Below are 93345 nucleotides of genomic sequence, written 5' to 3'. Positions count from 1 at the left end.
AGCGCAGTCGAGGGAAGTCCTTTCGCCCGCACAGAAAGCCTCTCAGAAATGAGAGGCTTTTTTATTTTCAGTTATTTCAAAAGATTTTTCGGGGATGAATTGTAAAAAAGTGGGTCCAAAGGACGGGAAGGTTGTCCTGCCGGCATTGGGGAACTTTGCAATCCCAATTTCCAAATATTCTGCAGTAAATTATATTTTCATTGACCTGACCAGGGAAATTTCGAAACCCCGGAACGGTGACTCTATGTGTTTAGGGTGAAATACAGAACTAAAATTTTCATTTAAAAATATTAGATGATAAATGTGAATTGTCTTGTAAGAAAGCTATCCCTTCTATATTTTTGGCAGCTTTGAAAATTATTGGATTTATTTGATGGCGCTGATTTTAATGTAATTCCCACGCTTAGATCTTTCTTTAATTGCTAAGGTAAATGGTAAAGTTGTTAATAGCTTAATTTTATAAAAAACACAAATTGATTCTCCTCCTCCTTATAGCTGCCATCTTCGGATTTGTATTATCTACCACATTGTTTTTTAAAGAATCTACTAATACAATAGCAACACGAATTTTAGGAGCTTTTTATTTTATAGTATCGGTTTATGCTCTGCAGGCTTATATTATAGACGGGGGATATCTGGAACATTTTACGTGGTTCTTTCTTTGGCCATTGCTTCCCTATCACCTGATATTTATTCCCATCTATTATTATTTCAAAGTCATTTTAACCGATGAGCTTAAGTGGCATAAGGCAGATTTGATTCTTTTTATTCCTTTTGTTCTGGGTTTAATAGATGTCACTTTTGTCTATCTGCAATCTGAAAGTTTTTATAATTATCTTATATCCACAACGATTTCCTCACCCGAGAAAAGATTGGGAGTTCATTACTGGCTTTTAGATCTCGACCAACACCTTCTCATGCGACACGTTTGGCAATTGGGAGTTCTAATGGTTTTAATACCTGGAATTCGGAGCTTTATTAAAAAAGGAAAGAATGATGGAATAAAATCTATTCTTAATAAGTGGCTAATCACTTTTTGGGGGATCCTGGTGTTAATGGCAGTTTTAGCTATTACTTATGCCTTAGAAAAAATGTTCCAGGAGAACTGGTTTCACTCCTTGATAATCATAGGAGAAGATGGAGGGATTGTAACTTTCTTTCTTTATATAGCACTCTTTCTTATTGGAATTATCCCGATTTACTTTCCCAGTATTTTGTATGGTTACCCACAACAGGTAAAACCTTCTTCAAATCTCGTTGCAAAAGAACAAACTGATGACCTGAAGTTTGGACTGGACGAGCAGGAGGTAAAATTAAAACTTGAAGGTCTTAAAAAAAGTAAATCTTACCTAAATCAAAGTTTCACTCTCACTGAATGTGCTCAGGAACTTGGAATGCCCTCACATCATATTTCCTATTTCCTTAAAAGCTATTACGGGCTGAGTTTTTCTTCATTTAAGAATAACTTGCGAATGGATCATGCAAAAAAATTAATAGAAGATGGCTACCTGCAGAATAATACTATTGAAGCTTTGGCCGGGGAATGTGGATTCGCTAGCAGAACTTCTTTTAGTAAAGCCTTTAAAAGTGCAACAGATGTAAGCCCCAGTCAATATGTGCTGGACATTCAATAATTACTACTGTCTTAAAATTATTCTTGCTCCCTTTCCTTATTAATATTAGGCGGTCTCTGCGTGTCCAAATAAGATTTGAATACCATTTCACCTGACATTCATCCTGACTTCTCTTAGTTTTAAGTTTCTTTTGTAGCTCGAGATTATTCTTGATCAAAGAACATATCAAAGGTCAATTTTAAAAAAGAAGGCAGGGATGAATATTGAAAACGAGATAAAGAAGCAATGGTTACAAAACCCTGGCCATAATGAAAATGTTCATCAGGAGATCACCAGGGACCCCGGTAACATTTACAAAAAGGGGATTGGACTGATAGTATTTGGAGCCGCTATAGTTATTCTTGAGCTAATTTTCTTTTACATTTCTACTTCAATAAGCAGTAGACCTTTTAGAGGCCTGGGAATTATGGTGGGTACTTTAATGCTGAGGTTTTGTATGGAGTTTGTGATAAAAAAAAGAAAATTTCCGGTAGATGAAGCTTTAATCCATTACAAAGAGCAATTGATGGATTATTACAGGACCAGAAAATATATGTATTTAGTGATGGCTCCTTTGTTGTTGGCCGGCTATATTTACGGGTTCACAATGCTCCTCTCTATTTTTGAAAAGGAGCTATTAGGGGAATTATATGGCTATATTATTTTTTCTTCGTGGATAGTTTTTCTGGGATTGACAGTATTAATTGGCATCCAATTGAGAACAGAGCTTGAAATCCTGAAATCATTGATAGAATAAAAAGAAGAGATTTCTCCCTCCTTTTTATTTTCCAGTGCCCTGGATATTATATTATTCCCCACAGGAATTTTTGCTGTTATAGAAAAGAGTGGCTAATTAATCGAGGTGAAATTTTCTGAGGGATCATACATATCTTCTTTTAAAACACCACATAATTAAGGTTTACAAAAAGGTTGCGTCCCCTCCTTGGAATATTGTTCCAGTCCGAAAAAGTTGAATAATAGGTATCAAATAAATTTTCTGCACCTACTTTAATAGTCATTTTTTGCTGATTGAGATAGAGGATTTGAGATGCCGATAAATTAACCACCGCATAAGCGGGAGTTTCGTTTTCACCAAATTCCTCACTGAAATCCGATTGTTTTAAAGCTCCTTCCACCGCAGCTTCGGCAGAGAAGAAGCCTTTTTGGAATTGCAAAGCCGAATAATAGGTAAAAGGCTGTACCAAAGGGAGATTTTCATTGTTGTGATCTCTGCCTAAGTTGTAAATAGCCTTTCCATTAAAATTCCAGTGCTGGTCTATCAGAAAATCCAGCGATAGATGGGTATTAAAAAGACTGGCGTATTCAAGTTGTTCATAAACTTTGACCCCATTTGCTCCTATTGTCATTGGACTAAGGGCGGCATCGGGTTTTCCAAGGATGTAGTTATTAATATGAAAATAAGAACCCGATGCTTTTATGCTCCATCGCTTTTTAGTAAAACCCACAGAAGTATTTAATTCTACAGACCTTTCATTACTCAACCGGGGTTTACCTATGTAATCAAATCCATCAAAACTATTAAAAAGATAAAAACCATAACCTTCAGAAACCGAAGGGGCACGTTCGCCATACCCAATGCCTAAAGTATAGGAGAAATGTTTTTTCTGTAGTTGGAGTTTTGAGGATGCAGCGGCTAAAACCCTTTGATTTTTTTCTGCCATTTCAGGATAAAAGATCCTTAAACTTTGAAGCCCAGGCTTACTTTCTACTCTGTTGGTTTGGGAGCCAAGACTTCCCGAAAGGTTTAGATGAAGGTAGTCGTTTAGCCTAATCCGGTCTTCCATGAAGATTCCTGTGTAGAATGTGCGCACATCGGGCCAGGTGAACATGAACATTTCCTTCTCATTAGGATCATTTGGGAACATGGTCATCTCTGCCAGGGATTTATTGTAAAAGCTGTTGAGGTTCACTTTTATTTCATGTCCTTTCAAAGAAGTATTTATTTTTGAATAAAAGCCATAGGTGTCACTCCAGCCGGGCATATCCATACGAATAGGAACATCAGGTCTTTGGGAATCATCCATTATATGTTCAATGCTGTTGAAATAGATCTTTGTTTCCCAGTGATCTATGTAGTCTAGCGGTTTATGGTGCTCATACTTTAAGGAGGTGATCACTGCCTCTGCCGAGGATACGTCCATAGGAAGAGCAGGATAACCAACGTCTGTAGCTTTATCAAAGATGAGCGATCCCTGTAAAGTCTGATGTTCTGAAAGCCGCAATCCCGAAACGGCCGAAAAATTATATTTTGTGAACCGGGAGTACTGTACTTCCTGATTTCCGCCAGCGTAATAATTTTCGGCATCGCGGTACATAAAATCAGTGTTCAGGAAAAAAGAGTCCTCTGCATAATCCAATTTGGCTCCTGCTATTTTTTGTTCCCCATTCGACTCCAGACCCGAACTCAATCCTATATTCCAGCCCGATTCTGTAAATCCTGTTTTATGGAGCTCCATGTTAACCGCTCCACCTATTGTGGCTCCATATTCGGCGCCTTCCTGTCCGCTTGAGATTGAAGCTTCAGATAAGTTGGAGATCTCAACATATGAAGTTACAGGGTCCATTTTATCTGTACATGCACTAAAGATCCTCATCCCGTCAATGGTTATTACCGTACGTTCTGTAGCCATTCCGTTAATCATAGGTTCCCACGCGTAGGCTCCTCTCTTGATCATAGATATTTTTGACGACCTGTCGAGATATTCATCTACAGTTGCCAAGGACTTTACTGTTTTTTGTGAGACTGCTCCTTTATCTCCAATTACAATGATCTCCTTCATTGGAATATAATTCGTGGTATCAATTTCTTTTTCCTGAGCAACAAGATCATTTCTAAAGAAAGGGCACAGTAAAAGAATAAATGCTAATTTTTTCATTGTTGTAGAATTAAAAGCTACCTAAGCACAGATGTTCATGTTCTCAGGCAGCTTTTGAAGTATTTAAAATTCCAGTTCAAAGAAGATACTACTGGCTTCGGTCGTGCCTTCAACCTTTTCACCTTTCACTACTTCTCCCTCAGGGTTTTCCACCTGCAGGTTGATCTTCCAGTAGCCCGACATGGTAAGGTTAAGTTTCCCTTTATATAATTCACCTGCCTCACTTTGTATTAGAGGCACATTATTGGGGGAGCTGTGGTTGTCCATTCCGGGCATTCTTGGATCTATTAAGATTCTGTAGTTATTTACAACGGGAAAGCTTTCCATATTTTCCATTCTAAACAAGGCAGCACTAATATTATTGGTGGCGATCTTCGGATTAGTGGGTTCGACCAGGGCCAAAATATACTTGACATCATCGGTTCCCTGGAATACTGCTATTCTTCTTTTTTTGGAAGCAGGAACACTTATATTATCTTCCATACTGTAATCTTTTCCGTCAAGGGAGTAATTGAGGGAAAGGTGCCAGAATTCTGTATCATTCTCCGGCATCTGGAAGACAATATACCCTTCAAAAAGGGTGTTTGTGCCGGGGATTTTTGAGACTTTAGATTTTGGTGCAGAATGTTGCTTCGTTTCCATATGCATCATCGGGTTCCATTCAATCTCCGCATCCTGAACAAATTCCCGGGTACTTTTATTCCTAAGGCGTAACACCATTTTATTGTATCCTGTTTGTAAACCGCCACTTTCAGAATATAATTCTGCCTCGTGGGTTTCATTTTCTATGGTCTGTATTTTTAAAAGTCCTTCAGTTTCATTTACCGGTTTTAGATCTTCAGAATCTGTTGAACAAGAGGCGACTGCAGCCACTAATAGGAGGCTGATATATTTAAATAATTTCATTTTTTGTTATTTATAATTAAGGCAATACTTCTCTGCATTCAGTATTAAAACTGAATGGAATCCTTGAGAATGTTTTTTTTTGAAATTAGGAGATCCTCATTGGAGGATGGGCGATTTGCCTTGTGAAAAGAAAAGAATAATCGTTTATATACCTGAAGGTTGGAAAATGGGTTGTATTAATAGAAAAATTCTCTTCGGGCATGGAGAAATCTACATAAAAGGTAATTTCTTTTTGAAAAGAATTGAGGGTTAGATCGTTTTTCTCCTGATTTATGTCTTTACTGGCTTTGGTAATGGCGCATTTTCCATTACACTCCATTTCAGGCTTATCCTGATTTTCACAAAACAGTTCTGTAAAACTTTGGTTGTTGAAAGTGTAAAAACTAACCAGGTAGGTGAACCTTAAATTGTAGAACAAGGTTGCGATTAAGAAGGTTAAGAGCAGACCATATTTTAGCACGGTATTCAATGCCTGATTTGTTTTTGCAAAGATACTTGGTTTTTTATGCCTAATTGTATGATCCAGATCATTTTAATGCCTCCTCCTCCAATTCTTTATTTATTTCTGAATCAACCAAACTCAACTGCTTCCTTCTTCTAAAATCGTATTTTTGTGTTGCTATGAAAAAATCCCTTAGTTACCTGTGGCCACTTACTAAGAAATTAGAATCAGAATACAGCGGAAGCCTTGAAGTTACATGGATTAACGGCCGCAAAGTGCTGGACAGTCTTAATGCCAATTACTCCTTTGGTGCCCTGCAGGAAGTGCTCGACCTTGGAATTGCAGAAGTGCGTGCAGATCGTGATGCGCCTGTTCTCCTCCTGGGCCTTGGCGGGGGAAGTGCTATTCATTTGCTTCGGAAGAAATATCATTACTACGGAAAGATCACAGCTGTAGAGATCGATCCTGCTGTCATTGATATAGCATATAGGGAGTTTCAATTGGGGGAGCATGAACCCCTGGAGATCATTTGCACCGATGCACTCGAGTTCGTAAAGAACTCCTCTAAAGAATTTGGGCTTATAATAATTGATCTTTTCCTGGACCTGGACGTGCCGGTGCAATTCTTCACTGCCGACTTTTGGAGTGATATTTCAGCTTTACTCTCTGCTGAAGGTAAGTTACTTTTCAACGCCGGAATCAATTCAGCAAACGAACAGGAAATCGATACCCTGCTTAAAAATGAGTGTTTGGGAATAGAATTCCGGAAGAAAGAAGATGTCTACGGCAGCAATACCCTGCTGTTGGGAGAAAAAACCGAAGTTGTAGAATTGTATAGCTAAGAGTTAAAAGTATTTCTGAAGATGCGGGCTAGATACTGCTGTAATAAATTGGTTATAACAGAAACCTGATTTATCTCATGATTTAATAGAGATTTTATTAATACATTTCTTGCTCCCTCTTTGAACACATTCACATATACATGGAGTATAAGATCTACATCGCGGGAGGAATTTTGACCATTCTAATTGCTGTCTTTTACTGGATCTTTATCAACAGGAACAGTAAATAAAAATCTTCCTTTTAATATTCAGGTTTGCATTCACCTGCTTTTATCCTTTGCAGGTCTGGGTTATATTCGTTTCCATAAGTCATAAAAGTTCCCGTAGGCAGGGCAAGGGAACTAAAATGCCTTTTTTGAAAAGCTTCCTAAAGCAGAAGCAAACTTTAGGTAGTAAATGCTGTTGTTAAGAAAGAAAGAAAAGCTTTAGTAATTCCCATCTTGGGCCGGTTCATATCGGTCTCGTAAGAGACCAAAAATATGCCCGACTCCTATACCTAAATATACCCTGTCTTTATTGAGCTGAACCATTGGGGAAACAGATAATCCGAAAAATCTCGTTAGCGGAAATTCAATTTTAGGATTTATTATAAGGCTTATTGTATGGTATTTGTCATAGTCCCAGGTGTAGTTCTCCTTTAGCAGGTGGCTGCCGGTTCTTTGCCAGTTTCCGGGTTCCTTGATTGTGGTGTAGCCGAGTCCTAAAGATAGATTGGCTCGAATCGTTCCCTTATTATTCAGTTTATAGATTCTGCCTGCAGCCAGTTGTAAATTCCCCAGCTGGTCAGCGGGACTGCCCAGTCCCAGGAGCATAGTTTTAAAAAATCCAGCAGAATAATCATATGGTTGGGTCTCAGCTTTTCTAACGTTCCAGCTATATCCTAATCTAAGGGAGTATTTTTCCAGATAGGCATAATTCACATTGAAATCCAGGCCAAGGTAGTTTCCAGCGTTAATGTCATTACCAATATATATGGCATGATTTGATTCAGATTGTGGATGTGCCGTATTGCACCAGGTGATCAAAATTAAAAGAACAAGTACCTTCCTCAAGTAATTTTTTATCATTTGCTAAATTTCTTCTATAGATTCTATGAGGTGATGTAGAATAATGTTTCAATTTATGTAAATCTATTAACTTCAGCGAGTTTTCTACCGTCGGGAAATAGATGTAAACCTCCGGCAGAGGAATCTTTATTTGGGCCTGTCGTATAATTCGTAAAAAGATTCCTGGTATATCATCCAGGGAGTGTCACCCAATATGAGATCTCCATTTGCTGAAATCTCAAAAATCAGATCCCTCGAAAATTCATAGGTTTCAGGAGAGGATTCTACGATCAATTGTCCGTTTTTTACATAGAAGGTGGTGGTGTAGAGAATATCTGTGACCATGATCTCAACTTTGGAATCACTGATGATCTCTAAGGTCTGGGCACAATTCATGAAATATTTCTCCCAGGAAGCTTCACATTCTTCACGGGTATCAAAGAGTAAATTAGCGTACTTATTGCCAACAAATTTTTCCTCCAGGTTATCCTCTTTAGAACATCCTGTGAAAACTAAAAAGGAGAACAGAGCTATAAAAAGACGTTTCATAAACACATTTTATTATTAAAGATCATTGTTTGTCACTGTTACCCCCAAAGCAATCTGGACAAGTCGACCAGAAGCAAAATGTTTTTTAACCAGCACAACTAAAGAATGTTTTTATAAATCTATAAAAATCTTACAGGAAATTAACTGCATATCAGGGAAATAAAAGATATAAGGTGCTGAAAATGACATTTTAGAGAAGAAATTTTCTGCTTTTTTTAGCCCATCTGTAAGTTACTGCCAGATAATTGTTGCCAATAATTTTAATAAGATTGTTATTAAATTTTCTTAGAGTTTTTGACCGGAGCTTTGACATTGTAGTCAATGTTTTCAATGTCCAGTTTCAACCAGGTCCAGTCTTGGTTTTCCAGTTTCCAGGTGGCAGTCATTTTTGAAGGAACTCTTATTCCTTCAAAGCTCTTATGTTCCTGCACCTGCAATATCCACGGGTAACGTTTCGCATCGGACTCATTGCCTTTATAGCGCATTGCTGAAAACTTTATAAAATCTCCTTTAGGATCAAAATAAAAGTTCCCGCTGCCTTTGGTTCCCATATAATCCAGTGTAGCAATTGCTGTGCTGTCATTCACTTCTTCCCAACTCACGTAAGGACTGAAGGCGAGAGTTGGAAGCCACACCATTTCCCCCAGATATCGCTGCAGACTTCCCTCGTCCAATTTCTCTCCTTTTTCGTCCACAACAGGTATAAGCCCCTCTAATTTGATCAACATTTCCCCTTTTCCTCCTTCAAATTTGTCCCTGCCTTTGAAGCCAATAAGACTATTCATTCTGGCATCTACACTCCAGACAAATGCCGGAACAGGTACCGTGGAATATTGAACTGCAGTTGCCTGTAGCCATTTCTCCTGGCCGGGCTTCATCTTCATTTCCAGCTTTTGAGTGATCCTGGCGTTAGAAATAAATGGTTTCCCGATGATCCCTGAATGGTTGAGCCATTTTTGTACGGGTTGAGGTAAGCCTTCAAGATCTTTGTGAGAAATAATTTTTTCAGAAGAAATTTTACTTTCGGCTAATATTCTGCTGGTGTCGGCCTGTACCAGTTTGTTGAAGTTATAGGAGCCAAGGGAAACTATGGCTACAACCAGAATAATAAGATTAGGAAGGGTGGCTGCTTTGGCGTCCTGCCAGTAGAGAATTACGAGTACCTGCGAAACAGCAAAAGCTATAAAAGCGAGAAGCCAGTTGAATTTATAACCGGTCCACCAGGAAATGCCGTATACAAGGAAGAGAAGCCCGGTTACCAACCATATTAGACCTACGGGTTTAGAAATGGGAAGGCTCAGTTCTTTGATCTCGGCCAAATTGAAGCCTTTTGCAAATCCAAGAAAATGAATTAGACCGTGTAAAACAATGAGTATTAAAAAAGCTATTCTCATTACAATTTATTTATCTCCCGGATCTTTGAGAGGCCAGTTAGCTTCTACCGATCCTTACCGTCTTGGCCAAGGCATCAAACAGATCTGAATTATCCTCCGTGATCTGACCATCGGTAAAGTTGAGCTGAAAAAAATAATTCCCGTGAGGGATTGCATAAGTTCTGCTTCTCACTTTAAGGCTCTCGCCGTTGGCGGTCTGCATACTAAATTTCCCCACAAAATAGATGGACTTGATTCCGCCAATCTCCACCACCTTTGGAGCGGTTTCAAATGAAAAATCGGGAAAATACTGTTTGAAGCTATTAGCACTCTGAGTGATAAGGCTTGTGAACTCATTAAAATTCCTTGTGTCGTTTTTTCTTACGTTCACCTGGATCGTGGGAATCAATCCGGCATGGGTGCTCAAATTATATTTGTAAAAGGATGTAAGCAGGAGGGACCCGTTATGGTCGCTTATTAATTTTTTTAAATCCTCTTCTTTTAAATCTATTTTGCTAAGATTTTTGAGTAGATCGTCGTTATCGGCCTGCGTCCAGTTTTCAGGTTCTGCCATAGAAAATCCGAACTGGGAGTTTTCAAATTTGCCCTGTCCCAAAAGCGCGAAACAGGAGAACAGAAAAAATGTCAAAGAGAAAATGTGCTGTTTCATAGAAGCTTTGGATGTTAGCATCTTAAGTATTTAGGAGCAAAGTTGATGCTCGATAATGGCCCTGGAGCAGCATCATAGAGTGTTGGCTTTAAGCTGTATAAATTTATAGAACTTTTATTAATGTATCTTTAGTCAAAGCCGGTTTTATTTTTTCGAAAAGGTGTTAATTATGGAGGGGCTTATTAAGAAAGAAAAGAGGCTGCCTATAAAGCCCAACTACCGTCAACCTGAACTTGTTTCAGGTTCTTTTTTTTCTGACAATAAGATTTTTAATATTCTGAGATAAATTCAGAATGACGCTCTAACTGCTTTGCAAACAACCTCTTCGAAAGAAATACTTTTTAGGTCTACCGCATATTCTCAAACTCAATCTTCCAGATCCCGCGCACCTCATTTTCTGAATAACCAACGGCTCTATCCTGTGGATACAACTTCAGGATCTTTTCTTTTACCTGCGGCTCAATGTCCCCGGGCTTTCCGTGGCATTGCAGGCACATGCTGTTGGTGACTATGGGATAATAGAAGCGGATAGTACCATTTTCAGGAAACAAGACCGGCTGCGGATCTTTACCTGCATTTAACTGTGCTGTGAAAAGATCAATGAGTTCTGCTTCTTCGGGAGTGGCTTGATTCTGCGGATTCCTGTACTTGTCTGAAACCCTTTGCACAGAGGCGTTGTACTTTTCGGCCATGGAAGCGGTGAGAGGAATGGCCTCTACATTACAGAATTCCAGCGCGTGAAGGGTCCCTTCTTTCTGAATGGCTCCCATTAAATTCTGACCTAAAAGTTCTTTGGTTTCCAGTGCGATCTTCAATCCTTTATCTGCCGGATTTTGCCGCTGCATTCCCATTCCTTTGCCCATTTTGCCGGCACCTTTTCCCTGTCCCATCCCTTTTCCCATCTGTCTGCCTTGCTGGCGATACATGCCCTTGCCGGGGCCTTGTTTCCAATGTTCGGCGAACCAGTCCGGTTCTTCTATCTGATATTCATACAGGTATTCAGCAATCTGTTCGACGGCGCCATCAGGAAATTCCTGGTACGGCATAAGACCGAAGCGGTTAATTGCTCCCCGCATTTTGGATTTGTCTGCAGATGGTTCATCCACAAAGGAGACGATTTGGTGCACAAATTCCTCCCGGGACGGTTCACTCATTAAATAATGCGCTTTTACCGCAGCCATAGGTGGGCCAATCCTGCCTTCATTCATAGGAGCACTTGGGCTATGACAGGTATAACAGTAGGTCTCCATTAGCTTTTTACCAGGATGCTCCTGCTGTGCGGTTGCAATTTGCATTTCAGCTTTTGCAGGTGTAGTGTAGTCTGTCTTCTTTTCCTGGCAGCCGGCGAGGAAGAAAAAAGCAAAAACAGGAAGGAGGAGATTTTTCATAAGAAATGATTAATCAGATAAATGTATGAATCTGCCTGTTCCCTTAACATGCGATTTGTCATGTCGGGGAAATTTAAGCTGTACCTTTAAAAAAACCCTATGCTTTGGAACGGGAATCTTTCAAAGATGATTGTTTTTCATCCTTTATTCCGAATTTCTTCAGGATGTCCTCCATCAAACACCACCGTGTCATTGAGGATTGTAACAGGTTCACTCCAACAAAGGCTGTAAACCAAAGCCAGTTGAGGTTTACATAAACTGCCAGTAAAAGGCTTATCAAAATAAAAGTTCCGGCTACGCCGCGTACAATTCGATTGATCATAAGTATTATTTTTAAGGTTAAAGTGATTTTTCTATGGGTAATACCACCGCACGAACGGGGTTGTTGGTCTCCAGGTGCTCATTATACTCCTTCAGGTACTTAAAAAGATCGCCGATCTTTTCCTCTTCGGTAAAGGAGAACAGCATGACGGACTCATTGCCGCCTTTTTCCCCGGGAAACCAGCTCTGCGTCGCGACCAGGGAATTTCCATTCTTGTAGCCGTCTATTTCCGAAGAACTAAAGGCTTCAATATTCGCTTTTTTGAATAGCTTTAGTACGTCTTTTTGGAAGGCGACTACGCTGGTGACTATTAGTAATTTCATTTTTATAGGTTTAATGTTCAAAGTTTAAAGTTCAAGGTTGTCGGTTGTCGGTTGTCGGTTTTCGGTTGTCAGTTGTCGGTTCTCGTTTGTAAATTTCAACTCCCGTTTAACCCCCCAAACCCCCTAAAGGGGGAGAAGGGGATTTCTGGTTCAAATTTTACCTCTCGACGAGCTCGTCCTGAGCGATAGCCGAAGGGCTCGAGGTGACAGTTTGGAATTTGGTGCTTGGAACTTGGTGCTTGCCAGCGCAACCCGCAACAGGCAACAGGCAACGGGCAACTATTCCACTTCAACCGGTTCCTTTTCTTCTACAGCATCTGTTTTTTCCTCTCTATCTTCATACTTCTTTCTCTCGATCATGTAGTACACCAGTGGCACTACTAACAGCGTAAGAAAGGTTGAAACGATCGTTCCTCCCATTAGCGAGATGGCAAGTCCCTGGAAAATTGGGTCAAAGAGGATCACAAAGGCTCCGATCACTACCGTTCCGGCAGTTAAAAGGATTGGTGTGGTCCTTACAGCCCCGGCTTCGATCACCGCCTGTTTCAACGGAATTCCGTCTTCCAGCCTCAGGTTCACAAAGTCAATGAGCAGCACCGAGTTCCGCACCATGATCCCGGCCAGCGCGATCATACCAATAAAGGAAGTTGCTGTAAAAAAGGCGCCCATGATCCAGTGACCCAACACAATTCCTATCAGCGATAGCGGAATGGCTACCATCATCACTATTGGTGCCCTAAAGTTCTGGAACCAGCCCACGATGAGGATATAAATGATCACAATAACACCCAAAAATGCGATTCCAAGGTCACGGAACACCTCCAGGGTGATCTGCCACTCTCCATCCCATTTCACGGTATAGTCATCTTCATATTGCGGCTGACCCATATACAGGTCACTTATCTCATAACCGGCAGGCATGTCGATCTCCTTCAGTTTTTCTTCCATTCCAAGGATAGCATAAACAGGGCTCTCGAGTTCCCCGGCCATATCGGCCAGCACATAAACCACTCGTTTTTGATTTTTGCGATAGATGCTCTTGTCCCTTACCACCTCTTTTGGCGTTACCAAATCGGCAATGGGGATCATTTGACCACTTTGGGAAGTGATCTGGATATTCATGATATCCTCCACCGAAGATTTTTCCTCTTCATCCAGGGTCAGCACGATTCCCACCCTTTGGGTGGCTTCTTCATCATAAAGCTGCGTAATGGCTCTTTCCCCCATAGCAGAGTTCAGGGTATAAACGATCTGCTGGGGAGCAATGCCATTGAGCATGGCTTTTTCCTTATCTATTTCGAATTCGTACTCTTTTTGATCGGCTTCGACCATCCAGTCTATGTCCACCACGTCCGCTGTGTTGTGAAGGATAGTCTGGATACTGTCAGCAAGTGCGATCTGTGTCTCATAATCCGGTCCGTAGACTTCTGCGACTATGGTAGACAACACCGGAGGTCCCGGCGGAACTTCCACCAGCTTGATATTGGCTCCGTATTTGTCTCCTATCGCCTGCATATCCGGACGCAGCAGTTTCGCAATGTCATGGCTCTGCAGATCACGATCTCCTTTTGGCAACAGGTTCACCTGGATATCGGCAGTGTTACTCGCGCCTCTCAGGTCATAGTGACGTACGAGTCCGTTGAAGGTGATAGGGGCAGAGGTGCCAATGTAGGTCTGGTAGTTTACTACCTGTTCGCTATTGCTCAGGTATTGACCTAGTTCTTTGGTCACCACGGCTGTTCTCTCTAAAGTTGTTCCTTCAGGCATGTCTATGACCACCTGGAATTCATTCTTGTTATCGAAAGGCAGCATTTTCACTGCCACGTCTTCCGTAAAGAACAAGGCTACAGATCCCAATAGAAGGACAATTGTAATTCCGAGGAAGGACCAGCGGATCCTTTTATTATCGATAAGCGGTTCTTCAAAGCGCTTATAGATACGGTAGATCATGGAATCTTCAATCTTCTCTTCAGGCTTTTCAGGTGCTCCTTTTTTGGTCTTTTCCCTAAGAAAAATAAATCCGAGGTATGGAGTAATGGTCAGTGCCACGAAGAGAGAAAGGATCATCGCGATAGAAGCACCAATAGGCATCGGGCTCATATAAGGTCCCATCAATCCGCTTACGAATGCCATTGGCAGCACCGATGCAATTACTGTAAAGGTCGCAAGGATAGTTGGGTTTCCTACCTCGTTAATGGCATATAGTGCGGCCTGTTTGAAGGGCAGGCGTTTCATCTTAAAGTGCCGGTGCATGTTCTCGGCAATAATGATCGAGTCATCCACCACAATACCGGTAACGAATACAAGTGCGAACAGGGTGATCCTGTTCAGGGTGTAATCGAGCATGTAATAGCTGAGCAGCGTAAGGGCAAAGGTGATAGGTACCGAAAGGAATACCACCAGTCCGCCACGCCATCCCATGGCCAGCATCACTACCAGGGTTACGGCTATGATCGCGCCAATAAGGTGCAGCAATAATTCTCCCACTTTATGAGAAGCGGTCTCGCCGTAGTTACGGGTCACTTCCACATGTACATCTTCTGGGATAAGATTTGTTTGCAGATGCTCTACTTTTTCAAGGATCACATCTGCGATCTTCATCGCGTCGGCTCCCTTGCGTTTTGCTACAGATAAAGTTACCGCAGGATATTCCCCGGGATATTCCGAAGCATCTAGTGCCTGTCCAAATCCAAAGTTCACATAGGATTTAGAAATTTCAGGCCCGTCCTGTACGGTGGCAATTTGCTTCAGGTACACCGGTTGCCCGTCATTCACTCCCACGATGAGGTTCTCCACATCCTGCGGGGATTCCAAAAAGCTTCCGGAGCTAACCAGGATTTCGCTGTCGTTACGGTCAAAACTTCCGGAGGAAAGCTGCTGGTTGGAAGCCTTGATCTTTTCAGAAACTCCGAGAAAATCCACTCCGCTGGCAGCCATCCTGTCCTTGTCGAGCACCACGCGCAGTTGCCTGTCACGGCCACCAATGGTGTTCACGATAGAAACATCTTCTACCTTCTCTATCTCATGGCGCAGTTCATTGGCCATCTGCCGCAGCTGGTAATCGTCATAATTTTCGCTCCACAGGGTAAGCCCCAGTACCGGAACATCATCAATAGCCCGGGTCTTCACCAGCGGCTGGGTCACATTTGGCGGGAACTGGTCCATATTCTTCATGAGCTCGTTGTAGAGCTTCACATAGGAACGTTCGATATCCTCGCCCACGTAGAACTGCACGATCAACATCCCCTGTTCTTCCATGGAGGTAGAGTAGACATACTCCACACCCGGAATGTTGGAAACCATCTTTTCCAGGGGTTTGATAATGCGCTGTTCCACCTCGGTAGGGCTGGCACCCGGGTAGCCTACAAAAATGTCGGCCATGGGCACATCGATCTGCGGCTCTTCCTCGCGGGGAATTAAAAACGACGCGTACACACCCACAATCATGAACACGATCATGAGCAACACCGTCAATTTTGAATTTATAAAGCCTTTGGCAATCTTGCCTGCTAATCCTTCTTTCATATTTTCTATGGTTCTTTGGGCGTTTCCCCACCTTCGCTAAAGCTTCGGTGGGGTCAGGCTTTCGGCGCTATCTCCCTTCCTGCGGTCGGGAGGATAACTGCCTCAATCCTTAACGCATCTTTACTCCTTTACACTAACTTTTGCTCCGTTGAACAATTTTCCGTCTGCCGAAACTATATAAGCCTCGTCAGGGTTGAGTCCGCTAAGTACCTCTACACGGTCTCCGTAAGTCCTTCCCAGTCTCAGCCATCTCAGCATCGCTGTATTCTGCTGACTCACGGTATAAACTCCTTTCAGGTCGCCTCGGGTCACAATTGCTTCTGTGGGGATCATTACCGCTTCAGCAGTACTTTCCTGCTTCTCTACCGGAAATCTCACCGTAGCATACATCCCCGACTTCAAATCTGCTTCAGTATCTTCAAGAGCTATTTTTACTAAATATTGTCCGCCGGTGTTGCTGGCCGAAGTACTAACTTCTGCCACGGTGCCGGGAACAGTCTGCTCAACAGACTTTACAATGACGTCCACTTTTGTTCCTGTTTCTATCCTTGAGATATTGGACTCCGCAACTCTTGCAGTCACCTCGAAATTCCCCGGAGCTTCTACGGCTAAAAGCGGCTGACCCGGATTGGCCATTGTGCCTTCCTCGGCGAATTTGTTAGTGATGACTCCGCTAAAGGGAGCACGTATGTTCACGTAAGCGAACTGTGAGTTCACTTCATTTCTCATTTGTTTGGCTGCTTCAAGCCTGGCCTGTGCCATTTCAAAACGGGCAGTCTGGTCATCCATCTCTTTTTGGGAAGCCGACTGCTCTTCGAAAAGGGCCTTAAATCTTTCGTAATCTTTTTTAGCGTTGTTGTAGGCGGCTTCAGCTTCGGTGATACCGGCGTTTACCTGGGCACGTTTGGCCTGCAGGTCGCTGTTATTGATGGATACCAGTAAATGGCCTTTGTTCACCCTGTCTCCCACGTTCACGTGGATGTCATCGATGAAGCCCATCATTCGGGTGCTAAGGGTGGCGCTGTTCACCGCTTCAATTTGTCCGCTGGCAGTGAGAAAACGGTCTCCCGTCCCCGATGGTGTTTCCACCTGCACCGGTACTACGGGACCTTCATTCACCGCCTGCTTTTTATCATCGCTCCCACAGCTCGTCGCGAATAATCCCAGGGAAGCTAATGCTATTGTGTATATTGTTTTTTTCATTTTCTATGGTTTGTTGTTCGTTGTTTCTTGTTTGTTGTTCTACCCCCCGGCCCCCTGAAGGGGGGTGAAGAGCATTACGTTTCAATTTTATTTTTGTCCCAAATCTTTCCGCCTCCCTTTAGTCCCGATAGCTATCGGGAGGGGTAAAGCGGAAAGGTTCACTCCTCACTCAATACTACTCGTCAAAAATTCCAAATACGCTACCGCATAATTGTATTCATATACCGTTTGGTAATATTCCAGTCGTTTTTCAGAAAATTGTGTTTCGGCGCCTAGCAGATCTGTGGTTTTTTCCAGTCCCTGTTCAAAACGGTTATTGCGAATTCGCAGGGCTTCTTTAGATTGCTCCAGGGCCAGCCTCGTAAGGTTTAGTTTGTTCTCTGCATCCCTTAAGGCGCGGGTAGCGCGGTTCAATTCCAGCTTACTCTGTTGTACGTGTTGTTCGAGTTCAAGTTGTGACTTTTCAAATTCAGCTTTGGATTCCTGTGTTTTTCCGAAGCGCTTGCTTCCGTCAAAAAGGTCCCATGTCAAAGTGACTCCTGCGAGGTACCCGGTAGCATCTCCCTGGAAGATCTCATCATCATAAAGCTCATAACTTCCAAAGGCATTAAGCCGGGGCAAAAATGACATTTTATCGGCCCTGTACATTTTCCTGCGGGCCTCGGTAGCCAGTTCCATCGCCCGTATATCTGCACGGTCGCCGGGAAGGGCAGGTGTGGTAACGGCATCCATTTGTACGCTGAGAGAATCTCTAGGGACCAGCACTACATCAAGGGAATCTCCCATTAGGAACATGAGGTAATCACTGGCATTTTTGACGTTGCTCCTGGCGTACTGCAGCTGATTATCCACCTCGGTCACGCGGACTTCAACCGCGAGCACGTCACTCTGTTGCAGGTATCCCTGCTTGAAATTATTTTCTGCCAGCCTTAAATTGGCCTGTGCTGTTTCCAAAGCCTGCTCCAGTACTGCTACCGCCTTATGGGACAGCTGCAACTGCATATAAGCTTTGTTGGTCTCCAGTTTCATATGGTCGCCGGTTCGCACGCCTTGCAATTCTGTAGCCTGCATTTTGCTCTTAGCAGCGCCTCTTTGATAGATCCCGTCGAGGTTGACAAGAGGTTGCTGAACTTCCACTTTGGTAGCGAAGTTGTCGATACGATCGGGATCGTTAAGCCTTGCCGGATCGAAATCACTTTGGGTGACGATCTCCTGGTTTAGCTTTGACCCGAAAGCCATTAATGGATTATTGGTGGTCATCCCGGTGTGGGATGCGCTTATGTTAGGTAAAAATACCGCATTGGTCTGCCGGTATTGGGCACGGGCTGCCAGGAATTCCTGTTGGGAGATCTTTAGCTGGCTGTTATTCTCCTGTACCCGTTCCTGGACTTCTTCTTTCCCAATGGTAACTGTCTCCTGGGCCGAAAGTAGCCAGGAAAAAAGTATTGCCGGAAGTAGAAAGATAAGTTGCTGTTTCTTCATTTCTTAAATTTTATGGTACAAAAGTACTCTCAGAATTGGGCGTGGTCAGTAACCATTGTTACCAAGTGTTAAAACTCTCCCCGGAAGTACATCTTAATAGGAGAGGAGGATCGAGGGGGGAAGAATGTGACTTAGAAGCTGTGATATTCCATAGGCCTCCTTTTAAAGCTTCTTTAAAGGTCTGCACTTTTTTGAAGAAAAAGAATGACATATGTCAAGATGCCGAAGTAGAATTGCGGCTGCAATTCGAAGCTAAAGTGATCTTAGAGAAGGTGGTGGGCAGGAACATTTGTTACCTGCCGGAGTGGGATTAGTTATAGAAGGGGTGAGGGAATGGGTTTGGGAAAGGGGATCGTATCAATTTAATTGCTCTTATTGTTATCCTTATTGGATATTGGAGATATTCTTAGATTCCAAATTTGAACATAGGTTCCATATTCGTTCTTTAAAGTATATGGTCACCTACTTAAACGCGCTCTATAGTTTGCCCAAATTTCATTTATAGGCGTTTGAGCAATAGCATTTTTCAGTAGTCCTATCGCCTTTTGTGAGTATCTTTCGTGGTGAATATTCCCAACAGATATTCTTTTGAAACTTTCAAGATCATCTTTTAAATTCAAGTGGTGTATTACTGCGCTGGTCTTAGGACCAGTAAGTCCTACTTTTTTGGCCAATTGATCTCTACCTAAATTATAGTAGTCTAATTCATTTACTCTTTTCAATGCCACTACATGTGCCCCAGGAGTTCCTTCTGGAACGACTTGGACAGGTACACCTTCTTTTCTTGTGATTTTTAAATCAAGCGAGGGTCCATAACCATTTGCTGTAAAATTCAAAGTAGAAACGCCAGGAAACAGTTGTCCAAAATTTCCGCCTTGCTCTAAAATTTTTAAAGTTTTTTTTAACTCACGATCTGTTGGTTGGGTGTGGTCGCCTTGGACAGCATTCTCCATTATGGCTAAAGCACGTAGTTTTTCCTTAGCTTCTATGTCCTTTCTTTTATTCGGACCAAGAAGCTTTCGAATATCATTAATTTCGTTTGTAAAAAACGCTTGGATGTCAGTAGGAGGACTTGTTGATAACGGGAGAACTCGAACTGGTAAATTGGATTTTAAGTCGATATTAAATACTCGATTAACAATATCACGGAATAAGGTCAAACCAGATTGAGCTTGAAAATAAAGGTGTTGCTCAGATATTTCCAAAGTATAATGCTGTGCTGCATCCCGCAACCCGTTTAAAGACTGTAACGTCAAAACTTCATCTTCATTTAAAAATTTCAATTCTGCTTCACTAAATGCTTTTCTAACACACAATTCAAATCCTATTGTTTGTGTGGCGCGTTTTTCCTTTATTTTGCCACCTTTATGCAGAATTGAAGCTTTTAATAGCATTTCAAAGGAATGGTCCATCATAATCAAAACACCATGAACACGTGCGGTATCGTTTGGTCTATTAAATAATTCAAGGCTCAAGACCAAAGAATCTACTGCTTTACAGTATAAGTGTTTGACTTCTTTCTTCATTGTTATTTACTTATCTATCTGATTTAATCATAGTTCATCATGTTGCAGCACAGTTTCGGTTGTTAAAGGCTTCGAGAGTAGAATTCCGTCTTGAGAGACAATACCTATATTATTAAATATGTTTTGAAAGTCCTTATCGAATTTCATTTGTCAATAACATATTGTGTAGCTTTCTTGCTTTATAATCACTTAGTGAAGCAACATAATCTTTAGATCTAATTAGATCAAAGAGAGGTATTTCTTTTATTTCCTGATAAGCGGGATATTTCGTTCCAATTAAAAGATGAAAAGGAATGAAATTCAACATATTTGCACTAATTGAAATTTGATCACCTAATTTATCCTTATAAAATCTATAATATTTGGACTCCTTAAGATTTTGATAATCTTCCTTAAAATCTATTTCTATTAAGTCGGGAATAATTGTGAATAATATTACCAGTTCCGACACAATTTTTGCAGCTAATAAATTAGAATTTAAAACCTTCCTATTGGTGAACAACTTTTTTTCCTGAAGATTATTCCAAATCTCTCCTACGGCTTGGGATATTTCTTTAGAATGATCTATTATAAAAAGATCAGCTTTGCGACAATCATCTGGAGATTTAATTGAATTTTGACTTATTCTTAAGGTACTTGATGTGATTACATCCTCCATTAATATTTTAATTAATAATTTTCTTTGCCTTAAAAATTGAGACAAAACATTCTCCGATGACTTTATATTGAAGTGTAAAGGTGGGATATGGAATAACTGACATTTTATTAAGTCAAAAATGGTAATAGCGCCTAGTCTTAAACCGTCTTCTATATCGGATATTAAATAACTTATTTTATCTGCTATTCGAACTGCTTGTCCTTCCAAATGACTATAGCCTCCAGGAATTAATTCTTGATGCTTTGAATTATCTATGAGGACTTCCGAGGAAAATTGGTTCCCGTCCCTATAATAGGTATGTTTAATTACAGCCTCTAAAACTTCGTTAGAAATATTCAGACCAAAAAATTTTTTTTGCGGATCAGAAGCATAAGGAGACTCTATATAGGTTAGCACATCTAGCCCGTGTTCATAATGGTTAAACCCCCCCAGTCTTGGATGAATTTCTTTCAATAGTTTATCAATTGCATGTTCTCCCGCATGACCAAAGGGTGTATGCCCAATATCATGAGCTAAAGCACTAGCCTCGATTAAATCTAAATTAAGACCTAGACTTGTTCCAATAGTCAAGGCTAACTGTTGAACCTCTAAAGTATGAGTAAGTCTTCGTCTAACAGTATCATCTTCAATAGATGGAAATAACTGAGTTTTATCTGCTAACCTTCTTAATCCGGAAGACCATACAAGTCGATCCCTATCTCGACTAAATGGTGGTCTGAAGCCATCCGATTCTTCTTCAATTGCTCGAGTATTCTTTACAACTGCAAAATTAGAAAGACCACTTTCTTTTTGGTCTATTATTTCTTTCGGGGTTTTTAGCACTGCTGGTGATGAATATACGCCCCACAAACCACAATAGTTTTCTAGCTTTTCTATTGTGGCTTTTAATTTGTCTCCTGAATAATTTTGTCTTAATAATTTACTGCGTACCTCTTCTTTGCTATTACCGCCCTCCCATAATTTTAAAATTTTTCCAATAAGTTTATGGTCGCTAATTTGAAGTCCGATTTTTGACGTTGTCCATAGGTCGGGTTTAGTTGTGGAAGCCCTAGTGCTTATATTTTTTGAATAGTCCTCTATTTTGGAGGGAGGCAGTCCTTGGGACAAGGAACTTTTGTTGTTCAGAAAAACTCTGAATTCTTTTGGATTTCTTGAATATGATTTGACAATTTTCCCAGAAATTTTTCCGGGATTATCTAGTAATTCTTCGGTTTTCTTTTTGAAAATAATTAAATCTCCTCTTCTCCAAGGAATTGTTTTAAATTCCTTGATGTCTTTTAGCGCATTTTGTTCAAAGAAGGGAACTACATAAGATAAGTTGTCGTGTTCTATTGAAATTATATCATGTCCAATTGAAATCAAATCTTTTATAAGTTTTGATCTTGATTCTTCAATTCCAGGCCGGGTTAACCTACCGGGGTAAGAGAAGAGAACCTCACATTCTATTTTCACTGACTCAATTGCTCTATTAATTGCAGACCTTAAATCATTATCATACCAAGGGGGATCAATTAAAGCGAGGTCAAATGAGCTTTTCAATTCTTTTGGTAATGGCGTGGCAATATTATATTGGATTCCAGAACATTTTTCCATTTTTAAATCATTAAATATTGAGATTATATCTTTATCAATATCTAATAAAATGGTAGGAATACTTTCTGATGTTTTTAATGCAAGAGTGGGTGTTCCAATGCAAACTACCTGATTGCCCTTTGCTAATCTTATTTTAGCTCGAATTTTATCAACGATATACTTTACAGTTGATTCTTCAAACCACCATTGGCTATAACTTACATCTGGGGCAGGTAAATAAGTGTTTCCTACAATACTTGAATTTAAAAAGGATTCCGCAGAACCGTTTTTAATCAATTCTATATTTTTTTTCTTAAGCAATTCTTGAACTTTTCTTGGATCAGCACTTTCGCAATTTTTTAAAATGTCATGGAATTCTGTAATTCCATTTGCAACAAGAGTGTCTATTTTTTCACTTAAGATGTAATTGTATTTATTCATATAATTTGTTAGCTGTAACTTTTTGTACCCACAATATTATCTAGTCACTATTTATCTGTTTGCGGATAACAGCAGGATTTCTGGTTCTTCCGTAAATCTATTAAAATTCTGTTAAAGGAAGTTACGGGAAACCGTAATTTGTAGGAAGAAATTCCAAATTATAAGCACCAAATTCCAATGCTCTTCAACGAGCAATGATCAATAATTAGTGAACAGAAATTCCTTGCGGTCTGGAGATTTCTTAGTCGCTAAAAAACTCCATCGAAATGACATTTTGAGAAAATCCCAAATTACAAGCGCCAAAATTCGAGATTAGATTTGAATATGTGTGGATATGAAAATGTGAAAATGAGAAGAAGTGGAGTATGAGTAAAAAAATTATTTGTGCACCTGCCCGTCCGACAGGCGGGTCCGTGGCTTCTTTTCAATTAGCAATGATCAATTACCCATAAACAGAGATTCTTTTGAGGATTGAGCTTTATTGAAGGTGAAGATTTGACTACGTCGAAGCTGCGCTTTCTCAGTCCTGCAAAAGTTCCCCTGCCCGGCCGGCAGACGGGTTCGAAATGACATTTTTAACCCTCAATATAAATCCACTCTCGCGCCGCAGCACAGGACTGCAGCATTACATGTTATTTGTTTAAGGCAGAACAGGTTACAAAATATTTTTTTAGAAGTACGCTCCTATGCCGGGTCCAGATGTCCTTTCTTTTATTTAACTTAGGTAAATCTAACTTATTGATTATGAGTAAAGTAAAAGCCTTTGCAGCCCAGGAAGTGGGAGCACTGCTCAAACCCTTTGAAATCGAGAGAAGAGCGGTACATGAAAATGATGTTCTTATTGACATTGAATACTGCGGCGTCTGTCATTCAGATCTTCATTTCGTGAGGAATGACTGGGGAATGTCTGAATATCCTCTTGTACCCGGTCATGAAATTATTGGACGGGTAGTCCAGGTGGGTGAAAAAGTTAAAGACTTTAAAGTCGGTGAGAAGGTAGGAGTGGGTTGTATGGTCGATTCCTGCAGGGAATGTAGCTCCTGTGAAGAAGGGCTGGAGCAGTATTGCGAAAGAGGTTCGACCTTTACTTATAACGGCCCCGACAAATATTTAGGGGGAATGACCTTTGGAGGATATTCTCAAAAAATTGTGGTTGATAAGGATTTTGTGCTTCATGTTCCTGAACATCTGGACAGCAAAGCTGCCGCACCTCTGCTCTGTGCGGGGATTACCACCTACTCTCCTTTAAGGTACTGGAACGTGAAGAAAGGAGATAAAGTAGGAGTTATCGGCCTCGGTGGACTTGGGCACATGGGAGTCAAATTTGCCAGTGCCATGGGAGCCGAGGTGGTGATGATCACTTCCTCTCCTTCAAAGACAAAAGATGCCGAAGATTTGGGTGCAGACCATGTGCTCATCTCAACAGATGAAGGACAAATGGCAAGTCACGCCAATACCTTTGATTTCCTTATGAATACCATTCCGGTAGGTCATGATGTGAATCCTTATGTGAGCCTATTAAAACGAGATGCTACCATGGTAATAGTGGGAGCAGTAGAACCGGTTGATCCTGTTCACTGCGGACAATTGATCTTCCAGAGAAAAAGTATTGCAGGTTCATTGATTGGCGGGATCAAAGAGACCCAGGAAATGCTGGACTTTTGTGGAGAACACAATATTGTCTGCGATGTCGAAATCATTGATATGCAGGATATCAATACTGCATATGAGAGAATGCTAAAGAGCGATGTGAAATACAGATTTGTTATTGACACCAAATCTCTGGAAAGAGAAAATTGATCTTCAAAAAGATCCAAATACTAGGTTCAAGCACCAAATTCCAAATTCCAAAAGTGGAAATTGGGGATTGGTTAATTAGTGATTAGTTAATCGGATTAGATTGTCAAAAAAAAAGATCTGCGAAGATCTGCGTGATCTGTGGGAAAATTTTTCAATTTGCAATGATCAATAAACAATAACAGGATTTTTTCGCAGCCTGAAATGGCCGTACAGAAGCGCCTTTAAAATGACATTTTAGAGACCTTATCTTTGCTTTTCTTTTTTGTTTTCTGCTTTTACTTATTCAAGCGATTATACTTTTGAAGCGTATTAATCAGTAGATCATGAGGTAGGGCATATACAGTATTTCCGTTAATACCTTCCATTGTTCTGGCGGCAACCATTGCATTTATTATTGCTTCCTCTACAGCCTGAACTGTGCTTTGAAAAATCCAGTTGATCTGGTCGTTGGACAAGGTTTCCACTCTCACATTATTCGTTCGGGTAAAGGCTTGTTCGTTTGCTGTCGAAAAGGCTAAAAATATATCTCCGGATCCATTAGCGCCGATGCCTCCAACTTTAGCTATTCCCAAAGGTACTCGCTGGGCGACACGTTTTAGCTGGTGTGGTAGTAAAGGAGCATCTGTTGCCACTACTACAATAATTGATCCGTCGCCCTCTTGTCTGTAGGATTCAGGCGACTTGTTAACCTTTGGATTTAAAGTGTCTCTTAATTCCTGTCCTACGGGGACTCCTGCAACGAGCAGGTTTTCCTTAAATCCAAAATTAGACTGTACCAGCACCCCTACGGTATAGGTAGAATCCCTAATCGTCATCACCCTGGATGCTGTTCCCGTACCCCCTTTAAAACCCATAGTCACCATTCCCGTGCCGCCGCCAACATTACCTTCAGAAATTTTTCCGCTAGAGGAGTTTTGAATAGCTTCTAAAACATATTTTTCATTTACATGAAATCCGTAAATATCATTGAGTAGACCATCGTAAGTTTCGCCCACTACCGGATAAGTAAACCACTCTTTATCTCCACTGTACCAGTCTGTGTCAACAAACCACTTCAATACTGCTTGCCGCACTTCTCCCACGCTATTGGTATTGGTGATCATAACTGGTGTTTCCAAAAAACCAGATTCTGTTATCCAGGTAGTACCTGTCATTTCACCATTACCATTAAGACTGTACCAATTAGCGTAAACAGGACTAAATTTTCTTGACTTCCCCCGAGGGAATATTGCAGTAACTCCAGTCCTTACAGGTCCTTTACCAATGATATTTTCTCCCTTACTAGTAATTATTGTACTATATCCTACTTCAACTCCCTTGACATCTGTAATAGCATTATATTTTCCGGGTTTACCAACGAAGGGAACTCCCAAATCCCTTGCTCTTGGTTTCTGTCCAAAAGATGGTAAACTAAAGAGTATTGCTATAAATACTGAGATTATATATTTCATGCCGTTTTTTTCTTTTTCTGTTATACCAATTACTTTTAGAAGTTAATTATACTTCGGCTTAGCTACTATTCTAACTTATAACGGGTGTCATGGATAAAGTTATAAAAACTTTGTGCTGAATGAGTTACGGGAAGCCCAATTGGAAAAGAAATTCCAATGTTCAGGCACAAAATTCCAAAATACTTGTTCTCGATACAAATCCGTTCCTGCTCCCGCAGGTCCGGATTCACATGCCTAGCGGCAGGCAGGCTCGAACTGACGGGGAATAATTCTCAATTCAAACTGTATATTTTCGAGATTTTAAGCGGCCTATCGAAAATTGATCGTCAAATTTGAAGTGAGATGACGTTTAAATTTTCTGCTGTTTGAGCGAAACGCACCTTTATCGTCCTAAAAATTTTTCCCGCGAGTTCAGAAAATTTAGGCATCGAATGAAAAATTTAGATCCATTTTCGTAAGCCTAGATTTTTTGGTTCTTTTTCATCAATGGAAAAAGAACAGGAGATAAAGATTTCTCAGTCGCAGAAAAGCTCCCCTGCCCGTCCGGCAGGCGGGTTCTAAATGACATTTTTAATAAAATCCTAAATACCAAGCACCAAATTTTTACCCGCCGGAGCTTTTTAGCGGAGGAGGGCCAAAAAGGGTTAATTTGAGAATGGTGATTGGGGATTCGTCCTTCTGCGAAGATCTGCGTGATCTGCGGGAAACTTTTTCAATTTGCAATGATCAATAAACAATAACAGGATTTTTTCGCAGCCTGAAATGTCCGTACAGTAGCGCCTTTAGGTCCGGATTCACTCGAATTGACGGGGCTTGGTTAATTAGGGATAGGTGATTGGAGATTGATTAATTGAAATTGTCGGGAGACTCTGGACGGTAGACGGTAATGGAGATTGAGCTTTCTTGAAGCTAGAGATTTGACTGCAGCTAGCCAAATTTCGTAAAAACGGGCTATGACTTAGCCAACAGCCGGCATCTTCCTTCCTTTAAGTAAATATATATTGGCAGTAATTGCAGAGATCAACATTACAAAATCCTGGTATACACCGAAGTTGACTGCAGCAAAAGTTCCTATTATCGCCCAGATAGTGGGAATGATCAAAAGATACCTGGGAAATTTGCTGTTGTTAGCATGAAGAATCCGAACATGAGTATAGTGGTGGGGCAGGGTAATCCGATAGAAATTGTCGTGCTGAATTCCGCCCCGAGCAGGTATCCGATCAGCGGATAAATGATCAGCCCAAAAAGAATAAAAAAGTACCCCAGGTAAGTCTGTGTGTTTTTCTGCAAATGAAATTCCAGGGTGTTTCTAAGCATCTCTCTCACAAAAAATAACCCCTGGAGAATGAACAGGATCCCGAAACCATATGCGGCTTTGTTGATGGAAGTGAAGAAGCCTAAATGGTAGATAAAGCCAATCCAAAACCAGAGAAATCCGAGAAAGCCGGTGATGAAATAACTGCGGTAATTTTTTTGTTTATGAATAAGAACTATCCCCAGAATGCCTAAACCAATGAAAACGAATTGGGCCGGCAATACTGCAGTATTATATTCCCGGAATACTTCAAAAAATTGTTCTATAGTAAACGGAGTTTCCATATTCCATTATTATCATCACACTCCTTTGTCAATACACTCCTTATTAAATTTACGTCATTTATTTCTGAAAAAGGAATTTGAGGATGAGGAGTTACCCGATAGACGGGGGGCGAATTTTCAATTAACAAGGATCAATAACCAATGGCCAGGATTTCTTCGGGGCCTGGAGATTTTTCAGTCGCGGAAAAACTTTTGACAAATTAATATTCCGGCACTTAAGGTGAAACCAACCCCTAATTCGTTCTTCTTCATGACAAATCTCATTGTTCCTGGTTTTGATAGTTCTTAATTTGATTTGTCCATAAAACCTTTTAGGGGTTAATTAAAAAATAATAGCCATGAGAAATTTTAATTGTACAAATCTACATCAGCGCAACGCAAAAGGTTTTTTCGTTTTATTGCTGATCGTTATGTTCTGGTTTGCGGGGTCGCAGGATGTTTATGCTCATTGTGACAGAGAGAATGGGCCTGTGGCAGTTGCTGCAAAAGATGCTTTAAAGACCGGAGATTTTGAAAAGATCCTGATTTGGGTAGGTGAAGATCAGGAACAGGAGTTGCGGGAAAAATTTCAGCAGAGTCTTGAAGTTTTCCAAAATGGAGGAAAGTCAGCTCAACTTGCGGAGAAGTACTTCATGGAAACCGCAGTTAGATTACACCGTGCGGCAGAAGGAATGCCTTTTGAAGGCCTTAAACCGGCCAGTCCTAATCCACCTGACATAGAAAGTGCGGAGAGAGCATTGGAAACCGGAGACTTTGAGCCGGTCAAAGTTTTGCTGTGTGAAAAATTAGAAAAGGAAGCACTAAAGTGGTTCGAGGAGACCAGGGCTAAAGCAGAAAATAAGAATGACAGTGTTGCTGCAGGAAGAGCTTGGGTAAACAACTATGTTAAATATATTACTTATATCCACACCCTTTATAAGGCAATCGAGGCAGGACCGCCACACGGCGTTGATGTACACTAGGCCATTAAGTGGAAATGTTCAAACATTCCTCAATAGTGGAAGACCGGTTCATCAATGGAAATTGGAGATTCACGAATTCCGGAAGAAATAGAACGCTATGACTAAAAAGAACAGAGGCCGTTGTTAAAGCATGAGATTTCTCAGTCGCAGAAAAGCTCCCCTGCCCGTCCGGCAGGCGGGTTCGAAATGACATTTTTTAAAAAAATCCCAAATTACAAACACCAAATTTCAAATTGGTTAATTGGGGATTGGTTAAATAGTGATTAGTTAATCGGATTAGATTGTCAAAAAAAAAAGATCTGCGAAGATCTGCGTGATCTGCGGGAAACTTTTTCAAATAGCAATGATCAACTAACAATGAACAGAATTTTCTTAATGGACTTTGCAGATTTTCTTTGTGGCCTTTGCGTGAAAATAGTTAGTAGTCAGTTGATTTTGACAATAATCATCAGTCAGAAATAAGATTTCTCAGTCGCTAAAAAAAGCTCCTTCGAAATGACATTTTGATAAGCTGTTTGTCCTATTCTACCTCCTCGCCTGAACCGGGAATCGATTCGGGCCAGCCTTTCTTGTAGTCTTCCCTGGACTTCTTATAGTTTTCGGCAAGTTCTTCGCTCTCTTTTTTGGTGTAGACCTTTTTTGCCTTTCCAAAGAATTCCTCCTCTTCATCCTCCAAATGATGGTGCACCTTATCGCTCAATTTCTTCATGGTCGCCAGCCAGTGAGGAGAATCCATTTTGGTGGCCTCCAGTTCCTGGATAAGTTCATCGATCTCATGGTGCTCTGCCATTCCATGGCGTGCATCTTCCTGCATACTGTCGGTGTCTATGAGGGGGGAATAAAAATAGCGTTCTTCGGCTACTTCATGGACCTCCAGTTCTTTTCTCAGCTTAGGCCAAAGCTCTTTACGCTCTTTAGATTCTCCTGAAGTCTTTAATAACTTGTCACAAAGATCTCTTTGTATATCATGGTCTTCCCTAATGGCTTCGTAGATGTTCATATTGTAAGAAACTTTTTAGTTGGTAAGTTTTTTTGATCAGGTTTTTCCCTGAAGTCCTAATTTACCCATTTTTGGCCAAATGCCGCGTGTGCAGATGGATCTTTTGTAGAGATTTAGCTTAATTTATAGTTTTCAGGGAAAATTCCGTGTAGACGCTAGTGGGGATTGGGTTGTTGAAGCATGAGATTTGACTGCGTCGAAGCTGCGCTTTCTCAGTCGCAAAAAAGCTCCTTCGAAATGACATTTTTAGAAAATCCCAATTTACAAGCACCAATTTTTTACCCGCCGGAGCTTTTTAGCGGAGGAGGGCCAAAATGGTTGTTCTCGATACAAATCCGTTCCTGCTCCCGCAGATCCGGATTCACCTGCCTAGCGGCAGGCAGGCTCGAACTGACGGGGAATAATTCTCAATTCAAACTGTATATTTTCGAGATTTTAAGCGGCCTATCGAAAATTGATCGTCAAATTCGAAGTGAGATGACGTTTAAATTTTCTGCTGTTTGAGCGAAACGCACCTTTATCGTCCTAAAAATTTTTCCCGCGAGTTCAGAAAATTTAGGCATCGAACGAAAAATTGAGATCCATTTTCGTAAGCCTAGATTTTTTGGTTCTTTTTCATCAATGGAAAAAGAACAGGAGATAAAGATTTCTCAGTCGCAAAAAAGCTCCCCTGCCCGTCTGGCAGGCGGGTTCGAAATGACATTTTTGGCACCTTTTTTCTTAATCCTGGCTATGAAAACATTTTACTTCTTCAAAAAATCCTTCTCCAGTAAAGAATAGATCTCGCTGTCCAGGAACTTCCCATTATAGTAATAATTCTCCCTGAAGTAAGCCTCTTTTTTAAAACCCATTTTTAGGAGGAGGGCGCGGGAGGTTTCATTGGCGGGATTGATATTGGCTTCGATGCTATGAAGCCCGAGGTCATGAAACCCAAAGGAGATCACTGCACGCATGGCTTCTTTCATATAGCCGTGGCCCCAGTAATTGGGATGAAGGGTGTAGCCAACCTCGGCCCGGGCATTGGTCCTGTCGATCTTGTGTAAAATAATATCTCCCATGAAACTTCCCGATTCACCTGCTGTGATCACCCAGAAAAATCCCTTTTTCTTTTGATAGGTTCTCAGGTTCCTGTCTATAAAAGCTTCAGAAGTCTTTAAATCATTGTGCTTATCTGAATCCATGTATTTCATCACTTCCTCATTGGAACGCAATTGCTGCAGCGATGCCGCATCCTTTAGCTCCTGCTTCCGAAGAAACAGCCTTGAGGTCTTTAGCTCCGGAAATTCCTGAAAATATTGCTCGTTGATCATAAGGAGATAAAGATAATCTTAATCTTATTCGAAGATGTGAGGATTTGAAAATTTGATGATGAGGGTGGGTATATTGCAGGCAACAAACACCGAATTCCGGGAAGTGGGGATTAGGGAATGGTTAATTGGGAATTTACATTCTACCATTTTTCCTGATCCCTGACCACTTTTTCAGAAAAGGGCTTTTTCAGGCTCTTTTTAGCTGAGAGGCCAAAGCCAGACCGGCAAACGTTTGGAGGAGGCCGGTGGTGAAGTAGAGGGGTTGCAGGAAATCCTGATATCCTATCCAGATCACCTGCCCTATGATCCAGCCCATTAGGACCAGGCCAAAAACAGTTCCAAATACTGCGAGGTTTTTCTTCTTATTAAAGCTGAGCCACATTCCCAAGATATTGGTTAGTCCAATCAGGAAAAAAAGTACAATCCCCGGCACCAGGTAGTTTGGGAAGGGGGTGTTTTGCAGCCATTCCAAATTCAGGCCGAGGCTTTCACCTGTGGGATCTTCAATAAGCATGAATCCGCCCAGCAATGCACTAAGACCGTTAACTGCCTCCAGGCTTCCCAGAAGAATTCTTAAGATATTGCTTTTTTGCATCCCATTAAATTTAAGAAATATATCTAATACAGCTAAAATTTATCAGCCCCAAAAAAGGTACTTTGGAATGGTATTATGGGGGAGGCAGTAGCTGTTGAATGAATGGCTCATGTAAGAAAAAAAACCTTCCGGAGCGGAAGGTTTTTAAGTTGATGCTATTTTTCTTTTATTGTGCCCTTATTTTCGCCAGCATCTGCTTTCCGTTATCATTTTCGGGATTCATTTCTATTGACTTCTCGTAGTTCTCAATAGCTTTTTCCTTCTGCCCGTCCATCATATATCCTTCCCCAAGGCTGTCATAGGTATTCCAGGATTCAGGAAATTCGGCCACATTGATCTTAAAGACTTCAATGGCTTCTTTGGTTTTTCCGTTTTGCAAGAGCCGGTATCCAATCTGGTTCATTTCAGGTTCCCGGAGGGCATAGGTATCATTAGCTTTCAGCTCCTTGTATTTGGCCAGTCCGGCATTCACACCTTCGTCCATAAAAACCGGAAGTACCTCCATCGCCACAGATTTTTTAGGCATTTCTGCCTCCTTCCCGTGCAGGATATTGTTTATACCAATAGCCATATCTCTCAACCTGGTGCCGCCGGTATTGTTGAGCAGTACGACCAGGTCGTCCTCTTCGGGGAAACGAACGATAAGGGTATTAAAACCATTGATGCCGCCCCCGTGAGCCACAATGGGTATACTGTCATTCGAATTACCTAAAGGCAATGCTCCTATGCTCCAGCCATAGCCGTATTGAGAATTACCATCTGGCATTTGAGGAGTGAACATGAGCTTTTTGGACTCTTCGGAAAGTATCTCATTCTTATACAGTGCCCTGTCCCATTTGTAGAGGTCTTCTACAGTAGAATACAGCGAGCCCGCTGCGTAGGGTAGGGACATATCCAAATATGGCGCGTTAACGTAGCCATCGCCATCTTTTTCATATCCTGTCGCCCTGTTCTTGATGATCGTACTATGGTGGTCATAGCCGGTGTCGTTCATATCGAGTGGGTCCAGTATATTTTCCTGCAGCACCTGCTCATAAGATTTGCCTGTTACTTCCTCAATGATATGGCCCAGCAGGAAATATCCTGAATTGTTGTAAACAAACCGCTCCCCCGGAGTGAATTGCAAAGTGGAATCGGAAAATACTTTTACAAATTCCTTCGGAGTGCGGGGATCCCGGCTTTCTTCCTCAAAGAAGTTTGGAAAAGAAGTGTAACTGGGAATGCCCGAGCTATGGGTGAGCAGGTGGTGGATGGTCACAACATCGGCTGCAGGTCCTTCATAATCGGGAAGGTAAGTTGAAATAGGTGTGTCCAGTTCCAGTTTTCCCTGCTCTGCCAACTGCAGGATCAGGGCGGCAGTGAATTGTTTAGTTATGGAACCTATTCGATGTTTTGTTTCTGGAGTGTTAGGAATGTCATGTTCCATATTGGCCATTCCAAAACCATCTGAAAAAATGATTTTCCCGTCATCTGCTACCAGAACAGAGCCGTTGAATTGATCATATTCATGGTATTTGCTTAGCAGGTTTTCGATCTGCTGAGCTTTATCCTGCGCAAAAAATATTCCGGTGCTCAGGAAGAAAACAGCTGCCAGAAAGCCGTTTTTTTGAAGGGTTTGAATTACTTGCTTCATAACTATAATGAATAATTGGTTACTTGAGAAACCGATCTGGGAGGGAGGTTCTAAGATAATTCAAATTTTTATTATTCAGTGGTTTAGGTGCTAACAAATCTCTCCGCTTTACACTCTTGTAAATTCAAGGAAGTGATTTGGTGATGAGATGATTTGAAGATTTGAAAATGAGAAGAAGAGGAGTATGAGTAACTAAAAATGATCTGTGCATCTGTGGCCTTTTTTCAGTTAACAAACATCAATAAACAACGAACAGGATCTATTTACGGCCTTTGCGGGAAATTTTTATACACATCATGAGATTTCCCGGTCGCAAAAAAAGCTCCCTCGAAATGAGAAAAAAATAAAAGATTGGCCGGTCCCCAGGGTTTAGAAAACTTTAAAATATCTCAATAGAACCAATGCTACCCCTAGAGCATAAATAGCAGTAAAAATTTCCTTGTTGTACTTTGCCAGCCACTCGGGTAAAAAGATGTCGAAATTTGCCTTTTCTGAATCTGAATATTTCCTGGCTATAACCGTGAGCGGACAAAACATTTTGAACAGAAGCAGCACAAGCCCTTCACCAATGACCAATCCAATGGAGATCCAGGTAAAAGTGGTGAGTTTATTTGCAAGACCCGAATAAAAGATATAGAAAATGATAGTCACAAAAAATGCCCACACCAGGGTGTGCAGGAGTTTTATCGCCAGGAGCTTTTTATCCATTTCCATAGCTCATTTGATAAAGGGGCAACCGGTTCAAAATTAAGTAATAAGATCTTAATTTAATTTTTAAATTAAAAAAACCTATTCCCAAACAGGTCTTAAAAAAGACATTTTGAATGCTTTTGTTTTGGCTTCTTCAGGTTGAGGAATTTCTTCTCAATTTGATAAATATCAGGTTCTTCTCTTATTTCCTAAGCTAACTTTGTGACTATCAATGTTCGGGGATTGCCGGGAGGTTTTTTCGGGGCTAAAATTTGGGATTATGAAAAAACAAAGGCGCAGATCTCTGTTTTTCTTTTTTCTCTTTTCACATGGATGGACCTGGTTCTTTCTCTTTTCCATCCTGTTGCTCAATGAAAGCTTCGACAACCTCTTGGGGAAAGTGCTTTTTGGAATAGCGGGCATTGGTCCTTTGTTAGGTGCTATGGCAGCGCTTTTTTTTAGAAGTACTGCAGAAGCCCGACGAAATTACTGGAGAAGGTTAAGGGACCTGTCGCTCATTAGCTGGAAATGGCTCCTGATCATCCCTTTTCTCCCGTTTTTCCTGAAAATCTCCGGGATCATTACTGCCTCTATATTCGGTGGTTCTTTTCCTGCGAATTGGCAGGCGTATTTTGTTCCGGAATTGAGGGAATACCTTAACCCGGGATTTATCATTTTTATTTTTGTATTTGGTCCACTGGTGGAAGAACCTGCCTGGAGGGGCTGGCTGCAGGATTTTTTTCAGAAGAGACAAAACACTTTATTTTCGGGACTTATTGTTGGTGTGGTCTGGGGAATTTGGCACCTGCCCATGTTCGTCATTCCCGGAACCTACCAGTATACTGAAGGCTTCCTCACTGCCGGTTTCTGGATATGGATGGTCGATATAGTTGGCTCTGCAGTGCTGTATGCCTGGATCTTTGTAAATACGGGAGGTAGTATTCCTGCCGCTATTCTTTTTCACTTTTCCATAAATTATTTTGGGGTACTTATTGATTATTCCACAGCTGCCGAAGTGTGGGCTATAGGGATCAAATATTTCGTCATCTTCTATTTAATTCTCAGGCTGGGGCCATCTCTCAGTTCTCCGCTTAAATCCTATGTGTCATGAAAAAGGCAAAATTCCTGCTGCTCGTATTTAGTCTTATGTCCATAATCTGTTTTGGGCAGGAGGATACTATTAGGTTCAAGACCACCTACACACCCTTACCTAATATAAGTTACTCCCCAGATACGCGTCTTGTGCTTGGGGCATTGTTGCTGGTGCAGTTTAAACCCGGCCAGGCAGGGCCGGAGACCCGGGCCTCCAATGCGCTGCTTTCTACTGCTTTTTCCTTTAATGAGCAGAGCAGTGTAGAGGCCGATTATACCATAATATTTCCGCATGAAAGATGGTTCTGGAAAGGTTATGCCTCTTACCAGAAATGGCCGGAAAGCTTTTGGGGAATCGGTCCCGAAACCCTGGAGGAGGATGAGGTCAAAGTGGAATATCAAAAGATTATTTTTCGGCAGAAATTTCTTCAACAGTGGAAATCAAATCTTTTTGCAGGACCTTATTTGCAGTATACCAACATGTTTAATGTAGCCTATTTCCTCAATGAAGATGAAGAGATAAAAGCCCCGGCGGTAACCGGTGCAGAAGGAGGAGCGAACCTAGGCCTGGGTGCGAGCTTTATCTGGGATAAAAGGAACAGCATCATGACCCCCACCACCAACCATTATCTTGAATTTTCCACGCTTTTCTTTTCCACCAACTGGTTTGGAGACTTTAATTTTCAGTCTTACCTGCTGGACGCGAGGAAATACTATGACTTTACTTCCGGCGGAAAGAATGTGCTTGCCTTTCACGCCCGCATAGAACATACTGCGGGAGAAGTTCCATTCCGCGAACTTGCCATGCTGGGAGGGCAGGAGATCATGCGGGGCTATATGAAAGGCAGGTACAGGGACAGAACAGGGGCACAGGTGCAGACCGAGTTTCGTCGCATCCTCACAGGGCGTTTTGGGGTTGTGGCTTTTGGTGCATTGGGAGTTGTTGGCCCCGGCTTCGATGAGCTGCAAACAGAATATATTAAATGGACTGCAGGTGGCGGTCTGCGCTATAATATCAATAAGGCCAATCCTACCTTCATAAGGCTCGATTACGGAGTGGGAAAGGATACGGGAGGTTTTTACGTCACCCTGGGAGAGGCGTTTTAAAGGTATAAGGTTTATTGAAAAAGGTATATTTTATAATGTATAAACTTTACAAAGAGTTTTGAAGATGTGGGGATTTGAGAATTTAAAGAGGAAATGGAAGAAATTCCTAATCACCAGCACTAAATTCCAAGAAGGGTAAATTAGAGAATGGTGCATTGGGGATTAGTTGTTCTGCGAAAATCTGTGTGATCTGCGGGAAACCTTTTTCAATTAACTATGATCATTAACCAATGAACAGGATTTCTTTGTGGCCTTTGCGTGAAACCCACAAGGAAATTCCAAATTACAAGCACCAAATTCTAAAAAATTGATTTGAAGATGTGGGGATTTGAGAATTCGAAAAAGAAGGGCATTTACCGGTTTCTTATGTTGTTATTAATTTCGGTAGGGATTACTTATTGGCTCGCTCCTGTTTTTACTTTTCAGCAGAAAGCGGCCTCAACAAATACTTCTGAAGAATTTATAGCCTTTTTAGACCAGGAGATCCCTCGCTTAATGGAAGCGTACAAAATCCCGGGAGTGGTGATAGGTATGATCTCTGACGGAAGACCGGTCTGGAAAAATGCTTATGGGGCTGCCGATGTGGAGGCGGGTCGCAGGATGACTACCGATACCTATTGCAGGATGGAATCCATCTCCAAATCTGTATCCGCCTGGGGCGTCATGAAACTGGTAGAAGAGGGTAAGATCCACCTGGATACACCCGTTGTGAAATATCTCAAAACCTGGAAATTTCCGCCGTCTCCTTATGACGAAGAGCAGGTGACAACAAGATTGCTGTTGAGTCAGCAGGCGGGGATGCCCCTGGGAACGATTGGTATAAGATATTCCCCAACTTCAGAAAAGCCTTCCCTGCATGAATTGCTTTCAAAAGATGCTGTCCTGCAGGAAGAGCCCGGCAAAGAATTTTCCTATTCCAACACTGGTTTTATTCTGTTGGAACTCTTGATCGAAGAGGTTAAACAAAGAAGCTTTTCTCAATTCATGGAACAGGAGGTCCTGCTTCCCTTGGGGATGCAAAAAAGCAGTTTTGAATGGGATTCGACATTCAGTCCGCCGGTTGCAAACGGGTACGATTCATCCGGAGATCCCATTCCCGTATATGTCTATCCCGACAAAGCTGCAGGAGGTTTGTTTGCCACGCTGGATGATGTGATGCAATTCGTAATTGCAGGTTTTCCGGGGGATCCTCGAAGCAGCCGCGTGCTTTCCAAAGAATCGATCCAAAGTATGTATACTCCCCGGGTGTACATCGCGGGTTTGTATGGAGTTGCTTTCGAGTACTACGGATTTGGTCACTTCATTGATCAGCTTCCAGAAGGGAAAAGGGCCGTCTCCCACGGCGGACAGGGAACCGGATGGATGACCCAATTCTATGCAGTTCCCGAAGATGGAAACGGCCTGGTAATTTTTTCCAACAGCCAGAGGAGTTGGCCTTTTTTTGCAGCTATCCTCAATGAATGGGGCAGCTTTGAAGGATATGGAGCTATTGGCATGGGGAAATTAGTGATCGCTGCAAAGGCCATCTGGTTCTTTTTCGGACTCTTGTTATTCCTGTGGCTTTGGAAAACCTGGCAGGTTTTTGAGGATTTGGGGTCCCAAAAAAGACATTTTGCACCCTTTTCTCCACAGCAGGCATGGAGAAGAAGTTTTTGCCTGCTGATCTTTCTGGGACTTGCCGGGCTGCTGCTTTATGCTATAACTGCTGCCTATTTTGAACCGGCCTCTCTTTTTCCTGTGGCTATGAAATGGTTTGCTTATTTAAGCCTTCTCTATCTTTTATTTCTCGCTGTCATCATTTTATTTCCAATTCAACGGGGAGATGACAGGGTCCTGAAGGGATAAGCTACTTCAAAGAAATTGAGCGCCCGTTATTCTCAGGAATTTTCTAAAAATAACTTCCAATTTCTCAGGATTTTCAATTCAATCTGATAATTGTCATATTTTAAAAAGCATCGGGAAAGTATTTTTACACCACAAATAGTAGGTTATGACAAAGCCTTCCAAAAAGAAGTCCTTTTTCCGTCGTCTTCTGCCTCCCAAAAAATGGGGGCTTGCTGCGGCGATATCAATGGGGGCATTTCTGGGTCTTGGATTTTACGTTTTAAAACTCAGCAACGCTACTTCTTATCTCTCCGATGATCCTAAAGCCTGTATTAATTGTCACGTCATGACGCCACAGTACCTCACCTGGAACAAAAGCTCTCATAGGGAGGTAGCAAGTTGTAACGATTGCCACGTGCCCCAGGATAATGTTTTCAATTCATATTACTTTAAAGCAATGGATGGGCTTTATCATTCCACCATTTTTACTTTACGGGCAGAACCTGAAGTGATTAAGGCGCGGGAGCCATCTGTTGAAGTAATACAGAACAACTGTATTCGCTGCCATGATGCCCGTATCACAGATCCTAAACTTGCGGCAACCGTAGTGGACCATGAGGTGCACAGAACAGACCGCACCTGCTGGGAATGCCACCGGGAAGTACCTCACGGCAGGGTTAAAAGCCTTTCGGCCGTGGGATACCAGATAGAACCTGTTGAAATGCATGTGCCCGAAGACCGGGATGTGATTCCATCCTGGTTAAAGGATTATATAGCCGAAGACAAAGAAATAGATACTGTTTCCACAGTTCGACCAACAAATCCATAAAAACAATAAAAGTCTGCACAACCTGATACTAACCATAGAATTATGAAAAACTGGATCATTTTTATAGTAACCGTAATAGCTGTATTTCTGCTGGCGCTGCTGGCCTATACGATCATGGACCGGCGAGCCGAAGCCCGCTTTGCCTATCAGCCTAAGGTAGAAATAGAAGGGATAGAGCCAAGGGATTCTGTTTGGGGTCTTAACTACCCGAGACAATACCAATCCTATAAAAAAACTGCCGACACGACATTTAAAGGACTTTACAGTACCAGCGGTTTTGCCGATGTTCTCGATGCCCAACCCGAATTGGTGATCTTGTGGGCAGGATATGGTTTTAGTAAGGATTACAACCAGCCAAGAGGTCACGCCCATGCCCTGACCGATATTAGAGCTACTGCAAGAATTGGCTCCCCCTGGGAAAAGGGAGAAGGGCCTATGCCCAGCACCTGTTGGACTTGTAAGAGTACAGATGTGCCACGGCTTATGGATGAAATAGGAGTGACCGAGTTCTACAGCCATAAATTATCTGATTTTGGAAGTGAAATGATCAACCCTATAGGTTGTGCAGACTGCCATGACAGCGAAACCATGAACCTCACAATTACCCGTCCGGCTCTTGTTGAGGCTTTTGAGGCCATGAATAAAAATATAAGTGATGTGTCCCACCAGGAAATGCGTTCCCTGGTTTGTGCCCAGTGCCATGTGGAGTATTATTTTGCAAAGGACTTACCCGGTAAGGAAGGCGCGGCTTACCTTAAATTTCCCTGGGAAGGTGGTTTAACCGTAGAAGCCATGGAAGAATATTACGATAATATCGATTTTGCAGACTGGGTGCATCCATTAAGTAAAACACCTATGATCAAGGCGCAGCACCCCGATTATGAAATCTTCTCCATGGGTGTTCATGCTAAAAGGGGTGTATCATGTGCAGATTGTCACATGCCATATAAAACCGAAGGCGGACAAAAATTCACAGATCACCATATAGGTTCTCCTCTCTCTAATGTTGAAAATTCCTGCTTTGTGTGTCACAGGGAGAAAAAAGAAGATTTAGTGAACGATGTTTATGAGCGTCAACGTAAGATCAAAGAAGGCACCGGGTATTTACAAAAGCAGCTTGCACAGGCCCATATCGAAGCAAAAAAAGCCTGGGAGCTTGGAGCTACAGAAGCTCAAATGGAAGATATTCTGCTTAAAATAAGACACGCTCAATGGCGCTGGGACTTTTCTGTAGCCTCTCATGGAGCAGCTTTCCATGCGCCGCTTGAAACCAGCAGGATAGTAACTTCAGCTACCGGTAAAGTTCAGGAAGCCCGTATCGCCCTTACCCGTCTTTTAGCCGAATTAGGGCAAATTGAACCAGTGGAAATGCCCGATTTGAATGATAAGGACGTGCTGCAAAAATATATTGGCCTTGATATGCCTGAAGAACTTGAAACAAAAGAAAAGTTTCTCGAAGAAGTAATTCCTCACTGGATTAAAGAAGGTAAGGAAAGGGAAGCAAGAACCCTTTCAGTTAAAAAAGTGAGCAGTAGATAATTAGAAAGTTTGTAGTTGCCGGCCGGCCTGAAAATAACAGTTACCGGAATTTTCAGGCTGGCCTTTTTTATATAAAAAATTGGGGGCAGTACTGCTGCCAGAGGTGTCAAGGTTAAATTGATCAAAATGAAATTAGGAAGAATCTTATTGTCCACTAAAGTGTCTTTTTTACTCATAGTTGCCTTTGCAGGAGCAATGGCAGTTGCCACTTTTATTGAAAATGATCACGGCACAGCCGTTGCCAGGGAGTTGGTTTACGAGGCATGGTGGTTTGAAGTGATAATGGTGTGGCTGGCAGTCAATTTTGTAGCTCATATTGGGAAGTACAAATTGTTCACTCAAAAGCGCTGGCCCTTGGGTCTTTTTCATATTGCTTTTGTGCTTATGATTTTAGGAGCCGGAGTTACGAGGTACTTCAGCAATGAAGGGATTATTCATATTAGGGAAGGAGAGACGAAAAACACTTACTATTCGGCAGATAAATTTTTGCAGCTCAGTGAAGAAGGGGTAGGAGAAGGAAACTTACGGTTTGAAAAGCCGCTTGAGATAAGCTCTTATGAATTTAAGCCCCAGGAAGTGGTCGTAAATATAAATGAGAAGATTTTTACGGTCTCCCTTGACAGGTATGTTGAAGGAGCCCGGGGAGAATACCTGCCGGGAAAAGATACTCTTGTTGATATTGCAATGGCCTTTGGGGCAGATCGTGAAGATCATCTCCTTCCAGTAGGAGAAGATCTCCCGTTTGGGAAAATGAAATTGTCTACTTCCAAAGAGGGAACAGGAAACATAAAGGTTTTTAAGGAAGATGGAAAATGGATGATCACAAGTGACAGGAATATGCATGTGGTGGAGATGACAACCCAGGCAATGGGTGTGTTAAAAGCCGGGGAGGTATCTCCCTTACAGGTAAGAAATCTTTACCAGGCAGATAGCTCTGCTTTTCTTGTAAAAGGGGTTTATGAAGGTAAGCAACTGGTTTATTTTGCTGAAGAAGATGAAGAAATTGCCAAAGAACTGCCTACAATGCTAAGGCTAAAGGTAACTAATGCCCGGGGAGAGGAATTATTAAGCACCTACACTCCCATAGTTACAAGGGATCCGCAAAAACACGTATTCTTTGCAGATGGTAAAAAATATTCCCTTTCATATGGTCCCCGCCAGGAGACTTTACCTTTTGCTTTACAGCTCCGGGAATTTCAACTGGAGCGGTATCCGGGAAGTCAAAGTCCTTCCAGCTATGCCAGTGAACTGCAGGTAATCGATGAGGAAGCCAGTTTCCCATACCGGGTTTTTATGAATAATGTTCTCGACCATAAAGGTTACCGTTTTTACCAGGCCTCTTATGATACAGATGAAATGGGGACTGTTCTTTCTGTGAGTCAGGATCGACCCGGTACCTACATCACCTATTTATCTTATACTCTGCTTACCATTGGAATGTTCTTTACCTTTTTTGTGAAGGGTAGCAGGTTCAGCATTCTCAACCGCAGGATCAAAACCATAAATGAAAAGGGGCCAAAAATGCCCGGCGGGATCAAAGTTTCAGAAAATGGATCCCTTAAGGAAGAGGGAATGGAGACAGTACCTAAATTTGTAATTCCGAAGGCTACCGCTCTTACTTTTCTGGCCCTTCTGCTTTCTCTGTTTATTGGGATGAAGATGTATGGGCACAATGAAGTGCCCAATATACGGGAGGCTGTGGTTCCGCTTTCCCAGGCTCAGGCGTATGGCAATCTTGTGGTACAGGATCTTGATGGGCGTATGAAACCTCTCAATACTCTTGCCAACGAGATCACCAGGAAATTAAGCGGTCGCTCCACTATTAGTATTGATCAACCCGGAGGAGAAATTGAACTTACCGCCGAACAATTTTTACTTGCCGTGCAGCTGGACCCGGGAAGATTTAGTGCTTTGCCATTGATCAAGGTTGATGAAAAGAAAGGAGCCGCCATATTTGAAGCTATAGGGCACGCCCCGGTGAGCAGTGTGAGTTTCCAGGAATTGATCGATCCCGATGGAAATTACCTTCTGCAGGGATTGGTAGAGGAAGCCAACAGACTCAAGCCTTCAGAAAGAAACGAAGCGCATAAAGAACTTTTGAAAGTTGATGAGCGATTCAATATTTTCTATGCGATCTTAAGAGGTGACTTTTTAAAGCTCTTTCCAAACCGGTTGGATGAGAACAATACCTGGTTTACTGCTAACCAACATAACATGGGATTTGATGAAGAGGATGCGCTCTTCGTGAAAAGCATCACCCCTCTTTATTTGTCTGCACTTAATAAAGGTATTGCTACAGGTAACTATGCAGAGGCTAACGAAGTGCTGTCTTATATAGAACTGTTTCAGGAAAAAGCCGGGGCAGAGGTGCATCCCGGAGAAGAAAGGCTGCAGACAGAAATTATTTATAATAAACTAAATCTCGGAAACAGGCTGTTTGGAATATTTTGGATCCTTGGGGCGGTAATGCTGGTGCTGGCAATTATTAAGTTGTTTTCACAACCAAAATGGTTACGCTATTCCTGGATTGCAGGTCTTGCAGTTGCCTGGGCAGGATTGGCACTCTTTACCATCCACCTTGGATTGCGATGGTATATCGCGGGACGCGCTCCCTGGAGCGATGGTTTCGAAATGCTGGTTTTTGTGGCCTGGTGTATTCTCCTCTTCGGATTAGTCTTTGAGAAAAAATCACATTTTACAGTACCTCTGGGAATCCTCTTTTCGGGAACCTTACTTTTCGTTGCCTTCCTTGACTGGCTGAACCCCGAGATCACTAATCTTATGCCTGTCCTTCATTCTTACTGGCTCAAGATACATGTAGCAGTTATTGTAAGTGGATATGCACCGCTTGCCCTTGCTGCCCTGCTGGCTCTGCTGAGTTTAATTCTTTTAATATTCAAACCTTTAAAACCTTCGGCAAAATGGTGGAAGAGCATGCAGGAGCTAAGCATGGTAAACGAGATGTCGATCACTATTGGTCTATTTCTTCTTGCTGTAGGTACCTTTTTGGGCGGGGTATGGGCCAATGAGAGCTGGGGCCGTTACTGGGCATGGGATCCAAAGGAAACCTGGGCTTTAATTTCAATTATGGTCTATGCCTTTGTGCTGCACCTAAGGCTTATTCCTAAACTCAAAAACTCTCTGGTTCTCAACATTGCCAGTCTATGGGCATTTTCATCTATTCTTATGACATCGTTCGGGGTGAATTATTATCTGTCCGGCTTACATTCGTATGCTTCGGGAGATCCTGTTCCAATTCCTGGATGGATCTATTGGATGACCGGAATATTACTGGCTATTACTTTTATAGCAATCGTGCGTTATAAAAGAATGTCGAAGCAGGAACAGAAAAACCTGCTGGCAGTATAGATAAGTTGATTTTAAACAAGAAAAACCTTCCCTTGGGAGGTTTTTCTTTTTGCCTCCCATTCAAATTTTAAATTTGGAGCCTATCTTGATTTTTTCTGAAAATGTTTTTTCCTAAGTCCAATAATCTAAGAAATAAGAGCACGAAGAAAAGATTGTGAAAATGTCATTTCGAAGAAGCTTTTTCGCGACCGAGAAATCTCATGATGGTTAACCTGTTATCATTTTCACCGGGGGAACCGGGAATTGATTGGTTTCTAAGAGAGTTAAGTGTTTGTTTGTTCTGCCTGCTGATCACTGCCCACTGCCCACTGCCACTAATCTACATACTTCCCATCACCAACAGGAAGAATAGCAAGGCAATCCCTACAGAAATTAAAGTAGGTTTGATCCAGCTTTTCTTTTTGTAAGAGAATTCGCTGCCAATGAATTTGTTCCAGAAGAACTCGTTTAGAATAGCGGCTCCAATAACATTGGCAATAATGGTCATGCTGGGAGCAAGGCCAAATACCTGCATCACAAGACCGGTGGCAATAAGATAAACAATAGCAAAGATCAATACCCAAAAGGCCTCTTTTGTCTTTCCTAAGATTCTTAGGTTGACGATAAACAGGGCAGCTGCAAAGATCGTGGAGAAAAGAATAGCAAAGATGAGGATGAGGGTTTTTGAATATAATTCGGGTGTTTTTTCTTCCCTGTACTCTTCCTGTCCTATCATTTTAATGTTTTTGGTTAGCGGCCGTAAATTTACAGGTTTTTCCTTGAAAAGAGTAGAAAGGAATTGATTTCAACAGATATTCTTAAGCATTTGTACCGGGCTGACCGCAGTCATATTTTTTTACGGGCGACTGTCATTATTTTGTTGAATTATTAAATTTCTTATAAAAATTTCTCTCATGGGAAAAATTAAAAATAGATGGCTTATAGCCGCATCTGCCGTGGGTATCCACATTTCTATTGGTTCTGTTTATGCATGGAGCGTTTTCACCAAACCCCTTATTCAAAAATTTGGCTGGGAACTTGCCGATACCCAATTTACTTTTAGCCTCGCAATATTTTTTTTAGGGATCTCAGCTGCATTCCTGGGGCATTACCTGGAAAAGAAAGGTCCCCGAAAATCGGGACTGCTGGCGGCAATTTTCTTCGGAATTGGAATAGCGGGTTCTGGCCTTGCAATTTATCTTGAATCCATTTACCTACTCTATCTTTTCTACGGGGTTTTTGGAGGAATAGGTCTTGGTCTTGGGTACATTACCCCGGTATCTACTCTGGTAAAGTGGTTTCCAGATAAACGTGGTCTTGCCACTGGTCTTGCCATTATGGGTTTTGGTTTTGCCGCACTTATTAGTAGTCCGGTAATAGTTTATCTTATTTCTGCAGTAGGAATAGCCAATACCTTCTTTATTATGGGAAGTCTTTATTTTATTATCATCTTTTTCTCATCCCTTTATCTTGCACCTCCTCCTAAAGACTGGGTGCCAAAAGGTTTTCATGTTACAGAAGCTTCGGGAAAGAAAAAGGTACAACAGGACCTCTCTCAGTTAACAGCTAATGAAGCAGTAAAGACAAAGCGTTTCTGGTATTTATGGCTTATGCTTTTTATCAATATTTCCTGCGGAATTGCAATAATTTCGGTTGCCTCGCCAATGGCACAGGAATATGCAGGCATGACTGTGGTCGCTGCGGCTACCATGGTAGGAATTATGGGGCTGTTTAACGGTGCCGGTCGTATAGGATGGGCAAGTTTCTCAGATTACATAGGTAGACCGGCAATGTACACGATCTTCTTTGCCATCCAGGTAGTAGCTTTCTTTATCCTTCCAACAGCAACAAATCCAATTGTTTTTCAGGGTATCATATTTTTGATCCTTTCCTGTTACGGAGGTGGTTTTGCTACTATCCCGGCATATATTGGGGATGTTTTTGGTACAAAACAACTGGGAGCTATCCATGGCTATATTTTAACAGCCTGGGCAGCAGCGGGGATGGCAGGTCCATTGTTCGCCGCCTGGACCAGAACGGTATCAGATAATTATAATGTTACATTGTATTTCTTCGCGGGACTTCTTGTGGTAGCGTTGATCTTCTCTTTCCTTATTCAAAGAGACATTAAGAAGCTAAAGGCAAAAAATCTAAGAACCGAAATTAGGACACAACCTGTAAGCCCGGGATTGGAAGTTGTGAAAACTTAACTGTTCCTATTTAATTCATAAAAAAGATGAAGCGTTCAGCTTCATCTTTTTTTTGCTTTTTTCTTAAATGTAGCAGAGGTTTTTTTAATTGGCATACTATTAATTCTCACATTATAATTTTAGTTATCAACTAAAACGATTGAAGAATTCTGCCGGCTGTAGGGAACGCCAAATCCTGATAATTGTCATATTAGAGCTGTGATTTCTGACGGAAATTTGCTTTGAAATTAAAGGAAGAGGTACTTGTCAATAATTGGGTAATACCTTCTTCAGCTAAAACAAAAATTATGCTTAACCTATCTCAAGAAGTACTCGCGCTCCGCGAAGGAGCCTGGAACAGGAAGATCGATGTCAGGGATTTTGTGACATTAAACGTGAGTCCTTATTATGGGGACGCTTCTTTCCTGGCCGGTGCCACCGAAAGAACAAAAGAACTGTGGGAAACCTGCCTTATCGCAATGAAGGAGGAGAGGGAAAGGAATGGCTGCAGGGCTATTGATACAGAAAATATCTCCAGTATTACAAGTCATGGACCAGGTTATATCAATAAAGATCTTGAAGTAATTGTAGGTCTGCAAACAGATGAGCTTTTAAAACGAGCCATGAAGCCTTTTGGCGGAATTCGTGTGGTGGAAGGAGCAGTGGCCGAAAAAGGTCAGCAGGTAACGCAGCGTGTTAAAGACGTTTTTAATTATACTAAAGACCATAACAACGCTGTGTTTGCTGCATACGATGAGGAGATAAGGAATTATCGTTCTCAGGGAATTCTTACTGGATTACCCGACAATTATGCCCGCGGAAGGATCATTGGAGATTACCGCCGTTTAGCCCTTTACGGAATAGATCGTCTTATTGAAGCAAAAGAAGAGGACAAGAGGCTTGTGGATGGCGAAATGACCGAACATAAAATTAGGTTAAGAGAAGAGATCACAGATCAAATTATAGCTCTTAAAGACATCAAAAAGATGGGTGAAATGTATGGTCTAGATCTTGCAAGACCTGCACAAAACGCCCGGGAAGCAGTACAATGGGTGTATATGGCCTACCTCGCCGCTGTAAAAGAACAGGATGGTGCCGCGATGTCTTTGGGTAACGTTTCTTCTTTCCTTGATATTTTTATTGAGAAAGATCTTGCTGAAGGTATTATTACTGAAGAAGAGGCACAGGAATTTATTGACCAGTTCGTAATGAAGCTGCGCATGGTTCGACACCTGCGTCCGGAAGCTTATGATGAGATCTTTGGTGGAGACCCAACCTGGGTGACCGAAGCTATTGGTGGCCAGTTCAATGACGGCAGAACAAAGGTTACTAAAACTTCTTTCCGGTTTTTACAAACTCTTTACAACCTTGGAGCTTCGCCCGAACCAAACCTTACTGTGCTTTGGTCACAGAATCTTCCTGAAGGATTTAAAGAATTTTGTGCTCAGGTATCTATTGATACTTCCTCAATACAGTATGAGAATGATGATTTAATGAGAGAAGTAAGAGGATCTGATGATTATGGGATCGCATGTTGCGTTTCCTACCAGGAACTCGGGAAAAGAATACAGTTCTTTGGAGCGCGTGTAAACCTTCCAAAAACTTTATTAATGGCTCTTAATGAAGGTCGCGAAGAAAATTCGGGTCAGTCTTTACTGGAGGGAATACCTTCCCTGCAGGATGAGTATTTGGACTACGAGGCAGTAATGGCCAATTTTAAAAAGTCTATGGTGGAAGTGGCAAGGGTTTATTCCAAGACCATGAACATCATCCATTACATGCACGATAAATATTACTACGAGAAAGCACAATTAGCTTTTGTAGATTCAGATCCCGGCATTGACATGGCTTATGGAATAGCCGGAATATCGATCATTGCAGATTCTCTTTCGGCAATTAAATACGGTAAAGTAAAACCTATACGTAATGAAGATGGGCTTACTGTAGATTTTAAAGTAGAAGGGGAATATCCAAAATTCGGGAATGACGACGAGAGAGTGGATAACATTGCCCGTGAGATCACCAAATTCTTTTCTCAGGAACTGGCAAAACATAAATGTTATAAAAATGCATTTTCCACGCTTTCTCTGCTCACCATTACCTCAAATGTAATGTACGGCAAAAAGACGGGCTCAACCCCCGATGGCAGAAAAGCAGGAGAAGCATTTGCTCCCGGTGCGAACCCTATGCACGGTCGCGATGAACATGGAGCTATAGCTTCTTTGAACTCTGTTGCCAAGCTGGATTACCGTGACGCGCAGGATGGAATATCAAACACCTTCTCAATAGTACCCAAATCTCTTGGCAGCGACAGGGAAGCACAGATCGATAACCTAACAGGATTATTGGATGCTTATTTTGGATTGGGTGGTTTCCATCTCAATGTCAACGTGCTCAACAGGGAAACCTTAATGGATGCTTACGAGCACCCCGAGAATTACCCGCAATTAACAATAAGGGTTTCGGGATATGCCGTGAATTTCATAAGGCTTTCAAAAGCACATCAACTGGAGGTGATCGCAAGAACCTTCCACGAAAGAATGTAAGTTTAAGTTTAGGATTGAGTTTTTAATTAACGTCAGGAGATTTCAGCCTTCCCCCCTAAAGCGATCTCCTGATGTTTTTTTATTACTTTATACAAAATACAGGATTATGATAAAAGATGGTTTGCTGGTTGCACAGGAAGTAGAACAATTGAACACGGGATCTTCTCAACAACTTAGAGTGCATTCCATTGAATCTTTTGGAACCCATGATGGCCCCGGTATTCGAATGGTGGTATTTGTCCAGGGATGCCAATTTCGCTGTCTTTACTGTGCTAATCCCGACACAATGGATGTAAAGGGCGGGCATTTTTTGGAGATCGAAGAGCTTGTAAGCAGGGCGATCAAACAGAAGCCTTACTTTAGAAAAAAAGGAGGGGTTACCGTATCCGGTGGAGAACCGCTACTGCAACGCAGCATCATTAAAAAACTTTTCGACAGGCTGCATGAAGAAAACATCAATACGGTACTTGATTCCAATGGCCGTCTCATTGATAAGCCTGCAAAGGACCTGCTGGATGTAACCGATCTGCTAATGCTGGACGTGAAGCATTTCAACAATGAATGGCACAAAAAACTTACCCGCGTTTCTAATACCAGCACTTTTAAAGTAGCCGAATACAGGGAGTCCACGGGAAAGCCTATGTGGCTAAGATATGTGCTGGTTCCTGGTTGGAGTGACCAGGAGGAGCATTTACATGGGCTTGGACAACATTTTAAAAACTACAAAACTATAGAGCGGGTAGAGATCCTGCCTTATCACCAGTTAGGGGTGCATAAGTGGGAAGCTTTGGGAATGGAATACAAGCTTAAAGATGTAAATCCACCCGACACTCAAATCCTGGAAAAAACTGCAGCCATTTTCAGGAATTACTTTCAGGATGTGCGGGTGAATTAAAAAACACCGATATGCTCAAGAATCAAGAAGCAAGAATTAAGAATTGTTGGTGATAATAAATTTCCATTTGATCCCTTGCTTTTTTTAGGAAGACACGTTAAATCTTGTACCAAATGCCTGATCTTTGCAGCGGAAAATTGTTTTTCAAAAAGCCATTTTTAAGTGGTTTATCGACGGTTGAAAGTAATTAAAATCAGATCTTAAATGTCTTCACTCCTTGACTTCCTTAGCGTTGACTATGTTGCTCTGTTCATAATCATTGGTATAGGTATCATTCTGGGTAAGGTATCCTTTAGGGGTCTCTCCCTGGATTCTTCGGCCGTGATTTTTGTTGCCATGTTCTATGGCTATGTAATGTTTTCTCAGGGCATTGAGTTTGCCTTTCCGGGAATCATTCAGCAAATAGGGTTATTGCTTTTCATCTTTACTATTGGAATGCAGGCCGGGCCCACTTTTTTTGAAGTTTATAAGTCGCAAGGAATGAAACTTATAAGTATGGCTTTTTTGACTGTTGTGGTGGGTGCTATTACAACTTTTGTCTCAGCCATCGTTTTTGATATTGACTACAGGATCTCTGTAGGCTTGTTTTCGGGAGCGCTAACCAGCACGCCGGGTCTGGCAGCAGCTATTGAAGCTACGGGCTCATCTTTGGCATCTATTGGATATGGGATTGCTTATCCTTTTGGGGTTGTAGGGGTAATCCTTTTCGTTAGGCTGATTCCAAAAATTTTTGCCACCAATATGGCTAAGGAAGAACAGAAATATGCAGAAGAAACCCAAACCCAAATCCCTGAAGTTACCCATAAGAATTTCATAATAACCAATGAGAATGCCGACGGGAAAACTATTAGGGAATTAGATATTAGGCTAATGACCAAGGCGAATATTTCCAGGGTCATGAGGGCAAATGAAACGTCCATTCCCCCTGCAGCAGATCTTGTTCTGCGAAAGGGTGATCTCGTACGTGCTGTAGGGACGAATGAAGCGCTCAAAAGAGTAGAATTGCTTTTAGGAAAGCCAACAGAGATCGATATCCCCGAGAGCGGTATGTTTGAAGTAAGATGGTATGTAGTTTCAAAACGTAATGTGGTAAACAAAACCTTAGGGGAATTAAACTTAAGAGAGAATTATAAAGCTACCGTTACCAGGATTAGAAGGGCAGGTATTGATCTGCCTGCAAGACCATCTGTAAAACTAAAATTTGGTGACCGGCTTTTTATTTCCTCCACCAGGGGAAATGTCAATGGTCTCAGTTTGCTTTTTGGTGATAGCATGAAGGAAGTGGAAACTACCAGTTTTTTACCGGTAGCACTGGGTATCGTAATTGGCTTGGTCCTGGGGAATATTGAAATACCTCTTCCCGGGGGAAGCTCATTTTCACTGGGTCTTACAGGCGGGGTATTGTTAGCTGCCCTTGTTTTGAGCAGAATTGGAAAAACAGGACCAATTTTATGGAATCTTCCGGGAACCGGAAATCACATCCTCCGGCAATTTGGTCTTTTACTCTTTTTAATTCCTGTAGGCCTGGCTGCAGGAAGCCAGTTAGGTCCTACCATACAGGAGTATGGGCTGAGTCTCTTTGCAATTGGGGCGGCGATAACTTTAATCCCAATGATCTTTGTAGTCCTGGTAGCCAGGCTTTTTCTTCAAATGAATTTTCTGTCAGTGTTGGGAGCTTTGACAGGTGGTATGACCAGTACCCCGGGGCTAAGTGCTGTTGATTCAATGACAAGTAGTGAAGGCCCACAGGTAGCTTATGCAACTGTATATCCTTTTGCGCTGGTTGCTATTATCATTTTCACCCAGGTTCTTAGTTATATTTTATAAAAAACGGGACAAAGGATCTATGGATAAGAGGGTCTAAACTTTTCCAGACACTATTCCGGTTATATTTAATTCTGTAATAGAACCATATTATTCCCTCATTTTTGGAGGGTATTGGGATTTACGTTTATATTTAAATTCCCAATATTTCTCCATGAAAAAGATCTTTACTGCCGTTATTATCTTCATTCTCCTCGCCCTTGGAATTGTTGCTTACATCTACTATCCCCGTCTTAATCTCATCACCGGTTTTGCAGCGAAGAACCATTGTTCCTGCGTATTTGAAGCCAATCGTGATCCCGAGACCGTAGCTTCCCAGGACAACGGCTTTGACCCTGTAGATCTTGCAGACTATGAAATAGATTATGATAAACGTTCAGCTTCAGCTACTGTCTTTGGGCTTAAAAAGCGTACGGCACAGTTTAATCCCGGACTCGGTTGCACTCTTCTTCCCGAAGGAAGTGATAAAAATGACCTGCCGGAAGCAAGCCCGCAGCGGGTGCAAACTCCTGTTGCAGCGCCTTATCCCTATGGACATGAGAGTCCGCGGGATACGGTTTTTGCTGAAGTTAATGCTGCTCAGCTGGAAACAGCACTTGAAAATGCCTTTTTAGAGGAGCATAAAACCAGGGCTGTCGTAATTCTTTATAAAGATCACCTAATAGCCGAAAGATATGCGCCGGGTTTTTCTGAAGACACAAAATTATTGGGCTGGTCCATGACTAAAAGTATTACCAGTGCCGTACTCGGGGTGTTGGAAAAACAGGGAGAAATTGATCTGGAACAGGACCACCTTTTCCCGGAATGGGAGGAGGATGAAAGAAATCAGATCACGATCAATGATCTCCTGCACATGAACAGCGGACTCGCCTGGGAAGAAGATTACACTAAAATATCAGATGTTACAAAAATGCTTTTTCTGGCCGAAGATATGAGTGAAGTGCAGCTTTACAAACCCCTGGTTGGCGAGCCGGGTAGCATCTGGAACTATTCCTCGGGTACCTCTAATCTTCTATCAGGCCTTATTCGGGATCAATTTAGTTCCTACCGGGATTACCTGGACTTTTGGTACAAGGAACTTATTGATAAGATAGGAATGCATTCCATGACCCTGGAAACCGATCTTGCCGGGAACTATGTAGGATCTTCCTATTCCTGGGCCACTGCCCGCGACTGGGCAAAATTCGGTTTGCTGTACCTTAATGAGGGGAACTGGAATGGGGAACAGATCATCAACAAAGATTGGGTGGAATACACTGTAAAACCTGTCGAGGGCTCCAATGGTGAATATGGTGCACATTTTTGGCTCAATGCCGGCGGATTATATCCCGATGTGCCGCGGGATCTGTTTTCAGCTAACGGTTTCCAGGGGCAGCATGTGTTTATTATTCCTTCGAAAGACCTGGTAGTGGTTCGTCTGGGACTGGTGGAGCACCCCGATTTTAATATTAATACATTTCTGCAAGAAGTAATAAAAGCTGTAGACTCTTCTTCTGAATGATTCGTAATTCAGAACGCTACGCAATTGAATTTTAAGGGATCGAGGTGCGAGGCAGGCAGGCCTGGAGCAATTTTTTTCCGAATAAGCAAAAGTTAAGAAAACCCGGTTAATGCTAAAATTGTGCTAAATCTGCAGCAGTTTAAAATTTGAAGCCAGTTCCCGCGTTTTACAGGCGCAAACCACTATAAATAATTGTATTATGAAAGAACTGAAGCTTTTTAGCCTGGCAATTGTGGCCATGCTCACTTTTAATTCCTGTTCAAGTGATGATGATGGCGGAGATAATGGAACAGATGTGGATCTCAACCTCACAGCGCCACGAGCCGATAATCATGTGAACACAGCCGCGCTACCACAGGTAATCCTTGATTACATAAGTACCCATTACCCCGAAAACACCATTTATGAGTCCGAAATTGAGGATAACAATAATTACGAGGTAGAGCTCAACGACGAAACAGAACTTATTTTTGATCAGCAGGGAAACTTCCTGGGAATTGATGACGATGATGACGATGATTTTGGAGATGAGCACATTGCACCGGCAAGTCTTCCTGAAAACATAAGGAATTTCGTCACCACATACTTCCCCGGTACCACCATTGAAGAAGCAGAAAAGGAAAACAATGGGAATTATGAAATTGAACTCTCCAATGATGTAGAATTGATCTTTGACGCCGACGGGGAATTCCTGGGCCGTGCAGACGATGATGATAACGATGACAAGGATGATGATGACATTGCAGTATCAGAATTGCCGCAGGTGATAAGAGATTATATAGCCGAAAATTATCCAGACAACAGCATCATTGAAGCCGAAAAAGAGGATGACAATTCTTTTGAGGTTACTTTGAACAATGGTATGGAGCTAAAATTTGATTCTGGAGGTGCTTTCGTGAGCGTTGATGATCACAATGGAGATGATGACGATGATGATGATGATGACGACGACGATGACAATAGTGATGGTTAATCTTGAAATAAAATAAAGTTTAAAAGGCCGCAGAAATTCTGCGGCCTTTTTATTTGATCCCTAATAGGATCCAGTTCATCTAAAAGAGAAGTGTAGAAGTGAAAATTAATTGACAGCAGAAAATGCTTTTTTTGAACCTCTAGCCTTTGTGATCATAGCTTAGTACCCGTTTTAGGATCCATTTTTCATCTTCCAGGAGCCATACATGAGTAAAAAGAGCAGTACTGGTTTGGTACAGTTCCTTCCCCGGCTCCTTAATGAAGAAATCATGCCGCCCCTTTTGAATTGCGCCGTATAATTTGCCGTTCTGGTACAATGGATAGACCTGCAGGCTTTCTGCATCTAATTTTCTAAATGGTTTTTTGTTAGGGGAGGAGCAAATGTTGTTTCGCACATTGTTGAGGAAATCTTTTTTATTCGTGGTAAGGCCTCCCTGGTCGTGATAAAATTCAAGATCCTCACTTATTAGATGCTCAAAAGCAGCGATGTCGCAGTGGTTAAACCCTGCATCGAACAAAAGGCTGTCCTTCTTTTTTAGGGTTTGGAAAAGTTCAGAATCTCTGGCTTCCTGGGAAAGAACAGGCAGAGTAATGAAAAATGCGAAAAAAGAATAAAGAAATGCTTTAATTACCATTTTTAGAAGGTTTAGAAAGTATTGATGAAAGTATATTTTGAAGTTCTTCAGGCTTTTGTGTTCCAAGACAAAATTTCTTACCGTCTTTAAGTTCCACCGCCAAACCCTTGCTACCTTTTACATTATAAATTGTCCCGTAAGAGGTAAAAAGCCGTATCCCCCAACCGCCAACAAAGCCGTAATCCACCACCTTGGCAGAAGCTATTTCGTGCCATTGATAACGCCTTTTGATAAATGGGAAAAACCGGTACCTTATCCCTTCTTTGTCAACTTGTGTCACTAACCGCATGACCAGGAAGAGAAGGCTTACCACTAGGAGTATTAAGGCTCCCAGGTTGGCAGGGGCCGTATAGAAAAGTAAAGCACCAAGAGACAGTAATAATAGCCACAACCACCATTGGGAGAATTTTTGTGATTCCTTGAAAACGCTCTCTCTCATTCTTTAAAGCTAAGAAATATTCTGTTCTGGTCGTTTTACAGGTTCCGTAGAAAATTAGTGGAAGATGAATAAAAAATTGGGAAGCCAATTTTAATTTTAGAACCTTAAACTTTTCTAAGAAAGATTTGGTGTAAGAATAGTATGCTATACCTTCACCTGCTCAACCAAAATTTCTCATCTTTTTTATGGACATTTTTCTTCAAGTAGACACCTGGATCGCGCTCCTCACATTGACTTTTATGGAGATCGTTCTGGGCATTGACAACATTATTTTTATCTCTATTGTAGCAGGCAAACTTCCCAAAGAACAACAAAATAAGGCCCGTCTTGCAGGTCTTTCTCTTGCTTTGATAATGAGGATTGCTTTATTGTTTAGCATCACCTGGCTCATAAGTTTAACCGAACCCGTTTTTTCTATGTTTGGGTATGATTTTAGTTGGCGTGATATTATACTGGCCGCCGGGGGAATCTTCCTGCTTCTCAAGTCAATTATGGAAATTCACTCAAAAGTGGAAGGAGATGAACATGAGCATGAACTAAAACAGATTTCCTCTTTTGGTTATGCCATATTCCAGATCGTCATGCTGGACATCATTTTTTCATTCGATTCTATTTTGACGGCAGTAGGTTTGACAGATGAACTTGTACTTATGGTTATTGCCGTCATAGTCTCCATTATCGTTATGATGATCTTTGCCAAAGCTATTGGAGAATTTGTGAACAAATACCCCACTATACAAATCCTCGCACTGTCTTTCCTTATTTTAATAGGATTTATGCTGGTCATGGAAGCATTGCAATATCATGTTCCTAAAGGATATATTTACTTCGCGGTATTCTTCTCTCTTTGTATCGAAATGCTAAACATAAGATTTAGGAGTAAGCAAAAGAAATCTACTACAACCTAACCGTTTAACGTTAAAAACGGGTATTTCGTCGAATATTTATTGAATTTAAACTAAACCTTTGTTAATGATCCTGAACGATAAAAGGTATTTTTTACATTTAAACAAGAATTAAGAATTAATGAAGTTTAAAATTAATAAAGCGGTTGTTTTTGCTGTCTTTGTATTTGGATTAGTGGCGGCCTTTTATATGATCTATTTGTTTTCGCTCATTTAAAAAGAGTCGTGCGAAATAATTTGCAAAATAAACCGGAGAAAGCTCCGGTTTATTTTTTTCTTAAAGATTAATCCAGGATTTCGAAGTGAATTGGCTTGAAGCTGCCGTTGTTGCTGTCCTCGGCAGAGCAGGCGGTGAGGGCAACTATCAGATCCATTTCGGCTTCAAAGAGAACAAAATCTCCGGCTTTACTTAGGGGTGGATCCACACTTAATTTTCCCTTCTCATCAAATTGCACATTCATAAATATATTGAACGCTGTGGGTACATCATCGGGTTCTATCCCGAAGGGAGCGAGATTCGTGTAGAGATTTTCAAAGCAACTTGGATGATAGTCCGGATTGTTGTACATGATCTTAAAAGTCTCGGGGCTGCACGGGGCCAGTAGAAAGTCATTGCGACCATTGGTGTCCTCCAGGATCTTCATCATTTTATGGCTTCGGTTACTCCACAACCAGTCGCCTTTTGTGATCAAAATACTTTCCTCAAAATCCAAAGTTTTCCCCGAAGAGATCTTTTCCCGGGGATCCTGGGCATTAAACAAAACCATATCACTTACCTGCTCACCATGTGGATCGATCACCTTTAATTTTTGCCCTTTTTGAAGCTTGAAGGCTGCGCCGGTTTGTTTTTTAATGATCTGTACCATGTTCTTTTTTAAGATTTTTACTTAATGCGATATCCTGCCTCTTTTCCAAATGAGTGCATACCGACTTTACATCTTCTTTGTCGAATCCCTGGTGCAATTTCGCGATAGCCTGCACCTTTACCGGTTCACACCAAAAACCAGTAATGAGCGGTAGATGATCCTCTATCATTTCCCTTGGAAGATCTTTATAATAGATTGGATCATGTTTGTCGTTCTCGAATCTCTTTATAAGATTTTCCAGGCTTTCCTCCAGCTCTTCGGTAGTCTGTAACTTCAGCTTTACGTTCACGTGTACGGCTGAATAATCCCATGTGCTTATATCAATATCCTTATACCAGGAGGAGGATACGTAACCTTGTGCTCCGTGAAAGATAAGAAGGGCCTCCAGACCGTCTTTTAGAAATTTGTACTGCTCATTGGCTTCGGCAATATGACCGTACAAAAGGAATTTTTCCGGAGTACCTTTCAGCAGGACCGGAATATGTGTGGCCAATAGGTCTTCTCCATTCAGAACAAAAGTTGCGAATGGATGTTGCTGGATAAAATCAAAAATGTATTGGGGATCTTGTTTAAGATATTTCTTTTGCCGAAACATATATTATTTCTTTCCGTGAAGAAAAGGACATTTCCATTCTTCTCCAACTTTTTGGCCGCTATACTGTCTTGCCTCACTGTTTTCTCCAAAATCTTCGAGCATGGGATTAATGTCACCCTGCAAGGCAGTATCTCTTTCCCGTATCTTATCCCTAACGGTATGATACGTATTCATTTCTCTTAATTTCTCAAATTGCCAGTGTAGATTAAAAGCAATAGCAGGATAAGGTGCCTGCCTGGCTTTGCGGGAACTGTTTGGATGTAAACCAACAATGTAAAAAGCTTTTCCGCCCAGGCTAAAGCTGAAATTTTTATTTTCGGGATCGGCGCTTACTGCTTCATCCCATTCGGTATCGTCTACCTCATGCAAATGTTGTAATTGTTCCCACAGGGTTTTTTCAAATTCCTCTTCAGTATAATCCTGCTTTCCTTTAAAGCCCACCAGAAAGGTTAGAAATTCATTGCTCTCAAAGTCATAAGCCGCGATGTACTTTTTTAGGTCTGCCAGAATTGCTTTTGCAGTTTCCCTGCTTCCGAAGTTATCATATTCATGAAAGTCAACCTTATCCATACTAAAGACCGTCTGGGCCATTAAACATGGATGGTCCTTAGCGATGATAAAATCTTCGAATTTTGTTTTGGAAGAAGATGAATTACTCTCAACTTCTGGGGCTTGTACACGTGACATAAATAGGATTTGTGTAAAAATAAAGCCTCAAGTGCTTTTTATCAGCAGGTTTAAGAATCTCTTAATTGAATTTTAAGTAAGATTAACAGCTTAATATGATATGAGTTAGTTTTTCTCCCGATAGCGGTAAATGAGAAAGAGCATAAAACTATTAAGTGTGAATGCAACCCCATTTGTAGCAATAATGGGTATGTCTTTGGTAATGATCCCATAAGCCACCCAAAGAGCCAGTCCTGTTATGAGTACAAAGAACATTCCGGGAGAAACATCATCCACCTCTTTCGTCTTCCAGGCCTTCCAGATCTGCGGGGTAACTGCGGCTGTCGTAAAAACGCCGGCGGTGAGACCTAATATTTCTGTCCAGCCTAACATTTAAGCTCCCACAACTTCGCCACCATTAACATGGATCACCTGCCCTGTGATGTAACTGCCGTCCTTGCTGGCTAAAAAGACATAAGCGGGCCCCACTTCACTGGGTTGTCCTGCTCTTCCCATTGGGACTTTTTTCCCGAATTCTTTTACGTGTTCTGCATCGAAACTAGCCGGGATGAGCGGAGTCCAGATAGGGCCCGGTGCCACCCCATTCACCCGAATGTTCTTTTCTGCCAGCATTTTGGAAAGGGAGCGGGTATAAGCCGTTATTGCTCCTTTGGTACTGGAATAATCCAGCAGGTGTTCACTGCCCCTGTAAGCAGTTACCGAAGTGGTGTTGATTATACAATCCCCATTTGAAAGGTGTTTTAAAGCCTCTGTTACGGTAAAGAAATAAGGATAGATATTAGTTTCAAAAGTTTTTTTCACCTGGTTTGAAGAGACATGCTCAGGGTTCTCCTGTGGGAATTGCATGGCTGCATTGTTTACAAGAATATTGAGTCCGCCGAATTTTTCAACGGTTTTCTTTACCACTTCCTTACAAAAAGCTTCTTCTTTGAGATCGCCTTTTAAGGCCAGAGCTTCAGACCTTGCTTCCTCAATCATTTTTACAGTTTCTTCAGCATCCTTGTCTTCAGAAAGATAGACTATGGCCACTTTTGCACCTTCTTTGGCAAAATGCACGGCAACGCTTTGGCCAATTCCGCTATCGCCTCCGGTGATAAGAGCCACTTTTCCCTTTAATTTATCACTGCCCTTGTAATCTTTCCTGATCACCTCGGGCTCGGGCTGCATTTTTTGCTGTTTCCCGGGTTGTTTTTTCTGCTCCTGCTTCGGAAGGTCTTTTGGTTTGCTCATAATTCAACTTTTGAAATTTAAAGTTATAGAAGCGCTCTCAAGGCTGCGGAAGGTTTAAGAAAGATTTAGCGCTGTCTTTAACAAAGAATAACGTCTTGCAGAAATCTCTACCTTTGAGGCTGAAAAATGACATTTTGGAACCTCTTTCTTACGACATAATAATTATTGGTGGCGGTGCTGCCGGATTTTTCACTGCAATAAATGCTGCCGAAATGGCGCCTGAAGCCCGCATTTGTATCCTGGAAAGGGGAAAGGAGCTGCTTACGAAGGTCCGCATCTCGGGCGGTGGCCGCTGTAATGTCACCCACGCCGAATTTCTTCCGAAGGAGCTCACACGCAATTATCCCCGGGGAGAAAAAGAATTACGTGGACCTTTCCACAGCTTTATGACGGGAGATACCATAGAATGGTTTGAGAAAAGAGGAGTTCCGCTAAAGATCGAAGAAGACGGCAGGATGTTCCCTGAATCCAATTCTTCAGAAACCATCATAGATCTTTTTCTAGAGGAGTCAAAAAGGTTAAATATTGAAGTGCTTACAAAAAGGGCGGTGCAGGGCCTTAAGCAGAAGGATGGACGATGGGAAGTCACGACTTTACAGGAAAATTTTACTGCAGAAAAAGTTCTTGTAGCCACAGGAAGCAATCCAAAAATGTGGGAAATGCTGAAGGATCTTGGTCATACGGTTGTGCCCGGAGTACCTTCTTTATTTACCTTCAAGATCACAGATGCCCGAATTAAAGATCTCCCCGGAGTGGCGACAGATGCCGTGGTTCGAGTAAAAAGAGAAAAACTTGAAACTTCAGGACCGCTGTTGATCACCCATTGGGGCATGAGCGGCCCTGCTATTCTCAAACTTTCTGCCTGGGGTGCCAGGGAGCTTAGTGATAGAAAGAATTTTGAGATCGAAGTCAACTGGCTGCCCGAATTTTCTCCTGAAGAAATTTCTGAAGAACTGCAACGCCTCAAAAAAGAGAATGCAAAGCAGCATCCGCAGAATTATGCGCAATTCGGTTTACCAAAACGACTGTGGCAAAGTTTGGTCAATGCTTCAGGAATTGGGGCTGAGGTTCGCTGGGCCGATCTCAATAAGCAGCAGCTGGAGGAATTAACGAACCAGCTTGGCTGTGGTACATTTCAGGTGCACGGGAAAAGCACCTTTAAAGAAGAATTTGTCACCGCCGGCGGAGTGGAACTTAAGGAGGTGAATTTTAAAACCTTTGAAAGCAAGGTCTGTAAAAACCTTTTTTTGGCAGGTGAAGTTTTGAATATAGATGCCATTACCGGCGGCTTCAACTTCCAGAATGCCTGGACCGGCGGATTTCTTGCTGCAAAGGCTATGACTACCGACTCTGTTGCTTAAAAACCAATTTATTGAACCAGGAGGTGGGAAGGATCTTCCGGGCAAAGAGTACCGCCCCGGCGCCTTTTCCGGTAGGATATCTTAATTTCTGAGATCCATCTGTAGCGGCTTTAAAAACTGTTTTTGCAACTACTTCGGGTCCGGGTGCTTTTTCATTTCTTTTCCTCATTCCACTTAGAATATTTTTCTCCATTTTATTGTAACCTTTGACGGCATCATTTTCAAAAACTTTGAGAGACCTGCCATGGAAATCGGTTTTAATAGCGGCGGGTTCTATCATTTTAACCTTGATGTTGAACTGCTTTAGTTCGAATTGCAATGCTTCGGTAAAACCTTCCAATGCCCATTTGCTGGAACAGTACAAACTGTAAAGCGGAATGGTGAACCGGCCTACCACAGAGGAGGTATTGATGATCATGCCTTCCCCTCTTTTTTTGAAGTAGGGAATAAATTCCCGGGTGAGATCCATAACTCCAAAGACATTAACCTGAAACTGATGCAAAACCTGTTCCTCCGAAGATTTTTCAAAAGCACCTACGGCACCGTAGCCCGCATTGTTAAATAGCACATCGATGGATGAGAAATCTTTTTCCACTTCAGGAAGTATTTTTTTCAAATGCTCTTTTTTAGTGACATCCAGCGTGTAAAGCCTAAGGTTTGGAAGCTCCTTAAGCTCCTTTTCTTCTTCGGGAGAACGCATGGTTGCTGCAACATTCCAGCCTTTTTCAGCAAAAAGCTTTGCTGTTGCCCTGCCAATTCCGCTGGAGGCACCGGTGATCAATATGGTCTTGCTCATAGTTTTATTTTTATCGCCTCTCTAAAATAGCATTTTTTAACGGCTTTAGCTTTTTCAGGAAAATCTATCTTTGCGTAAACTGCAAGCATGACCAAAAAAGATTTCATTCCGAAGCCATACAAGTCTTCCTTACAGCAAGGGGAAGTGACGTGGGAAAGTCCAAGCAATATCGCTCTTGTAAAATATTGGGGGAAACTGGAAAATCAAATTCCGGCGAATCCTTCCATCAGTTTTACCCTGGATCATTGCCGGACAACAACAACGTTGAAGTTTCAGAAGAAACAAAGAACTGCTTCCAATTTTGATTTTGAATTGGTTTTTGAAGGGGAGAAAAAAGAATCTTTTAGGCCTAAAATTCAGAAGTTCCTGGAAAGGGTGGAACCTTATTTGCCTTTTTTGAAGGATTATAGTTTTACTATTGAAACTTCAAACTCTTTTCCTCATAGTAGCGGGATCGCCTCTTCGGCTAGCGGAATGAGCGCATTGGCGCTTTGTTTTATGAGTTTGGAAAAGCAGTTGGATCCTGAAATGGATGAGGAATATTTCACCCGAAAAAGCTCATTTTTGGCAAGGCTGGGCTCGGGCAGTGCCTGCCGCAGTATTGAAGGGGAGCTTGTTGTTTGGGGAATGCACAATAGCATTTATCAAAGCAGTGACCTGTACGGTGTGCCTTTTAGAGATGAGGTTCACGAAAATTTCAAGAATTACCGCGACACGATCTTGCTGGTGGATAAGGGAGAGAAACAGGTGAGCAGTACTGTTGGCCATGATCTAATGAATGACCACCCTTACGCCGAAACCCGGTTTCGCCAGGCACATGACAATTTGGATAAGCTCAAAAAGATCTTTCGCAGTGGCGACCTCGAGGAATTTATAAAAGTTGTGGAAAGTGAAGCATTAACATTGCATGCGATGATGATGACGAGTCAGCCGTATTTTCTCCTGATGAAGCCTAATACGCTGGCAATCATCAACAAAATTTTCAGGTTTAGGGAAGAAACCGGTCTGCACGCGTGTTTTACTCTTGATGCAGGTGCGAATGTTCATTTGCTCTATCCGGATAACGAGGCAGAGCAAACCCTGGAATTTATAGAAAACGAGCTTAAGCAGTACTGCCAGAACAGCCAGTATATCAATGACAAAGTGGGCAGTGGAGCAAAAAAAATGGCCTGAAATTTGACTTCTGTCATATGCTGTAATAGATTACATTTCAGCTAAATGTGTATCTTTGTCACGCAAAGAGAAGTTTAATGCCAACAATACACCTTGAAAAAGGCTTCAGGTTCTTTTTTTACTCTAATGAACATTTGCCTAAACACATTCATGTTGAGGGGAAAGGTGGAGAATTAAAAATTGATCTTGAATCGTTAAAGGTGAGTTACATTTATAATTTCAAAAAACAGGATATTAATGCTGCTTTGGAAATTGTAAAACAAAAAAGATTTTACTTTCTCAGAAAATGGGATGAGTATCAAGGAAATGAAAACAGTTAAGACTGACATAAAAATTAAGGATGTATTCTTCAGGGATGAGAAAGTTTTCTTTTCTTTAGAAGATGGTCGTGAGATTGGCGCTCCTTTAGAGTGGTATCCGAGATTATACAAAGCGTCTAAAGAAGAACTGTTGGATTTTTCAATTTCTCCCGGTGGTTATGGGGTGCATTGGAATAAGGTAGATGAGGATCTTTCTGCCTACGGAATGTTAACTCATGACCAGAAAAATAATACCCAGTCACTATGAAAGGACCTTTATTTTACTCAAAAATCTTACTCTTCGGAGAATATGGGATCATCAAAGATTCCAAAGGTTTATCTATTCCCTATAATTTCTATAATGGGGCTTTAAAGGTTGATGAAAATCCATCTGAAGAAGCACAAAAATCAAATCAAAGCCTCAAAAGATTTGTAGATTATCTTGAGGAGCTGCAGGAGAAAATGCCGGAGCTTGTCCAGTTCAATTTGAAAGAACTTAAGACAGATATTGAAAAAGGTATGTATTTCGATTCCAGTATTCCGCAGGGGTATGGAGTGGGGAGTAGTGGCGCTTTAGTGGCTGCGATATACGATGAGTATGCTATTGAAAAGATCACTGTTCTGGAAAACCTTACCAGAGAGAAGCTTTTAAAATTGAAAAAGGTCTTTGGAGAAATGGAGTCTTTTTTCCACGGGAAATCCTCGGGACTTGATCCTTTGAACTCTTACTTAAGCATTCCAATTCTTATCAACTCAAAAGACAATATCGAACCTGCCGGAATTCCGTCACAAACCCAGAACGGGAAAGGCGCGGTTTTCCTTCTTGACAGTGGATCTGTTGGAGAGACTGCTCCTATGGTGAACATCTTCATGGAGAACATGAAGCAGGAACCTTTTAGGAAAATGCTGAAAGATCAGTTCGTAAAACATACCGATGCCTGTGTCGATGATTTCTTAAAAGGTGATGTAAAATCCCTTTTTGGGAATATGAAGAAGTTGTCTCATGTTGTGCTTGATAACTTTAAACCTATGATCCCTGCTCAATTCCACAAACTCTGGAAGAACGGGATTGAAACCAACGACTATTACCTTAAGCTTTGTGGCTCTGGTGGTGGTGGTTACATTTTAGGGTTTACAGAAGATATTGAAAAAGCCAGAAAAGCATTAAAGGATTACCGCCTGGAAGTAGTCTACAACTTCTAAAGCGATCCATGGCTTCTATTTCCAAAAAGCGGCTTCTGCTCAAGATTCTCAGCTTTATTTCGGTCATTAGGGGCTACAATATCCTGGTGCTTGTCATTGCCCAGTATCTCACTTCTATATTCATTCTGGCACCCGATCATCCCATGGGGCAGGTGCTCTTTGATCCCAATTTATTTTTTATGGTGCTGGCTACGGCTTCTATTGTGGCTGCAGGATATATCATCAATAATTTTTACGACAGTGAGAAAGACCTGATCAATCGGCCGCAAAAGACGATGCTCGACAGGTTTGTAAGTCAGCGTACCAAGCTTTCTGTATATTTTATTCTTAACCTTGCCGGTATATTTTTTGCCAGCTACCTCTCTTTTAGGGCGGTATCTTTCTTTGCTATATATATTTTTGTGATCTGGTTTTATTCCCACCGTCTCAAAAAAATACTTTTTTTCAATAATTTGGTGGCCTCTGTAATTACTATTACCCCATTCTTTGCGGTTTTCCTGTATTACAAGAATTTTGATACCGTGATCCTGGTACACGCAGCCTTTTTATACCTTATCATCCTCATGCGCGAACCTGTAAAGGACCTTGAGAATATGAAGGGCGACATAGCGCAGGGCTACAGGACTATTCCTATTGTATATGGCGAGAATGCCAGCAAGAGCTTAATTACGGCACTTACTTTTTTATCTATGATCCCGGTTTATTTACTTATTTTTCATTTTGAGATCGGGAAGATGTACTATTTTTTTTACGGAGCCCTGGTTGTGCAGGTAATTTTCCTGCTGGTGCTCTATTTTAGCAAAGCAAAATGGCAGTACGTATTGTTACACAACCTGTTGAAATTCATCATCGTGGCGGGGGTTTTCAGCATTCTGCTAATTGATGTGGACGCATTGCTTAGCAGAGTGTTTTAAAATTAGAACCAGGAAATTAGAGTCAAGAGTAAAGACTTTAATGATTGTTAAAATAGAAATCCCCGAGACCCGCTAAGAATGCAAAGAAATTTTGCTCATTGTTTATTGATCATTGAAATACTTTTTCGCAGATGACGCTGGTCTTCGCAGATTTTCAATAGAATAAAAAAATATTCCTAATCACTAATCTCTAATTTACCATTTTGGAAGTTGGAATTTGGTGCTTGCAATCGTATTGTTAAACAAACTAGTATCTTTGTACAAAATTATTTAATATGAGCAGAAATGACAGGTCATCTGGAAGCAGGGGAGACCGCTCTTCCAACAAAACGAGTAGCGGAAGACAGAGCGGTGCTGGCCGTTCCAAATCCCATTCCCGCGGAAATGCTCCGGTAAGCCGAGATGAAAAGGATCCTAAAAATATTTCCCGTGGCAATGCTCCTGTAAAAAAGAAGCAGGGTGCGGCTAAGAGTGAAGGAATAAGACTAAATAAATTTGTAGCAAACTCCGGCGTGTGCTCCAGGAGAGATGCCGATATCTATATAGCCGCAGGAAGCGTGACAGTGAACGGGCAGGTGGTTACAGAAATGGGCCATAAGGTGCAACTAAAGGACGAAGTGAAATTTGACGGCAGGCGTATCTATCCCGAGAAACCGGAATATATCCTTCTCAACAAGCCAAAAGGGTTTTTCGTGACAGGAAGTCTTGATAACAAGAATAGAACCGTTATGGACCTTATCGCCGGGGCTTCAAAATCAAAACTTGATCCAGTTGGTAAACTTGAGACACAATCGACGGGTTTACTGCTGTTTACCAATGATGGAACTATGGCAAAGAATCTTGCCAATCCTAAAAACGGAATTAGACAGATCTACCACATAGAACTGGATAAAGATCTTGCCTATGATGATCTACAAAAGATAAAGGAAGGTGTTAAGCTGGAAGACGGTACTGCTAAAGTTACCGAGGTGAGTTATGTAGAGAACAAACCAAAGAGGGAGATAGGTCTTGAGATAAAAAGTACCAAACCCCACATTGTTCAGAGGATTTTTAAAAGCCTTGGATACGAAATTGTGAAACTTGATCGCGTGGTTTATGGAGGCCTTACTAAAAAAGATCTCACGCGTGGGCACTGGAGAGTGTTAAGTAAACAGGAGGTGATCAACCTTTCGAATATTTAATTTCCCTTTGGAATAAAGTATAAAAATTAAGGCCGGAAAGTTTTAAAAGGAGATATGAAAAAAATCCTTCAACTTTCCGGCTTTTTGATACATTTGCTTTAGCTTAGCAAATATGATGAAAGAAACACCACGGGCGCTACCCGGTTGGTTTATAGTATTTTCCCTCCCTGGCTGTTTTGGCCTTAACAAACTTTTATCACCTTATTTTTTCAGCATTGGCTTATAATTTCTACTTTTTAACTTTAAACATTATTACGTAAAAATTGAATACGAAGTACAGCGATTTAATCGACCAGACATATTATTTCCCCCAGGAAGAATTTACTGTTGAAAGTGGCGAACTGCAATTTCATGGTATTGATCTTATGGAACTTGTAAAAGAGTATGGTGCGCCTTTAAAGTTTACCTACCTGCCTAAGATCTCGCAAAATATTAACAGAGCAAAAGATTGGTTTGCCGAAGCTTTAAGAAAGCATGATTATAAGGGCAGTTACAATTATTGCTATTGCACAAAAAGCTCGCATTTTCAGCATGTTCTTAATGAAGCTTTGAAGAATGATATTCATATTGAAACATCAGCTTCAGTAGATATAAATATTGTTGAGAACCTTAAGAAGAAAGGAAAGATCACCAATGACACTTATGTCATTTGTAACGGTTTTAAAAGGAACGGCTATATTACCAATATTGCTAACCTTATTAACGGGGGTCACAAGAATTGTATTCCCATAATTGATAATTATGAAGAGATCGATTTGCTTTCCGAAGCTATCGACGGGAAGTACAAGATTGGGATAAGAATTGCTTCTGAAGAGGAGCCGAAATTTGAATTTTACACCTCCCGGCTGGGGATAGGTTATAAAAATATTGTTCCTTTCTTTAACAAACAGATCAAGGACAATGAGCAGGTGGAGCTGAAGATGCTACACTTTTTCATTAATACCGGAATTCGCGATACTGCCTATTACTGGAATGAATTGTTGAAATGTCTACGGGTATATATCAATTTAAAGAAGATTTGCCCTTCCCTTGACAGTCTTAATATTGGTGGTGGTTTTCCAGTGAAAAACTCTCTTCATTTCGAATATGATTATAAATATATGGTGGAGGAGATCGTGAACCAGATCAAAATCGCCTGTGATGAAGCCGAAGTGGATGTGCCGAACATTTTTACAGAATTCGGGTCCTTTACTGTAGGGGAAAGCGGGGGTGCTATTTATGAAATTCTATATCAGAAACAGCAGAATGACCGTGAGAAATGGAATATGATCAATTCATCTTTCATTACCACCCTGCCCGATACCTGGGCGATTAGCAAGAAATTTGTTATGCTGGCGGTGAACCGTTGGAATGACGAGTATGAGCGGGTATTACTTGGCGGTCTAACTTGTGACAGTGATGACTATTACAACTCCGAGCAGAATACCAACGCCATTTACTTGCCTAAATACAAGCGGGACAAGCCCCTGTACATAGGGTTTTTTAACACTGGAGCTTATCAGGATACCATTGGTGGTTTTGGAGGGTTACAGCACTGTTTGATTCCGCAGCCAAAACAGATTTTAATTAACAGAGATGAGAACGGAAATCTTGAAACTACCTTATTCAGCGAGCAACAGGAACCTCACGACTTTCTAAAAATACTCGGTTACGAGAAATAATATTTTTATACTTTTAATCTATAGTTGAAGCAATTAGAACACACCAATCGCTAATAAAATGAACAAAAAGAATTACGCCGGCATTCCGGACAAGTATGCACGTTTAGATGACGCAAAAGTAGTTTTGATCCCGGTTCCCTATGATGGGACAAGTACCTGGGGTAAGGGAGCCGATAAAGGACCCGACGCTTTTCTCGAAGCTTCAGAAAACATGGAGCTTTTTGATATCGAAACCCGTACAGAAGTCTATAAAAAAGGAGTCTATCTCGCACCACCGGTGACCGAGGATTCTTCTCCGGAAAAAATGGTGGAAGCGGTTCATAAGACCGTAAAAAACTATATCAAGCAGGACAAATTTGTTACCATTTTTGGCGGTGAGCATTCAGTTTCTATAGGGACTATTCGTGCTTTTAATGAAAGCTTTGAAGATCTTACCGTTGTTCAAATTGATGCACATGCAGACCTTCGTCCCGAGTATGAAGGTTCAACCTGCAACCATGCCTGTGCGGTACATGAAGCCAGTAAGAAGACCAACCTCCTTCAGGTAGGGATACGTTCTATGGATATTTCAGAATTGGATCATATGGACGAGAATCAGGTATACTGGGCACATGATCTTTATGAAGACTGGATGGATGATGCTATTGGGCAAATGACGCCGAACGTTTTTATTACCATCGATCTTGATGCCTTCGATCCTTCGATCCTTCCATCTACAGGTACTCCCGAGCCCGGCGGAATGTTCTGGTATGAGACACTGGAATTTTTAAAGCTAATGTTCAAAAAGAAGAACGTGGTAGGGTTTGACATCGTAGAGCTTAATCCAAACGAGAATGAAAGATCATCAGATTTTCTTGCGGCTAAACTTTACTATAAGATGTTGAGCTACAAATTCAAATATTTAAATCATAACGAAGACGAAGACGATGAGTAAAGGACCGGTTACGGAATTTATAGAAAAACATTTTAAACATTTTAACTCAGCGGCTCTTGTAGATGCTGCAAAAGGATATCAGGATCAACTTGACAAGGGGAACAAAATGCTTGTTACCCTGGCAGGTGCGATGAGTACTGCCGAGATAGGAAAAAGTTTTGCTGAAATGATCCGTCAGGATAAGGTGCAGTTCATATCCTGTACAGGTGCAAACCTGGAAGAGGATGTGATGAACCTTGTGGCACATTCACATTATGAACGTGTGCCTCACTATCGGGACCTTACTGCCCAGGACGAGTGGGACCTGCTGGAGCGTGGTCTAAACAGGGTAACAGATACCTGTATTCCTGAAGAAGAAGCTTTCCGAAGAATTCAGAAGCATATTGTGAAGATCTGGAAAGATGCTGAAGCTGCAGGGGAGAGATATTTCCCGCATGAATACATGTATAAGCTGTTGCTTAGTGGAGTGATGGAAGAATACTATGAGATCGATCTAAAAGATTCCTGGATGTATGCTGCAGCCGAAAAGAACCTGCCAATGGTGGTTCCGGGCTGGGAAGACAGCACCATGGGGAACATTTTCGCTTCTTACGTAATGAAAGGTGAATTGAAGGCAAGCACCATGAAATCAGGAATAGAATATATGGGCTTTATCGCCGATTGGTATACCAAAAACACTGATAAAGGTGTTGGATTCTTCCAAATTGGAGGTGGTATAGCCGGTGATTTCCCTATTTGTGTTGTACCAATGTTATATCAGGATATGGAAATGCATGATATTCCTTTCTGGAGCTATTTCTGCCAGATATCAGATTCTACAACCAGCTACGGAAGTTATTCGGGTGCTGTGCCTAATGAAAAGATTACCTGGGGGAAATTGGATAAAGATACTCCGAAGTTCGTAATAGAAAGTGATGCTACTATTGTGGCACCGCTTGTGTTTGCTTATCTGCTTGGTTGGTAGACTCAAGATTAAAGAAAAAGAAAGAACTCCGGAAGCAGCAATGTTTTCGGAGTTTTTTTATTCCCCAAAATTTTTCAAATCTGATCTTCATCAATAGTTCTGAGCCACGGATGCACAGATAATTTTTTCGTTGTCTCCTCGAGCAGCCTGCACTGAGCGGTAGTCGAAGTGGAGTCGAGAGGTCAAGGAGTTTTCTTTCTTTGCTTATATCGAATTTTCCATGCCACTTTTTATTTCCTGGTATTTTGTGTCTGATGGTTGAAAAAATAGCTCATATCCCATCATTCCAATCACAACCACATACTCCACAGCTACCAGCCACAAATTCTCCTGAAAACCAGCCTGAGAATATGCAAAATAGCTCAGCACCACCATCAGGCTCCAAACATGCACAAATTTGTATCGGGTAAAAACAGACAGTACCAACGGAGTGGCCAGGTACCAGGGATGTACTGTAGTGGCCAGTGACAAATAAATGAACATTCCAAACATCATACTGGTGAGTAAACCTCGCATTTTGTGATTCCGTTCTAAAATGGCCATAATGAGGATCGAGACAAACACCACACCCGCCAGTGTAGGTCCGGCATAGCTAATAATATTATATCCTTCAACCTCATAACCTATCCATCTAATGACGTAATAAAAACCCGCATTAAACTCAAACTTCTGAAACCAGAGATTTATGCTGCTGAAGAAATTTTCTGCAAATACACCCGAAAGAAACGGCAGGAAGAAGAGAAGTAAGATTATACCTGTGGCTGCATAATATACCAAAGCTCTTTTCCAGCCAAGCCTTCTGAAGAGGAGTGGAAGAAACATTAGCGGGATCAATTTCACCGCAATAGAACAGGAAAAGAAGAGGGCACTAAAAAGCCATTTTTGACACTGTAGTAAATAGAGTGCAGCCAGGAGAAAGAACAGCATGACCCCTTCAAAATGAAGATTTCCGGTGAGTTCGATGATGATAAGAGGATTAAGCAGATACAGAAAGATATTGCTTTCAGGAAGGTTGAGGTTCCTCAGAATTTTTCTTCCTAAATAGAAGATCCCGATATCGGCAGCGATGATGAAGACTCGTAGCCAGATGACACTGCCAAGGATGCTTTTTCCGCCGAGAAAGGCAGCCAGTGCAAAGAAAAGCTGGTTGAGCGGTGGATAATTAGTTGGATTCCCAGCGCTAAGACTGCCCATCCCATCATAAAGTTCTTGTGCTCCCAAAAATGGTAAATTCCCGGCGGCGAAATATTCAGCAGGAGTCATTAAATAGGGATTGATTCCTTCCAGTAATAATCTACCGTCCCAAATGAACCTGTAGAAATCCTGAGACAAATTGGGAACGGCAAACAGAAACAGCAACCTAAAAATAACTGCTGCAGCTAAAAGTATTTTCAAATTGTACCTCTGCATTTTGAAGAACTTCCAGCTTAGAAAGAAGAGTCCGCCGTAGAGGGTTAAAAGTTTAAAAAAGTCGGTCCTCTCCAGGTTGTACGCGAAGGCAAAATAAAAGGCGCAGCAGCTAAGGAATATGAGAAGGGGGATCTTGTAGAGGAGCAGGAACTTTTTCATTTTTCCATAGACCTAACAGGTTTTGGAAACCTGTTAGGTCTCCCAATTTCGATATTTAAAGAAGCCAGAACAACGTACGAAAATCCGAAGAACATCATGAGGTGAAAGGGCAGAAGACTATAGGTGCCGATCCTGAATGCAGAGAAAATTCCGAAGGCAAAAAGCAGCATTAACAGGATTTCGAGGAGCAATTGAAAATTGATTTTCACCGGGGACTTTAAGTCTGCACCAGACTTACTGCCGAGGTTGAACTTGGGGGTTCTTATAAACTCACTTTTCTTTCCAAAGTGTCCCTCCAGAATTGCGATACTATTGTGCAGGGAAAGCCCCATGGCAATTGAAAAGAAGGTGAAAAAGATTCCGATAAATTTAAAAAAGGAAAAACGCTCTTTTTGATGCAGTTCTTTATAAGCTGCATAATAGGTGATGAAGAAGATCACAGGACTTAAGATAAATACGGTCATTCCTGTAAAAATACTTGAGTAGGCCGGGTGGTCCAGGAAAAACAGCACAGGTATACTTAGAATTCCCATTAAAAGTACCACAAAAAAGAAGCTGCTGTTCAGGAGATGGAAAAAGCTGTGGAAGCGGGTTCCAAAGTTTACTTTTTTACTGGTCAGAACTTTTTTATAATTCTTCTGAAAGTTTTCTGCCGCCCCTTTATTCCACCTAAACTGTTGGGAACGCGCAGCAGCAATGGTGATTGGTAGTTCTGCCGGCGTTTCAACTTCTCTCAGGTATTTAAATTCCCAGCCTTTTAACTGCGCCCTGTAACTAAGGTCAAGATCCTCGGTGAGGGTATCCCCTTCCCAATTTCCTGCGTCCAGGATACAGCTTTTGCGCCAGACTCCTGCCGTACCGTTGAAGTTGATAAAATGTTTACCAAAGTTGCGCCCGGTTTGCTCCAGGATAAAGTGATAATCGAGCAGGAATGCCTGCAGTTTGGTAAGTAAGGAATAGTTTTTATTAAGATGTCCCCAGCGGGTCTGCACTACGCCAAGGTTCTTGTTTTTAAAGTAGGGAATGGTCTTTTTAAGCCAATCAGGTTGAGGTAAAAAATCGGAGTCAAAAACAGCAATAAATTCTCCCTTTGCTATTTCCAGTCCGGCTTTGAGTGCACCGGCCTTAAAGCCTTTGCGGTGACTTCGGCTGATGTGCTGAATAGGAAAACCTTCAGATTTTAATTCTGAAACAAGTTGTGAGGTGAGGGTTACAGAATCATCTGTGGAATCATCGAGTACCTGCACTTCCAGTTTATCGTGAGGGTAATCTATTTCGGCAATATTCCGAAGCAGCCTTTCCACAACAGGTTTATCATTGAAGAGCGGCAGCTGTATGGTTACAAAAGGGATTTGAGAAGGATCTGAAAAATCCCATTTTTGGGAGGTATCTTTTTGAAATCGGCTTTTTCGGAAATTAATAAGCAGGTGCAGAAGGGAAAGACTGTAAAGAAATACGGCCAACATCAATAAAGAAAATAGGATCAATATTGCTAACTCCATTATTTAAAACTGTATTTAAAGATCCAGGTAAGGATCTTCACTCCGGCCATGAATGCACCTTTTACGGTACCTGAAACTTTGGAAACTCCTATCCGGTTACGGTAATGTACCGGTACTTCTTCATAGCTGTAGTTCTTTTTTAATGCCTTTAGCTGCATTTCCACGGTCCAGCCATAAGTCTTATCTTCCATATTGAGCGCCAGTAGCTTTTCATACTTAACGGCCCTGAAGGGTCCAAGATCTGTAAACCGGGCGTTGAAAAACAACTTCATCAGGTTGGTTGCAAGCCAGTTCCCAAAGATCTGCGGGAAGGTCATTGCGCCTTTTTCCCGCCAGCGTTTTACTCTGGCGCCAATGACCAGGTCTACATCCCGCTGCAGGATTGGTTCCACGATCTTTTCCAGTTCTTGAGGATAATCGCTGAAATCCCCATCTAAAAATACGATAATTTCCGGCTTTTCAGGAAGTTGGGAGATGTAATCCATTCCTTTTAGGCAGGCGTAGCCATAACCTTTTCGAGACTCCTGTAAAACGGTGGCTCCTGCTTTTTTGGCATTAGCTTCCGTGGCATCGGTGGAATTATTGCTCACCACAATTACCTCATCCACATTTTCAGGAATATCCTTTATCACATGACCAATCGAATTGGCCTCGTTATATGCGGGAATAATGACTTTTATGTCAGGCATTCCGCAAAGAAAAATAAAGCAAAGGGAAAAATCAGGAATTGAAGTGAGAACTTTTTGGATCCCGCGTGACTTTTTTCTGTTGCTGAATTAAATCCAGGAGGTCCACATCATTTCCTAACAAAACGGCATCGCCGTTGATCCTGCCATCCAAAGGTCCATTTTCTAATTTTAGTACTCCACGGGGGCAAACGGCACTACATATTCCGCAACCAACACAACTGGAGCGAACTATGTTTTCCCCTTTTTGAGCATATGCCCGCACATCAATACCCATTTCGCAATAGGTGGAACAGTTTCCGCAGGAGATACATTGCCCCCCATTTGTGGTGATCCTGAATTTCGAGAATAACCGCTGCTGCATTCCCAACACTGCTGCCATAGGGCAACCAAAACGGCACCATACCCGGTTTCCAAAAATGGGATAAAAGCCCACTCCTATGACTCCAGAAAAAGCTGCGCCAATTAAAAATCCGTACCACTGTCTTAGCAAATATCCATAGGTCATTCCGCTGAAGTAAAATGCAGCGATAATTGCCAGAACGATGCTTAGGGAGATAATTGCACCTTTTTTGGCATCTCTTGCCAGCCTGTGCCTTTTGAATATCCAGATAAGCCCAAAAAGCAGGACCAGAAAAGCTGCCGATCCCAGAAGAAAAACATTCTTGTCTAGCCAGAACTGCTCCGGATTTTCATTTAGAAAGGAGTATACCACGGCAATTGTCATAATCACTACCAATACTAAAACTGTGTGGATGATGTAACGCTCAAATTTCCAGGAAGCCCTGCTTTTGTCAGACAAATGTCTGTAAGGATCTCCGGCAGTTTCAGCGAGTCCGCCACAGCCGCAAACCCATGAGCAGTACCATCTTTTTCCGTAGAAATAAGTGAGAATAGGAGTAATTACAAAAATTGAGGCTATTCCGAAGAAGAGCATAAGCAAACCTATATTTCCGGCGGAGAAGAATTCGGATAGTTTATATCCCGCGAAAAGGTCATAATTAAGCGGCCATATATTCACCGGATTAAAATACGGCTGATTAAGGCGCATGAGGATCTCGGGAATAAGAAATGCAAAACCCAGCTGGAAGAACATTACCGAATAGGTGCGCAAAACTTCGTATTTGTTATGCCTGTATTTTAGCAGGAACTTGTAGCCAAAAGCGAGAATGGCAAGGGTATATAAAGTTCCGTAAACAAACCATTGACTTGCTGCATGACCGCTGATGAATCTGCTAAGCGGGTCGAAAAGTGCTATGAGTCCGGTGTTCGAGCCTTCTGGATTATGCCCAAGGTATTGTGGAAACCAGTATAAAACTATATAGAACATGGTGAGTACTATCCCCGTGCCCCAGGCGAGGATGCCGCGGGCAGTCATCGACCTGAACCAGATGCCGTCGTTTTTCACTCCGGCCGATTTTCCCATGTAAAGATCATTTGCAAATATGATCACACCCACAGAAATGAGTGCCAGAGCCGACCAGAGAAAAGCTGAGGGTAATTCCAGGTTGAACAGCGCAAGAAAAAGAATAAAAAGTCCTGTCCAGCCAAGTCCCGTGGCTACCTTTTGAGTAGTGGAGAGTTTTGCGGGTGCTTCTCCCGAAAGAGACATGTTATTTTGAGGTGTGGACATTGCAAGGGGTTTAAAACCTAACAGGTTTTCGAAACCTGTTAGGTTTGGGAGTTCGCTAATTGATCCTTAAAACTACTAAAAATCTCCTTCTCGTGGCGATCGTAGAATTCGGGGTCAAAATTGGCTTCCCGAAAGTTCCTTAAAATGAACTCCAGGTCCCGTTGTTGAGTAAGCCAGCGGTCAAATACTTCATGTCGCATTCTAATTCCAAAAGTATTAATACCAAGAAATTTAGAAGTTGCAGGATCAAAGGCAATAGTGATCGCCTTCTCACCCTCCTTATTTTCCCAGTGAAAATGCTTCTCATCTTCTCCGGGTTCTGCATTCACAAGTCCATAGGTCTGAAATTCGATATTGAAAAACTTCGCGCTGTTGAACCAGTGACCGGGTTTGTATTTAAAAGTTTGACCACAGATGGTTTGCGCCACAGTTTCTCCCATCATTCGGGCAGTATACCATACCGCTTCAATATCTTTTCTACCGTTTTGTGGCTCCCGGTGCTGCGCACAGTCTCCAATGGCGTACACGTCGGGAATGTTCGTTTGCAGATGGGGATTCACCAGAATTCCCATATCGGTTTCTATTTCTGTTCCTTTCAAAAATGTGATATTTGGCTTCACACCTACCGAGACACCCAGAAGATTGCAATTGATCTCCTCTCCCGAAGAGGTGTTTACAGAACTTACTCTTCCATTTGTGCCATTGATCTTCTTTAGTTCGGTTTCATGTTTTAAAACAATTCCCTGGCTCTGGATATGCCGGGAAATGAATTCAGCATCTTGAAGCGGCAGAACATTCTGCCAAGATGCTTTTTCCCTGATGAGCATGGTCACCGGAATATTTCGCGTGTGCAGCATTTCGGCCAGTTCCACACCTATAAGTCCTCCACCAACTATTACCGCGCTTTTGCAATTTCGGGTATTATCCTCTAAAAGTTCCAGGTCCTGCTTGGAGACCAGTCCCTGTACTCCTTTGAGTTCTTGCCCATCCCAGCCCAGAAATCTTGGGACAGAGCCGGTCGCAAGGATGAGCTTGTCATAAGACATTTTCTCTTCACCTTTCAAAAAGAGCATTTTTGAGGCGGGTTCTATTTTTTCGACATAAGCCTTCTTCAGCTCAATTCGATTCTCCTCCCAAAACCAGTCTTCGTAAGGCTTGAGGTGCTCCCATTTCATGTGGCCCATGTACACGTACATTAAGGCGGTGCGGGAAAAGAAATAATCACTTTCCGCAGAGATCACCGTGATCTTTTTATTGGAAATGCGGCGAATATGACGTGCGGCAGTGATGCCGGCCACGCCGTTTCCAATGATGACCACATGTTCTGTTGATGACATTATTCTGCCGGTTTAAGCTCTATTCGTTTAATAAGTTCTCTAAAAAGGGTGATCATTTGAGGCTCTGCCTTCCCGGCAGTTTCAATGATATCCTGGATATTTACTGGTTTTAGATCATCGGGATTGCCTTCATCGGTCAATACAGAGACTGCTGCAATAGGAATCTTTAAATGGTTGGCAACAATGACTTCCGGCACCGTACTCATCCCAACTGCATCTCCACCAATGGTTCTCAAATATCTATATTCTGCCCGTGTTTCCAGCTGCGGTCCAACAACCGAAACATAGACTCCTTTATGCAGCGGAAAACCGTTCTCTTTTGCGATCTCCTGCAGGATGCGACCACTTTCTTGATCGTAGGGAGCACTCATATCTGTAAACCTTGTTCCCAATTGTTCCACTCCTCTAAAAGCTAAAGGGGATCCTCCCTGTAAGTTTATATGGTCGTCAATAAGCATGATCTCTCCTTTTTTGAAGTCTGGATTAAGAGAACCTGCAGCGTTTGAGATGAGGAGTTTTTTAATTCCAAGGCGTTTCATCACCCGAACAGGAAAGGTGACGTCCCAAAGGGAGTAACCTTCATAAATATGAAAGCGACCCTGCATTACCACTACTTTTTTGTCATCAAGTTTCCCAAAGATGAGCTTTCCTCTATGAAATTCTACTGTAGCTGTAGGGAAACCCGGGATGTGATTGTAACTAACTTCAGAAATAACTTCCAGTTCATCAATAAGTTTTCCCAGTCCGGTGCCCAGTATGATCCCAATTTCGGGTTTGTCAAAGCCCCTGGCCTCAAGAAACTCTGTAGTGTGTTCTAAATCTTTAAGCATTGATTATTTTTTAAATATCTGTTTGTTTAAAATCGAGCGCCAATGAATTCAAGCAATGCCGCTCCTCTGTAGGTACTCCTTCATAAGGAAAAATGTGTCCCAGATGGGAATCACATTGTGCGCAAACAACTTCTACCCGCTCCATGCCGTAACGGCGGTCCATTTTCCTCTTTACAAGTTTTGGATCTATAGGAGCATAAAAGCTGGGCCAACCTGTACCAGAATCAAATTTGGTGTTCGAACTGTACAGCGGTAGACTACAACCGCCACAGTAATAAATTCCCTCTTTTTTATTGTCGTAAAACTGATTTCTAAAAGCTGGTTCTGTGCCTGCTTCCCTCAAAATGTGATATTCCTCGGGACTAAGTTTTTCCTTCCATTCCTCTTTTGTTCTTGTGACATTTCCTACCTCAATGGTATCTGCTTTGACAGGATCATTCACTTCTTGGGTTTGAACAGCTACTTCTTCGGCCTGGGTCATTACAGAGCCAGCATTTATTTCCTTCTGCTCTTCCTTACAGCCAAAAATAGTAGCTGTAATCATTAATATTAATAAAAATTGCATCTTCTTCATAATTCCTCTGTTTTTTCAATATTTTCATTAGCTCCCGGTGGGGCCTCATGTCTTCAAGCCGGTCAATATCATTCCGCGCCTCCAGCTGTGTTATTTTATATCCTTTGAGGTCTTTTAGGGTGGCTTCAAGTACCAGATTGCTGCCCCAGTTCTTGTTTTTAAAGACCCGTGAAGTTAAGGATTTCATCCCTAATAAATAGTATCCCCCATCTGTGGCAGGCCCTATGACAGCTTCAGAATCTTTAAGTGCCAAAAATGCCTTTTTCAGATCTTCTTCTGAAAGGTCGTATAGATCGCTGCCAATTATGATGATACTGCTGAAGCCGGCTTCAAAGCCGCTGCGGAAAGCATTCTCCATTCGCTCTCCCAGTTCATTTCCCTGCTGCAGTTTTTTACTGAAGTATTTTTTCTCCCAGATATCCTTGTCCGGGATTTCTTCGGAATAAAATACCCATTTTTCTACCTGCAGGTTTTTGGTGATCTCAACAGTATGCTGCAATAGATGTTTATAGATCTTCAAAGCTGCCATATTTCCTATGCCTGCAGCCAATCGTTTCTTTACTTTTCCTAACTCAGGATTTCGGGTAAAGATGAGGAGCAATTCCCCACCTGTGGAAGATTCTTTTCTCATATTAAATCACGCTTCCCTGGCAACTACTACCCGCACCGGCCGTACAGCCATAGCAGTGTTGTGAGGTGCGTATTTCTCTTTTTTGCAGCAGTTGAGGTTCAAAATCTTTTAAGTGCTGACTTTTTGAATCTACCTTTAAACTTAGCATCTGGTTAAAATCACAGTCGTACAGCCAGCCGTCCCAGCTTACAGATAGGGTGTTGGTACACATTACGTTTTGAAAGGCAGCAGGATTGAAAGCTTCTACCAAAGCGGTCATATAGTCCTCATAATTTTCGGACGCTATAAGGTACTCCAGGAATCTGCTAATAGGTAAATTGGTGATACAAAAGAGTTCGTTGAAATCTATATCAAAGTCCTGTTTTAAAGCCTTTTTAAAATCCCGTTCCATAGCTTGTTGGTTGGTTGGCAGGAAGGCTCCCGCGGGATTGTAGACCAAGTCTAACTTTAGTCCGCTGTCCTTTTTGCCATATCCTGCTGCATTCAGCATCTTAAGAGCTTCAATTGACTTATCAAACACCCCGCTACCGCGTTGACGATCGGTTTTCTCCCGCTTATAGAAAGGCAGAGAAGATACGACATGAATATTATGCTTTTTAAAGAATTGTGGCAGGTCATAATATTTCTTATTTGCCACAATAATGGTAAGGTTGGAGCGAACTATAAAATCCCTGATCCCCGCTTTGGAGGCTTCTTCTACGAACCACCTGAAATTGGGATTCATTTCGGGTGCACCGCCGGTAAGGTCCAGAGTATGTGCCTCAGATTTTTTTATCACATCCAGGCAGAGCTGCATTGTTTCCCGGGTCATGATCTCCTTTCGGTCGGGTCCTGCATCCACATGGCAATGCGAACACACCTGGTTACACATATACCCCAGGTTGATCTGTAGGATCTCCAGCTTTTTAGGCTTTAAAGGAAATGCTCCTGTCTTCTCTGCCTTATCCTGGAACAGCGGTAATTCCCCTGCCCCAAAAATGCCATTGCTAAGGTATTTTAGCTGTTCGGCAGGATTGGAGAGGTTGTTTTTTCTTGCTGATAGAGATTTTTTTTGCATGTATTAGATTATTGTGGAAGATAAGGCTCTTGAGCCGTTGCATGCAACGGCTTTACTTGAGATCCCTCCTTTGTCGGGATGAGCGACTCCTACGTCAGCCGTTCCGGCTTCCCTGGATCTGCTCACATGGACAACTTGTTGTACTTGTTCATCATTTGGACTCCATGGACCAGCGTTGCACCGCCTTTTATAGCTGCGCCTACGTGGATGGCTTCCATCATTTCTTCTTTTTCTATTCCCCGCTCCAGGCCGTCTTTGGTGTATGCGTCTATGCAATATGGACACTGCACCACGTGGGAAACTGCAAGGGCGATAAGGGATTTTTCACGGGCTGTTAGTGCTCCTTCCTCGAATACGCTATTATAATAATCAAAGAACTTGCTGCCAAGTTCTTCATCCCATTCCGAAATTTTCCCAAACTTTTTAAGATCGGCGGGATCGTAATATGTTTTTGACATAATAATTTTTTTGAGGCCCTAAGATAAGAAGTGCCTGCAGAACAAAGAGACCTCAAAAAATAAAACCTGTCAAAAATGTCATTTTTGAAAGATTGTTACGCGAAGAGGTCCGAAAAGAACAGCAGACCCAGTACTATTATGGCAATGATCACGATGATCGCGATCATTCCCAGGTTTCCGCCACTTTTTTCTTCGGTTGACTGATTGACATGATACTTTTTATCTGTCTTTTTATTTTCTACGGGAGTAGATTTTTTGTTTTCTGTACGATCGTTGGTTTCCATGATAAAAGATTTTAAAACTTTAAGGTACAAAAATGCACCTAGACCTTGAATTTTCTCAAAAACCAGAGGAGCACAATTATGAAAATTTTAGAAGTTACTACCTTAATAAAGCTTTTTCCAATCAATTTTTTCAAGGATGGACTGCAATTCCTTTTTTGGTATCTCACGTGGAATGGCAGGAAGTTTATCTCCTTCCCCCGGCGTGAGTGGGTATCCAAAAATTCTCATCAAAGCCCCGGCCTTTATCGATGCCTTCTCTATCTCTTCAATTGAAAGTTGATCAACCCACTTGCGGCTTTTACCCTTGCGTAAATGCCGGGGACTCTCTTCTTTCATACTTGAAAAGCTGACTTCCGATTCAATTTTCTGTTTTTCCTGAGCTGGAAGTTCCAATTCCAGGTATTTCAGCAAGGAATCATATTCCTTTGGAAAAGACTTTAGCAGGTTCTCATAAAAAACAAAATGCAGCTTCAGATCTTTGGAGTGAAGCAGGTAATTTCCGTATAACCAGACCCACTGTTCCAGCAGGTTTTCATATTCCGCAGAAAAGAATTCCTCAACTGACTTATAAGGTGAGGGGTAATGCTCCTGCATATATGGTGTGAAAGCAAATTTAGCAGCCGAAAGTGCCGTATCTCGTGGATCTCTCACAATACAAACTCTCCTGTCAAAAAAGGTAAAAACTTCTGGCGTTTTTTGGCACCAGGTGGAATGCGTCCAGGCCAGGGTAGCTTTTTTTGAATAATCTGCAATATTGGGAACCGGCTCCTTGAGCAACGAACTCACTCTAAAAAATACTCCGTCGCCTTCAATATCCAGCATATCTGTTCCCGCCTGATCTTTAAAGCTGAGTTTTTTATGCTTCAGAATTTGATATTCGGGTCGTGTTTTGATGAAATAGGAAATATCTTCTCCGGCTCTTTCCAGAGTTTTCTTTAGAACGGTGTTAAGCCAGAAACTACCTGATTTTGGGGCGCTGACCTGTAATATGTTCATATCTCAAATTTTTTAAAGTCATAAATTAATTAAATTCCACAAAAGAAGTTTATGGGCTTTTATTGGCAATCTCAATCTCTGTTGCTACGCTGGCATGATACTTGAATTAAACCGAACAACAAAAAATTAAATTATGATTAGATCAAACAAAATGGCGGGAATGATAATGTTTTTTATGATGTTAGGTAGTACTGCCGTATTTGCCCAAACGCCACAAATGCCACAACAAGAGCAGCAACAAACGGAAGTGACCGATGCGGAACTTACTAAATTTGTAGAGGCTCTTAAAGGTGTGCAAATGGTGACCCAGCAGGCACAACAAAAAATGATGCAAATGGTGCAGGAAGAAGGAATGGAAATTCCAAGGTTCAATGAAATCCATCAGGCTTCAGTAGATCCCGAGGTTGGGGTAGAAGCCACTTCCGAAGAGAAAGCAGCACACAAAAAGATCATAGGAGAACTTGAAACCATGCAGGCGGGAATTCAGGAACAACTGGAGAATTTAATTAAAGATCAGGGGCTTTCGCTTGAAAGATATGAGCAAATTGCCATGAGACTTCAGTCTGATACTCAACTTCAACAGAGGATTCAGCAAATGATACAGGGGTAAGCTAATCCCATAGAAATTTTAAAAGCGGCAGTGATGCCGCTTTTTTTTGTGTCCTATATAATGTAAGGAATGTTAGCAGCATCCCAAAAATCTCATCTTTGTCTATAAAGTATCGTTAAATACTTTTATTGGAAAACCACTTTCTTTACTTTTAAGATGCAGAAAATCAGGTTAATGTAAATATTACCCGATTTGTTTACGCTTTAGCAAAGAAAAACTTACCAGTATGTTAGCAATGAATTACCGCGGTCCCTTTAGGATACGTGTAGATCGTGATAGTCCCTTCCCGGAAATTGAGCATCCCGAAGATGCCATAGTAAAAGTAACCAGAAGCTGTATTTGCGGCTCTGATCTCCACCTGTATCATGGCCTTGTGCCCGATACCCGTGTGGGAACTACTTTTGGGCATGAATTTATAGGAGAAGTAGTTGAGGTAGGATCGTCTGTAAATAAAGTAAAAGTAGGGGACCAGGTAATGGTGCCTTTTAATATTGCCTGCGGAAAATGTGCTTTTTGCAAACAGGAAATGTACGGGATGTGCCATGAAGCTAACCCGCAGTCTACAGCTGCCGGGGGAATATTTGGATACTCCCATACTACAGGTGGTTACCACGGCGGGCAGGCAGAATATGTACGGGTTCCTTATGCCAATGTTGGTCCTACAGTTATACCCGACTGGATGGATCCCGATGATGCAGTATTGCTCACCGACGTAGTACCCACAGGATACCAGGCCGCCGAAATGGGGGGCATCCAGGAAGGAGATACTGTAGTGGTATTTGGTGCCGGACCAATAGGAATAATGGCCGCTAAAAGTGCGTGGCTCTTTGGAGCGGGAAGAGTTATCGTTATTGATAAGCTTGATTACCGCCTGGAATTTGTCAAGGATTTTGCACAATGTGAAGTCTATAACTTTACTGCCCTGGAAGACCCAGTAGTTTTCATCAAAAAAATAACCGATTCCCTGGGAGCCGATGTATGTATTGATGCAGTGGGTGCCGAAGCTGCAGGAGACACTATGAACACCATGATGGGCAGGAAACTGCTAATGCAGGGAGGTTCAACAACAGCCTTGCACTGGGCAATAAATTCGGTTAAAAAAGGTGGGATTGTTTCAATAGTAGGAGTATATGGTCCTATTGATGCCCTGGTGCCCATTGGTAATGTTGTAAATAAAGGGATCACAATTAGAGCTGGACAATGTTCCGTGAAGCGACTGTTGCCTAAAATGATCGAACATGTTAAAACGGGAAATATCAACCCTAAAGAAATAATCACTCACAGGATACCTTTAGAGGAAGTAGCCGAAGGTTATCACATCTTTAGTAAAAAACTTGATAATTGTATTAAAACGGTTCTAATCCCACCAACGGCATAGGAACAGTAATAAAAAATTAAAAGAAGAAGTTTATGATCGGAGATCAAACCAAACCCGAAGAATTTAGAAATGAAAGAGGGGGCGACCATAGCCATATAAAAGGATGGGGAATTGACCGGGATCCAAAAAATGATCCAACTTACCCCATGAAGCATAGAACAGATAAAGAAATAGAGGGGTATACCTGGGAGCGGCCAGAACAACAACCTGTAGATATTGAGGTGCTACATTCGGTAGAACGTCCTAATATTACTGCAGTTTTTGGAACGGCGCAACCTCCATCGGGTCTTAGTGGTGCTCTACGAAGACTGGCATTTAAGTATAGCGAATCGAGTTATGGAAGATGGCTTCCGCTCGTAATGGCCGACAGAATTGGAGAAGTAGAAGGTATTTTTGAAGATCTAAAAAAGGGCCATGTGCCAAATCTTTTTGCCGAACACGGGCTCAAATCTGAATGGAAGTATAACAGGAAAAATTTTGTGCTTAAATCGGCAGTTACGGCAGCTGCACTAGCAGGAGTACTGCTTTTGCTTACCCGGGATAAAAAGAGATAAAAAATGGCATTTTAGAAGAATATAATTTCTTCTAACGTAAATTAATCAAAGCATCTGTATTTGCAGATGCTTTTTCGTTGTTAATTCAGCGGGCAAAAGACAGGAATTGCCTGGAAGTATCAAACCGGGGGAGGTTGATAATCTTCTTTCTGCTTCAGCTTCATCAGGGGAAAAGGCGGTTTTAACAGAGAATCTTTATCTCGCGGCCCCTCTTGGCTGTATTCCCTTTCTTCATTACAACAAGAGAATATTTATTTTAAAGGAAACTTACAAAAAACCTTTAACAAAAAGTAGAAGAAGCAGTGAGAAAGAGGGGGTGGAATATTAAAGAAATATTAATTAGGCTTTTGATGAGGGTATTTAGTAAAGCCTTAACGGAGATTCCCTCCTTAACTGCCTAATTTGTGCCGAATTTAAAAAATAAAAACTATGATCAGATTAAAGAAAGTTTACCTTTTAATGATGCCGATGATTCTGAGTCTTGCTTTAGTATCATGTAGTGACGATGATGATGATAATCCTGTTCTCCTTCCTACAGGTAGTATAGTAGTAGATAGTGATGAAATGGTAGAGGATGGAATGTTGACTATCAATGCCGTTAGTATGAGTAATCCTGGATGGGTTGTGATCCACCGCGATAATAATGGTGCTCCCATGGTACCCGAAATTATTTCTGTACCTAAAATGGTAGAGGAAAATACCACCTCCGATGTTGTTATCGAACTTAAAGATGGAGAAGAGGTAGAAGATGGTGAAACCCTTTGGGTAATGCTTCATACAGATGATGGAGTAATTGGAACTTATGAATTTAACGGAACCAATGGACTAGATGCTCCTATTACAGATGAGTCCGGAGATATCGTGACTGAATCTTTTATGGTGTCTTTAGCTAATGCAGTAACTGCAAATGAACAGGATCTTGTGAACGGCGTAGTTAATGTTGAGTCTATTAAGCTTGAGCAGGATGGATATGTTGTAATTCATGCATCAAATGAAGCCGGTAACGGTCCAATGGTACCGCAAATTATTTCTCAACCAGTTTATTTGGAAGCAGGGGAATATGAAAATGTAGGTGTGCCTTTAAAAGACGATGCTAATGTTGAAGCTGGTGATGTTTTATGGATTATGCTTCACAATGATACCGGGGAAGAACAAGTGTATGAATTTGATGGAGTTAATGGTTTAGACCTTCCTGTTATGGATGGTGAGAATATCGTAATGACCTCTATTACTATTACTGATGTAACTACAGCCGCAATGAGTGGTACGATTGATGTAGAGGATCAGGCTCTTGTTGACAACACCATCACCGTAGATAATATCTTCGTTGATATGGATGGGTATGTGGTAGTGCACGCTTCAAATGTGGACGGATCGGGACCAATGGTGCCTGAGATCATTTCTGTACCTGTCTATGTTGAAGCCGGTGATAACCCAAGTGTAGAAATAACTTTTACAGAAGATGCAAATGTCGAAGTAGGAGATAAAGTTTGGGTAATGTTACATAATGATACCGGAGTAGAAATGGTATATGAATTTGACGGAGTTAATGGTCTTGACTTACCTCTTATGGATGACGACGGAATTGTTGTTACACCTATCACTATTACTGAATAGTTATAGATTGAAATAAGATCAAAAAGGGCTGCCATTCACTGGCAGCCCTTTTTTTTATATATGGTTTTTCATGAAACTATGCGGTTCCACTGAAAGAATCTGGCAGGTTATTCCTTTAGCTGAAATTTCTTTATTCATGTAAGCCTATCTTCGTATTTTAACCTGGACAATCTCTACTTATGTTTAAAATAACCAAACCTACTTTACTTCTGGATCGGAATATTTGTATAGCCAACATTGGAAAAATGGCCAATAAGGCACTTAAGCACAATGTGGAATTGATCCCTCATTTCAAAACCCACCAATCTGCACAGGTTGGGGAATGGTTTAAGGAGGCAGGTGTAAGAGCGATCACGGTGACCTCTGTAAAGATGGCTAAATATTTCGCACAGCATGGATGGAAAGACATTACTATAGCCTTCCCGGTAAACGTTCTGGAAATTAATAAGATCAACGAACTCGCAAAATTGGTTGATCTAAAGATCTTTGTGAACAGCAAAGAGACCGCTGCAATCCTGAAGCAGCAGTTAAGAACACCGGTTAAATTTTATATAGAAATAGATGTCGGGGATGGACGATCTGGAGTAAATGCTGAAGACTTTTCAGCAATTGCAAAGATCCTGGAGGTGACTAAAGATTCGGTACTGGAATTTTTAGGTTTTTATACTCATGCCGGCCACACTTACAATGCTGTATCCCCCAAGGAAGTCGAAGCAATTTTTGGAGAAGTCCTTGAAAAACTCAGGTCTGTAAAAAGGCATTTTAGGAAGATATATCCAAATCTTAAGTTAGCACTTGGCGATACACCCTCCTGCAGTATCATGGAAAATTTTATTGAAATTGACAGCATTCATCCTGGTAATTTCGTGTTTTACGATCTTGTACAGCATGGTATTGGCGCCAATACTTTTGAGGAGATAGCAATTTGTCTGGCTGTTCCTATGGTTGCCGTACATCCCGAAAGACAGGAAGTAGTTGTTTACAGTGGCTGGGTGCATCAGGGGAAAGATTCACTTCTTGATGTAGATGGGAATAACTATTATGGGGTTGTGGTAAACCTGGAAGGAGAGAAATGGACGGCTCCCATTCCAAATGCGAAAGTAATTAAGGTATCTCAGGAACACGGGGTAATAGATCTACCCTCAAAAGTAATAGACGGGCTAAAAATAGGGGATGTCCTAGGGATATTACCGGTGCATGCCTGTGCAACTGCGGTAATGATGGGGGAATTCTGGACTTTAGAGGGGGAGAGGCTGGGAATGATGCCAAAGTGAACTCATTGTGTTTTCATTTGCGAAAATTTCACCGAGCATGTTGAATAAGCTCAGCTTCCTTCCTGTCTTTTCTTTTTTAAAGAGGAAAAATGGAAATAGGTAAGGCCTTTCCAGAGCCACTCTACGGGACCTTGTTTGAAATGACATAGCCACCATTGGCAGAACTTTAGTTGCAGATAAAATATTGCAACTCCCATCAGCACATTTATGGCAGGCGAGGTCCGGTCAAAAAGTCCAAGACCAAATTGATAGAATAACAGCAGGCCGATTATTGTTTGCGATAAATAGATGGTAAGAGCCATTCTTCCCATGGTTGCGAGTGGTTTCAGAATTTTCCGGAAAAACCTTTTTTGAAAGAGGAGAGAAATCCCGGTGATATAGAAGATTGTTAGACAGGCATTATAGATACTAAAAAGGAAGCTTGCCGACCATTGCAGTTGGGGAACAACTTTAATTCCGGGGATGGTGACCAGGTCGAAAAGGTACATAAGGAGCCCCAGGAAAAGCAGGAAAAGAACAGCCCTCTCTGAGAATTTGTTCCAGCTTTTCACTTTAGAAAGTTGCTTCTTAAGAGAAGTGAAAAGTTTTGTGCGGCCCGCATAAAGCCCTAAAAGAAAATATCCAAAAGTCATTAACAATCGGCCGCTTTCTATTTGATACTCAATCTTTGCCGGCCAAGATCTCCAGTTATCGAGTAAGACAGTAGAAAAGTCTTCTTTTTGCACCAGGCGGTAGTACCTTGCCGCTTCATCGGCCATGGGAAATTCAACTTGAGCAATGGGTGCTTCAGTTTGAAAAGCTTCGTATAGATGTGTGGGTAGATTTATAATCAGCAGGAGTCCGGTAACCAGAATTAGCTTTGGGGAAAGGGATCGGAAAAAGACCAAAACCATCCCCAGCACCGCATATAATGCAAGTATATCCCCGCGCCACAAGATGTGATGCAGGAAACCTATAATAAAAAGTAGAAACAGGCGCCAAATGTATGTCCGCAAATAACCCGGTTGCGACCTTTTTTTCTGGAAATGCAGATAAAAGCTTAACCCAAACAGGAAGGAAAACACAGAGAAGAATTTTCCAAAAACCAAAGCTCCAAAGATGCCAAGAGCAATTCCATCGGCAGTACCGTCGTACTTTGTGTAAGTTTCCGGCGGTAAGGCAGCACCTGTATACCATATCACCATGTGAGCGTAAAGAATCCCTGCCAGTGCAAACCCTCTTAATATATCTATAGTGTCAATCCTGCTTTTTGATGTCGTAACTGTGCTTTCTCCCATATTCCGCAGCTTTCAAGATAAAAATATTGAGGCATCCGGGTAGGGCCTTTCACATAGTTTTATGTGCAGGAGAAAGAAAAAATGAGGTAATAATTAAAAAGAAGCCAAAATTCCCTCTTTTAAAAGGTATTGCTGAAGAAGGTTAAGGAAAAGGCCTGGAGTAATATTAACGACTAAATTTTTTCCAAAGAGAAGCACCTAATTTTATGATCAACAACACCAGAAAACCTACTACTAAGCCAATCAGAAACTCAACAAGTATTCCCGGTAGATTTGGAAAGAGGTCGTGGAAGAAATGAAGGTTGTGTACAAAAATACCACCGGAAACCAAAAGCAGGGCAATTGTCCCAATGACCGAAAGGCTTTTGATCACCTTTGGAAGAGCACTTACCAGGAATCCGCCAATTTTATCTGAGATGCTGTTTTCCTTATCATTCATATTGATAAGCTTAGCTCCAAACTCGTCCATTCTTATGATCAAAGCTACTATTCCATATACTCCCACAGTAGCTACCAGGGCGATAATGGTAACCACGAGGATTTTTGTGAGAAGCGGTTGATCTCCAACGGTGCCCAGGGCAATAATTATAATCTCTACAGAAAGTATAAAGTCTGTGAGGATCGCCGACTTAATTTTTTCCTTTTCCAGGCTCAACACTTCTTCTTTTGAAAGTTTTTGAAGTTTAGGAGCGTCCTTTTGATGAGCATGCGGGAAAATGAATTCGTATATTTTTTCTGCACCTTCATAGGCCAGATAAAGTCCGCCGATAATTAAGATAACAGTAACGGCCGAAGGTAAAAACGCGCTTAGTAAAAAGGCCAGGGGAAGAATTATTATTTTGTTGAGAAAAGAACCTTTTGTAATCTCCCAAATCACCGGCAGTTCCCTGGAAGACATAAACCCCGATGCTTTCTCTGCGTTTACCGCAAGATCATCACCTAAAATCCCCGCTGTTTTTTTTCCTGCAACTTTTGACATCATTGCTACATCATCCATTAAAGTTGCGATATCATCGAGAAGGGCAAATATTCCTGAGGCCATAGTTTATTTTGTTTCAGAGGGCAAGATAAGTGTATTTACTAAAATGTAAAATTAAAAACATAGAGGAAGGAGAAGGAATAAGCAGTTTGTTTCCCGGTAGTTTAATTTCAATCTTCCGGTTTTCTATCCACCTTCAGAAGTAAATTAGGGTGAAAAAGAAGTTTTTATAAAATTAGAACCGCAATTGGCTGTTCGTAATATCAAAACACCTTCCGCAGCAGAGGTATGAAGAAGCTTTATTTGTCAAATTTTATTTCTCTTTTTAAAAATTTCTCTAATTCGGTTTTTGTTATTCCATCTTCACTGTAGATGTTCACGTCTATCCATATATCATCGTATGGTCTGGGTCCTTCCAATTTTAAAGAATCGATAAATTCATAAAGACTAATATCATTTGCCTCAATTAAATATATTTCATCATTGTTAAATTTAGTTCGGAAATAGGAATCATCTTTATTTATAAATACCAGTTCTTTAATATTTATGAAAAGCGTTTCATTTGATATTCTTACTATCTCATTGTTGTGAAGGAAAATGAAGGAAAGAATTATAAGATTAAAATTAAAAGCCCCATGTTGAAAAACGGACCATAAAAAGCCCAGTTTGATCCTAATATAGCTTAAAATAAATCCGCCAATTAGTTGACTTCCAATTATAATTGGAGATAGAATATAGAAGATCGTTTCGGTATTGTTGTAGTTGGTTAGGTGAACCAGACCAAACAGAATAGCCAGGAGATATAATAAATATCTGAAGATTGAATTCCATCTTTTTCTGAGCCGCCCTTTTGAAAGGAAATTCAGCAGTCTAGCGAGATAATTTCTTTGGTACTTTAAAGGGAAGCGGAAAATAACTTCTTCAATGAAAGGGATTACCAGTACTACCAGGAACAGTGTTAAATAGGGCCCCCAATCAATAAGAGGATTTTCAAGCTTTACAACATGTGAATGAATAAGATGGATTAAGACTATGAATGGAAAAGCTAATAACAATTTCAGAAATAATATTTGGAAAGTGATTAGGAATTTTCTTTTTGATGAAAGATTTAATTCGTTATCGTCGGGATTTTTTATCCAGGTATAAATCTCTTTGTAAAGCTTTATCATTATTTAAGTAGGATTATCACTCTTCGTAAGCAGTTAACTCCAGGTTTAAAATCATACTATTCTTTTCAATTGGATATGGTTTTTTTTAATATTTTTGAATCTTCCGGCTCCTGGATTTTAACTTTTTATTGCCTGCCCTCGAATTTGAAGCTTCGTCAATAAGGAATCACTCCATTGCTTCAAGTTCCGGCAACTTTTTCTTGTAAGCCTCAACATCCCAAATGATATCCCAATTCGCAACATAATCCTGAATGGGTCCTAATCCCACCTCTGCCCGGCGTTCATTGACATTATCTGGATCCTCAAGGGGAGAGACATAATATTCCCCTGTTTCCTCATTTATTCCTATTTGGCTACCATAGATCTGTTTTTTGCCCTGCCTTAATGCAACCCTGTCTTCCAGTAGAGCCAAATCTCGTGGAGAAGCATTGCCTTTTTCAACGGCTTCCCGTAACATTGGCAAATATTTTTCCTGTGTATCAATATCCGAATGCTGGATGACGAGGAAAAGGGCGCTGTTTCCCTTTCGGCCAATAAGATTTGAACTTAGCCAGCCATGTTCGTCCAGGATCTTCTTTACCTTTATGAGGTTGACTGAATCCTGTTGATTAATGAGTTCCCAGTGTGCCCGAACTTCTTCGGAATCGTGGCCGTATTTTTCCCGAATATCATTAGCCTGCTGCCGGTAATATTGGTCTTCTCTATAGACGGTATCAAGAATGGAAACAACACCAGGTACAAAAGCCTCAGCTTCTTTTTTATTCTCACTTACTCTGGAGAGAACTTTCATCCAGCGTTCATCGGTGCTTAAGGAATGAAAATCTTTATCCGAAGAAATTTTTCCAAGGTTTGTAAAACGGCCTTTCTCAGAGATTTCAAAAAGCTGATCAAAAGCTGCATCTTTCTGGTTTGCCATGGCTAAGGCCTGTGCAGCTTCGTAACGATGTAAAATACTGTCGTTGTCTGCTATGGATTCTAAGGCTTCAGAATATTTTTTTCCGGAATCTTCATATTCTCCTGCATTATATAGCTCACGAGCTTCTGCTATAAGTTCATTATAATTTTGTGGATTCTGGCGGGTACAGGAGCTTAAGATGAAGGATACAAGGAGGATCAAAAATGCGGTTTTTTTCATGTGATTAGGATTTATTCCCGGCATGGTTAATAATGAATTGCTTGTTCCGGAGAAGGGTTCCAAAAAATAAGGAGTAATTGGGCGGACCAAAAAATTGGAAAATAACTTTCGATCTGTCAAATAATCTTGTTTAAAAGTTGTAGAAGGTCTTTGCCTGGAAATTATTGATCAATTTGCTTAAAATCTGCAGATCGATTTAAAACAGACAGAAACTTGTAGGGAAATTGTTTCTGCCCTTACTCGTTAACTAGTTTTTAAATGTAGGAAAAACTATTTATGTTGTACTTCTAAAAATTTATTTTTTTAACTCAATAATCATTTATTTTTCTTTCCCGGAGCAGATCGGTAAGAATTTTAGGATGAATGATTACTTTTTCAATAAAAGTTCTACTTCTTCTACTTTTAATATTTCTTTTCAGGTAAACGGCTTCTTCCCTGGAATTGCACTTGAATATTAATTTAACTTCCCAGTCATAGGCGGCTTTAGTGAAAGCTTTAATTGTTTTATAGCTATTGTGCAATTCAAGCCTGGCCGGAACATTATTTGTTTCCCCGGTAAAATATTTATTCGATTTTTGACTGAACATTATATAAAGAAAGTGCATGAGTAAAAGTTAAGAAAATAACCTTACCGAGAGGAGCGTAAATATTATTTGTCAGCAGTGTTTTTATAGCTAATTAAGGCAATCACTCCTGATCTATAAAGCTGGTTCTTTTTGAATTTTCAGGAACAGGAATAGGTGGATTTGGAGGGGATTTAAAGAATGTCATAGCTTCAACGCTTCAAAAGAACTGGTGGAACCTGTTTTTTCTTTCCTTATGGTAATAAAAAAAGCCCCTTCCTGAAAAAAGGGGCTTCTACTTTGCCCTTAGGTTTACTCTGCATTCTTTTTTGCAGGGTTCGCCTAGGCCATCATATCAATTACCATTCGTCCCTGGATTTTATTATTCTTCATATTTTCAAAAACATCGTTTACATCTTCCAGTCTTACTTTATGAGCTGTTGTGTGTACCTTACCTTCAACAGCAAAATCAATAGCCTCCTGCAGATCTTTGCGCGTACCTACAATAGAACCCCGCACAGTAAACCGGTTTAAGACCATCTGGAATATGGGGAGGTTTATGCTCCCGGGTGGAAGACCTACCATAGCAATTGTTCCTTTTTTTCTGAGCATGTCAATGGCTTGTTCAAATGCTACAGGCGCAACCGCTGTAACTAAAACACCATGTACCCCGCCACCGGTACGTTCTTTAATTTCTTCTGTGGCTTTAGGATCTTTACCATTTACAACAATGTCTGCACCGTGTTCTTTTGCCAGGTCAAGTTTTTCCTGGGAAATATCGATTCCCACCACGTGCATACCCATTGCTTTTGCATATTGAACCGCCAGGTGGCCGAGTCCTCCTACACCCGAAATAGCAATCCATTCCCCGGCTTTTACTTCTGTTTCTTTAATGCCTTTATATACGGTAACACCGGCGCAAAGAATAGGGGCCATTTCAAGATAATTTACGTCTTTTGGAAACTTCCCCACAAATCCTGCGTCGGCCAGGACATATTCGGCAAAGGAGCCATTTACGCTATAACCAGTATTTTGTTGATAGTCGCATAATGTTTCCCATCCGGTAATGCAATATTCACAATGCCCGCAGGCGGTATGTAGCCAGGGCATTCCAACTATATCCCCTTTTTCCAGAAAGTCAACCCCATCTCCCTTTTCTACCACTTCGCCAATTCCCTCGTGTCCGGGAATAAAAGGTAAGGATGGTTTTACCGGCCAGTCGCCCTCAGCGGCATGCAGGTCTGTGTGGCAAATGCCACACGCAAGAACTTTCACGAGAATTTGTCCCCGGCCGGGTTTTTTAAGAGGAACTTGTTCAATAGATAGAGGTTGACCAAATTGGTTAACCACCGCAGCCTTCATTTTTTCTGGTAGCATGGTTTTGATGTTTAAGTTAATAAATGATCTGTACTAAAGATAAAGATGTGATTTGAAATTAAATATGATTAGTATCAATAAATGAGGTATTTAGGCTCATATAAAAGATGCTGATATTTAATTTTCCTGGTGAAGATTGATTTAGTTGAAGAACAATTAAAGCTTAACAGGGTTAGAGGGAAGAAAATAATTTTGGTGACAAAATCTATAATTCCAGGCTTTAAAAATCGGTTGCGGCACAGTTTCTTTAAAAAAAATAATTATATCTTGTACAAGAGCTTGTGTTTTGCTCGTGGCGCCTTAAGTGCCAATTCCAATGCTGAAGGTGGCGGAATCATGAGAAAAAACAAACTGAAAAATGATTGTTGCTTAGGTTTATTAAAAAGACTTTTCTCTTCTCGGGCCTCTAGCCCAAAGAGTTGGGTAAATGGGGAAGATATAAATGAATCAGGGATCAATCTCAAAAGTTGGGTCTAAAGTGAAAAATAAGTTTCTTTGCGGATAAATATTTCCCGGTGAATAAAGAGA

The 93345-nt window shown here is 41.5% G+C and carries 83 protein-coding genes and 1 pseudogene; 35 read left to right on the top strand and 49 right to left on the bottom strand.

Features of this window, described 5'->3' with window-relative positions:
- Positions 1 to 473: 473 nt before the first annotated feature.
- The gene (locus OU683_RS15650) at positions 474 to 1634 is read left to right on the top strand and encodes a helix-turn-helix domain-containing protein (RefSeq protein WP_268139987.1); all 1161 of its coding nucleotides are present in this window, start codon (positions 474 to 476) and stop codon (positions 1632 to 1634) included.
- A gap of 196 nt (positions 1635 to 1830) precedes the next feature.
- Complete coding sequence (locus OU683_RS15645) at positions 1831 to 2370, top strand: hypothetical protein (protein ID WP_268139985.1); 540 nt, start codon at positions 1831 to 1833, stop codon at positions 2368 to 2370.
- Positions 2371 to 2509: 139 nt separating this feature from the next.
- Here OU683_RS15645 and OU683_RS15640 read toward each other — a convergent pair whose 3' ends face one another.
- The 3 genes from OU683_RS15640 to OU683_RS15630 all read right to left on the bottom strand — a co-directional run bounded on the left by OU683_RS15640 (position 2510) and on the right by OU683_RS15630 (position 5834).
- A complete protein-coding gene (locus OU683_RS15640) occupies positions 2510 to 4510 on the bottom strand; it encodes a TonB-dependent receptor plug domain-containing protein (RefSeq protein WP_268139983.1) in 2001 nt (666 codons plus the stop codon).
- 63 nt (positions 4511 to 4573) lie between these two features.
- Complete coding sequence (locus OU683_RS15635; protein WP_268139981.1) at positions 4574 to 5416, bottom strand: hypothetical protein; 843 nt, start codon at positions 5414 to 5416, stop codon at positions 4574 to 4576.
- Between the two features lie 85 nt (positions 5417 to 5501).
- Positions 5502 to 5834, bottom strand: a complete 333-nt coding sequence (locus OU683_RS15630; RefSeq protein WP_268139978.1) for a hypothetical protein — start codon at positions 5832 to 5834, stop codon at positions 5502 to 5504.
- Positions 5835 to 6037: 203 nt separating this feature from the next.
- Here OU683_RS15630 and OU683_RS15625 point away from each other — a divergent pair, with 203 nt between their 5' ends.
- Positions 6038 to 6700, top strand: a complete 663-nt coding sequence (locus OU683_RS15625; RefSeq protein ID WP_268139976.1) for a spermidine synthase — start codon at positions 6038 to 6040, stop codon at positions 6698 to 6700.
- 425 nt (positions 6701 to 7125) lie between these two features.
- On the opposite strand, the gene OU683_RS15620 is transcribed toward OU683_RS15625, so the two are convergent.
- The 10 genes from OU683_RS15620 to OU683_RS15575 form a co-directional block, all read right to left on the bottom strand.
- Complete coding sequence (locus OU683_RS15620; protein WP_268139974.1) at positions 7126 to 7767, bottom strand: hypothetical protein; 642 nt, start codon at positions 7765 to 7767, stop codon at positions 7126 to 7128.
- Between the two features lie 126 nt (positions 7768 to 7893).
- Complete coding sequence (locus tag OU683_RS15615; RefSeq protein WP_268139972.1) at positions 7894 to 8295, bottom strand: hypothetical protein; 402 nt, start codon at positions 8293 to 8295, stop codon at positions 7894 to 7896.
- A 275-nt stretch (positions 8296 to 8570) separates the two neighbouring features.
- The gene (locus tag OU683_RS15610; RefSeq protein ID WP_268139970.1) at positions 8571 to 9689 is read right to left on the bottom strand and encodes a DUF6544 family protein; all 1119 of its coding nucleotides are present in this window, start codon (positions 9687 to 9689) and stop codon (positions 8571 to 8573) included.
- A 37-nt stretch (positions 9690 to 9726) separates the two neighbouring features.
- Positions 9727 to 10359 carry a hypothetical protein gene (locus tag OU683_RS15605; protein WP_268139968.1) on the bottom strand — a complete coding sequence of 211 codons (633 nt, stop codon included), beginning with the start codon at positions 10357 to 10359 and terminating at the stop codon, positions 9727 to 9729.
- A gap of 326 nt (positions 10360 to 10685) precedes the next feature.
- Positions 10686 to 11726, bottom strand: coding sequence for a Tll0287-like domain-containing protein (locus OU683_RS15600; RefSeq protein WP_268139966.1), 1041 nt, complete (start codon positions 11724 to 11726; stop codon positions 10686 to 10688).
- 97 nt (positions 11727 to 11823) lie between these two features.
- Positions 11824 to 12048 carry a YgaP family membrane protein gene (locus OU683_RS15595; protein ID WP_268139964.1) on the bottom strand — a complete coding sequence of 75 codons (225 nt, stop codon included), beginning with the start codon at positions 12046 to 12048 and terminating at the stop codon, positions 11824 to 11826.
- Between the two features lie 17 nt (positions 12049 to 12065).
- Entirely contained in the window at positions 12066 to 12371 is a 306-nt protein-coding gene (locus tag OU683_RS15590) for a hypothetical protein (protein ID WP_268139962.1), read from the bottom strand.
- A 279-nt stretch (positions 12372 to 12650) separates the two neighbouring features.
- Positions 12651 to 15896 carry an efflux RND transporter permease subunit gene (locus OU683_RS15585; RefSeq protein WP_268139960.1) on the bottom strand — a complete coding sequence of 1082 codons (3246 nt, stop codon included), beginning with the start codon at positions 15894 to 15896 and terminating at the stop codon, positions 12651 to 12653.
- Positions 15897 to 16016: 120 nt separating this feature from the next.
- A complete protein-coding gene (locus OU683_RS15580) occupies positions 16017 to 17099 on the bottom strand; it encodes an efflux RND transporter periplasmic adaptor subunit (protein WP_268139958.1) in 1083 nt (360 codons plus the stop codon).
- A 165-nt stretch (positions 17100 to 17264) separates the two neighbouring features.
- Positions 17265 to 18581 carry a TolC family protein gene (locus OU683_RS15575; protein WP_268139956.1) on the bottom strand — a complete coding sequence of 439 codons (1317 nt, stop codon included), beginning with the start codon at positions 18579 to 18581 and terminating at the stop codon, positions 17265 to 17267.
- Positions 18582 to 18772: 191 nt separating this feature from the next.
- Between OU683_RS15575 and OU683_RS15570 the strand changes: the two genes are divergently transcribed.
- The gene (locus OU683_RS15570) at positions 18773 to 18895 is read left to right on the top strand and encodes a hypothetical protein (protein WP_268139954.1); all 123 of its coding nucleotides are present in this window, start codon (positions 18773 to 18775) and stop codon (positions 18893 to 18895) included.
- A 144-nt stretch (positions 18896 to 19039) separates the two neighbouring features.
- On the opposite strand, the gene OU683_RS15565 is transcribed toward OU683_RS15570, so the two are convergent.
- Together OU683_RS15565 and dgt are read right to left on the bottom strand one after the other, a co-directional pair.
- Positions 19040 to 20107, bottom strand: a complete 1068-nt coding sequence (locus OU683_RS15565) for a DUF3644 domain-containing protein (RefSeq protein WP_268139952.1) — start codon at positions 20105 to 20107, stop codon at positions 19040 to 19042.
- Positions 20108 to 20240: 133 nt separating this feature from the next.
- Positions 20241 to 22778 (bottom strand): dGTP triphosphohydrolase, encoded by a 2538-nt coding sequence (dgt, locus tag OU683_RS15560; protein ID WP_268139950.1) that lies wholly within the window; start codon positions 22776 to 22778, stop codon positions 20241 to 20243.
- Between the two features lie 744 nt (positions 22779 to 23522).
- Between dgt and OU683_RS15555 the strand changes: the two genes are divergently transcribed.
- Positions 23523 to 24578, top strand: coding sequence for an NAD(P)-dependent alcohol dehydrogenase (locus tag OU683_RS15555; RefSeq protein ID WP_268139948.1), 1056 nt, complete (start codon positions 23523 to 23525; stop codon positions 24576 to 24578).
- Positions 24579 to 24853: 275 nt separating this feature from the next.
- Here OU683_RS15555 and OU683_RS15550 read toward each other — a convergent pair whose 3' ends face one another.
- Together OU683_RS15550 and OU683_RS15545 are read right to left on the bottom strand one after the other, a co-directional pair.
- Positions 24854 to 26029 carry a DmpA family aminopeptidase gene (locus OU683_RS15550; protein WP_268139947.1) on the bottom strand — a complete coding sequence of 392 codons (1176 nt, stop codon included), beginning with the start codon at positions 26027 to 26029 and terminating at the stop codon, positions 24854 to 24856.
- Positions 26030 to 26987: 958 nt separating this feature from the next.
- Positions 26988 to 27628: pseudogene (locus OU683_RS15545) on the bottom strand (DUF6064 family protein).
- Positions 27629 to 27966: 338 nt separating this feature from the next.
- Between OU683_RS15545 and OU683_RS15540 the strand changes: the two are divergent.
- The gene (locus OU683_RS15540; protein WP_268139946.1) at positions 27967 to 28590 is read left to right on the top strand and encodes a DUF6448 family protein; all 624 of its coding nucleotides are present in this window, start codon (positions 27967 to 27969) and stop codon (positions 28588 to 28590) included.
- Positions 28591 to 29110: 520 nt separating this feature from the next.
- On the opposite strand, the gene OU683_RS15535 is transcribed toward OU683_RS15540, so the two are convergent.
- The 5 genes from OU683_RS15535 to OU683_RS15515 form a co-directional block, all read right to left on the bottom strand.
- The gene (locus OU683_RS15535) at positions 29111 to 29590 is read right to left on the bottom strand and encodes a hemerythrin domain-containing protein (protein WP_268139944.1); all 480 of its coding nucleotides are present in this window, start codon (positions 29588 to 29590) and stop codon (positions 29111 to 29113) included.
- Between the two features lie 743 nt (positions 29591 to 30333).
- Positions 30334 to 30900 carry a GNAT family N-acetyltransferase gene (locus OU683_RS15530; RefSeq protein WP_268139942.1) on the bottom strand — a complete coding sequence of 189 codons (567 nt, stop codon included), beginning with the start codon at positions 30898 to 30900 and terminating at the stop codon, positions 30334 to 30336.
- 187 nt (positions 30901 to 31087) lie between these two features.
- On the bottom strand, positions 31088 to 31495 hold the full coding sequence (locus tag OU683_RS15525) for a hypothetical protein (RefSeq protein WP_268139940.1): 408 nt from the start codon (positions 31493 to 31495) through the stop codon (positions 31088 to 31090).
- 166 nt (positions 31496 to 31661) lie between these two features.
- Positions 31662 to 33128 (bottom strand): serine hydrolase, encoded by a 1467-nt coding sequence (locus tag OU683_RS15520; protein ID WP_268139938.1) that lies wholly within the window; start codon positions 33126 to 33128, stop codon positions 31662 to 31664.
- Between the two features lie 369 nt (positions 33129 to 33497).
- Positions 33498 to 33836 (bottom strand): hypothetical protein, encoded by a 339-nt coding sequence (locus tag OU683_RS15515; protein ID WP_268139936.1) that lies wholly within the window; start codon positions 33834 to 33836, stop codon positions 33498 to 33500.
- A 262-nt stretch (positions 33837 to 34098) separates the two neighbouring features.
- Between OU683_RS15515 and OU683_RS15510 the strand changes: the two genes are divergently transcribed.
- The 6 genes from OU683_RS15510 to OU683_RS15485 all read left to right on the top strand — a co-directional run bounded on the left by OU683_RS15510 (position 34099) and on the right by OU683_RS15485 (position 43578).
- Positions 34099 to 34929 (top strand): CPBP family intramembrane glutamic endopeptidase, encoded by an 831-nt coding sequence (locus OU683_RS15510; protein ID WP_268139934.1) that lies wholly within the window; start codon positions 34099 to 34101, stop codon positions 34927 to 34929.
- The gene (locus tag OU683_RS15505) at positions 34926 to 36017 is read left to right on the top strand and encodes a BamA/TamA family outer membrane protein (RefSeq protein ID WP_268139932.1); all 1092 of its coding nucleotides are present in this window, start codon (positions 34926 to 34928) and stop codon (positions 36015 to 36017) included. The genes OU683_RS15510 and OU683_RS15505 overlap by 4 nt, the downstream gene beginning before the upstream one ends.
- A gap of 366 nt (positions 36018 to 36383) precedes the next feature.
- The gene (locus OU683_RS15500) at positions 36384 to 37862 is read left to right on the top strand and encodes a serine hydrolase domain-containing protein (protein ID WP_268139930.1); all 1479 of its coding nucleotides are present in this window, start codon (positions 36384 to 36386) and stop codon (positions 37860 to 37862) included.
- A 145-nt stretch (positions 37863 to 38007) separates the two neighbouring features.
- On the top strand, positions 38008 to 38670 hold the full coding sequence (gene nrfH, locus OU683_RS15495; protein WP_268139928.1) for a cytochrome c nitrite reductase small subunit: 663 nt from the start codon (positions 38008 to 38010) through the stop codon (positions 38668 to 38670).
- Between the two features lie 42 nt (positions 38671 to 38712).
- Entirely contained in the window at positions 38713 to 40209 is a 1497-nt protein-coding gene (gene nrfA / locus OU683_RS15490) for an ammonia-forming cytochrome c nitrite reductase (protein ID WP_268139926.1), read from the top strand.
- Positions 40210 to 40335: 126 nt separating this feature from the next.
- A complete protein-coding gene (locus OU683_RS15485) occupies positions 40336 to 43578 on the top strand; it encodes a cytochrome c biogenesis protein (protein ID WP_268139924.1) in 3243 nt (1080 codons plus the stop codon).
- Between the two features lie 319 nt (positions 43579 to 43897).
- On the opposite strand, the gene OU683_RS15480 is transcribed toward OU683_RS15485, so the two are convergent.
- Complete coding sequence (locus OU683_RS15480; protein ID WP_268139922.1) at positions 43898 to 44293, bottom strand: hypothetical protein; 396 nt, start codon at positions 44291 to 44293, stop codon at positions 43898 to 43900.
- 178 nt (positions 44294 to 44471) lie between these two features.
- Between OU683_RS15480 and OU683_RS15475 the strand changes: the two genes are divergently transcribed.
- From OU683_RS15475 to OU683_RS15450, 6 genes are all read left to right on the top strand, one after another.
- The gene (locus tag OU683_RS15475; RefSeq protein ID WP_268139920.1) at positions 44472 to 45767 is read left to right on the top strand and encodes an L-lactate MFS transporter; all 1296 of its coding nucleotides are present in this window, start codon (positions 44472 to 44474) and stop codon (positions 45765 to 45767) included.
- 287 nt (positions 45768 to 46054) lie between these two features.
- A complete protein-coding gene (gene pflB, locus OU683_RS15470; RefSeq protein WP_268139918.1) occupies positions 46055 to 48292 on the top strand; it encodes a formate C-acetyltransferase in 2238 nt (745 codons plus the stop codon).
- A 106-nt stretch (positions 48293 to 48398) separates the two neighbouring features.
- Entirely contained in the window at positions 48399 to 49187 is a 789-nt protein-coding gene (gene pflA, locus OU683_RS15465; RefSeq protein ID WP_268139916.1) for a pyruvate formate-lyase-activating protein, read from the top strand.
- A 204-nt stretch (positions 49188 to 49391) separates the two neighbouring features.
- Complete coding sequence (locus OU683_RS15460) at positions 49392 to 51014, top strand: aspartate:alanine exchanger family transporter (protein WP_268139914.1); 1623 nt, start codon at positions 49392 to 49394, stop codon at positions 51012 to 51014.
- A 151-nt stretch (positions 51015 to 51165) separates the two neighbouring features.
- Entirely contained in the window at positions 51166 to 52512 is a 1347-nt protein-coding gene (locus OU683_RS15455; RefSeq protein ID WP_268139912.1) for a serine hydrolase domain-containing protein, read from the top strand.
- Between the two features lie 199 nt (positions 52513 to 52711).
- Positions 52712 to 53485 carry a PepSY-like domain-containing protein gene (locus OU683_RS15450; protein ID WP_268139910.1) on the top strand — a complete coding sequence of 258 codons (774 nt, stop codon included), beginning with the start codon at positions 52712 to 52714 and terminating at the stop codon, positions 53483 to 53485.
- A gap of 139 nt (positions 53486 to 53624) precedes the next feature.
- On the opposite strand, the gene OU683_RS15445 is transcribed toward OU683_RS15450, so the two are convergent.
- Positions 53625 to 54119, bottom strand: coding sequence for a nuclear transport factor 2 family protein (locus OU683_RS15445; RefSeq protein ID WP_268139908.1), 495 nt, complete (start codon positions 54117 to 54119; stop codon positions 53625 to 53627).
- Positions 54109 to 54558 (bottom strand): hypothetical protein, encoded by a 450-nt coding sequence (locus tag OU683_RS15440; RefSeq protein WP_268139906.1) that lies wholly within the window; start codon positions 54556 to 54558, stop codon positions 54109 to 54111. The genes OU683_RS15445 and OU683_RS15440 overlap by 11 nt, the downstream gene beginning before the upstream one ends.
- A 185-nt stretch (positions 54559 to 54743) precedes the next feature.
- On the opposite strand from OU683_RS15440, the gene OU683_RS15435 reads away from it, so the two are divergent.
- Positions 54744 to 55466, top strand: coding sequence for a TerC family protein (locus OU683_RS15435; RefSeq protein ID WP_268139904.1), 723 nt, complete (start codon positions 54744 to 54746; stop codon positions 55464 to 55466).
- A 281-nt stretch (positions 55467 to 55747) separates the two neighbouring features.
- Here OU683_RS15435 and OU683_RS15430 read toward each other — a convergent pair whose 3' ends face one another.
- The 5 genes from OU683_RS15430 to OU683_RS15410 all read right to left on the bottom strand — a co-directional run bounded on the left by OU683_RS15430 (position 55748) and on the right by OU683_RS15410 (position 58841).
- Positions 55748 to 56329, bottom strand: coding sequence for an urea carboxylase-associated family protein (locus tag OU683_RS15430; RefSeq protein ID WP_268139902.1), 582 nt, complete (start codon positions 56327 to 56329; stop codon positions 55748 to 55750).
- Positions 56313 to 56924, bottom strand: coding sequence for an FMN-binding negative transcriptional regulator (locus tag OU683_RS15425; RefSeq protein ID WP_268139900.1), 612 nt, complete (start codon positions 56922 to 56924; stop codon positions 56313 to 56315). Before OU683_RS15425 ends, OU683_RS15430 begins: the two co-directional genes overlap by 17 nt.
- A 3-nt stretch (positions 56925 to 56927) precedes the next feature.
- Positions 56928 to 57611, bottom strand: coding sequence for a guanitoxin biosynthesis heme-dependent pre-guanitoxin N-hydroxylase GntA (gene gntA / locus OU683_RS15420; protein WP_268139898.1), 684 nt, complete (start codon positions 57609 to 57611; stop codon positions 56928 to 56930).
- 105 nt (positions 57612 to 57716) lie between these two features.
- On the bottom strand, positions 57717 to 57983 hold the full coding sequence (locus tag OU683_RS15415; protein ID WP_268139896.1) for a SemiSWEET family sugar transporter: 267 nt from the start codon (positions 57981 to 57983) through the stop codon (positions 57717 to 57719).
- Entirely contained in the window at positions 57984 to 58841 is an 858-nt protein-coding gene (locus OU683_RS15410; RefSeq protein ID WP_268139894.1) for an SDR family oxidoreductase, read from the bottom strand. It lies immediately after the preceding gene.
- Positions 58842 to 58975: 134 nt separating this feature from the next.
- On the opposite strand from OU683_RS15410, the gene OU683_RS15405 reads away from it, so the two are divergent.
- Positions 58976 to 60202, top strand: coding sequence for a BaiN/RdsA family NAD(P)/FAD-dependent oxidoreductase (locus OU683_RS15405; protein ID WP_268139892.1), 1227 nt, complete (start codon positions 58976 to 58978; stop codon positions 60200 to 60202).
- Here OU683_RS15405 and OU683_RS15400 read toward each other — a convergent pair.
- Complete coding sequence (locus OU683_RS15400) at positions 60183 to 60998, bottom strand: SDR family oxidoreductase (RefSeq protein ID WP_268139890.1); 816 nt, start codon at positions 60996 to 60998, stop codon at positions 60183 to 60185. The two genes, OU683_RS15405 and OU683_RS15400, sit on opposite strands and share 20 nt — an antisense overlap.
- Positions 60999 to 61085: 87 nt before the next feature.
- On the opposite strand from OU683_RS15400, the gene OU683_RS15395 reads away from it, so the two are divergent.
- From OU683_RS15395 to OU683_RS15355, 9 genes are all read left to right on the top strand, one after another.
- The gene (locus OU683_RS15395) at positions 61086 to 62171 is read left to right on the top strand and encodes a diphosphomevalonate decarboxylase (RefSeq protein WP_268139888.1); all 1086 of its coding nucleotides are present in this window, start codon (positions 61086 to 61088) and stop codon (positions 62169 to 62171) included.
- A 77-nt stretch (positions 62172 to 62248) separates the two neighbouring features.
- Positions 62249 to 62491: a DUF4160 domain-containing protein gene (locus tag OU683_RS15390; protein ID WP_268139886.1), complete on the top strand. Its 243-nt coding sequence runs from the start codon at positions 62249 to 62251 to the stop codon at positions 62489 to 62491.
- Positions 62478 to 62738 (top strand): DUF2442 domain-containing protein, encoded by a 261-nt coding sequence (locus tag OU683_RS15385; protein ID WP_268139884.1) that lies wholly within the window; start codon positions 62478 to 62480, stop codon positions 62736 to 62738. The genes OU683_RS15390 and OU683_RS15385 overlap by 14 nt, the downstream gene beginning before the upstream one ends.
- The gene (locus tag OU683_RS15380; RefSeq protein WP_268139883.1) at positions 62735 to 63673 is read left to right on the top strand and encodes a mevalonate kinase family protein; all 939 of its coding nucleotides are present in this window, start codon (positions 62735 to 62737) and stop codon (positions 63671 to 63673) included. Before OU683_RS15385 ends, OU683_RS15380 begins: the two co-directional genes overlap by 4 nt.
- Positions 63674 to 63681: 8 nt before the next feature.
- Positions 63682 to 64587: a geranylgeranylglycerol-phosphate geranylgeranyltransferase gene (locus tag OU683_RS15375; protein WP_268139882.1), complete on the top strand. Its 906-nt coding sequence runs from the start codon at positions 63682 to 63684 to the stop codon at positions 64585 to 64587.
- 275 nt (positions 64588 to 64862) lie between these two features.
- A complete protein-coding gene (locus OU683_RS15370; protein ID WP_268139881.1) occupies positions 64863 to 65768 on the top strand; it encodes a pseudouridine synthase in 906 nt (301 codons plus the stop codon).
- Between the two features lie 263 nt (positions 65769 to 66031).
- Positions 66032 to 67429 carry an arginine decarboxylase gene (locus OU683_RS15365; protein ID WP_268139879.1) on the top strand — a complete coding sequence of 466 codons (1398 nt, stop codon included), beginning with the start codon at positions 66032 to 66034 and terminating at the stop codon, positions 67427 to 67429.
- Positions 67430 to 67487: 58 nt separating this feature from the next.
- Entirely contained in the window at positions 67488 to 68363 is an 876-nt protein-coding gene (gene speB / locus OU683_RS15360) for an agmatinase (RefSeq protein ID WP_268139877.1), read from the top strand.
- The gene (locus OU683_RS15355; protein WP_228916313.1) at positions 68356 to 69327 is read left to right on the top strand and encodes a deoxyhypusine synthase family protein; all 972 of its coding nucleotides are present in this window, start codon (positions 68356 to 68358) and stop codon (positions 69325 to 69327) included. The genes speB and OU683_RS15355 overlap by 8 nt, the downstream gene beginning before the upstream one ends.
- A gap of 204 nt (positions 69328 to 69531) precedes the next feature.
- Here OU683_RS15355 and mptB read toward each other — a convergent pair whose 3' ends face one another.
- The 12 genes from mptB to OU683_RS15295 all read right to left on the bottom strand — a co-directional run bounded on the left by mptB (position 69532) and on the right by OU683_RS15295 (position 80884).
- Positions 69532 to 70896: a polyprenol phosphomannose-dependent alpha 1,6 mannosyltransferase MptB gene (gene mptB, locus OU683_RS15350; protein ID WP_268139874.1), complete on the bottom strand. Its 1365-nt coding sequence runs from the start codon at positions 70894 to 70896 to the stop codon at positions 69532 to 69534.
- The gene (locus tag OU683_RS15345) at positions 70893 to 72398 is read right to left on the bottom strand and encodes a cellulose synthase family protein (protein ID WP_268139873.1); all 1506 of its coding nucleotides are present in this window, start codon (positions 72396 to 72398) and stop codon (positions 70893 to 70895) included. Before OU683_RS15345 ends, mptB begins: the two co-directional genes overlap by 4 nt.
- A complete protein-coding gene (locus OU683_RS15340; RefSeq protein ID WP_268139871.1) occupies positions 72398 to 73087 on the bottom strand; it encodes a glycosyltransferase family 2 protein in 690 nt (229 codons plus the stop codon). The genes OU683_RS15345 and OU683_RS15340 overlap by 1 nt, the downstream gene beginning before the upstream one ends.
- Before the next feature lie 31 nt (positions 73088 to 73118).
- Positions 73119 to 74717 (bottom strand): 4Fe-4S binding protein, encoded by a 1599-nt coding sequence (locus OU683_RS15335; RefSeq protein WP_268139869.1) that lies wholly within the window; start codon positions 74715 to 74717, stop codon positions 73119 to 73121.
- A 38-nt stretch (positions 74718 to 74755) separates the two neighbouring features.
- Positions 74756 to 76054 carry an NAD(P)/FAD-dependent oxidoreductase gene (locus tag OU683_RS15330; RefSeq protein ID WP_268139867.1) on the bottom strand — a complete coding sequence of 433 codons (1299 nt, stop codon included), beginning with the start codon at positions 76052 to 76054 and terminating at the stop codon, positions 74756 to 74758.
- The gene (locus OU683_RS15325) at positions 76054 to 76884 is read right to left on the bottom strand and encodes a purine-nucleoside phosphorylase (protein ID WP_268139865.1); all 831 of its coding nucleotides are present in this window, start codon (positions 76882 to 76884) and stop codon (positions 76054 to 76056) included. The genes OU683_RS15330 and OU683_RS15325 overlap by 1 nt, the downstream gene beginning before the upstream one ends.
- A gap of 10 nt (positions 76885 to 76894) precedes the next feature.
- Complete coding sequence (gene msrB / locus OU683_RS15320) at positions 76895 to 77428, bottom strand: peptide-methionine (R)-S-oxide reductase MsrB (RefSeq protein ID WP_268139863.1); 534 nt, start codon at positions 77426 to 77428, stop codon at positions 76895 to 76897.
- Complete coding sequence (locus tag OU683_RS15315) at positions 77400 to 78089, bottom strand: TIGR04282 family arsenosugar biosynthesis glycosyltransferase (protein WP_268139861.1); 690 nt, start codon at positions 78087 to 78089, stop codon at positions 77400 to 77402. The genes msrB and OU683_RS15315 overlap by 29 nt, the downstream gene beginning before the upstream one ends.
- Before the next feature lies 1 nt (position 78090).
- Positions 78091 to 79146, bottom strand: a complete 1056-nt coding sequence (gene arsS, locus OU683_RS15310) for an arsenosugar biosynthesis radical SAM (seleno)protein ArsS (RefSeq protein ID WP_268139859.1) — start codon at positions 79144 to 79146, stop codon at positions 78091 to 78093.
- Between the two features lie 122 nt (positions 79147 to 79268).
- Entirely contained in the window at positions 79269 to 79604 is a 336-nt protein-coding gene (locus OU683_RS15305; protein WP_228916332.1) for an arsenosugar biosynthesis-associated peroxidase-like protein, read from the bottom strand.
- Positions 79605 to 79699: 95 nt separating this feature from the next.
- Complete coding sequence (locus OU683_RS15300; protein WP_228916334.1) at positions 79700 to 79888, bottom strand: hypothetical protein; 189 nt, start codon at positions 79886 to 79888, stop codon at positions 79700 to 79702.
- A gap of 102 nt (positions 79889 to 79990) precedes the next feature.
- Positions 79991 to 80884: a sulfotransferase domain-containing protein gene (locus OU683_RS15295; protein ID WP_268139854.1), complete on the bottom strand. Its 894-nt coding sequence runs from the start codon at positions 80882 to 80884 to the stop codon at positions 79991 to 79993.
- 133 nt (positions 80885 to 81017) lie between these two features.
- Between OU683_RS15295 and OU683_RS15290 the strand changes: the two genes are divergently transcribed.
- The 5 genes from OU683_RS15290 (at position 81018) to OU683_RS15270 (ending at position 86317) form a co-directional block, all read left to right on the top strand.
- Positions 81018 to 81494 (top strand): DUF4168 domain-containing protein, encoded by a 477-nt coding sequence (locus OU683_RS15290; protein WP_268139852.1) that lies wholly within the window; start codon positions 81018 to 81020, stop codon positions 81492 to 81494.
- A 226-nt stretch (positions 81495 to 81720) separates the two neighbouring features.
- Complete coding sequence (locus OU683_RS15285) at positions 81721 to 82872, top strand: zinc-dependent alcohol dehydrogenase (protein ID WP_268139850.1); 1152 nt, start codon at positions 81721 to 81723, stop codon at positions 82870 to 82872.
- 32 nt (positions 82873 to 82904) lie between these two features.
- Complete coding sequence (locus OU683_RS15280) at positions 82905 to 83426, top strand: hypothetical protein (RefSeq protein ID WP_268139848.1); 522 nt, start codon at positions 82905 to 82907, stop codon at positions 83424 to 83426.
- A gap of 429 nt (positions 83427 to 83855) precedes the next feature.
- Positions 83856 to 85043, top strand: coding sequence for a DUF7282 domain-containing protein (locus tag OU683_RS15275; RefSeq protein ID WP_268139846.1), 1188 nt, complete (start codon positions 83856 to 83858; stop codon positions 85041 to 85043).
- Between the two features lie 179 nt (positions 85044 to 85222).
- Positions 85223 to 86317, top strand: coding sequence for an alanine racemase (locus tag OU683_RS15270; protein WP_268139844.1), 1095 nt, complete (start codon positions 85223 to 85225; stop codon positions 86315 to 86317).
- A gap of 50 nt (positions 86318 to 86367) precedes the next feature.
- Here the strand turns inward: OU683_RS15270 and OU683_RS15265 are convergent, their stop codons facing one another.
- The 6 genes from OU683_RS15265 to adhP form a co-directional block, all read right to left on the bottom strand.
- Positions 86368 to 87594, bottom strand: coding sequence for a DUF418 domain-containing protein (locus tag OU683_RS15265; RefSeq protein ID WP_268139842.1), 1227 nt, complete (start codon positions 87592 to 87594; stop codon positions 86368 to 86370).
- Between the two features lie 166 nt (positions 87595 to 87760).
- Positions 87761 to 88636, bottom strand: a complete 876-nt coding sequence (locus tag OU683_RS15260; protein ID WP_268139840.1) for a DUF808 domain-containing protein — start codon at positions 88634 to 88636, stop codon at positions 87761 to 87763.
- 236 nt (positions 88637 to 88872) lie between these two features.
- A complete protein-coding gene (locus tag OU683_RS15255) occupies positions 88873 to 89742 on the bottom strand; it encodes a CPBP family intramembrane glutamic endopeptidase (protein WP_268139838.1) in 870 nt (289 codons plus the stop codon).
- 166 nt (positions 89743 to 89908) lie between these two features.
- Entirely contained in the window at positions 89909 to 90877 is a 969-nt protein-coding gene (locus tag OU683_RS15250) for a DUF6624 domain-containing protein (protein ID WP_268139836.1), read from the bottom strand.
- A 308-nt stretch (positions 90878 to 91185) separates the two neighbouring features.
- Positions 91186 to 91482, bottom strand: coding sequence for a GIY-YIG nuclease family protein (locus tag OU683_RS15245; RefSeq protein ID WP_268139834.1), 297 nt, complete (start codon positions 91480 to 91482; stop codon positions 91186 to 91188).
- A 300-nt stretch (positions 91483 to 91782) separates the two neighbouring features.
- The gene (gene adhP, locus OU683_RS15240) at positions 91783 to 92817 is read right to left on the bottom strand and encodes an alcohol dehydrogenase AdhP (protein ID WP_268139832.1); all 1035 of its coding nucleotides are present in this window, start codon (positions 92815 to 92817) and stop codon (positions 91783 to 91785) included.
- Positions 92818 to 92946: 129 nt separating this feature from the next.
- Here adhP and OU683_RS15235 point away from each other — a divergent pair, with 129 nt between their 5' ends.
- Entirely contained in the window at positions 92947 to 93294 is a 348-nt protein-coding gene (locus OU683_RS15235) for a hypothetical protein (RefSeq protein ID WP_268139830.1), read from the top strand.
- The last annotated feature ends 51 nt before the right edge of the window (positions 93295 to 93345 follow it).

Origin of the sequence: Salinimicrobium sp. TH3, from assembly GCF_026676115.1 — a bacterium.
In the GTDB taxonomy this organism is placed as follows: domain Bacteria; phylum Bacteroidota; class Bacteroidia; order Flavobacteriales; family Flavobacteriaceae; genus Salinimicrobium.
The sequence above is the reverse complement of the archived record's forward strand: the minus strand, read 5'-3'. Positions and strand labels throughout refer to the sequence as shown.

What these genes read in the sequence shown, in the direction of transcription:
- OU683_RS15615 (WP_268139972.1), bottom strand. Translation starts at nt 8,295, where the DNA reads ATGAAACGTCTTTTTATAGCTCTGTTCTCCTTTTTAGTTTTCACAGGA.
- OU683_RS15515 (WP_268139936.1), bottom strand. Translation starts at nt 33,836, where the DNA reads ATGGATAAAAAGCTCCTGGCGATAAAACTCCTGCACACCCTGGTGTGG.
- OU683_RS15575 (WP_268139956.1), bottom strand. Translation starts at nt 18,581, where the DNA reads ATGAAGAAACAGCAACTTATCTTTCTACTTCCGGCAATACTTTTTTCC.
- pflB (WP_268139918.1), top strand. Translation starts at nt 46,055, where the DNA reads ATGCTTAACCTATCTCAAGAAGTACTCGCGCTCCGCGAAGGAGCCTGG.
- OU683_RS15450 (WP_268139910.1), top strand. Translation starts at nt 52,712, where the DNA reads ATGAAAGAACTGAAGCTTTTTAGCCTGGCAATTGTGGCCATGCTCACT.
- OU683_RS15440 (WP_268139906.1), bottom strand. Translation starts at nt 54,558, where the DNA reads ATGAGAGAGAGCGTTTTCAAGGAATCACAAAAATTCTCCCAATGGTGG.
- OU683_RS15555 (WP_268139948.1), top strand. Translation starts at nt 23,523, where the DNA reads ATGAGTAAAGTAAAAGCCTTTGCAGCCCAGGAAGTGGGAGCACTGCTC.
- OU683_RS15385 (WP_268139884.1), top strand. Translation starts at nt 62,478, where the DNA reads ATGAAAACAGTTAAGACTGACATAAAAATTAAGGATGTATTCTTCAGG.
- OU683_RS15425 (WP_268139900.1), bottom strand. Translation starts at nt 56,924, where the DNA reads ATGTTTCGGCAAAAGAAATATCTTAAACAAGATCCCCAATACATTTTT.
- OU683_RS15325 (WP_268139865.1), bottom strand. Translation starts at nt 76,884, where the DNA reads ATGCTTAAAGATTTAGAACACACTACAGAGTTTCTTGAGGCCAGGGGC.
- OU683_RS15455 (WP_268139912.1), top strand. Translation starts at nt 51,166, where the DNA reads ATGAAAAAGATCTTTACTGCCGTTATTATCTTCATTCTCCTCGCCCTT.
- OU683_RS15430 (WP_268139902.1), bottom strand. Translation starts at nt 56,329, where the DNA reads ATGGTACAGATCATTAAAAAACAAACCGGCGCAGCCTTCAAGCTTCAA.
- OU683_RS15315 (WP_268139861.1), bottom strand. Translation starts at nt 78,089, where the DNA reads ATGAGAAAAGAATCTTCCACAGGTGGGGAATTGCTCCTCATCTTTACC.
- OU683_RS15380 (WP_268139883.1), top strand. Translation starts at nt 62,735, where the DNA reads ATGAAAGGACCTTTATTTTACTCAAAAATCTTACTCTTCGGAGAATAT.
- OU683_RS15525 (WP_268139940.1), bottom strand. Translation starts at nt 31,495, where the DNA reads ATGCAAAAAAGCAATATCTTAAGAATTCTTCTGGGAAGCCTGGAGGCA.
- nrfH (WP_268139928.1), top strand. Translation starts at nt 38,008, where the DNA reads ATGACAAAGCCTTCCAAAAAGAAGTCCTTTTTCCGTCGTCTTCTGCCT.
- OU683_RS15520 (WP_268139938.1), bottom strand. Translation starts at nt 33,128, where the DNA reads ATGAAGCAAGTAATTCAAACCCTTCAAAAAAACGGCTTTCTGGCAGCT.
- OU683_RS15600 (WP_268139966.1), bottom strand. Translation starts at nt 11,726, where the DNA reads ATGAAAAATCTCCTCCTTCCTGTTTTTGCTTTTTTCTTCCTCGCCGGC.
- OU683_RS15550 (WP_268139947.1), bottom strand. Translation starts at nt 26,029, where the DNA reads ATGAAATATATAATCTCAGTATTTATAGCAATACTCTTTAGTTTACCA.
- OU683_RS15445 (WP_268139908.1), bottom strand. Translation starts at nt 54,119, where the DNA reads ATGGTAATTAAAGCATTTCTTTATTCTTTTTTCGCATTTTTCATTACT.
- OU683_RS15400 (WP_268139890.1), bottom strand. Translation starts at nt 60,998, where the DNA reads ATGAGCAAGACCATATTGATCACCGGTGCCTCCAGCGGAATTGGCAGG.
- OU683_RS15340 (WP_268139871.1), bottom strand. Translation starts at nt 73,087, where the DNA reads ATGCCTGACATAAAAGTCATTATTCCCGCATATAACGAGGCCAATTCG.
- OU683_RS15375 (WP_268139882.1), top strand. Translation starts at nt 63,682, where the DNA reads ATGGCTTCTATTTCCAAAAAGCGGCTTCTGCTCAAGATTCTCAGCTTT.
- OU683_RS15250 (WP_268139836.1), bottom strand. Translation starts at nt 90,877, where the DNA reads ATGAAAAAAACCGCATTTTTGATCCTCCTTGTATCCTTCATCTTAAGC.
- OU683_RS15435 (WP_268139904.1), top strand. Translation starts at nt 54,744, where the DNA reads ATGGACATTTTTCTTCAAGTAGACACCTGGATCGCGCTCCTCACATTG.
- OU683_RS15335 (WP_268139869.1), bottom strand. Translation starts at nt 74,717, where the DNA reads ATGTCCACACCTCAAAATAACATGTCTCTTTCGGGAGAAGCACCCGCA.
- OU683_RS15640 (WP_268139983.1), bottom strand. Translation starts at nt 4,510, where the DNA reads ATGAAAAAATTAGCATTTATTCTTTTACTGTGCCCTTTCTTTAGAAAT.
- OU683_RS15535 (WP_268139944.1), bottom strand. Translation starts at nt 29,590, where the DNA reads ATGAACATCTACGAAGCCATTAGGGAAGACCATGATATACAAAGAGAT.
- OU683_RS15370 (WP_268139881.1), top strand. Translation starts at nt 64,863, where the DNA reads ATGAGCAGAAATGACAGGTCATCTGGAAGCAGGGGAGACCGCTCTTCC.
- OU683_RS15345 (WP_268139873.1), bottom strand. Translation starts at nt 72,398, where the DNA reads ATGGAGTTAGCAATATTGATCCTATTTTCTTTATTGATGTTGGCCGTA.
- OU683_RS15585 (WP_268139960.1), bottom strand. Translation starts at nt 15,896, where the DNA reads ATGAAAGAAGGATTAGCAGGCAAGATTGCCAAAGGCTTTATAAATTCA.
- OU683_RS15605 (WP_268139968.1), bottom strand. Translation starts at nt 10,359, where the DNA reads ATGCTAACATCCAAAGCTTCTATGAAACAGCACATTTTCTCTTTGACA.
- OU683_RS15280 (WP_268139848.1), top strand. Translation starts at nt 82,905, where the DNA reads ATGATCGGAGATCAAACCAAACCCGAAGAATTTAGAAATGAAAGAGGG.
- OU683_RS15620 (WP_268139974.1), bottom strand. Translation starts at nt 7,767, where the DNA reads ATGATAAAAAATTACTTGAGGAAGGTACTTGTTCTTTTAATTTTGATC.
- OU683_RS15285 (WP_268139850.1), top strand. Translation starts at nt 81,721, where the DNA reads ATGTTAGCAATGAATTACCGCGGTCCCTTTAGGATACGTGTAGATCGT.
- OU683_RS15300 (WP_228916334.1), bottom strand. Translation starts at nt 79,888, where the DNA reads ATGGAAACCAACGATCGTACAGAAAACAAAAAATCTACTCCCGTAGAA.
- OU683_RS15645 (WP_268139985.1), top strand. Translation starts at nt 1,831, where the DNA reads ATGAATATTGAAAACGAGATAAAGAAGCAATGGTTACAAAACCCTGGC.
- OU683_RS15245 (WP_268139834.1), bottom strand. Translation starts at nt 91,482, where the DNA reads ATGCACTTTCTTTATATAATGTTCAGTCAAAAATCGAATAAATATTTT.
- OU683_RS15610 (WP_268139970.1), bottom strand. Translation starts at nt 9,689, where the DNA reads ATGAGAATAGCTTTTTTAATACTCATTGTTTTACACGGTCTAATTCAT.
- OU683_RS15255 (WP_268139838.1), bottom strand. Translation starts at nt 89,742, where the DNA reads ATGATAAAGCTTTACAAAGAGATTTATACCTGGATAAAAAATCCCGAC.
- OU683_RS15410 (WP_268139894.1), bottom strand. Translation starts at nt 58,841, where the DNA reads ATGAGCAAACCAAAAGACCTTCCGAAGCAGGAGCAGAAAAAACAACCC.
- OU683_RS15530 (WP_268139942.1), bottom strand. Translation starts at nt 30,900, where the DNA reads ATGATCAACGAGCAATATTTTCAGGAATTTCCGGAGCTAAAGACCTCA.
- dgt (WP_268139950.1), bottom strand. Translation starts at nt 22,778, where the DNA reads ATGAATAAATACAATTACATCTTAAGTGAAAAAATAGACACTCTTGTT.
- arsS (WP_268139859.1), bottom strand. Translation starts at nt 79,146, where the DNA reads ATGCAAAAAAAATCTCTATCAGCAAGAAAAAACAACCTCTCCAATCCT.
- mptB (WP_268139874.1), bottom strand. Translation starts at nt 70,896, where the DNA reads ATGAAAAAGTTCCTGCTCCTCTACAAGATCCCCCTTCTCATATTCCTT.
- OU683_RS15265 (WP_268139842.1), bottom strand. Translation starts at nt 87,594, where the DNA reads ATGGGAGAAAGCACAGTTACGACATCAAAAAGCAGGATTGACACTATA.
- pflA (WP_268139916.1), top strand. Translation starts at nt 48,399, where the DNA reads ATGATAAAAGATGGTTTGCTGGTTGCACAGGAAGTAGAACAATTGAAC.
- OU683_RS15330 (WP_268139867.1), bottom strand. Translation starts at nt 76,054, where the DNA reads ATGTCATCAACAGAACATGTGGTCATCATTGGAAACGGCGTGGCCGGC.
- nrfA (WP_268139926.1), top strand. Translation starts at nt 38,713, where the DNA reads ATGAAAAACTGGATCATTTTTATAGTAACCGTAATAGCTGTATTTCTG.
- OU683_RS15290 (WP_268139852.1), top strand. Translation starts at nt 81,018, where the DNA reads ATGATTAGATCAAACAAAATGGCGGGAATGATAATGTTTTTTATGATG.
- OU683_RS15415 (WP_268139896.1), bottom strand. Translation starts at nt 57,983, where the DNA reads ATGTTAGGCTGGACAGAAATATTAGGTCTCACCGCCGGCGTTTTTACG.
- OU683_RS15485 (WP_268139924.1), top strand. Translation starts at nt 40,336, where the DNA reads ATGAAATTAGGAAGAATCTTATTGTCCACTAAAGTGTCTTTTTTACTC.
- msrB (WP_268139863.1), bottom strand. Translation starts at nt 77,428, where the DNA reads ATGATTACAGCTACTATTTTTGGCTGTAAGGAAGAGCAGAAGGAAATA.
- OU683_RS15270 (WP_268139844.1), top strand. Translation starts at nt 85,223, where the DNA reads ATGTTTAAAATAACCAAACCTACTTTACTTCTGGATCGGAATATTTGT.
- OU683_RS15475 (WP_268139920.1), top strand. Translation starts at nt 44,472, where the DNA reads ATGGGAAAAATTAAAAATAGATGGCTTATAGCCGCATCTGCCGTGGGT.
- OU683_RS15295 (WP_268139854.1), bottom strand. Translation starts at nt 80,884, where the DNA reads ATGAACATATTACAGGTCAGCGCCCCAAAATCAGGTAGTTTCTGGCTT.
- OU683_RS15480 (WP_268139922.1), bottom strand. Translation starts at nt 44,293, where the DNA reads ATGATAGGACAGGAAGAGTACAGGGAAGAAAAAACACCCGAATTATAT.
- OU683_RS15540 (WP_268139946.1), top strand. Translation starts at nt 27,967, where the DNA reads ATGAGAAATTTTAATTGTACAAATCTACATCAGCGCAACGCAAAAGGT.
- OU683_RS15500 (WP_268139930.1), top strand. Translation starts at nt 36,384, where the DNA reads ATGTTGTTATTAATTTCGGTAGGGATTACTTATTGGCTCGCTCCTGTT.
- OU683_RS15390 (WP_268139886.1), top strand. Translation starts at nt 62,249, where the DNA reads ATGCCAACAATACACCTTGAAAAAGGCTTCAGGTTCTTTTTTTACTCT.
- OU683_RS15590 (WP_268139962.1), bottom strand. Translation starts at nt 12,371, where the DNA reads ATGAAATTACTAATAGTCACCAGCGTAGTCGCCTTCCAAAAAGACGTA.
- OU683_RS15275 (WP_268139846.1), top strand. Translation starts at nt 83,856, where the DNA reads ATGATCAGATTAAAGAAAGTTTACCTTTTAATGATGCCGATGATTCTG.
- OU683_RS15625 (WP_268139976.1), top strand. Translation starts at nt 6,038, where the DNA reads ATGAAAAAATCCCTTAGTTACCTGTGGCCACTTACTAAGAAATTAGAA.
- OU683_RS15595 (WP_268139964.1), bottom strand. Translation starts at nt 12,048, where the DNA reads ATGATCAATCGAATTGTACGCGGCGTAGCCGGAACTTTTATTTTGATA.
- OU683_RS15580 (WP_268139958.1), bottom strand. Translation starts at nt 17,099, where the DNA reads ATGAAAAAAACAATATACACAATAGCATTAGCTTCCCTGGGATTATTC.
- OU683_RS15260 (WP_268139840.1), bottom strand. Translation starts at nt 88,636, where the DNA reads ATGGCCTCAGGAATATTTGCCCTTCTCGATGATATCGCAACTTTAATG.
- OU683_RS15305 (WP_228916332.1), bottom strand. Translation starts at nt 79,604, where the DNA reads ATGTCAAAAACATATTACGATCCCGCCGATCTTAAAAAGTTTGGGAAA.
- OU683_RS15635 (WP_268139981.1), bottom strand. Translation starts at nt 5,416, where the DNA reads ATGAAATTATTTAAATATATCAGCCTCCTATTAGTGGCTGCAGTCGCC.
- OU683_RS15510 (WP_268139934.1), top strand. Translation starts at nt 34,099, where the DNA reads ATGAAAAAACAAAGGCGCAGATCTCTGTTTTTCTTTTTTCTCTTTTCA.
- OU683_RS15355 (WP_228916313.1), top strand. Translation starts at nt 68,356, where the DNA reads ATGAGTAAAGGACCGGTTACGGAATTTATAGAAAAACATTTTAAACAT.
- adhP (WP_268139832.1), bottom strand. Translation starts at nt 92,817, where the DNA reads ATGCTACCAGAAAAAATGAAGGCTGCGGTGGTTAACCAATTTGGTCAA.
- speB (WP_268139877.1), top strand. Translation starts at nt 67,488, where the DNA reads ATGAACAAAAAGAATTACGCCGGCATTCCGGACAAGTATGCACGTTTA.
- OU683_RS15565 (WP_268139952.1), bottom strand. Translation starts at nt 20,107, where the DNA reads ATGAAGAAAGAAGTCAAACACTTATACTGTAAAGCAGTAGATTCTTTG.
- OU683_RS15460 (WP_268139914.1), top strand. Translation starts at nt 49,392, where the DNA reads ATGTCTTCACTCCTTGACTTCCTTAGCGTTGACTATGTTGCTCTGTTC.
- OU683_RS15505 (WP_268139932.1), top strand. Translation starts at nt 34,926, where the DNA reads ATGAAAAAGGCAAAATTCCTGCTGCTCGTATTTAGTCTTATGTCCATA.
- gntA (WP_268139898.1), bottom strand. Translation starts at nt 57,611, where the DNA reads ATGTCACGTGTACAAGCCCCAGAAGTTGAGAGTAATTCATCTTCTTCC.
- OU683_RS15395 (WP_268139888.1), top strand. Translation starts at nt 61,086, where the DNA reads ATGACCAAAAAAGATTTCATTCCGAAGCCATACAAGTCTTCCTTACAG.